Below are 115,343 nucleotides of genomic sequence, written 5' to 3' on the forward strand. Positions count from 1 at the left end.
TATTGTTACCGTAGTCTGTCTATTAGCAGTTCCTGTTTTAATGGCCTCAGAAAACTGGGATGATCATGATCGGTCTAATCGATACACGGCTCAATCCATGGCAAAAATGTATTTACAATCATGCCAAGATGACGCCATACTATTCACCATTGGAGATAATGATACATTTGCACTTTGGTATGCTCAAGAAATAGAAGGATATCGTACAGATGTGCGAACGGTAAACACTAGTCTTTTTGCTACAGACTGGTATATTGACCAAATGAAAAAGGCGGCATACGATGGGAAGCCCATACCGTCTCAATTAACCCATGAATTTTATCGATTTGGAAATAATGATGCTATCTACTACAAGCCAGTTACTAATGACACCATGCTCATTAAAAACTGGATGCGATGGATAGAAACTGATGACCCAAGAACCAAAGGAGATCTCCAAAGTGGTAAAAAAGTAAATACCTTCCCCACTAAACATATTAGAATTCCTGTAAACAAAGAAGCTGTTCTTAAAAACGGGATAGTATCTCCAGAAGATGCTGATCTTATTGTACCGTACATCGATATACATTTAAAAGGGGATCTATTGTTCAAAAATCGATTATTAATGCTGGATATCATTGCAAATAACAATTGGGAACGACCAATTTATTTTACCGGAGGAAGTTACGGAGATGATGACTTCTTGTGGATGAAAGATTATCTACAATTAGACGGGGTAACTTTTAAACTTGTACCAATACGCACCAAAGTTGATAGACGTAATCCTTTTGAAATGGGTAGAATAAACACAGATCTCATGTACAAAAATGTTACCAGTTGGGATTGGGGTAATAGTAATGACCCTAACATTTATCACGATCCAGAAACCAGAAAAAATGCAATTACATACAGAAGTAACCTTGCTCGTTTAGTAGAAACATTAATAAAAGAGGATCAAAAAGGTAAAGCCAAAGAAATTATTGATTTGGCCATGGATAAAATGCCTATCGAATATTATGAATACTATACTTTACTAGAACCCTACATTACGGGATACTATCAAGTAGGCGAAAAGCAAAAAGCTCGAGATTTATGGAATAAAGTTGCAAAAAAATATCAAGAACAACTTACTTACTTTGGTAGCTTAAGCCTTGAAAAGCAATATATGTATGCTGAAGACATTGTTACCAATGTAGAACGTTATCGTAGCGTTGTTGATCTATTACTAATCAACCAAGACAGAGAGATGATCGAAGAAAAAGCTGATGAGTTTAATAAATACTTAGGGCTGTTCACCAGATTATACTCGGCCGATGAAGAATATAACGACGAAGAATTACTACGTAAACAGGAAGAGGATTTAATTAAGGAATTTCAAAATCAAGAAAAAGCTTTAGACTCCCTAGACACGATACCAGAATAATTCTAAAAGTGAGTCTTACGGCTCACTTTTTTAATATATAAAGCATTTGATTCCAAGTAAAACACCAAAAGTTCTGAAACAATTTTTTTCTACGTATGCATGGGATTTTGCATCGAAAAAAGAGAATACCTTATACCTAACTTTTGATGATGGCCCTATCCCCGAGGTTACCGAATTTGTTCTTGAACAATTATCAAAATATAACGCCAAGGGAACCTTTTTTTGTATTGGAGATAACATTCGTAGACACCCTGATATTTTTGATAAAATAATATCACAAGAACACGCTGTAGGTAATCACACCATGAATCATCTCAAAGCCTGGAAAACTAATTCTGAAATATATCTCAAAAATATAATGGATTGCGAACAGATAATTGAAAAATATGCTGGCAATCAAAATAAACCAACATTGTTTAGACCTCCTTACGGTCAAATAAGTTATTCAAAATTTAAAGTTTTAGAAAAGCTTGGGTATAAAATTATTCTTTGGGATGTATTATCAAAAGATTGGGAGTCTAATACTTCTCCAGAAACTTGTCTTCAATATGTACTGCAAAACACTGAACCAGGAAGTATTATAGTTTTTCATGATAGCTTAAAGGCATCAAAAAACCTGACATACGCATTACCAAGGGTTCTGGAACATTTTACCAAAAAAGGATTTTTGTTTGAAGCTATATCAGCTTAGACATATTCTTTCATAAGTCCAATCAACGTATTGGCATCTTGCTCACCACTTTGTCGCCAAACCATTTCACCCTCTTTATAAATCATCAAGGTAGGCAAGCCTTTAATCCTTAAAGCAGTTGCAAGTTCTTCATTTTTATCAATATCAATTTTTATAACCTTACCCTTATCACCAAGAGCAGCGGCCACATCTTTTAATACCGGATGCATTGCAACTGAAGGTTCATTCCATTCTGTATAAAAATCCAACAGAACAGGAACTTCAATACTAATTATATCTCCAAACTTTGACATGTTCAAAACTTTTACGTTCGAGATCCTTTTTTAACACATACAGACCCCTAAACAATTGTAAATATAATACTTTCTTAGAATTAAGAGGGCTGTACTCCTTTTCTCAATTCAATTACTGTTATCTCAGGCCAAATACCTACCCTACCTGGGAATGCATGAAACCCGAAACCTCGATTTACATTTAAATACCTTCCCATCTCATTATACATTCCGGCCCACTGTTTATATACATACTGCACAGGACTCCACCTCACAAACCCAGGAATTTCAATTCCAAATTGAAAACCATGAGTATGACCACTTAGAGTAAGATGATAATGATCTTCATGTTCTTTTACCTCGTACTCCCAATGCGAAGGGTCATGGCTAAGCAAAATTTTGAAATCTTCTTTAGTCACCTTTTCAGATGCTTTAGTAAGATCTCCTGCTTTTTTGAAATTATGCCCCCAATTTTCTACTCCTACTACAGCAATACGCTCTCCTTCTTTCTCTACAAAAGCACTATCATTAAGTAACAGATTAAAATCAATTTTAGTATGAATATCTTTTATGGCTTGAAAATTAGCTTCTTTTTCTTCCTCACTACCCCATGTAACGTATTCTCCATAATCATGGTTTCCTAAAACAGAATATTTCCCGTACTGCGGTTTTTTAAGGCGCTTAAAAGTATCAATCCAATCATCCATTTCCTTGGCCATTGTATTTACTATATCGCCTGTAAAAAGCAAAAGATCTGCTTCTTGTTCATTAATCAAATCCACGGCATATTCTATTTTGGAGGGGTCATCAAAACTTCCAGAATGAATATCTGAAATCTGAGTAATCTTAAATCCATCAAATGCAGCCGGAAGATCATCGTAATAAAGCACGTGACTAATAACTTTAAAATTATATTTACCTCTAAAAATACCATGTAACAAGCCAGCAAAAGGAATAGCCGCTATACCTAAAGCTATTTGACTAATAAATTTTCTTCGATCTGGTAAATATTGAGTAGCATTACCATCAAAAAAAGTATTGGTAAGATAATTATACCCCGCAATACATAATCTAATAATATCCTCGCCAAACATAAACAAGACCAAGATTAATTTCGGCACAAACGATAACAACAATAATCCACTCGCTCGTAGAGAATATTTGGTAGGACCAATACTTCTATCGTAATTAGCAAAAGTGTAAATCACATATCCCAAAATGAGTAGTGATAATACCAAGTATCCAATCTGAACTATTGGGTTTTTTGAAACGGTTCGTACTGCTTGATAGGCATAAATTTCTACCAACACATATAAAACTATGGGAATTAACCAGCGCATATTACATTCTAATTCATTAACAAAGCAAAGCTATCTCTCCTTTTTAATCTGCAACTATTTTTAAGTAAAAATTAACGATATACAATTTAAATCCTATAATTCCGTTAATATGGGTGATTATAAAATGATAAATCTTAATAATTTGTTTCGGAACTAACATTTTTATTTGTAACTTCGGAGAATAATTCCTCTTTAATAGGAACTTAAATAATAAACATCTATTATTATATATAAAAAATTACTATCGTATTTATAGCAGTTGATACATTGTTATCAATTTTATTTTGGGGCGAAATGCCGTCAGGTCTTGACGGCATTTCTTATTTGTATTTATCATAGTTTTTTAAGCTATTAAGCGATCTTCTTTTTATATTGCGTTTCTAAAAATTCAACTCGTATTATGTCACAAAAACGTCTTTTTCTTCTTGATGCTTTCGCACTAATCTTTAGAGGGTATTATGCGTTAATAAAAAACCCAAGAATCAACTCCAAAGGTCAGGATACATCAGCAATTATGGGATTTGTAAACTCGTTATTTGATGTTATCAAAAGAGAAAAACCAGATCATTTGGCCGTTGCTTTTGACAAACAAGGAAGTAAAGACAGATTAGAAATATTCCCAGAGTATAAAGCTAATCGCGATGAAACTCCTGAAGCTATAAAAATTGCTGTTCCCATAATTCAAGAAATACTAAAGGCAATGCACATTCCGATAATTGAACGTGCTGGAGTTGAGGCAGATGATCTCATTGGTACAATTGCAAAACAGGCCGAAAAAGAAGGATATCAAACGTATATGGTAACTCCTGATAAAGATTATGCACAATTGGTGTCAGAAAATATATTTATGTATCGCCCGGCCAGAATGGGAAATGGTATTGAAATTTGGGGTATCCCAGAGGTTCAAAAAAGATTTGAAGTAGAACGCCCAGAACAGGTGATTGATTATCTGGGTATGATGGGTGATGCCGTTGACAACATACCTGGATTGCCTGGTGTTGGTGACAAAACCGCCAAAAAATTTATAGCTGCATACGGTTCTATGGAAGGGCTTTTGGCAAATACAGATCAGCTAAAAGGTAAAATGAAAGAAAAGGTAGAAGCTAATGCAGAACTAGGACTTCTATCAAAAAAATTAGCCACAATTATTTTAGATTGTGATGTGACTTTTAATGCTGAAGATTATGAACTTGTAGCTCCTGATGAAGGAAAAGTAAGAACTATTTTTGAAGAACTTGAATTTCGAAGGTTAACAGATCAGTTTGTTAAAATATTTTCTAAAGAAGATCCATCAACACCACAAGAAGCTATATCGACAGGTACTAAAAAGAAAACCTCTCAAGCAGCAGGTGCAGGTCAGTTTTCACTATTTGGTGGTGATGATCAAGCGGCAGATGAATCAACATCTTTCTCAAACAGAAAAACAATTACGAATACAGAACATTTTTATCAAAGTATCACTCCTGGTATGGCCATGAAATTGTTCTTGCAAAATTTATTAAAACAAAACAGTGTTTGTTTTGATACCGAAACTACAGGATTAAATGCGCTTACTGCAGAGTTGGTTGGCATTGCTTTTTCATGGGAAGGAAGTAAAGGGTTCTATATCCCCTTCCCCGAAGATCGCAATGAAGCTCAAGAATTAATAGAGCAATTACGCCCATTTTTTGAATCGGAAGAAATTTCTAAAATAGGGCAAAACCTAAAGTATGACATTAAAGTATTAGCCAAATACAATATAGAAGTAAAAGGAAAGCTATTTGACACTATGTTGGCGCACTACCTTATCAATCCTGATATGAGACATAACATGGATGTATTAGCCGAAACGTATCTTAACTACACCCCTGTTTCTATCACAGAGTTAATTGGTAAAAAAGGTAAAAATCAACTTTCTTTTAGACAAGTTCCTTTAGACAAACAAACCGAATACGCCGTAGAAGATGCAGATATTACTTTTCAGCTAAAAGAGCATTTTGCACCAGAACTTAATGAAGCTAAAACAGTTTCTTTATTTGAAGACATAGAAATCCCTTTGCTAAGAGTTTTGGCAGACATGGAAGTAGAAGGAATTAACCTAGATAGAGAGTTTCTCGAATCATTATCAAAAGATTTGGATAGCGATATAAAGAGCCTAGAAAGTAAAATCTATACTGAAGCGGGAGAAGAATTTAATATTGCTTCCCCAAAACAGTTAGGCGTAATTTTATTTGAAAAAATGAAATTAGTTGACAAACCCAAAAAGACGAAAACTGGACAATACTCTACTGCAGAAGATGTATTATCATACTTGGCAAAAGATCATGAAATCATCCAAAACATATTAGATTTTAGAGGTTTATCGAAGTTAAAAAGCACATATGTAGATGCTTTACCTACCCAGGTCAACGAAAACACCGGTAGAGTGCATACTGATTATATGCAAACAGTTGCTGCTACAGGGCGCTTAAGCTCTAATAATCCCAACCTTCAAAACATCCCTATACGAACTGAGAGAGGGCGACAAGTAAGAAAAGCGTTTATTCCCAGAAGCGAAGAATACACATTATTAGCTGCGGATTACTCGCAAATAGAATTACGAATTATCGCAGCCTTGAGTGAAGAAGAAACTATGATCGAAGCTTTTAAAAACGGAGAAGATATCCATGCTTCTACTGCAGCAAAAGTATTCAATGTAGCCATCGATGAAGTAAGCCGAGAACAACGTAGTAACGCAAAAACAGTGAATTTTGGGATTATTTATGGTGTTTCTGCTTTTGGATTAAGTAATCAAACAAGTCTCTCTCGTAGCGAGGCAAAAGAGTTAATAGACACCTATTACAAAACATACCCTAAGCTACGTAATTACATGAGTGAACAAGTTGACTTTGCTCGTGACAATGGATACGTACAAACTGTTTTAGGAAGACGCAGATACTTAAAAGACATCAATTCAGCCAATGCAATTGTAAGAGGTGCGGCAGAACGAAATGCAGTAAACGCTCCTATACAAGGAAGTGCAGCAGATATTATTAAAATTGCAATGATCAATATCCATAAAAAACTAAAAGAAAGCGGTTATAAAACCAAAATGCTTTTGCAGGTACATGATGAATTGGTATTTGATGTATACAAACCTGAACTTGAACAAATCAAAACATTAATCAAAACCGAGATGGAAAATGCCTACACTTTGGCGGTTCCATTAGATATAGATCTTGGATTGGGCGATAATTGGCTTGAGGCACATTAAATATAAATTTAAAAGAAAAACGAGATGCAAAATTACTGCGCTCTTTTCTTCATATCTTTATAAAAATCATAGTAATTCAAAAAAGTTGGCATTACGGGGCCATTAAACGGGTTAGGGCCATTAAACAAAACACAGATTGCAATCTTGTTATCCGGATCAATCAGTAATTGTGTTTTATATTGATTTACGTTACCACCATGGTATACGATTCTGCGACCTCTATAATCCAGAATACGCCAACCCATGGCATAATAAGAATCGGTAACACCATCCCATAAATTAACATACGTATCTTCTTGGCTGGTACAAATTACAGGATTAAAAATATCACTTAATCTTTTTTTAGAAATTACATCAGGGCGATATCCCAATAGCACTTTTAAATACTCGCCCATATCAGAAATTGATGCATTAACACCTCCTGCGGCAGCTACATTATAATAGTTTTTATGTAGATTATCTAATCTATATTTTTTTGAATAATGATTATAAGAATGCGGAAACGCTACATTATCATTATTTTTTATATCCAGAAAAGTACTCGAAGCAGTTTTCATTCCTGAAGGGTTAAAAATTCGTTCTTTAAGAAGTAAATCAAAGGTTTTTTGAGTCTGATTTTCCATTATTTTTTCAATAACCGAAAACATGGCATTTTGATATCCGTAACCAGCTCCCTCTTTAGACACTACTCCTTTTCTTTTAAAACTCTTAACAATCTGCTCTAGAGACATTCCTTGCTGTATAAGTCTTGTAAATGTATAAGGGTATACTCCTGTTGTATGAGACAATAAGTGATCCACCTTAAGTCTACTTGCCTGTTCTCTATCTCTTAAATCAAAAATGGCAACAGACTCTTTAACGTTTTGATCCCACTTAAGCTCATTACGATCAACCATATTTCCCGCAAGTACTGCTGTAACTCCTTTTGACAAACTAGCAATTCTAAATACAGAATGTACATCTACAGAATCCTGAGTATGAATCTTTTTTACTCCAAATCCTTTCTTGTACACAACTGTAGAATCTTTAACAATCACTACTGCGGCACCTGGGCATTCTGAAACATTAAAGTTAGTTGCAAAAAACTTATCATAATGATCCAAGAAAAAAGACAATGAATCTTTTGAGGAAATTTCAAGCGCTTCCTTATTAGAATCAATTACAGTAGTTTTCTCTGTTGGCTTAGATGTATTACAAGACACAACAAGCACTAAAAGAATAACATAAAAACATTTCATATTGCGACAATCTAGAGTGCCGCAATATATGTTTTATAAAACTTTTTAAAAAACTTATAGCACAAACCTATAGGTAGCCTTAATCAAAAAGGTGTTTTCTGGTTGTTGATCCAAAATCTGAGTATTCAAACTCCTAAACAAATGATCTCCAGGATCACCACTTCCGGTTACCCCTTGAGACCAAACCAAAAAGATTTCGGACCCTGGGATATACTCCCACCGTAACACCAAATTAGAACGAAATTGAACAAATGCAAAATCAGGGTTGTCGATTGTATAATCTACAGTTCCATCTCTATTTTCATCAATCGAATACACATCATCTGCCAATGAAATCTGATTTTCATCATACAAAGTAACACGCTCACTAAGATCTTTGGCTATTGGATTATTCACATAGTTAAATTCCTTATACCGTCCTCTAGATATAAAAGGTTCTCCATAATATTGTATCGTAAGATTAGGATTGATATTATAATTTAATCGAATACTAGCACTTAATGTTTGCTGATCAATATTAGCGGTTATATATCTTGGTGTCCCACTAAAATCAGCTTCCGTTACATATTGAGTTTTGTTAGGATTCTGTCGAAATTGTGGATTAAGTGATATACTCAAAGCATTAATTGGTTGATAATTCAATCGAACAACATACCTATTAAAAGAGAAGTTTTTCTGATTAGCTCTTGATCCATCGTATCCCAGGGTAAAATTGAATTTTTTTCTTCTATCCGAACCAAAGAACAAAAAAGCAAAATTCTCGTCAGAAAAACGCCATCTTGGACCTCCTTGTAAAATCGTGTTCGAAAAAATTCTAGGTTTATGTCCAAATCCAACCTCGGTCCACCAGTTATTTTTATAATTAATTTCTCCTCGTATAAAATACTGAATACGGTTGTAATTGCCCTCAAAGTCAAAGGTCGAAAATTGTTCGGCAAAAATTTCTGCTCTCCTATAAAAGTTAGTAGGTTTTAAGAATAAGTACCTAATATTAGCAAACTGTCTAATCTCGTCTGCCTGTCTTAAAAAACCTATATCGTTAAGTTCCAATTCTGGCGATCTCCAAAAAATACCAGCATTATACCTCCAACGTCCACCACCTGATTTACCTCCAGTTAACTTACCTCCAGTACCTGTAAGTGAAGTTCTATTAGGATCAACACGAACATGGTCTGCATCTACACGCTGAAAAAGATGGGTAAGTTCATTTTGAGTTTCTTCAATAGCTTCCTTAGACCCCTCAACATGACTGGTCACAAAATTACCTTCGATATAAAATTTTCTATCCTTCCAATTGTGCCTAAAATCTAAACCGCCAGAGTAAGCAGATTTCCTTAAACTATTTAAATTATTTTCTCGGGTTCCCAAAAGTTCAGATGTCTCATCAGTATCAGGATTGTTTTCATCGATTTCAAAAGCATCTCCCAAATCACGATTAGTAGCTGTAATGATTCCCCCTATATATGTATTGCGATCATTAAAATCTTTTTGAGCTCTAGCCACAAAATAATTCGTTAAAGGCTCAACAATTGCCTTTCTCTCATTTCCATCTTCATCTTCGATTTTAGCAATCTCTCTTTCGGTTACACTTTCTAGAACACCAATAGACCAGCCATCTTTAGTTTTACCACTAAATTTTGCTGCTCCCAAAATTGTAGTATTACTTGGTCGATCAACAAATTCCCCATCCAAAGTATTAATTGAACCTTGAGGATTACGTCCTATTCTTCGAGAATAAAAAACATTATCAAACCCATTGGCAAATCGATAATCGAATATATTTTTATTTTCTACAAAGAATGGTCTTTGTTCTCTAAAGAAAATTTGAAAACCATCTAGTGCTATTGCTGCAGGGTCGGCTTCAACTTGTCCAAAATCAGGATTTACTGTTAAATCTAATGTAAGATCATTAGTAACTCCTATTTTTGCATCTAAACCTCCATTTAATTTAAATTCTTCTCCATCCCTAAAAGGGTTCCCTTCCTCGGTAGGAAACGTATCGAATTGTGTTACTGCAAAAGGTTGAATTTCTAATTGTTTTTGAGGTTCTATATCGATAAGACCATGTAGTTCTCCAAATTCACTTACCCATCCCGGGGCATCTTGAGGAATACGTTGCCAAACAGATCTTTCTTCTTTTCTAAATAATCTTCGGTTTACTTGAAGTCCCCATATTTGCTCTTTACTTTTTCCAAATTTTACTTGGCTTAAAGGAATCTTAATCTCTGCAGTCCACCCCTCGTCATCTATATTAGTAGCCGTATACCAAATTGGATTCCAGCTACTATCCCAATTATTCCCATTACGAGAGATAAACTCATCTCCTTTCACTCCCGCCGCAGTTATTGAAAAAGAAAAGCCAGTACGTTTATCGTGATACGTATCCAAATTAATCTCTACCCAATCCCCTGCAAAACCATCTCTTCTTGACAGTCTTTTTTCAATCTCATCAGGTTCTGTATCATAACATCGATATGCTACGTAAAGATATTTTTGATCGTATACAATTTTGAACTTGGTTTGCTGTGTGGGTGGAGTATTTTCGTCTGGTTGATTTTCAATAAAATCCCCAGTCCACTCTACCAAGTCCCAACTGGATTCGTTAATCAGCCCATCGATTGTAGGAGCTTCATTATTTTGTAATGGTTTGGTGGTATAAATTCTTTTTGTAACTGTACTTGTAGAATCTTGAGCAATAATGATTGCAGGAAACAGAAATAGTACCAATATATGGCATAAATACTTCATGATGATTAGTTTGTTTGATGATTGATATATCTAAGATGACAGAAATTATCCAAGTTTGTCACACTTTGTTTTGTTTTTTAGTAAAAAATTAACAGGATTCACCCACAACTTCGGGCAAAATCAAAGAATAATTATCCCCTACATAGATCTCTCTGAAAACCAATACATCATCCAATAAAAATAATATCAACTTGCTGTTTGCTATATAAATATATAATTGTACATTTGCACCCCTATTTTATATAGGAAAAGGAATGTTTAATAAGTAAAAATTAATTAGTGTGGACACATTAAGTTACAAAACAGTATCTGCTAATAAAGCAACCGTTACCAAAGAATGGTTGCATATAGATGCTGAAGGACAGACTTTAGGACGTCTTTCTTCTGTAGTAGCTATTCTACTAAGAGGTAAGCACAAGCCTAGCTTTACCCCACACGTTGATTGCGGTGATAATGTTATCATTACAAACGCCGAAAAAATCAACTTAACAGGAAAAAAGTGGACAGATAAGTCATATATCCGTCATACTGGATATCCTGGAGGGCAAAGAAGTCTTACTGCTCAGGAATTATTCGATAAGAATCCAGAGCGTTTAATCGAAAAAGCGGTAAAAGGAATGTTACCTAAAAACAAATTAGGAGCAGCTTTATTTCGCAATTTAAAGGTATATGCAGGAGCAGAACACAATCAAGATGCTCAGCAGCCTAAAACTGTTAACTTAAACGAAGTTAAGTAATGGAAGTTATTCACAAAATTGGTCGTAGAAAAACGGCTGTAGCTAGAGTTTATCTTAAAGATGGTTCTGGAAAAATTACGGTTAATAAAAAAGACCTTAATGACTACTTCACTACTGGAACTTTACAATACAAAGTAAATCAGCCATTGACTTTAACAAGCAATGAAGATAAATACGATGTAACTGTAAACGTATATGGTGGAGGAATCACTGGACAAGCAGAAGCAGTTCGTTTAGCTATATCTAGAGCAGTATGCGAGTTAGATGAAGAAAACAGATCTATTCTTAAGCCAGAAGGTTTATTGACCAGAGATCCAAGAATGGTAGAGCGTAAGAAATTCGGTCAGAAGAAAGCTCGTAAGAAATTCCAGTTCTCTAAACGTTAATTTATTAAAACAGTATTTGTTGTTACCTCAATTAATTGAGGGGTTAGTTTAGCATCTAAATGCGCAAGGCCGTACAAACGTAGCCACTTGTGTATTGCTAATTCAACAGAACGTAAACTATTACAAAAATGGCAAACAATATCGAAGTAAAAGAATTACTTGATGCAGGTGTACACTTTGGTCACCTAACAAGAAGATGGGATCCAAACATGGCACCATATATCTATATGGAGCGTAATGGTATTCACATCATTAACTTATATAAAACTGCTGCAAAAATTGAAGAATCTAGTGAGGCTTTAAAAAAGATTGCAGCGTCCGGCAGAAAAATCCTTTTTGTTGCGACTAAAAAACAAGCAAAAGAAATCGTAGCCGAAAAAGCAAGTAAAGCCAATCAGCCATACATTACAGAAAGATGGCCTGGTGGTATGCTTACTAACTTTGTTACTATTCGTAAGGCAGTTAAAAAAATGGCAGCTATCGATAGAATGAAGAAAGACGGTACTTTTAATACACTTTCTAAGAAAGAGCGTTTACAGGTAGATCGTTTAAGAGCTAAGTTAGAAAAGAACCTTGGTTCTATTTCTGACATGACTCGTTTACCTGGTGCATTATTTGTTGTTGATATCACTCGTGAACATATCGCAGTTAAAGAAGCTCAGAAATTAAACATTCCAATTTTTGCAATGGTAGATACAAACTCTGACCCACGTCAAGTAGATTATCTAATCCCTGCAAATGATGATGCTTCTAAATCAATCGATAAAGTAATGACCTATGTTAGCGATGCTATCATTGAAGGGTTAAGCGAAAGAAAAGCTTCTAAAGAGGCTCCTAAGAAAGAAACTCCTGCAAAAGCTGAAGCAGCGCCAAAAGCTAAAGCAGCAGCACCAGCTCCAAAAGCTGAAGCAGCAGCGCCAGCTCCAAAAGCCGAAGTTGTGGCAGAAGTAGCAGAAGATGCAAAGCAAGAGGAAGAATAAACAGATTGACTGTTTACCAATCTTTAGAGATTAAGTTTTAGTTTTTTAAAGCGAAGCTTAACTTTAATATAAAATAGACGAGTCGTTTGGTTCTTTACTTTTGTAGTATGAATTAAGCGACTTGTTTTTTTAAACAAAACATTAAAATATTTAAACGACATGGTAAAGATTACCGCTGCAGAAGTAAACAAATTAAGAAAAGCAACAGGTGCAGGAATGATGGACTGCAAAAAAGCACTTGTAGAAGCCGAAGGTGATTTCGACAAAGCAATAGATGTATTACGTAAAAAAGGGCAAAAAGTAGCTGCTAAGAGAGCAGATCGTGAGTCTTCTGAGGGAGCTGCTATTGCAAAAATAAATGCAGATAATACTGCAGGCGTATCTATCGTTCTTGGTTGTGAAACAGACTTTGTTGGTAAAAACGAGAGCTTTGTTGCCTTAGCAAATCAATTAGCGGATCTTGCATTAAACTATTCTTCTAAAGAAGAGTTTTTATCCGCAGATTTTGGAGGAATGACTGTTGCTGAAAAACTAGTTGAGCAAACCGGTGTAATTGGTGAAAAATTAGAAATCAATGCATTTTCTAAGCTTGAAGCTCCTTACGTTGGTTCATATGTACACATAAATAAAATTGCTGCACTTGTTGGGTTATCTTCAAAAACAGATAAAGCTGATGTATTAGCAAAAGACCTAGCTATGCAGATTGCTTCTATGGGAGCTACTACACTTTCTTACAAAGATTTTGATCCAGCTTATGTTGCTTCAGAAACTGAAGCAAGGATTGCTGTAATCGAAAAAGACAATGAAGAATTAGGTCGTTTGGGTAAGACACTTAAAAATGTACCTCAATACATTTCTATGTCTCAATTAACTCCTGAAGTTTTGGCAAAAGCTGAAGATGATGCAAAAGCAGAATTAAAAGCTGAAGGTAAACCTGAACAAATCTGGGATAGAATTCTTCCTGGAAAAATGGAGCGTTTTATTTCAGATAACACAACTCTTGATAAAGAGCAGTGTTTACTAGACCAGGACTTTATTAAAGATGAAAAAATTAATGTTTCAAAATATGTTGAATCATATGGAGACGTTAATGTAACAGATTTTAAAAGAGTAATGTTAGGTTAATTCCAAAACATAAACATATTCTTCGCCATATGCGAAAATAAAAAAACCGCCTCCATAATGGAAGCGGTTTTTTTCTTCTTCTTCATTTATTGAAATATTTTTTACAAGACCTTTTATATTATAAAATCTTAAATTTCCCTAAGATCTTATCCCCCATTATTAAAGATCAACCCCCATTGATCTAAAATTAAAGACCTATAACAAAAAATATTTCTCATCCCCAGCACTTTTTTTTGTTTTCCTGAGGCAAACGTATAACATAATTCGAAGCCAATCAATACCTAGTACAGGGGAAAAAAACCCTTTTTTTGATTATCTACAGTAAACTTCAACAATTCGCCATCAAAACGAAAAAAAACACCTTTATTTTCTAAAGTATTTTCTAAATTAAGAATATCCCTATATTTGCACCACAGTTCAAAATCGCAATGAAATACAAAAGAATATTACTTAAACTATCTGGAGAAGCCCTTATGGGTGATCGCCAATACGGTATAGACCCAAAAAGGCTAGCCGAATATGCAAATGAAATCAAACAAATTACAGAAAAAGGAGTCCAAGTAGCTATTGTTATTGGTGGAGGTAATATTTTTAGAGGTGTAGCCGGAGCCAGCAAAGGAATGGATAGAGTTCAAGCAGACCACATGGGTATGCTCGCAACTGTAATTAATGGTTTAGCATTACAAAGTGCTCTAGAGGATTCTGAGATCCCTACAAGGTTACAATCGGCAGTGAAAATTAATGAAGTAGCCGAACCCTTTATAAGGAGAAGAGCTTTACGTCATCTTGAGAAGGGTCGTGTTGTTATTTTTGGTGGAGGAACCGGAAATCCGTATTTTACAACAGATTCTGCCGCAGTACTTAGAGCTATTGAGATTAATGCCGATGTTATTTTAAAAGGAACTAGAGTGGATGGAATTTACACATCCGATCCCGAAAAAAACGCAGATGCTACTAAATTTGATTTTATATCATTTGATGATGTATTGCGTAAAGGATTAAAAGTAATGGATACCACAGCGTTTACATTAAGTCAAGAAAATGAGTTACCAATAGTAGTTTTTGATATGAACAAAGCCGGAAACCTTTTAAAAGTAGTTTCTGGAGAATCAATAGGTACTCAAGTAAACCTTTAATCATATTGGCTTATTTTTTGATTAGTCAAAAGAAAAGAATTAAACAATGAACGAAGAAATAAATTTTATTCTGGATTCTACTAAAGAATCTATGCAGGCTGCCATAGGGCATTTAGAAAAAAAATTACTTAACATTAGAGCTGGTAAAGCTTCACCAGCAATGTTAGGGGGCGTAATGGTAGAATATTACGGTTCTCCAACACCATTAAATCAGGTAGGAAACGTAAGTACACCAGACGCAAGAACTATTTCAATACAGCCTTTTGAAAAGTCTTTAATTCCCGAAATTGAAAAAGGTATTATGGTTGCCAATCTCGGTTTTAATCCAATGAACAATGGAGAAAGTGTTATTATCAATGTGCCGCCGTTAACAGAAGAGCGCCGTAAAGATCTGGCAAAACAAGCCAAAGCGGAAGCAGAAGATTCTAAAGTTGGTGTACGAAATGATCGTAAAAATGCGAATAACGAAATCAAAAAATTAGAAAAAGATGGTTTATCTGAAGACATGGCCAAAAATACGGAGTTAGATGTCCAAGAAATGACCAATATCTATATTAAAAAGATTGATGAAATGCTTGCAAACAAAGAGACAGAAATCATGACAGTTTAAATCTCTTAAGCTATCCATAATAATATCTTAAAGCGTTTTCTAATTGGAAACGCTTTTTTGTATCTTCGTCTTTTTGAACGTCGTCGGTATAATGCGAAACAAATTTTTTTGTTTATTTCTTTTTTTACACTTTGTCACTATAGCTCAAATTAGCATTAGAGGTGTTATTATTGATGAAACGACCAATCAACCTCTTCCTTTTGCTACCATTAAAACGGATGAATTATCATATGCACTAACATCTGTTGATGGTGAGTTTATTATACGCTGTAAAACTTCTCCTGCAAATCTTACTATAAATTATCTAGGGTACCAATCCAAAACAATTGTAGTTCACGCCAAAGATAAAGGGAAAATCACAATTAAATTAAGCCCTGAAGAAGAGAGTCTTGATACTGTTAAAGTAGACAGCAAAGAGAATGTAGCTTCAAAAATAATACGAGAGGCTATACAACGAAAAAGGAAAAATGACCCAAAAAGATCATTAAAAAGCTATTCTTACAAAAGTTACAATAAATTTAAAATCACCGAAGACAATCAGGCTAAATTAAGCACTCAAGATACCACCAGCACCGATATAGAACGAATATTTAACGATGCACATTCATTTTTATCTGAAAAAATAAGTGGCCATAAGTTCAATCAAGGTATAGAAGAAAAAGAGACCGTTTTGGCTACCCGAATGACTGGTTTTGAAGAACCAGTTTACAACGTTTTAGGCATCAAAGTACAGTCCAACTCTTTATACAACGAAGATTATACAATATTTAATGATAAATTTATTGGACCATTATCCAATAGAGCACTCAGAAATTATTATTACAAAATACTAACTACAACACAGGATAAACGACCCGCTTTTGTTATTCTTTTTCAACCAAGAAAGTCAAAAAAGTATGCAAGTCTTGAAGGTGTGCTTTATATCGACATAAAAACTTTAGCCGTACAAAAAGCAGTTATTGAACTTAGAGGAGAGCTTAATGTTATGGCCAAACATGATTTCGAGCATTTCTCAAAAGAGAATATTTGGTTTCCAAAAAGCCAAGAAATCACTATACGTCCTGGAAATGGTCGTCAAAAAGTAAATCTCTTTGGCGGTAAGATATCTGTAGGTAGGCTCGGCATCGACCAAAAAAGTTTTACGGGAAATAATGATTTCTTGATATCTAAAACTGATTTGTTTGAAATCACATTGAACAATGTACCGCAAATAAAACAAAATCAACCAGCGATAAAAATTGATCCCGAAGCTAATCATAGAACCGAAGCATATTGGAGTCAATATCGTACCAGTGCGATCACTGAAAAAGATTTAAATTCATTCCCAATTGTTGACAGTATTGTAAAAGCTCAAAACATTAAACGTAGAATTAATGTTATTCAAAGTTTTAATATTGGATACTACCCTGTTGGCTTTTTTGATTTTGACCTCACCTATCCTATAAAATACAACAACTTTGAAGGGTTAAGACTTGGATTGGGAGGGTTAACTAACTCTAAGTTTTCTAATCGATTTAGAGTAGAAGGATATTTGGTTTATGGATTCAGAGATTCAAAATCCAAATTTGGTGTTGGCGGCGGCGTTATGGTCGATAAAAATTCGAGTTCGTGGTTTAACGTTAACTATACCGATGACATTAAAGAAGTTGGTAGTTTTCTTTACCTCACTGATAGAAGGGTATATTCTTTATTCGAACCAAGATTAGTAAATATCGACTTTTATTACAAACATAGAACCTGGAGTACTAGCTTACAACACCAGATCTCTCCCAAACTCCTCTCTGAAACTCAATTATCAGCGAGTAGTATTAATCAAACCGGTGGATATCAATTTTTAAACAATAACGAATTGTTTTCTGCATATAAAACTGCAGAAGCTACATTAGCATTACGATGGAGTCCATTTAGCAAGTTTTTAAAAACACCTAATGGTCTTAAAGAAATATATGATGGCTACCCAAAAATCACTGCCCAATATACTCAAGGGTTTAAAGGGGTTTTTGACAGCAATTTTAGCTATAGCAAAATTGGTGTTAAGGCCGAGTATGTGATTACTCGGATCAATCAATCTCGTACCAGTTTTTTATTAGAGGCTGACATTGCGAACGGAGACGTTCCATTAACACACTTATATCACGCTTATCCTAATGCTCCAACAAAAGAAACTGTATTACAACGGTTCTCTGTTGCCGGCAGAAGAACTTTTGAAACTATGTTTTTTGGAGAATTTTTTAGTGATAGATTAGCTACTCTACAAATAAAACACAGAATCGAACCTGTTAAAATAACCAGTTGGTTTAAACCAGAAGTAGTATTTATTACTAGGTATGCTATAGGTGATGTTAGTAATATTGAAAATCACCAAGGTGTTACATTTACCTCTTTGCAGGATCTCTATCAAGAATCGGGTTTTGAAATCAATAAATTATTTGCTGGTTTTGGATTAAGTTTTGCCTATCGATATGGAGCATATCACCTCCCCCGATTTGAGGATAATATCTCCTTCAAATTTACTTTCTATCTAAAACTTTAATGCTTTTAAGAATAAAAAATTTTCTTTCGGTTAATTCGTAAATAATAAACCTCCAAATCCTTACATTTGCAATTGGAAAATAAAGGAATGGCAAAATTATTCAGTTTCGGGTTTTGGAATGCACTGGCTGGAATTATACTTCGTAATAGAGCAGCAATATTTATAGTAATAATTGGTATTACAGTTTTTCTGGGATTTCAATGGAAAAACATGAGGTTTTCATACACTGAAGCCAATCTATTACCAGATGATCATGAGGTAAATATAGAATATCAAAAGTTTCTAGATAAATTTGGAGAAGAAGGGAACCTTATTGTTATGGCAATACAAGATAGTTCTCTATTTACTCCAAAAAAACTAAAAGCCTGGAATGATTTTAATGACTCTTTTAAAAATTATAATGAGATAGAACTTGTTATTTCTCTTGGAGATCTTAAAAAACTTAATAAAGAGGATAACCCTCCTCGCTTTGAAATGGTTCCGTTTATAAATGATTCTGTGTACACAGAAAAAAACGTTGCCAAATATCAATACGAATTGTTTAACAAACTTCCGTTTTACGAAGGATTGGTATACAGCAATAAATCACAAACAGTTCAAAGTGCACTATACCTAAAAAAGGATATTGTAAACACTCCTATTAGAAAAAAATTTATTGAAGATGTTCTCCAACCAAAAGTTACGGCTTTTGAAGCAGAATATAATATGGATGTCAAAGTTTCTGGTATGCCCTATATCCGAACCATGAATTCTCAAAATATCATGGACGAGATTTTGATCTTCATTTTGGCAGCTCTAGTAGTTACATCTCTTATATTTTTCTTTTTCTTCAGATCCTTTAGAGCCACTTTCATCTCGATGACTGCCGTAATTATTGGTGTAATGTGGGCTTTTGGGTTTCTAGGTCTTTTAGAATATGAAATCACAGTACTTACTGCAATTATTCCCCCTTTGGTCATAGTTATAGGTATTCCTAATTGTATTTTTCTAATCAATAAATATCAACAGGAAATAAAAAAACATGGCAATAAAGCAAAATCTTTACAAAGAGTAATAACCAAAGTTGGAAATGCAACATTGATGACCAACATTACTACGGCTGCGGGGTTTGCTACGTTTGCTTTAACAGAGAGTAAATTACTTAAGGAATTTGGTATCGTTGCTTCTCTAAATATTGTAGCTCTATTTATACTTTGCTTACTAGTTATTACTATCATTTATAGTTATATGCCTCAACCCAAAGAAAGGCATTTAAAACATTTAGGTAGGCGTTGGGTCGAGCGTTTGGTAGATTGGATGGAAGACATGGTAAAAACCAGAAGGGTAACCATCTATTTTTCGTCTGTTATTATTTTGATAGCCAGCATTATTGGTATTTATACCATAAAAGTATCTGGAAGTTTATTAGAAGACATGCCAAAATCAGCTGGGTTTTTTCAAGACATACAGTTTTTTGAAGATGAATTTGATGGCATTATGCCACTAGAAATACTAATAGATACCAAACGTAAACAAGGAGTTTTAAAGTTAGCAACCTTAAAACGTATGGAAAAGCTTCAGGGACTAATTGCAGAAACTCCGGAGTTATCTAAACCTATTTCGATAGTTAGTTTAGTAAAGTATTCGAAACAGGCATTTTATAATGGTAATCCAAAATATTATCAAATACCCACGAGCCAAGAAAGGAACTTTATTTTACCCTATGCCAAAAGTTTCGAATCCGAAGCTGGAGTTATGAAAAGCTATGTAGATTCTACAGGTCAATATGCCAGAATCACAACTTTTATGAAAGATGTAGGGACCGAAGAAATGGAACGTATTGAAGCTTCTTTACTCCCTCAAATAGAAAAAATATTTCCGAAGGAACGTTATAATGTTTCATTTACCGGTAAAGCTCTCGTTTTTCAAAAAGGAACAAAATATCTAGTCTGGAATCTTATCTTTTCTTTAGGATTGGCGATATTTCTTATTGCCCTATTTATGGCTTGGATGTTTAGGTCTTTCAAAATGATCATAATTTCTTTAATACCTAACCTTTTACCTCTATTAATGACAGCAGGGTTAATGGGATTTTTGGGAGTACCCATAAAACCTTCAACAATATTAGTCTTTAGTATTGCCTTTGGGATCTCTGTAGATGATACCATTCATTTTCTGGCAAAATACAGGCAAGAATTAAAATCTAACCATTGGAGAATTAGAAAATCTGTTTTCGCTTCTTTAAGAGAAACAGGAGTAAGTATGTTTTATACTTCTACTGTTTTGTTTTTTGGTTTTTCGGTATTTATGATATCAAGCTTTGGCGGTACCAAAGCTCTGGGAGGATTAGTATCAACAACCCTTCTTTTTGCAATGCTGGCTAATTTATTACTTCTACCGTCATTATTACTTTCTTTAGAACGTAGCATCGCAAACAAAAAAACGTTAAAAGAGCCTACCTTAAAAATCATTCCTAACGAAGAAGAAATCGAAGCTTCTGAAGAGCAAGAGTAATCTAGCAATTATTTTACCTACATTTTAGAAAAATAAAAAGCCCCGTTAGAAAACTAACGGGACTTCTGTAAGATAGATTACCCCAAAACCTATCGAACTAAACTTAACGTAAACACAATCGTCATAATTGCATATGCAAGATACTGTCCCTTTTTGTATTTTGAAATAGCACCATGGGGGGAAAAATCCCCTTTTTTGCAAAAAACGTCAAACTTTAACATTATTTAAACTTGTAAAATTCAACAAGAATATAATTAAACAACTGATTAACAGTTTCTTATTACGTTATTTAAAATCTATTTAAACTTTATTTTTTTCTATAAAAAAACTTCAAAAAGGTAATTTTCACCCTAAAAAACTTCTTTTCATTCCGTTTATCATCTAATCGAGCTTTCAAAAAACGTCAGATATTTAAATTTTTAAATATTGATTTTTAATAATCAAAAAGGATACCAAACCATTTTGTAAGGAAAAATGGTTTTTGAATTCCTAAGATTACGCTCCAATCGGATTAAAAAATTATCTTTGCTACCTCAAATTTTATTCATTGCAAGGTTTCCTGATCTTAATACTTTGTAGAGAAATAAAATTATAACTTAATTATACAAGAAAATAGTATTATAATGAAGCATACTAAAGTAATAGACGTACTACAGAGTGATAAACTATTACAACCTATTGTTATAAAGGGATGGGTTCGTTCTTTTCGAAATGATCGTTTTATTGCGATAAATGATGGGTCGACGATAAATAATATCCAATGCGTTATAGAAGACAACGTTATTGACGCTTCTATTCAGGAAAGAATTAATGTAGGTGCAGCTTTGGTTGTTCAAGGTATTTTGACAGAAAGCCAAGGGAAAGGTCAACGAGTAGAGGTTCAAGTTTCTAATATCCAAATTGAAGGAGATGCAGATCCAGAAGAATTAAAATTAACAATTTTATCACCAAAGCGTCATAGCTTAGAAAAGTTACGAGAACAAGCTCATTTAAGAGTGCGAACCAATACGTTTGGAGCGATTATGCGAGTGCGTTCAAAATTATCTTTTGCGATACATGAGTATTTTCAAAAAAATGATTTTTACTATGTGCATACACCTGTAATTACAAAAAGTGATGCAGAAGGTGCTGGTGAATCTTTTAAAGTCACTAACCTTGATCTCAACAATATTTCAAAAGATGAAAATGGAGAGATTAATTATAAAGAAGATTTCTTTGGTGATGAAACTAACCTTACCGTTTCTGGTCAATTAGAGGCAGAAACGTATGCTATGGGCTTAGGTCAAGTCTATACTTTTGGGCCAACTTTTAGGGCAGAAAACTCAAATACTTCACGCCATTTGGCAGAGTTTTGGATGGTAGAACCAGAGGTAGCGTTTTGCGATCTAGACGGAAATATGGATCTCGCCGAGGATTTTATCAAATATGTTATTCAATATGCGCTAGATAACTGTAAAGACGATTTAGAATTTTTAGAAAATCGTTTAGTGCAAGAAGATAAACAAAAGCCTCAGGCAGAGCGAGCAGAAATGTTACTTAGAGATAAGCTTAAATTTATTTTAGAAAATAACTTTAAACGTGTTAGCTATACTGAAGCTATTGAAATACTTCAGCTATCTAAACCTAATAAAAAGAAAAAATTCAAATTCCCAATCGATGGATGGGGTGCTGATTTACAAAGTGAACATGAAAGATTTTTAGTAGAGAAGCATTTTAAATGCCCAGTAATTTTATTTGATTACCCTGCCGATATTAAATCTTTTTACATGCGATTAAATGAAGATGGGAAAACAGTAAGGGCTATGGACATCCTTTTTCCTGGGATAGGAGAGATCGTAGGAGGTTCTCAGCGTGAAGAACGATTAGATGTGCTAAAAGAAAAAATGGCCGCTCTAGATATCCCTGAAGAAGATTTGTGGTGGTATTTAGATACACGTCGCTTTGGAACATGTGTCCATAGTGGTTTTGGACTTGGTTTTGAACGTTTGGTGTTATTTGTTACAGGAATGGGTAATATTAGAGATGTAATTCCTTATCCAAGAACACCTCTTAATGCAGAATTCTAAGAAGAAAAGTACTAAAAGAAGTATTAAAACTATGGGGCTCATTAATATTAATGAGCCCCATAGTTTATTTGTACTAACAATATGCATATGTTTTTTATAGTTTATAAAACCCGTTGATTATCTAGCAGAAATTGATTTACCATACTTCAATTCGTCAATTCTTTTCTTCATTTTATCTTCTTGGTTTCCATTAAATACCTGTCTTGACTGCTTATCTAATGTTGTGCTCATTATATTTTTAACTTCATCATTATGAAATAATCCTAAAGAATGACCAATTTCATGTGGACTAGTAGACGTAAACAAGTTTTCATATGTTAACAATACTCTTTGGATTCTTCCCATCCCAGCAATTCCAATGATATTAGATCTTTTTATAATATATATATTGATTTTATCTTCTTCATAAGAATCTTGAGTTTGCATAAAAAATGTACTTGGTTCAGAACCTTGATTATCCCTTAAGTCATAAAGCTCACTATTAATTAAAACTCTAGATTCACCCAACTCTAATCCAATACCATAACGATGAAAATAATAACCATTCAAATATTCAATAAATTCTCCTTCATCTAAATTATATGATGATTTATCTGAAGTTTCCTCTGTTTCTACATAAAAAATATTAACCTTAATTGTTCTCTCAGGATTTTCTACAAACATTATTCCCATGTCCTCTGGACCGTGATCATCGTCATGACTGCATGCTAAAAAAGGAAGAATCAACATAAATATTAGTAACTTTTTCATTATTTGGGTGTATTTGGGTTTTTTGATTTTTTTAATTCATCCAGTTCTTTTATCATAAGTGACACGTTTAAAATTGGGCACTAGAAATCTGTATAAGAAAGAAACACTCTTAATTATAGCTTGACGACTGAATGTAAACTACTATGGTAGTTTGAACTCTGAAATATTATTGCGTTACCTAAATTATTTCTGAAACGAAATAATTATAGTTGAAGATCAATAGTAACAATTCAAAGGGTATTAAGAATTGTATACGTATACTAACCATAAAACAAAAATGATGCTTTCAATTTCTGTTTTCGAAATTGAAAATAAAATTCATTATTCTGATTGGTGATGTGTGAATTAGAAATTAAAATAGGTTTCGTCATTTTTTTAAGATTTGAGAATACTCCCGAGGTAAATGAAGTATTAAATATGTAAAAGAAAAGACTCCTTACTTTTTTTAGTCTATATTCTTTTAATTAATTAATGTTAAACATTCTTCTGGGGCTTAGAAGATCATTTGACATTTTGACGAATTACTCAAATATTGATTGATCGTAACATACTAGTTATCAATACATCTTAAAATTAATAGATGTATGGCTATATCCGTATGTGGTCTGGTCATATTTCTTTTACGGTTTTACCGTAAAAGATAGCTTATAATCGATAAACAAAGGGCTATACGTCGAATGTTAAATATTTAGACGAAGGAATAATCTTACTTTTTTATGGAAATCCATATTTTTTAGTAAGAATTTTAGTCTAAAGAGAGGGGATAAAACCCCTTTTTTTCCAAATTACGCTTCTTCAATAACACGTTAAAAACCAAACAATTATGAAAAAAACGTCAAATCACGTAAGAATATCAAAAAAATCTTTAAAATATTGTAGTCTAGAAGTTTAAAAATATTTCGAAATAAAATGCAATTTGATCACTATTATTTGTTGATCAAACTAACAATATGACAAACAAATACTTAGGATACTATTTCTCTAACAATCTTTTAATTTAAAGGAAATTTTAATTATGATGTTTTTTAAGTAAGATTTCTGAAATTAAGTCATTAATAATCATATTTTCAGAATTTGAATCCTGTCGCCTATTCTTGGCTCTCTCTATTTTTTTTTGATGTGGTATTTTTCCTGCTTCGGTCAAAAATTCAAAGACTTCTTCAAAAAAACCATTCAGAATAGGGATTACATATTTACTGGATGTATTGGTTTCTTGCAAACGGAGAAACTTCTTCGTGTAAGCAAGAAAAATTTGAGGATATTGAGCAAAAGTTAAAAGTGCTTCACAAAAACTCTTACACACTTCTTCTTCATTAAAATTATTCTTAAACTTAAGTTTTGCTTGATCAATATGCTTTATAGTATATAATAAAACACTTTCTCTTATAAAAGTACTATAGTCATTATTTGAGTAATAGTACACCTCCATACCGATATTAGTATTAATAACCACTACCTCGTTCCCTATATTCTCTTTTAGAAAAGATTCAAAGATCGCCACAGTAGTAAAGGACATTAATAAACGTCTTTTAATATCTGTAGATCTAATATTTACAGATTTGATGCTATATAATTCTTTATCAATACTCACTTCGCGCTATTAAATAATTTTGAGATTTCTTCTCCTTGGTTTTCCGCATGCATTTGAGCTGTATATCCTTTATTATCTTTTGCATCGATATCTACTCCATGTTCTAGCAGTAGATTAATAATTTCTTTTTGTCCAAATGTTGTAGCATAAATTAGTGCAGTTGCACCATTATAATTCTTATGATTTACATCTGCCCCAGAGTTTATCAAAAGCTTTGCAATAGTATAATAACCCTTAAAACAAACTCCCATCAAAGCAGTATTGCCGGCACTATCCTGTACATTAATATCGGGTTGATAACTCAAAATAATTTTTGTCATTTCTTCTAAACCATAATAAGATGCCAAAAGTAAAGGTGTAGAACCCCTTGAGTCTTTTTTGTTTACAAGTTGAGGCGCCCGCTTCAAAACTGCCCGAACCTGATTAACTTCATCAGATCTAATTGCATTAAATATATCTTCTATCATTTTTGCCTGAATATTTTTTATCTATATAAAATAGTCGGGATTCTTATTAAACTATCTATAAGATTCCCGACTAGATTCTAATTAACAAAATTTATAATTTCTATTATCAAATACGTACTAAATATAAGGAATTCGATATCTAATACCTAGATTATTGTATTTCGATGTATATGATCCACAATACTATGCCTGATCAAAGCGATCAAGGTCCATAACCTTAGACCAGGTCGCAACAAAATGATTAATGAACTGTTCTTGCGCATCTCTAGAGCCATAAACCTCAGCAAGTGCTCTTAGCTCAGAATTTGATCCAAAAATTAGATCAACTCTACTTCCCATCCATTTAAGTTCGCCTGTAATTCGATCTCTACCTTCAAACGTATCATCACTAGCAGAAGTTGCTTGCCAGGTAGTTCTTAAATCCAATAAGTTTATAAAGAAATCATTCGTCAATGCTTCTTTTTTATCTGTAAACACACCATGATTAGAATGATCTGCATTGGTTCCTAGAACACGCATACCTCCTACCAAAACTGTCATCTCTGGCGCTGTTAATGTCAATAAATTTGCGCGATCAATTAGCATTTCTTCAGCCGATACTTTAAATTGATTTTTTTGATAATTACGGAAACCATCTGCTACTGGAGCCAATGCAGCAAAAGAAGTTACATCCGTTTGCTCTTGTGAAGCATCCATACGTCCAGGAGTAAAAGGTACTGTAACGTTATGACCCGCATTTCTAATAGCCTCTTCGATACCAGCAGCACCTCCAAGAACAATCAAATCAGCAATAGAAACCGTTTTCCCTTTTGCATTAAATTCTTTTTGAACCCCTTCTAGCACCTCTAAAACTTTTGTAAGTTGCGCTGGGTTATTTACTTCCCAATCTTTTTGCGGCGCTAATCTAATACGACCACCATTTGCTCCACCTCTTTTGTCAGAACCACGAAATGTAGATGCAGACGCCCAAGCTGTACTTACTAATTGAGAAATTGTAAGTCCAGAAGCCAAGATTATTTTCTTTAATGAAGTTATCTCTGCATCATTTATTAATTCATGATTAACAACCGGAATAGGATCTTGCCAAATCATTTCTTCTTTAGGAATTTCAGGTCCAAGATAAAGCGCTACTGGCCCCATATCTCTATGCGTTAACTTAAACCAAGCACGTGCAAATGCATCCTCAAAAGCAGCATGATCATTACGGAAACGCTTCGAAATTTCAAGATAGGCTGGATCTATTTTAAGTGCCATATCTGCAGTAGTCATCATAAGCGCTTGTGTCTTTGATGCATCTCCAGCTGCTGGTGCAATATCGGCATTAGATGCAGATGTAGGCGTCCATTGATGTGCTCCTGCAGGGCTTTTTGTTAGTTCCCAATCATAGTCCAATAATACTCTAAAGTAATCATGATCCCATTTTGTTGGATCCGGAGTCCAGGCTCCTTCAATACCACTTGTAATCGTATCATCTCCATGACCACTACCAAATGTGTTTTTCCAACCTAAACTTTGCTCTTCAATGCCTGCTCCCGCTGGCTCCGCTCCAACATATTTATCTGGATCGGCCGCACCATGTGCCTTTCCAAAGGTATGCCCTCCAGCAACCAATGCCACAGTTTCTTCATCATTCATTGCCATACGACCAAAAGTCTCACGAATATCTATACCTGATGCCATAGGATCAGGCTTTCCATTTGGGCCTTCTGGATTTACATATATAAGTCCCATATGTACAGCTCCAAGTGTACTTTCTAATTCTCCATCATCATATCGTTCATCATTACCAAGCCATTCCTTTTCAGAACCCCAATATATATCTTGTTCTGGCTCCCAAATATCTTCACGTCCACCTGCAAAACCAAATGTTTCAAACCCCATAGATTCCAAAGCACAGTTTCCTGCTAGAATCATAAGATCTGCCCAAGAGATTTTTCTGCCATATTTCTGTTTTATTGGCCATAATAATAAACGTGCCTTATCAAGATTCCCATTATCAGGCCAACTATTAAGTGGCGCGAAACGTTGTGATCCAGAACCAGCTCCTCCTCGACCATCTTGAATACGATATGTACCTGCACTGTGCCAAGCCATACGAATAAAAAGTCCTCCGTAATGACCATAATCAGCAGGCCACCAATCTTGAGAATCTGTCATAAGATCATAAAGATCTTTTTTTACCGCTGCCAAATCAAGTGCCTTAAATTCTTCAGCATAGTTAAAATCATCCCCCATAGGGTTAGACAACTCAGAATTTTGTCTAAGAATATTTAACTTTAATTGATTTGGCCACCAATCTCGATTCGAAGTACCACTACCAGCACCCTGCTTTAAAGAGCCGTTCAAAAAAGGACACATTCCCTCGGCATTAGCGGTATGATTTGAACCGTGAGATGATGTGCTTGTTTGATTGTTATTTTCCATATTAAAAGTTTAAAAGAGTTTATAAGTTTTAGAACACTTAAAAATACAATAAACTTTTCTTATAACTAAAAAAATTTCTATATATAAAATTTATTCAGCTATTTAATGCATTTATATTAAACTACATTAAAATCACTACAAAAGTATAAGGTACCGAAATCTATAAGAACAAATTTCTTTAGACTCTTAAAACATATACTATACGTATAGCAAGATATTACAATATAACGGAGCGGGTAATTAAATATAAAAAGTGCATAGTAGGTTCACTTGACTGTATTATCCCAGTTTATTTTTCATTTTAAGCAACTCCTGCTCTATCATAAGCAATTTATCTTCTACATGGTCTCCAAATTCTGGAATACGTTTACAAAAAACATATCGTACTCGCCACATCTCCTTAATATCTGATAACGGATATTCTTCATCTTCGATATTTTTGTGATCTGCTCTAAGTACTACATTACTTTTAGTAATGTATAATCTTCTAAAAATTAATTTATCGTCTACAATTACAAAAACAAGAGTTCCGTTATTTAATTTTTTCATTACATCAGGCGGAACATTTTCACCAATCACAACATCTTTAGGATAAAAGCCTCGATCATGAGATGTCATTTCTAAATTGCTCACGGTATATCCTCTAAATTCTTTTGCTGGATTTACAGGCAATTGAATTGTAGGCAATTCTTTTATAAATACTTCCTTATCATATAATGACACATAATCATTTGCTGTATTTTCTGTAATACAAGGTATATATGTAAATTGTTCTCGTATGACATCTTCTGCATAAGTAGTAAGATCTCCTTTAAACTTTAGAAGCTCATTAACTGTCAATTCGTTTGTTAATATATCATCAATTTGTATGCTAAAATGATTAGCAATTTTAATAATAGTTTCTATTTTAGGTTCGCTTCTCCCCTCTTCATATGCCCCCAAAGTCCCTCTTTTCAAGTCAAAAAGCTCTGCAAATGCTTGTTGACTCAATCCTTTTACACCGCGAATTTTTTTTATGTTTTTTCCGAAAAATGACATTTTTGCTAATTTTATTTGCAATTATAAAAAATAATCGTACATTTACACTAACAATATTAGCTAATATCTTATTAAAAAGCTAATTTTAGTAGAAATACTTTTTTGTTTTTATTCTTTTACAAGGGGACACAGAGGACTATACTAAAAATTTTAGCAAAACAACTAATTATTAATTTTAATCATCATACCCATGATAGCACTTATTATATATCTAGCGAATTTAGCTAAAGATATTGCAGAAAAGTTTTGTGACTTTTTGTAATATTGATATCCCATCACACAATCAATACATATCACTAATAATCAATCAAAATAAACCATCTCATGGAAGATCATTTTCAAATGGTGAAAGATTTTTTAATTGAACTCAATTATAATATTATTCACGAAAACAAAGCAGAGGGAATCCTTATGATTAGTAAGGAAAATGAAGGTATCAAAAACATGATTCTTGGAGTTGCGCCACCTATTTTAATTATGGAACAACACATCTTTAACATTAAAAACAAAAACGAAGAAGTATACAAGAGTTTGCTTCAGAAAAATAGGGATATTGTTCATGGAGCTTTTGTTCTTGATCATACTGGTGAAAAAGTAATCTTTCGAGATACGCTGCAAATAGAAAACTTAGATTTAAATGAACTAGAAGGCTCTCTGAATTCCTTAGGTTTATTATTAAGCGAATATTCAGAACAAATTATCAATTTTTCAAAATATTAAATTATGAACTTTTTTAAACGATTATTCAAAATAGGAGAAGCAGAAGCACATTCTGCAATTGACAAGATGGAAGATCCTATCAAGATGACCGAACAAGGTATACGTGATATGAAAATAGATCTGGAAAAAAGCTTAGAAGCCCTAGCACAAGTAAAAGCTTTGGCTATTAGGGCCAAAAATGATACTGATGAATTTGCCGCAAAAGCTGAAGATTACCAACAAAAAGCTATGCTTATTCTAAAAAAAGCACAGAATGGTGATTTAGATACCGTAGAAGCAGATCGTTTGGCAAAAGAAGCTTTAGTCAAAAAAGAAGAGGCTATTCAACATGTTTCTCGAAGCAAAGGTGAATCTGAAAAGTTTAATAAATCTGTAGATCAATTAGAAAAAAATGTACAGGAAATTAAACAAAATATCAGTAAGTGGGAAAACGAATTAAAAACACTAAAAGCTCGTGTTAAAGTTTCTAAAGCTACTAAAAATCTAAACAAGCAAATGGCCGAGATCGATAGTTCTAGTACTGTAACAATGTTAGAGCGCATGAAAGACAAGGTTAATCAAGAAGAAGCTTTGGCAGAAGCTTATGGAGATATTGCAAACGCATCTAAGTCTATTGATGAAGAGATTGACAAGGCAATAGATGTAACAGAAGCGAATGCCGAAGATGATTTGGAAAAATTAAAAGAACAACTAGGAATCAATAAGAAAAAGAAATGATCAAACTATAGTATGGTTTATTCTTTTCTCAAGTTGACCACATTTTTGAAGTTAACATTAAAACAAGAAAAATGATACTTTCAACAACATCCACTGTACCCAATAAAGAGGTGTTTGAAATATTGGGTATCGCTCGCGGAAGCACCGTAAGAGCAAGAAATATAGGTAGAGATGTCTTTGCCGGACTTAAAAATATTGTAGGAGGAGAAATCGAGGAATACACAAAGCTTCAGGCGCATTCGCGAGAACAAGCAATGCAGCGAATGACACAAGATGCAAAAAATTTAGGCGCAGATGCGGTAATAAATATACGACTCACGACATCAATGGTTATGCAAGGCGCATCAGAAATACTTGCATATGGTACTGCAGTGAAATTAAAATAAATAAATGATGGAAACTGTAGCCTTATGCATATATGGTTTAATCTGGGTCGGAATTCTCGCCACATTGGTTTATTTGGCCATTAGGAGAATCCGTATTAAAGAAACCGAAAATTTTGAGAAAAGAGATAATTAAAGAACACTAACTTAATATACCTAACCCTTGAAAGAATTATTCGACATAGCCATTTCGATAGTTAATTTACCCTTAACTATCCTGTTTGGATTACTTATCCTGTATTGGTTACTAACCACCTTAACAGGAATGGATCTTGATTTCTTTGATGCGGATATAGATATCGACATAGATGCCGATATGGATGCCGATGTAGATTTGGATACCGATTTTGATGCCAGAGCAAATTTAGACATTCAAGATATCTCGAATACAGAAGTAAAAAAAGAAGATGTTGTTCGAAGAAGAGGAAAGTTAAATTTCTTTCAAATATTTCTTATCTATTTCAATTTTGTTGGCTTACCATTTATGTTCACTTTTAGTTTTTTTGTACTATTCTGGTGGGCTATTACTATGGCAGGAACATCAATAACACATAGTTATGATAATGATTTTGGTTTTATTTTCTTTTTCGGAGGCATCATACCAGCATTATTCTTAACAAAAATATTTACTACTCCTTTTAAACGGTTTTTTACCAATTTTAATAATAAAGGTGAAAGCGCTTTAGAATTATTAGGCCGGCAAGGAGTATTACAAAGCCCTTTATCAGGAGAAAAAATATCCACTTTAGAAGTTAAAATTCAATCAGATCCAATTAAGGTAATGGTACAATCTAAGGACGGAATGGAAATCCCGGCAAATACCCCGGTAGAAATCATAAATCAAGTAAAAAACAAACAACTATATATCATTCAACCATTAAACTATTAATCTTATTATGAGCAACATAGCAAACATAGCCATCATCGTGGTGGTCGCATTAGTACTTCTAATAGTACTATATTTTATAATCATCGCCATTTTCTACAGAAAGATCCCTCAGGGAGAATCACTTGTGCGTACAGGTTTTGGGGGAACTGCCGTAGCATTCGACAAAGGGTTGTATGTTATCCCTGTACTTCACAAAGTAGAAATTATGGATATATCTATCAAAAAGATAGAGATCGAACGAACCGGAGTTAATGGGTTGATATGTAAGGACAATATTAGAGCAGATATCAAAGTGGCTTTCTTTGTGAGAGTAAACAAATCTGTAGAGGATATTATTAATGTAGCACAAACCATTGGTTGTAATCGTGCTTCAGAGATAGATACTTTACGAAGTCTTTTTGATGCCAAATTTTCTGAAGCATTAAAAACAGTTGGTAAAAAATTCGAGTTTGTAGAACTTTATGAAGCGAGACGAGAATTTAGAGACGAAATTGTAAACATTATAGGAACAGACCTAAATGGATATATCCTTGATGACTGTGCTATTGATGATCTAGAGCAAACTTCTCTTGGTGTAATGAAAGCTGATAATATTCTAGATGCCGAAGGGATTAAGAAGATTACAGAACTTACCGCAGCACAAAATATAAAGTCTAATTTAATTAAACGCGATGAAGAAAAAATCATCCGCAAACAAGATGTAGAAGCTCGTGAAGCCATTCTAGAGCTAGATAAACAATTAGCAGAAAAAGAAGAACAACAAAAACGTGAAATTGCAAATATCAAATCTCGTGAAGAAGCAGAAACTTTAAAAGTATCTGAAGAAGAACGTTTAAAATCTGAATCTGCACGTATAAGCACTGAAGAAAAAGTGCAAGTAGCTGAAGAGAACATGCAACGCCAGATTATTGTAGCTTCTAAAAACAAACAACGTACAGAAGCTGTTGAAACAGAAAGAGTAGAGAAAGATAGAATGCTAGAGGCTACAGAACGTGAAAGAATAGTGACCTTGGCTCAAATCGAAAAAGAGAAAGTAGTAGAGGTCGAGAAAAAGAACATCCAAGATGTAATACGCGATCGCGTAATGTTGGAAAAAGGTGTTGTCGAAGAGCAAGAAAACATGAAAGATATTGAAGCTTTCAAAACTGCCGATCGTGATAAGCAAGTAAAAATCACTATTGCCGAAGCCAATGCAGAAGAAGCTTTAATAAGTACTATAAAAGCCGCTGAAGCACAAAAAGAAGCAGCTAAGCAAAAAGCAGAAGAAATCAACATCGAAGCGCAAGCTCAAAAAGAGGCTAGCGAAAAAGAAGCAGAAGCTCGTAAGACTCTTGCCGAAGCACAAGCCAAAGAAGAAGCAACTATGGGTATGTCTGAAGCGCAAGTAATGCATGCAAAAGCTGATGCCCGTGAACGTGAAGGATTAGTAGAAGCTATTGTTATCGAGAAGAAAGCAAGAGCTGAAGCCGCGGGTATTCAAGCTAAAGCTGAAGCCGTTCGTGAAGAAGGATTAGCAGAAGCAGAAGTAATCAAAGAAAAAGCACTTGCAGATGCTGCCGGAATTGAAGAGAAAGCAGAAGCGATGAAAAAACTTGATGGTGTTGGTAAAGAACATGAAGAGTTTAAACTACGTTTGGATAAAGAATTACAAGTTGATCTTGCACATATCAATATCCAAAAAGAAATTGCCGATGCTCAAGCTGAAGTTATAGGCGAGGCTCTTAAAGCTGCCAATATTGATATCGTAGGTGGTGAGACAATGTTCTTTGACCAAATTGTTGGACAGATTACAAGAGCTAAAGGAATTGATAGATTGGTACAACACTCTGATAATATCCAGGATGTAAAAGATGCCATTTTAGGTAGTGAAGATGTTAAGGGAAATCTTTTAGAAAAGATCAAAGAATTTGCAACCAAATATGGGGTCTCTTCTGAAGATATTAAAAATCTAACCATTGCCAACATTTTAGTAGATCTAAAGCAGAAAACTACAGATCCTGATGAAAATAATCTATTTACCAATTTGTATAATTTGGCAAAAGGATTAGGACTTTCTGATAAAAAACTGAAGTAATACATTTCCTCTTTTTAAGAGAATTAAATAGAGGGTGGTAATCCCATCCTCTATTTTCAATCAAAACTTTATGAAAATTATCATAACGACATTCTCAAACCCATAAAAGTTTTCCCATTCTGGGAAGACCAGGATGGGAATTGTTTAACTTTTAATACGGTTTAATTATGGGTATTGCAGCAATGATAACTTCGATTAAATTTAACGATCGAAGAAATAAAAGAGATGCTTTTGATGGGTGGACACCATCAGACAAAGAAAGTCAAGGTATAAAGGTAGAGCCTGTTTCAGAAGAGACATTACAAAAGATTAGAGTCAAATTAAAAAGACAAAGGTTTGTAGTTTTTAAAAAACAATTGGTAACCTGCATAATAACGATCACTCTTTTGACCTGTATTATCGCATATTTGATATAAAACATTACAAAAACTTATCATAGTCCATATAAAAACGAGTGAAAAATTCGATTCATAACTATGCAAGAAGAAAACACTAACGACAATATTCAACTAGACGGGGGCACCTATGAGATCATCCAAAAACGTTTGCAAAAACAAAAAGGAGAGTTACAAAATCGTTTAACTCAACTAAATGATGCGCGAAAAGAAGTTTTTGGGAGCGTCGAAACCAAACTCATTGCAAATAATCGCATCAATACCGAGAATAATTGTATTGCTAGGGATATTGTAACGATTGGAGAATATTGTCTTTTTGGATACAATGTACATTTTGGTCTTCGCACCGAAATTACTCTTGATGATGTATTTAGTATTTATACCTACACCAATGATCATTTTGCAATTAAACCTCTAGATTTAATCAACGATGCCATCTTTATAGATGATTTCACAAATCTATATAAATACTATCGTAATACTATATTTTCTAAGTTCGCCATTGTTGGAAATTATCTACACATGGTATTTCAACTTAGCGAAAGCACTTCAGACATTAAAACTTTTAAATGGTTAATTAATGAGGACACGTTAACTTATGTAGATAATCGTAGTGAACATGAGTTTAAGTTTCCAAAACAACATGAGTTCAATTGGATTGAAGTTACACGTGATATGCACCGATATGGCACGCATCCTCACATTTCTATTCTAGACAAAGTGTTTGTAGAGACTATTGGAGGTGATTTAACTATCAAAATAGAAGATAATACCGACGAAGGAAAAGGTATTTTAGATGAACCTGTAGAGCTCGTAGATCAAACCCTGGATGATGGACAATACAGATTTGCCGATATTGGAAATTTAATCGCTTTAGAGATTAAACCATTTCAGGAATCTTCTCGCTATTTTGTATACAATCACAAAATGCAAGAGGTCAAAAAAATAGATTGCATAAAAGATGCTTGCGTACTCCTTCCCGACAATCAAGGGATCATATACCCAAATGGATATTATCTACAATCAGGAGAATTTAAACTATTCACCAACGAGGTATCTGATGTTAAATTTCAAGATAAAATCATCTCACCTAATGGTGAAGATTTCCTATATGTTTTCTATGAAAGTGCAAAAGGCCTATACACTTTGATGTCGTATAATGTTATAGAACAAGAAGTGAAAACACCAATTGTTTGTAACGGTTTTACTATTCTTCAAAACGGTGAGTTATGTTATTTCAAAACCGAAGATGAGCAAACCAAACATCATGTAATCCAGATTTGGCAAACACCTTTTATGAAAGGTAATACCATGCCCTCTGAACATACAGAGACGCTCATCTATAAAATCGGTAACAAGGACATTGTAAAAGCAATGGCAGAATGCCACGCGCTAATCACTTTAATCAACAAAGAGGATAGTTATGATGGTTTATATGATGATATTGCCAAATTATCCAACGATACTATCGACAGCTATTATTGGATTAGAGAAGACGACACATGCAGATTAGATATCCCTTTAGAAGAAATTAATGGTGCAGCTAACGCAGCGATTGATGAGTTCGAAAAAGTGGTTCAACTTAGACGAACAGCTTCTAACATAACTAAAGAAACTCAAGATAAAGCCGAAGTTATTTTTGGCAAAATCAAAAGTAGTTCTTTCAAATCTATTGATGATTTTGTATCAGTGTTATCTCAACTAAGAACGCTTAGAGGTGAAGTAATTGGGCTTAATGATATACGATATGTAGATAAATCTTTTATTGAAAAGCTTGAAATTGAAATTGCCGCACAAACAGATAAAATTTCGCAACGCTGCGTTCAATTTTTATTGGATGATAAAGCACTTCTCCCCTATCATACCCGAGTTGAAGAAAAGCAAGGAGACTTAGACAAAATCAAAAAAGTAATTGAAGCCAAAAAACTTGAAGAAGAAGTAAATCAAATAGCACTCGATCTAGAGATGTTGATCGATATCGTATCAAATTTACAAATCGAAGACACCTCGCAATCTACCAAGATTATTGATAATATATCTTTGATTTTTGCTACTATAAACCAACTCAAATCAGGGATCAAAAACAAGATAAAATCCCTAGGCAGTAAAGAAGCTACAGCAGAGTTTAATGCTCAACTAAAACTAGTAGATCAAAGCATCATTAATTATCTAGATATCGCCAATACACCAGAAAAAACTGATGAGTTACTAAATAAAGTTTCTGTACAACTTGAAGATTTAGAAGGAAGATTTGCCGATTTTGAAGAATTTATTACGTTGATCATCGAAAAACGTGAAGAAGTATATAATGCTTTTGAAGCACGTAAAAATAGTTTGATCGAAACCAGAAATAAGAAAACGGTTGCTCTAGAAAACGCTGCAAAAAGAATTCTGAAAGGGGTTACAAAAAAAGCATTAAGTTTTAAGACAGTAATCGACATTAATGGTTATTTCGCTTCAGATTTAATGATCAATAAACTGCGTGATATTGTAGTGCAATTACAAGATCTTGATGATGCAGGAAAAGCTGAATCTATAGAGACCGCTATAAAGATTGCTAAGGAAGACGCCACCCGAAAACTAAAAGACAAACAAGATCTATACGAAGATGGAGAAAACATCATCAAATTAGGGAAACATAAATTTGGAGTAAACAAACAACCTCTTGACTTAACCATAGTATATAAAGATGGTACCTTGGCATATCATCTTACTGGTACTGATTTTTATCAGGAGATTAATAATGAAACACTACTGAAATCTGAAAAATATTGGGATCAGGAACTAATCTCTGAAAACCAAGAAATATATAGATCGGCATACTTAGCATATAAAATATTTAACCAATCTCAAATTGGCAACAACAACTCGGATACCACAGCGATATTGCCAAAACAAGATTTGGTAACCTTGACCCAAAAAGAACTTCTTGAATTAGTTAAATCAGAAAGTAGTAAAAATTATGCCGAGGGATATATTAAAGGTGTGCATGATATAGATGCAACCAAAATTCTCAAAACATTAATCACCAAAGATCATGATCTAGGGTTATTGCGGTTTTCTCCTTACACCAGAGCTTTTGCTCAGTATTTCTGGCACGGACTTTCTGAGGAGAAACAGACCTCCTGGAATGATACTATAAAAGCATCAGGAGAAGTACTATCTGTGTTCCCGGATAGTACCGAATATCAAAAAGTACTTCATAATTTGGAAAAAGAAATTATCGCTTTTTCTGATACAACAGCTCTTTTTAAAACACATTACAACAAGGCAATCGGTAATTATTTATTTGCCGAATTACAAAGTGATCATACTTTTTGTATTAGCCAAACCGCGAATGAGTTGTACGAAACCTTTGTTACCGAATTAAAAAAGAAAAAGGTATATGTAAAATTTAAAAAAACTCTTCAACTTGACCAAAAAGGGTTGCCAAATCAAAATCTTAAAAGCCAGATCAACCTTGCTTTGCAATGGGTCTCTTCGTATATAAAAACATATCATCCAGATCAGATTGCATACACACACGAAGTAGTAAGTGTTTTATTGTTTAAAAACGTATCGACCTCAGAAGTGATTCATGTAAGTCCTTCTCTAATTATTAAAGATTTAAAAGGAAGTCATAAAAGTATTAACGAAGGTAATTATGCCTTTAATTACCATAGTTTTATTTCAAAACTAGAGCAATTTAGCGAGACAGAAGTTCCTGCTTTTCATGCGTATCGAGAAGCAAAACATAAAGTAACCGAAACACTAAAGGATGATCTTAAACTTAACGAATTTGAACCTAAAGTACTTTCTTCTTTCGTAAGGAATAAATTGATTGACCAAGTTTATTTACCACTATTCGGAGATAACCTTTCAAAACAACTAGGTAGTATTGGAGAAAATAAACGTACTGATCGAATGGGTATGTTGTTATTAATTTCTCCGCCAGGTTATGGTAAAACTACTTTAATGGAGTATATGGCCAATCGATTAGGATTGGTTTTCATGAAAATCAATGGCCCTGCAATTGGCCACGAAGTAACATCTGTTGATCCTATGGCTGCAAATAATGCCGCAGCACGTGAAGAATTAAAAAAGCTAAATCTTGCTTTTGAAATGGGTAACAACGTGATGCTGTACTTAGATGACATACAACATTGTAATCCAGAATTTTTGCAAAAATTTATCTCACTTGCAGATGGTACCAGAAAAATTGAAGGAGTGTATAACGGTAATCCAAAAACCTATGATTTACGTAGTAAACGTTTTTGCGTGATCATGGCTGGGAATCCATACACAGAAAGTGGTGATAAATTTCAGATTCCTGATATGCTAGCCAATCGAGCAGACATCTACAATCTGGGAGATATCATTGGAGATACGGCAGATTTATTTAAACTTAGTTTGATAGAGAATTCAATGACATCCAATCCTGTCTTGCATCAATTGAGTAGTAAATATTTTGAGGACATTTATAAGTTAATCGAAATCATTGAAACTGGATCTCAAGAAGGTATTGAGCTTACTGGAAATCATACCAAACAAGAAATACAAGATTACCTGGCCGTATTAGAAAAAGTGGTGACTATTCGTAATACAGTACTCAAGGTAAATGAAACATATATCAAATCTGCGGCCATGGAAGACGCTTATCGAATCGAGCCTTCGTTTAAGTTACAAGGATCCTACCGTGATATGAGTAAACTGGTAGCCAAAGTAGTTCCAATCATGAACGAAACAGAACTACAAACCCTACTCCTATCACATTATGAAAACGAATCACAAACATTAACCAGTGCAGCCGAAGCCAATCTATTAAAGTATAAAGAAATGACGCAAACAATTTCTAAAGCAGAGGTAAATCGTTGGGAGATCATAAAAGAAACTTTTGTAAAAAACAATAAACTAAAAGGTTTTGGTGATAAAAATGAAATGGCCCAGGTATTAGCGCAGATGATGCAGTTTAGTGATCACCTAGCAGGTATCCAAGAAGTACTAAAAAAAGGACTTAATCAGTAATTTACTACACTTATTTATTAAAACAATGCACAAGATCTTATCCAAAATTAAAAAGAAAATTGATCCAAATTTAATTATAGCTATCGGAGTTCTTATCGCCAGCTTTTCTGCACTTTTTGTATACATAAAGCAGGCCAATATTATGAGTAAACAGACTGAAATTTTACTAGAGCAAACCAAAGCAAATTCCTGGCCAAGATTATCAGTCGATACTGATATCAACTGGTTAGATCAAAAATTAGAATCTTTAAGGATTAAAGTTCATAATAAAGGTACGGGTCCGGCTATTATTGAAGGTGTAAAAGTTTCATACAATGGTGAACACACCCAAAACTGGAGCGATCTTCTTTCAAAAACTCAGCTTCCTGACTCTATCAGTAACAGTATGTCTAATTCATCCATATACAATTCGGTACTATCGGCTAATGAAAATTTTTATTGGGTTCAATTTAAAAACGATCCTGAGTTAGCGAAATGGATGTATGACAAGAGAAGTAAAATAACCATAGAAATTTGTTATAAATCTGTTTTTGATGATTATTGGCTATTAACGATTAGTGGCGAAAATGGTTTTAACACTACTCAAAAGCTAGATACTAAACAGTGCCCTATCCTAGCTCATGAAATGTTTAAAACATAAGAAATATCGAACTAGCGTTTAATCATTGTTTACAAATCAACAATAACTGGCTAATTAAACAGTTCATTCACAATACTGTTGATGTTTTCTTGAAATATTCGAAATAATTTGGTATTTTTACATAAGCACTTATATAAATACTTATGCAAGATACATTACAAATATATGGTGAACTTGGTTTAGGATCTCGATTAAAAAGATTAAGCGAATATCTCATGAGAGAAACTCAACTCATTTATAACGCTTGCCACATTGATTTTGACCCCTATCTTTTTCCTGTTTTCAAATTCATAATTGACCATGAGGTTGCGACTACAACAATGATACAAGAAGGCTTGCAGTTTACACAACCAGCAATCACGCAATCCTTAAAAAAACTAACCGACAAAAAATTAGTAGTTAATACAATTGACAAGACAGATAAAAGAAAAAAGCTCTTTAAACTCACTCGACGAGGTAAAGAATTGCATCAAAATATGATCCCTATATGGAAAGTAATAGATGAACAAGTAAAATGGTTAACCGAGGGAAACTCAACAGGTTTAACCCGTCATCTCACCCATATAGAACATCAGTTTAAAGAAAAATCATTAAGTAACAGGATACTAGAAAAATTATGACCAAAACTTTAGATCACGTAACTATAATACCATTCGATCCAAAATATGCAAAAGATTTTGCTAATCTTAATGTAGAATGGTTAGAAAAATACTTTGTGGTAGAACCACTAGATGTTGAATTATTAGAACAATGCGAAGAAACTATTATCAAAAAAGGAGGTTATATTTTCTTTGCTAAAGTAGGAAATGCCATCGCGGGTACATTTTCTTTAATAAAACGAGAAGATGGTGTTTATGAGCTAGGAAAAATGGCCGTTTCTCCAAAATTTCAAGGACAAAAAATCGGTCAGCAATTAATGCAATTTTGTGTTGATTTTTCAAAAAACCAAGGCTGGAGTAAAGTTATTCTCTATTCGAATAGAATTCTAGAAAATGCAATTTACATCTATAGTAAATATGGTTTTAAAGAAATCGCAATGGAGAAAGATCCGCTCTATAAGCGTAGTAATATTAAAATGGAACTTGTACTCTAAAAAAATTGTCCGCTCCTGTATAAAGCATAGAGCGGACATTATAGTTAAACTATCCTTTTAACTAATTATAAAATCGTCTGGTAATTGTATAATTTTTATCATAGTTATTATCCCAGTATTCTTGGCCATTCACTTTATACACCACAGCATACTCTATCGTATTTGCAGTTTTATCAACACGCACATTACCGGACCAACGCTCGACTCCAAAATCATTTGGACTCTGCACCAAAAATAATGGTCCATTATTCCAAAAAGATCTATAACTCAACGAAAAATAATCTTGGGTTTTCCATCCATCCGTGGTATATATCACACCCACCTCTTTTTGTGGTGCAAGATTTCTTACATCTACAGTAATATTAATCGAATTTTGATCATAGAAAGGTACATACGAAATACTCGAAAAATCAGTATCTACACTTACATTAAGATCAGGTTGTGCAAAAAAGTATCCATCTTGTATTGACATTGCATAATTCGCAGCATTGTTATTATCCCAATACGTGTTACCATTAACTTCATATTTAACTACGAATTCATCATCATAGATTTGGGATATACCAAACCCTTCATTATTGACCTCTCCGGCCCAGATTTCATTTTGATCATCAATATTAAACTGATATGTTAATGGTATCTCTCCCCAACTACCATCAATTTTTTTTTGAAATATACTTACAGTTTTATCGACATTCAAATTAGCGACTCTAACAGTAAACTTCTTAGAATATGCTGTGAATCCCCTATAATTACCATAAGCAGTCCAAGCCTTGACTAAACTAACTTGACTTGTAGTTTTTGATACTATTTGATTGCTACTCTCAATGTTTGATATATTATCATCTTGAGTTGTACAAGAAAATAGAATAAGGCTTACTAATAGAAATACGTACTTTTTCATTGTTTAGGTTTTTAAGATATTAGTTGTTGATTAATTTTGTTTAGTTATGGTGTAATTTTCTCCGTAGTTATTATCCCAGTATTCTTGACCATTTGTAGTATAAACCACCGCATATTCAATAGTATTTACTTCTGAATCTACTTGTACAGAAGTTTCCCATTTATCGATATCAAATTGATTTGGGCTTTGTATATAGTGAGCATATCCAACTCTAAAATATCGTTGATAGCTTAGAGTTTTTCTTGTAGTAGTTGCCCATCCATCTGTAGTATACACCACTTCAACAGCTCCCGGAGCTCCGTAATTTCTTCGTGCATCCACATTAATATTAAAGTAGTTCCTGTAAAATCTTGTATAAAAACTGTCTAAAGAAAGTATAACTTCTGGTGCTAGATACGCTCCAATATTTACGAGCATGCTATAATTAATACCATTATTATTATCCCAATAGGTTTGGTCATTTACGACATATTTTACCACAAATTCATCGTTATAGATTTCACTTTCGGGTATTACTTCTCCTACCCATATTTCTTCGTTATTATCAACACTTTGTTGAAACGCTAATGGAATATCTACCCAAGTCCCATCATATCTTAAATGATGAATTGATACTTCTTTCTGAAATGCTATATTTTTCACCTTAACAGCAAAACGTCTTACATATTTTTGTCTCACTGGACTACTACTATTAGAGGTCCAAGCTTTTAATAACTTTACATTCTCCGAACTATTTTTTGCGGCTAGTTCAATAGATTTGTTTTCAATACTTAACGCTTCTCCATCTGTACCGCAAGAGTACAATGCCAGCATTACTACTACTAAATAAATTTTTCTCATGATAATTTCTGTTAGAATGGTTGTTGGTTTTAATTTTGGTTTTAATTCTTTTCGAAAAGTTTAGTGATTATTCTGATGTCATCTTCAATGTAGGCTAGAGCATAAAATAAGGAAATCCGTATGTATTTTTTTAACATTTATTTTGCAGATAACGTTTTCGGAAACCGGACATTTTAATCGAAAATTAAACTTGAAAAATTGGATTTATCAGTTCTTTAAATTTAATGGTCCGTTTGTCTGAATATGTTTTGAGAGCACGAAAATTATAGAAACAATATTGCGAAAATTATAGAGCTCATTTTGCTCAATAACAGCTTACGAAAAGCTTTTCTTAACCGTTTTATGAAAACTATTAATATTTTTTTCGTTCATATAAGTGTATTATACTTGTATATACAAATTCATTGCAAAGAGTTAAAGCACTTTTTTCAATAGGGGGATTTACCCCCTTATTTGTACTAACACTACCCTTATATAAAACCCAACAAAAACCCCTATATAAGTTAGTTTCCAACGATTTACCCTATGTCAATTTTAACAAAAATTAGCATTATCTTTTTATAATAATAGAATAATAGTATTTTTAGAAATCACAAATATCTTAACAACCATAAAAATGAGAAACAAGACTAACCTTATCGGATATCCTATCGTGGCCATTATAGCCGCTTTGATAACTTATTTTTGTACTAGAGGACCAGGGCCTGTTATTCCAACAGAGCCTACACAACCAGAAGAAATTATTTCTTTTAAAGACGCCGTTCAATTGTATAGAACATATACTGTAAACCGTTCCTGTATTATTAAAACTTTTGAAGGAGGCAGAGATGGTGTATTAGATAGCATATGCCCATCAGACAGAAAGCCTGATCCAAAATTTGTACCATCCAGATCATTTCATTTAAGTGATACGTTCTTAAATCAATATATCGCGTATATTAAAGATATAACTCCAGATTCTATTGCTGTTACTGGATACCGTTTATATTTAGGTAATTATCCAGATGCTCCTGCTTTTCCCGATGGAAAACCAATCCCCGATCCAAGAAGAAATACCTTTTTTATAGCGCCTACAACATTATTGGGCGGTGGTGATGTGCATAGAGGATATACTTTTTTTGACAGAAATAATGACGGAAAACCTGAAGTAGTTTTTCTTGAAGATATCCTAGACGAGCTAGGTAGCGGTGACCTGGGAACATTAAACGAGAAAGTACATCCAAAAGTAAATACGGCAAATTTCTTTTCATTCTTAACGACAGCACAAGAACACCAAAGTACTATTGCAAACGAAGTTGGCGGATATCCTCCAAATTAAAATTCACACAACAATAATAGAATGAGCTTTTTATCAGATCTAAGGACATTTATAATAATATTTCAGGTTATTATAGCGATAATTGGATCGTTTTATTTTTACAAGTATAAAAACACTTTTTTAAAATATTTTCTAATAGTGTTATGGTATATTGCAATAAATGATTTGCTAGGGTTTATTCTAAAAAATAACAAATATGAAGTAGCTATTTTGTATAACGTTTATTACATAATTGTATTTAATTACTTAATGTTTCTTTTTAGGAATTATGTTTCTAAAAAGCTTCACAAAAGATTAATATTAATTTTTATATATATTTATACTTTCTCCTTCTTGATTAATGCTTTTTTCGAAAATTATCTCATAGAATACTCTAGAGCGCCATATATTCTTGGCTCTTGTTTTTTAGTCACCAGTATCGTATTTTATTATATAGATATTTTAAATTCAGAAAAAGTTTTAAATGTTAAAAAGAATTTGCTTTTTTGGATTAGCACAGGTGTATTAATATATTATTGCGGCAATATTCCTTATAAAATCGTACGAACTTATGCTAAACAATTAACTGATGTCTCAATAGAATTTTTAGTTCTTTGCATTTTGACCATTATCATGAATCTTTGCTTTATCATTGGCTTTATATGGAGCGACAGCAAGCAGCAATATTAATTGCAAGTATTATTTTAGTAGTAATTATTATATTTTTAATTACTCTTTTCTCTATTTTTCAAAAAAGGAAGAATGGTCTATTATTACAACAAAAAGAAGCCGAGAAAAAATTTGAAACTGCTATCGCAGAGACCCAAATTGAAATCCGGGAGGAAACCTTGCGTAACATTAGTTGGGAACTGCATGATAATATTGGTCAGTTATTAACACTGGCCAAAATACAGGTCAATATTGCCCAAGATGATCCTGATAAATTACAAGAAGTAACAGATACTATAACCAAAAGCTTAACAGAACTTAGGTCTTTATCAAAACTTATTAATCCCGACGCAATCAAAAGCCTAAGTCTTACAGAAGCTATCACCCTAGAAATTGAACGATTTAATCGTTTGCAATTTATAAAAGCGACCATAACCAGTAATGATGAAATTGAAGAACTGGATGACAAAGTAGAAATCATAATCTTTAGAATATTACAGGAGTTTTTCACCAATACCATCAAGCATTCTAAAGCTTCTAACCTTGACGTTACTGTACGTTATGAGCAAGAGAAATTAATAATCTACGCCAAGGACAACGGGGTAGGTTTTGACATTAAAGATTCTAACACCAAGCAAGGTATAGGTCTGTGCAACATACAAAATAGGGGTAAATTAATTGATGCTGCTGTAACCTTAGACTCTAAAGAAGGTGTAGGCACATCAATCACGCTAACCTATTATTATAATAAGAAAAGTTTAACTGTATTAGACAATGAAATTGACTAATTATGCAAGCAGTAAACACACACAAATAGAAAGAAAGGGAGTATCATGAAATATTCAGTAGTAATCGTAGAGGATCATATCCTGTTATCTCAGGCATTATCAGGGCTTGTTAATGGATTCGATAAATTCAAAATATTATATATCTGCAAAAATGGAAAGGAATTACTAACTCGTTTTAAAGATCCAAAAAACATACCCGATGTTGTTCTTATGGACATCAACATGCCCATTATGAATGGGATAGAAACTACCGCCGCACTCAAAGATGAATATCCCCAGGTTAAAGTGTTAGCCCTATCCGTTGAAGAAGATGAAAACACAATTCTTAAAATGTTAAGAGCAGGAGCCAAAGGATATTTACTGAAAGACACTGAGAAAAGTATTTTAGAAAATGCGCTTATCCAAGTACAGGAAACCGGTTTCTATCACACAAAAGATGTTACAAACCTATTATTAGGTTCTCTAAACCCTAAAGAAGATAATGCAGTCGTATTAAAAGATCGAGAATTAGAATTTATAAAACACGCCTGTACAGAAAAGACATATAAAGAAATTGCCGGGGATATGTTTTTAAGCCCAAAAACAATTGAAGGGTATAGAGACTCTATTTTTGAAAAACTAAACCTGAAAAACAGAACAGGTTTAGTAATATATGCCATTAAAAACAAAATATTCGTACCGTAATCCCCTTCTTTTTGATTACATTATTTAATTCGAAAAAACTTTTTTTCGCATATTAAAATCAATTTTGGCCCGTTTATTGATCAAATCCAGGAAAGAAAATCATAACAATTTGTCCGTTGTTATGATTTTACTGCATTTTTAAATAAACTAACCATCCGATACTTCCATAAAAACAGTGTTTTTGTTTATTTTTGTGAGTAGAAGAACATTGATATTTTTTATGCTAAAGCAACAACTAAATTTTAAACTTTCCCAGAAACTTTCTCCGCAACAGATTCAGTTAATGAAGTTGATTCAACTTCCTACGCAAGCTTTTGAGCAACGACTAAAACAAGAGATGGAAGAAAATCCTGCTTTGGATAGTGGCAAAGAGAAAGCAGATGATTTTGAAGACAGCTTTAGCAACGAAAGCTCTAGTGATGATGACTTTGGTAACGAAAAAATTGAAACTGATATCAACGTTGACGAGTACCTAAGCGATGATGAGGTCCCAAGTTACAGGTTAAGCTCAAATAACTACAGCGCTGATGATGAAGAGAAAAGTGTGCCTTATGCATCAGGAACTTCATTTCGTCAGCACCTTATCAATCAATTAAACACCTACCGATTAGACGAAGAAGAGCGACAAATAGCCGAGTTTTTGGTAGGTAGTGTAGATGAAAGTGGTTATATCAGGAGATTATTATCTGATGTTTTGGATGACCTCGCATTTACTCAAAATGTATATACAACCGAAGATAAAATAGAGAATATTCTTAAGATTGTTCACCAATTAGATCCTGCAGGTGTTGGAGCACGTAATTTACAGGAGTGTTTATGGATTCAATTGGATAGAAAAGAAACTACCATTCCTATAAAACTAGCATCCGAGATATTAAAAAAAGCCTTTGATCATTTTAGCAAAAAACATTATGATAAACTGTTGGCTAAATTTGATGTTACCGAAGAGCAACTTAAAGAAGCTATTGAAGAAATAGAACATTTAAACCCTAAACCGGGTGGTGCATATGCAGGAAACAATCGAATGATAGAACATGTTGTTCCTGATTTTACTATTAGAATTGTAGATGGAGAACTTGAGCTCACACTTAATGGCCGTAATGCACCAGAGTTACATGTTTCTAGAGAGTATAATAATATGCTGCAGGGATACAAAGCTAGTAAAGAAAAATCTAGATCTCAAAAGGATGCTGTCATGTTTATTAAGCAAAAATTGGATGCTGCAAAATGGTTTATTGAGGCGGTTAAACAAAGACAGCAAACACTTTTTATTACCATGAGTGCAATAATGCACTACCAAAAAAGTTATTTCTTAAGTGGCGACGAACGTAATCTTAAACCAATGATCTTAAAAGACATTGCTGATGAGATTGATATGGACGTTAGCACGGTTTCTCGAGTAGCAAACAGTAAATATGTAGACACTCCTTATGGGACAAAACTCATAAAAGAATTCTTCTCAGAATCAATGACCAATGATCAAGGAGAAGAGGTTTCTACTAGAGAAATAAAGAAGATATTAGAAATAACTATTGGCGAAGAGGACAAGAAAAAACCGTTAACAGACGAAAAACTTGCCAAAATTCTTAAAGAAAAAGGATATCCTATTGCCAGAAGAACTGTAGCCAAGTATAGAGAACAATTAGATATTCCTGTTGCGCGGTTACGAAAGAAAATTTGATGAATTTTTTTTTAAAAAGCTTTTCTTACATTTTACACCCTTTATTAATGCCACTTTTTGGTGCCATTATCTATTTTATTGCTGCTCCAAGGTTTATCCCAGATGATATTATAAAAACCAAACTCTTTGGTATAATGGTATTAACCATTTTCATCCCGATAGTACTATTTTTCTTTCTTAAAAGCTTGGGCACTATTAATTCTATTCATTTAGACGATGTAAAACAACGTAAAATACCTTTGCTTTTACAGTCAATGTTATTAATTATCGTTATAAAAATGGTTATCGACGTCTATCGATATCCCGAACTGTATTTTTTCTTTTTAGGAATACTTTTTTCTATGCTCAGTTCGATTTTTATGGTATTATTCAATATCAAGGCGAGTATACATATGATCGGAATTAGTGGGGTTACTATGTTTACCGTAGCATTAAGTATCCATTTTGGAATGAATCTTACATTACTTATTGCCGGACTCATGATCGCGAATGGGTTAGTAGCTTCTTCTAGATTGCATTGCAAAGCTCATACTAATCTTGAACTAGTCTTAGGTTTTTTGATTGGAGTTATTCCGCAATTAACTTTAGTGAATTTTTGGCTATAATAGATAAAACACCAATCCTACCTTGGCCGTATTAATACCAACTTTTTCTGTTCCTATTACAGCATCGCTATCAAACAAGCTATTTAGACTATAATAAAAATGGAAGTTAAATGTATTCCACCCAAAAGTGAAAGTCGCCCCAAATCTTAATCGATTTAATTCATCTATTTTTGTACGTGTTATATCACTATCAATTCCTTTAAAATTAGATTTGAAATAATATAAATACCCTAATCTTAATCCTGTATATATTCTATAGAATTTATGAGAATCGGGCTCGGATGTACGCCATCTAAACTCTATTGGAGCTTCAAACAAATGCGTAGTAAACCTATTAGTTTTAAAATCTACTCCTCTAAGGTTACCAAACACGGTTGGCCCTGCGTCTCCTTCCTCACCCACTAGTAAATTATTATTATATACATTCACAGAATACCCTAACCCCAAACCAAACGCTACATTTCGCCTTTTATTAATAGGCATATCTCTTACGAATCCAAAATGTAATCCTCCCGAAAAACCAGATTGGCTAACATCTGTCGGTCTATTAAGAATTAAATTATACGTGATACCTATATAAAACTGATCCTCTCTATAGAGAGAATCTAAAGTTTTCTCCTTAACTGTATCAGATTTAGATTCCTGACCTAAACCTATACAAAAGGTCAAACCACAATAAACGATTAGCAGTATCTTTTTCATACGAATTACTAAAGTAAATTTATTTCTTTAAAAATTACATAAACTTTATAAAAACAAGACTAATTCATAAAAAAATCCCACTGCGCAGTGGGATTTTGTACACATACTAGACCATATTGTCTTTCCTTTATAACTTAATTATCCATTGCACTTCCTGTGCGGGTGGTGTAATTAATCTTTAAGGCTTGTACTTCGCGCAATTCTTTTTTGATATCACCAACAAGGCCCATATTGGTATCTCCATCTACTTTTAAAGCAGTAGTTAAAAAAGGAATTAATTCTTCTCGTTTGGAAGCCCGTTCTGCTAATCTAAAAGCTTTGATCTCGCTTACATCTGCAAACTTGTCATTAAGTTGAATTCTTGATTGATTTCCTGCGCTTGCACGATATCTAGAACTAGGTTTTCCAGCATAAATATACATAACCAGGTCCTTCTTATCCAACTTTTCAATTTGATCGGCTACAGGTAATTTATTTTCGATCATCAACGTATTTTGACGCATTACCGTAGCTACCATAAAGAAAAATAACAACATAAATACAATATCTGGTAATGAGGCTGTAGAAATAGCCGGTAATTCACCACTTTTCTTATTATTAAACTTAGACATATAAATTATTTGTTTAAAGATGAATATTTATTTCTTTGGTTCAGCTTCAGAGAGTTTCTCTGGGAACTTAAACTGTATCTTCTTAATGTCTTCCCTTAAACTCTCTTTATCCCCTGTATAGTTAGGATCTTTAAGGTCTTCCTTCATTTGCTCAAAAGATCTTCCATAATCACTTTGCGCCTCTCTATTACGAAGAGTTGTATATGCCGCTACCAATTCATTTTGAACCGCTATATAGCTAGCATAGTTAGTCTCTCTATTGTTACGCAAAGAGATCACTGCTATAGTTGGATTATCGGATAATGAAGAGTCCTTGTTCCCTTGGCAATAATTGCAAGCATCTTTACCCTCACCTCCACCATTATCCAAAAATTTGATAGCGGCTTGACGAAGATTTTTCAATTCCATTGGAGCTTCTTCAACCAATAATTCATTATTCTTGTTTAACTCTACTACAAAAATGTTCCTTTCTCGAAGTACTGGGGGTATTGGATTATCCTTTTCCAAAGCGGGAAGCTTGCGACTAATTCCACTATCGGTTTCGATTGTAGTGGTTACCAAAAAAAAGATGAGTAATAAAAATGCAATGTCCGCCATGGATCCCGCATTTACTTCTGGTGCTGATCTTCTTGCCATAATAGTACATATATTTAGTTAATAATTACTTACAGAATCAACAAACTGTACCTATAAATGACATGAATGATATCGCAAAATGTATTATAACTTTATCTAGTATTCAATATCATGCTTTGGCGGGTTAGCTATTGATGGTTGATGAGATAGATCACAGTTATGATCAATAACTCACAATTGTTATGCCATTATTACAATATTTACCGACTACTAGATGTACTGGTTAAAGAAAAAGAATAGACATAAAAAAATCCCGCCTTTAACAGCGGGATTCTATATATTATTAGATTATTTTCGAGTATACTTACTCCAAACTCTAGTTGTCTAATGCACTTCCTGTACGGGTAGTATAATTAATTTTCAACGCTTGTACTTCTCGTAACTCTTTTTTGATATCTCCTACAAGACCCATATTGGTATTTCCATCTACTTTTAACGCAGTGGTTAAGAAAGGTATCAATTCTTCTCGTTTAGAAGCGCGTTCTGCCAAGATAAAAGCTTTGATTTCGCTTACGTCTGCAAACTTATCATTAAGCTGAATTCTTGGTTGATTTCCTGCACTTGCACTATATCTAGAACTAGGTTTTCCTGCATAAATATACATTACCAAGTCTTTCTTATCCAACTTTTCAATTTGATCTGCAACTGGTAGTCTGTTTTCAATCATCAAAGTATTTTGACGCATTACCGTTGCCACCATAAAGAAAAACAATAACATAAATACAATATCTGGCAATGAAGCTGTAGAAATCGCTGGCAATTCACCACTTTTTTTCTTATTAAACTTAGACATATTATTCTATTTTTGTTATTACTTATTTCTTCGGTTCTGCCTCAGAAAGTTTTTCTGGGAATAAGAACTGAATCTTCTTGATATCTTCTTTTAAGCTTTCTTTATTACCTGTGTAATTCACATCCTTAAGCTCTTTCTCCATTTGTTCAAAAGACTTTCCAAATTGTCGCTGTGCTTCTCTATTACGTAATTGAGTATATGCTGCCACCAGTTCATTCTGAACGGCAATATATGTCTCATAATTAGTTTCTCTATTATTACGTAAAGAAATTACGGCCTTAGTTGGATTATCAGATGATGAAGGATCTTTTTCTCCCTGACAGTGGTTACAGGCATCTTCGCCTTTACCACCACCATTATCCAAAAACTTAACAGCAGCTTCACGAAGATCTCCTAACTCCATAGGAGCTTCTTCTACCAAGAGGTCATTATTTTTGTTTAATTCTACAACAAAAATATTTTTCTGTTTCAGAATTGGTGGTTCTACTTCATCTTCCTGAGGAGGAGGAAGCTTACGGCTAATACCACTATCTGTTTCAATAGTAGTAGTAACCAGGAAGAATATAAGAAGCAAGAATGCAATATCTGCCATAGATCCTGCATTTACTTCTGGTGCTGATCTTCTTGCCATAATTATTTACCTATTAATTTTTTAATACCAGAGAAAAACATCAAACCTACTGCAATTGCAGCAAGGAAATAAAATGCATATAATCCGGTTCCTACCCATTTAGATCCACTTTCAGAAAGCATACCTCCATCTTTCAAAGGAGTTTCAACTCCATTTGCCATGGCAAAACCAATTCCCACAATAATGATGAAAGCAACAATTCCTATAGCCGTATTTTTAAGACCAGAAGGGTTTTTTGCTAATGTTGAAAATACACTTATTAAAGTTGCTATTATAGTAATAACAAAAATGATCAACGTAAGACTATACAATGGTGTAACAGCTGAACCAGCAATATCGAAATCAAGCTCTCTCGCCTCCGAAACTCCATTTTGATCCATCAAATTACTAATTGAACTACTCATAACATACCAAAGGATCACTCCTAAGACACCTAATCCTAGTACAACATATGATAATATTTTAGAAATTTTCATTTGTCTATTTTTTATTTGGAATGCTTACCGCACTCTGATTAAATAACAAGAATACCCACTTTATATTTTAAAAACACTAAGTAAGGTAATGAGTATTAAGATATAAAAATCTTTAACCCAATCTTTAAATTACTTCTTGTTCTTGTAAGCTACCAACATATCGATTAAAGTAATCGATGCATCTTCCATATCATTAACGATTCTATCGATTTTAGCTACGATGTAGTTATAAAAAATCTGAAGAATAATCGCTACAATAAGTCCAAATACTGTTGTAAGAAGTGCTACTTTAATACCACCTGCTACAAGTGAAGGCTGCATATCTCCAGCTGCTTCAATCTTATCAAATGCCTGGATCATACCAATTACCGTACCCATAAACCCAAGCATAGGAGCAAGAGCGATAAATAATGATACCCAAGATACGTTTTTCTCTAATTGACCCATCTGTACACCACCGTAAGCCACAACAGCTTTCTCGGCAGCATCAATGCTTTCGTCTGCTCTATCAAGTCCTTGATAATAGATAGAAGCTACAGGTCCTTTTGTATTTCTACAAACTTCTTTCGCTGCTTCAACACCACCACTATTTAAAGCGTCTTCAACATTTTGTTGTAATTTTTTGGTGTTTGTAGTAGAAAGATTCAAAAAGATAATTCTTTCAATTGCAATCGCAAGACCTAGTATCAAACATAAAAGTACGATACCCATAAATTCAGGTCCACCTTCAATAAAACGTTTTTTAAGGTTTTGATGAAATGTTAAATCATCTGCAGTATCGGATGCTACATCATCTTGAACTGTTGTCGTTGTTATAGGAGCAATTAATAATTGCACATTAGCCGTTAATAACTGGGCAGGTGCAGTAGCCGCTTGTAAGTTTCCAAAAGCCATTACCGCTGTGATTGCCAGAATAGAAAATAATCTTTTCATTGCGCTGATTCTTAATTTTAATTAGTTAAAGGGTTAAAGATATAAAAATATTACAAAATCTATTAAAATTTTAATAATAATGCAGAGAGGAAGGGATTCGAACCCTCGATACGCTTTTGACGTATACACACTTTCCAGGCGTGCGCCTTCGACCACTCGGCCACCTCTCTTGGTTTTCCCCCAAAAAATGGGATGGGCAAATAACAAAAAAAATGTTAACCAATAAAATTTGAGGCGTTAATTTTCTGACATTTCGCCCCGCAAAGAGGTTTCATATATGGTTTTAAGCACTTTAAGAGGTAAATTTTCTCCTAATAAATACATTAACTTGGCGATAGCGGCTTCGGTAGTAATATCTTTTCCAGAAATTACACCCGCTTTTTTTAAGGCTACACTGGTGTCATATTTCCCCATTTCGACACTTCCACCAGCACACTGAGTAACATTTACTATCGGAACCCCCTTCTTAATAAGAGCAGTTAACATCTCTGTAAACCATTTTTTTGTAGTTGTATTACCTGATCCATAAGTTTCTAAAACAACACCTTTTATGTCGGGCAAAGCAGAAATACCTTTTAATATACTCTCATTTATACCAGGAAACATTTTAATGACTACTATATTATTATCAAAATGGGTATGAAAAACCATTTTTTTTCGTCGATTCACAGGTCGTAAAAAAGTCGTATTAACCTTAAGGTGCACTCCAGATTCTACTAATGATGGATAATTAAGTGATTGAAATGCCTCAAAATGCTCTGCATTTATCTTTGTCGTTCTATTAGCTCGAAGCAATTTATATTCAAAATAGAGACCTACCTCGGATATAACTGGTTTCCCTTTTTGTCTTAGTGCGGCTATTTGAACTGCCGTTATCAAGTTTTCTTTGGCGTCGGTTCTAAGGTCACCAATTGGCAATTGAGAACCTGTAAAAATAATAGGTTTGGTAAGGTTTTCAAACATAAAACTAACCGCTGATGCAGTATACGACATGGTATCGCTACCGTGCAAAACCACAAAACCATCATAATTTTCGTAATGATCATTAATAATATGCCCCAGTTCTATCCATCGATCCACATTCATGTCTGAAGAATCAATGGGTTCCTTAAAACTAATTGTATCTATTGTACAATCCAGAAGCTTTAATTCTGGAATCTTTAATAGCAGTTTATCAAAATCAAAAGCTACCAAAGCTCCTGTTTCAAAATTTTTGATCATACCTATGGTACCACCGGTATAAATCAGAAGTATGTTTGATATGTTGTTCATAGGACAAATGAACAAAATTTAAATCACAATTTATTTATTTTAAACCCCGAAAACATCTTTAGAGTTTTGTGTAGTAATTGCAGCAATTTCTTCTATTGGTTTTTGATACACCTCGGATAATTTTTCCAGAATGTTCATTAAATACGAACTCTCGTTCCTTTTACCTCTATAAGGTGTAGGTGCCAAGTAAGGCGCATCGGTTTCTAAAACAATGTGATGTAAAGAGATTTGATCCAAAAATCTATCGATTTTACCATTCTTAAAGGTAACCACTCCTCCTATTCCTAATTTCATATTATAACCAATAGCTCGATGTGCGTCTTCTATCGTGCCCGTAAAACAATGAAAAATACCGAACAAATCTTCCCCTTTTTCAGACTCGAGTACTTCAAAAACTTCTTCGAAAGATTCTCTGCAATGAATAACTATTGGCAATTTGTATTTTTTTGCCAATTGTATTTGATATCTAAAAGCTTCTTTTTGTTCTAATAAAAAGGTTTTATCCCAATACAGATCAATACCAATTTCGCCTACTGCATAAAATGTTTTACTTAAATCACCATTAAGGCGCTTTTCTAATTCATCTCCAACATGCTTAAGCTCATCCTTATAGTTTTCTTTTACGTGTGTTGGATGCAAACCCATCATCAAAAAAACATTCTCTGGGTATTTAGACTCAATATTATACATCGCATTAGTATAAGTAGAATCAATACTGGGTACAAAAAAACGAGTTACACCAATTTCTATGGCACGTTGCATCATTTGGTCCTGATCTTCATCAAAAGACTCGCTATAAATATGTGTATGTGTATCGGTAAGTATCATGCCGCAAAAGTAATTAAATTTTGCGCGCATTATTTATACTTTTCCAGTATAAAATTTAGGCATTCATTACTGTATCGCAATAATTCGTTCTAAAGGAATAACGGTAGATTGTTTAAGGATCACAGATTTTTCGGTTATCCCCCATACTGTTGTCTCTACCTCTTTTGCCCCTTCATCATCTGCAAAAAGAATTTTTACTTTTACATGCTCTAGGTTTCCTAAACTTAAAGCTCTTCTAAGTTTTCTGTATCGATCTTTCTTTTTCTTTTTGTTATTTAGTACTTCTTGATGCGGAAAATGCAAAAATTGAATTTGTTCTTTTTTGATATGTTGTATTTTATCTATAGTATCCATAACCTTACGTATTAATTTATTATCTGGAAAAATTAGTAGGGATGACACCTTATAAATTACATTATTTTAAGATTTTTTATGCTAAAAACAGTGTTAATTAACACTTCTGGGATCGTATTAACAGTACACTAATCTAGTTTTTTCAATAATTCTTGAGCAATCTCATAGTCTTCTGCGCTTTCGGGAATAGTTTTTAACAATTCTGAACATTCACCATGTTTTCCTTGCTTTAACTGATTAAGCGCTTCAAACCAAATGGCTTTGTGATTATAAATTGAATTTCCTTGTGATATTTTTTGAAAAACCTTGGTAGTCTTCTTATACTTATCTTGTTCTAATAGTGAAATTCCGTAATAAAATTGATACTCTATATTATTCACGTCTTGAGATATCAATACCGAAAGATATTTTTCTGCTTCAGCATATTTTTTGGCATTAAAAGCATTTTCGGCCTTTTTAACCTCTTCTTGCGCACTACTTCGCTGGGCAATAGCCAATTCGGGAATGTTTGCATAATCACTATACGCCGGATCTCCTTGATTAAAAAAGTACACCCCAAAAACAATAGCAATACTAGCAGCCACTGCATACAACCAAACTGGCATTTTTATAATTTTCGATTCTTGTTTTATAGATTTATTACTAAAATATGAATCACCTATTTTCTTAAGAGTATTCTCTAATTCATTTTTTTCTTCTTCACCTGTAAAACCTACATCCAAATGAACATGCAATTCTTGATATAGCTTTAACTCTTTTTCAACAGCTTCATCCTCTTTGATTATTCTATCCAACATCAATCTCTCCTCACTAGAAAGCTCATGATTACAATATTTTTCGAACAACTCATATTTTTCTTCTGGGGTCATAACAAATTCTTTAGTTGGTTAAACTTAGGAGCGTTTTGAACTAGTTGTGTTAATTGACCAATACACAAAGATTTCTTTTTTCGAACATAACCATAAGACTGTCCCAATTTTTGCGCCACTTCTTCCATAGATTTTATCCTAAAAGTAGCTTTTAATAATTCTTTACATGCCTTGCCCAATTGATCAAACATTTCATTAAATAGTTCGTGTTTTGCATTGAAAAGCTCAGTTTCTTCTGCAAAGCGAGCACTCTCGTCATCTATAGATACAACACCTTCATTAATTGTTACCTCCTTATTAGTAGATTTTTTTAATTCGTTAATCCATTTACGCTTGCACAATAGAAAAAAATATGCATCAAAAGGACAAGTAAGTTCTAATCCTTTTTCTTTTGCCTGTTTATAAATGGTAATTAAAGTTTCTTGAATTATATCCTGAGCCCTGGATTCATTCCCGCTATTTTTTTTCACATATCCTATTACTTTGGGAGCGAATTTCTCATAAATCTCGGCCAAAATCACAGTATCATTCTGTAAGAGGGCATTAATATATTTCTGATCAGGATGTACTTTGATATTTCCCATTGATATCCGGTTAACGCATCTAATTTAAAAAAAGTTTCAGGATAGAGGGTAACAAAAAACTATAGCTGTTGATCTGAAAGTGTTAACAACAAAAATTATAACATCATGAAAACGGCAACAATCATCAAAAAAACAGCATTAATGATATCTTCAACAAGATTGATTATCATCCTTATACTATCTATACTTATTACTTCATGCGAAGGGGAAGATGGAGAAATCGGTCCCGAAGGGTTACAAGGTGAACAAGGTTTACCAGGAGAAACAGGCACAGCAAATGTTATCTATTCTGAATGGATAGACACCGAATTTGGTGATAACATAACCAACATAAATGTTGCATTCGAATTTGACGCTCCAGAAATCAATACTAACATTCTTAATTCTGGAACCATTTTGGTCTACGGAAGAACTTTTGACACTACTAATGGTGTTCGAGTTTATCAATTACCATTAACAGTAGGTGTTGGTTCTAGCAGGTTATCATATTTATTTATAGTCTCTACAGGAAAAATAGAAATCAGAATAAACTCTTCGGAGGTTATTGGTAATAACGACTTCATACAACAATATCGATATGTAATCATACCTGGAGGTGAATCGGCTACCTCATCGGTAAATCACTCAAAGATGTCTTATCAAGAGATTGCAAATAAATTCACAATCAAAGACTAAAAACACCTCAAAGCTCAACAAAAAAAAATTAATCAATTAATAAGAGGGGTAACAAAAAACAAATGCCCTTGATATGAAAATATAAATCTTAAAAGCAAATTAAAATGAAAACAAAAAAAACGAAAAACGCATCACCAAACAATAGTAAGTATGCAAAACAAACAATAATCGGCAAACTCTTTTTTGTATTTACTCTTCTTTTTTTGGCAAGCTGTAACAATGATGATAATGGGATTAGTGTTCCACCATCAATTAGTGGATTAGAAGTTACTGCCAAAATTATTGAAAACAGAAATGAAGCTAAACAGATCATAAACATAGACGCAACTTCGGGTGGTGAGGTTTATGGCGAAGATGGTACTATTCTTTATTTTCCTGCTAATAGTCTTTTACATCAAAATGGTGACCCAGTTACCGGAAGCGTCACTATCGAATTAGTAGAAATTTATGATAAAGCCAAAATGTTACTCACAAAAATGCCTACAAATGGTAAACGCCCCAACGGAGATGTTGAAACATTAAGTTCTGGTGGAGAATTTTATATAAACGCTCTTAAAAACGAAGAACAATTACAATTGGCAAATGCAATTCAAATATTCGCTCCTACAGATGACTTTGATGATCAAATGGTTCTTTTTAATGGTGTAAATAATGATTGCAATAGTGATAATGATTTAGAATGCGATGTGGTTTGGGAAGAAGATGAACAAGCAGAAGATTTAGAAATGATACAACGAGAAGGTCCTAATGGAACAGGAGTAACTGGGTATTTTGGTTTTATAGGCAATTTTGGTTGGACAAATATCGATCGTTGGTATAGTGATCCAAGGCCAAAAACAATGCTGCAAGTAGATGTACCTGAAGGGTATGACAACACCAACTGTAATGTATATGTTACTTATGATGGAGAACCAACAACTTTAGCTTTATTAGACATATACGACTCTCAAACTGGTTTATTTTCTGAACACTATGGTCTTATACCTATAGGACTCGAAGTACATATAATTTTCGTTTCAGTTCAAAACGATCAATACGTATATGCAATCCAAGCAGCCACGATAGAAGAAGACCATCTTGAAGTTATTGGCGCTACTATAACGGGTACAGAAGCAGAACTAGTTGCACTTATAGATGCATTACCATAATTTTTATTTATGTTGGAATATGACTATAGGTTAACGGGGGTTACAGTATATTCCAATATATATTCCGGAAGGAGAACCTTCCGGAATTTTTTGTGATTAACTACAAAATAACCGGTTACAATATCAATACAAAACAACCTAGGTTACTATAATCATAATCCTGATATTATTACTAATATCAATAATTTAACTTTTTAACTATCTTTAGTAACAACAAAAGAAAATCATGAGGGATTTTTCAGTAGTACTTCTTAGTATATTATTATTTTCAAATTTGTGCATATCGCAAATTCGAATACATGATACCATCCCTAGGGTCGCGCCTATATCACATGAAATTAATGGAAATCAAATAATTTTTGGAGCCGAAATGCCTCCACTCAATCAAATAGCAGGCGCTCCTAAAGCATTTTATACGTATTTCTGGGAATTTGGTGACGGAAATTACAGTTTTGAAGCAACACCAACCCATACTTATAAAAAACAAGGAGATTACAAGACTAAACTTTGGGCCACTAACAATTATGACAACGGTAAACCGCCAGCTAGCAGACCTAAATCGATAACTATAGATCACTCCATTGATGAGGCTTCGATAAATTCAAACTCCTTATTTATAGACGATCAAGATTTAATTCTAAAACGAAATCGAGAACCTATCCCCGACCAAGAAATGATTTTTATTACTAGCTATAAAAACACTAATAATTATGTTTCTAGCGGGAAACTCTATCTCTTTTATAACGATAATCAATTTAAAAATGACAATTTTATTCTAGAAGATACCCGCCTGCACCATGGAGAAAACATTGCTCCCCTAATTCCGATTGCCGAAGTACTTCCAGAAAATGATGATCATACGTTATTAGCATCTTACTCTCAAACCATTCTTATCAACAAAACCTTACACTTTCAGGATACTACAAAAAGAAAAAACCTTCCCTTAACTCTAGAAGAATCAAAAGCATTATATCGCAATCATCAAGTAATAACTTTTAACAATATGCAACCTGGCGAAGAACGGAATATTTTTAGAACTCTAAGAACTACTCCAGAAATGATTAAAGATACCAGTGCGATCGTAACTTTAAGAAGTGTGTATGTCCCCGACGAGAATTTTGGCAATCACACGGTGAAAGATACAGAGATGGAAATCGTTACTTCTCATGATCCCAATAAAATGTCATCTAATGGTTGGTTGATGAATTATCGACTGGTACGATTTAAACGTCTTAAATTTAAAGTACGTTTTCAAAATAATGGAGAAGGTCCTGCTAATACTATAAAATTAGAAGTTGATACACCAGAAATGTTCGATAAATCCACATTGCAAATTGATGGGATGTATCCCGAGTGCCCTATCTGTCCCAAAGAAAAAGAAGTGAATTATAGTTGTCTAGACACCATTTTAAAAAAAGATAAAATTATTTTTCAATTTAATAGGATTTACCTTCCGGGGAGTGCACAAAAAAAAGTAACAGAGATAGATTCTACAAAGGGTTTTGTAAAATACTCTATGAAATTCGGAAAAGATTTTCATAAGAAAAAAACCAAAAGTCGTACTGCCATATACTTTGACAAAAACGATCCTATAATTACTAATTACGCAACTACTCGATTCATGCCAGGTATATCTATAGGAGCAAAAGCAGGATATATTATTGTTCCCGAATTTAATAATCAACAAGAATATTTTGTGGGGGCCACTATATCCCCTTTTAAATCCTATAGAGGTTATTATCAGGCAGAACTCATGCTTTCTGCTTCATCATATAATAACATTAGAAATTTTGAAACAAACACTACTGATGCTGTTGGCAACCGTAATTTGATTAGATTTTCAGAATTAAATCAATTGAACAACATTTCTGTATATGCAGTACCTGGATCTTTTCGATATAATTTCAATAATTTTTTCGCCATGGGTGCTGGCGTACAACTAAAACTCGATCTCACCAGCAAAAATGATCAAGAAACCACAGGTCAAGGTTTTGTTATTAGCCAAGATGGTAGTATCAATCCAAATGTAGATCTTAACTCTTTTAATACTCAAGAAATTGATAATAGCTTAACCAACTTTCAAACAGGTATTTTTATAGGGATGAACTTGGGAACAGTACGAATTGGACCTAGTTTTGGTGCGCGATATGTTTACAATTTTGATACTCCCAACTCTCAAATTCAATTATATGGGATTTGGAAATTTTAGAGCACTCCTTTCCATTGTCATTCTTTCTCTGCTAATTAATGACAAGCTTTTAGCATATCAAGAGGCAGGAACATCAGAATTCCTATATCAACAATTAGATCATTTTTTGCAAAACCCTACCTCATCAAGGGCTTTGCGCATGAGTAAAATCATCGATTCTAAAAAGAATAAACTATACACCAAGCAAGATCAACTAGCATGGGTTATTATTCATTGTAATATTGGGTATTACAAAAATCAATTTGGCAGTTCTTCTTCGGCTATATTACATTATGAAAAAGCATGGCAAGCCTTTTATCAAAATGAACTATCTGATTATGACATTATCGAAAATTGCTTACAACCTTTAGGCAATTTGTATATCAAAATTGGAGATCTCCCCAAAGCAGAAACCACGATAAAAAATTATTTATATCTGGCAGAACAATCTCAAAATATTCCAAAAATCTTATCAGCAATCATCAACCTTTCTATTGCTTATCACAATCAAAGCAAATACTCTAACGCCCTTACTTTATTGCAAAAAGGATTGACTATTGCTCCTAACAATCTAGATATCCTCACCAATATTGCAACCAACCATTTAGGCCTAGGTAATATAACTGAAGCTAAGAATATTGCAAAAAAAATAACTGTATTAGATGCTACCCAAATAAATGCATATCAAATACTAGCATCGGTTTCTTTGGAAAAAAAAGAGCTACAGGATGCTTATAACTATATTACTATAGCAAAGACTAACTTGCTAAGACATAAAAACACCAATACCAGATCTATTGCAAAATTACAATTGGCGTATACCGATGTTTTAATTTCTAAACTCGAATTTGAAGAAGCAAAAAAGACTATCCAAGAAATATATTCTGCCCTATTACCGGCATACGACAAAAAAAATGAGTTCCCAATGACAAAGGATCTTATTGCCGACAAAATCCTTCTACAAACCTTAGACACTCATGCCTATATAAATACACAACTACAAAAACCTTTACAAGCAATAAAAGTGTACAATATCGCTTTTAAAGTTAATGCGTTATTAAACAACCAATACCCTCTTCAGGAAACGAAAATTATTCAACATTCTCAAAATAGAAACAGAACCGAATCTTATATCGATCTTCTTTTTTTATTGTATCAATCTACCTTAAATAAGAAATATATCACACAGGCCTTTATAGCAACAGAAAACTCCAAGGCCCCTTTTGTAAACCAAGCTATACTCTCTAAACAGGTACTTTCTCAATATAAAAATGATTCTTTAGTCGCTAAAAGGAATCAATTAGATCAAAAGTTGACTACCTATGAAACATTATTATTAAAAGAGAAATTAAAAAAAAATAAAGCCAATATTAATCAAATACAAAAATGGACGGAAGCCCATGACATCATATCAATTGAATTAAAGAAAAACATAAAAGAACTACAAAATAAGTATCCAGAGTTAGGTTTGTCTCAGAAAGAAATATCTGTCTCCTTACTTCAAAAAAAATTAGAAGAAAATCAAGTAACTTTAATTGAATATTTCTATGGTAAAAGCAACATATATCAATTTATAATAGATTCTAATTCTTATGAAATTAAAAGAATTAAAAATCCCGAAGTTCTTAAAAAAGTAATCAAAAAATATATTCATTATTACGACTCTCCTTCAAATATCACAAATGACCCTATAGGGTTTTCAAAAGAGGCCTTTAATGCATATAAAATACTGCAATTACCGATATACAATGATCGATTGCTCATTATTCCTGATGGCCTTCTTAATTTTATTCCTTTCGAAGCTTTGCTAACAGAAAAAGTAGCGTTTACGAACTTTCAAAAAATGCCATTTTTGATAAAATCTACAGAACTGAGCTATGAAATTTCGGCTAATAAATATGTAAAATCAACTTCGTTCAATCAAAAAAAGCAAACTGTCTTAGGTACTTTTCCTGTTTTTGAAAACACCGAAATAGAATTACCTTTTTCTTTAACAGAGAGCAACTATATCCAACAATATTTTGAAGGAAATTTTATAGAAAAAGAACAGGCAACATATGAGCATTTTATTAACGAAGCTAAAAAACACGATATTTTGCACCTATCTACACATGCAGAATCGGGCTCCTTTACAAAACCAGCTTCTATAAAGTTTAGCAATACCGATATTTTTGTAAACCAGTTATATGGCATGCAACTTAACTCAGATTTAGTGGTCTTAAGTGCTTGCGAAACAGGTGTCGGCAAACTTGCAAAAGGTGAAGGACCTCTAAGTATAGGGCGAGGATTTCAATATGCAGGAGTAAAGAACACACTCTTCTCCTTATGGAAAGTTAACGATCTTACCACCTCCAAATTGATGCGGAATTTTTACAAAAATCTTAAGACATCATATATAAAAGGAAATGCTTTACATCAAGCCAAACTTGATTACTTAAATGACAAAAACATTACAAATGCACAAAAATCACCTTATCACTGGGCGGCTTTTGTTTATTATGGAGAAATTGAGGCTAATTCTTCCTCGAACTATGTATGGTATGGGGTAAGTATTGTTCTATTCATATTAATTATATTATTTTTACGCAGATTTCCTCAATCCAGAACATGAATACACTAAGAAAATTTTTGACTCATAAAGAATATCATCGCATTCGATTAATTTTTACCAAAACAAATCATTTTGAAGTCAAAGCAACATTAAATGGTATTCAAGGTAATTTTATTGTAGACACTGGAGCTTCCAACTCATGTGTTGGTTTTGAAGCTGTAGAAAAATTTGACCTTTTCGCTCAAGATAGTGACGTAAAAGCTGCCGGAGCCGGAGCCACAGATATGATCACTCAACTTTCGAAAAAGAATTCGATACAGATCGGTAGTTGGTCAAAAAAAAGAGTGTCATTAATCCTGTTTGATCTTAAACATGTAAATGAAGCTTTAATTAATCATAATGCAGAACCTGTAGACGGTATTATTGGTGCTGATGTCCTTAAAAGCGGAAAAGCAATTATTGATTATGAAAGAAAATGCATGTATCTAAAATAAGTAAGACCTCTACATTCCTGTTCGAATAGCCTCAACAGGATCTAATCTTGAAGCAGAAATAGCTGGTAAAATACCCGATATTAATCCAATTATAGAAGAAACTATAGTTCCTAGCATAATATTTACTGGAGACAATATAAATTCAAAATCACCCGTAAACTGCGAGGCCAAAATCGAGATAATCCAAACCAAAAATAAACCAATAAGCCCTCCTATTAGAGATAATATTACGGCCTCGAATAAAAATTGAAATAAGATAAATTTATTCTTTGCTCCTAGAGATTTTTGGATTCCAATAAGGTTAGTTCTTTCTCTTACACTCACAAACATGATGTTTGCTATTCCAAACCCACCTACAAGCAATGAAAACCCACTTATAATTAGACCAATAAAACTCATTTGCCCGGTGATATTATCGATAAAATCCGAGAAGCCTTGTAATTGATTCACAAAGAAGTTATCAATCTCATCGGCTTTCATCCCACGAAATGTTCTAATTTTTTGCTTTAATACCGCCACAAATTCTGCTACATCAATATCCGAATCAGGTTTTATAATTATTGCCGGAAAAGAAGCTTTATTATTATCTCCATAAATCTTCCTCACTAAATTAACGGGAAGAAATACCGCAGTGTCTTTAGAATTACCAAAAAGCCCAGATCCTTCTTTTTTTAGCACTCCAATAACAGTAAGTTTACGACCATACAAACGTATCTTCTTTCCTATCGGATCTGAAGATCCAAATAAACCATTAGCTATCTCATCGCCCAAAACAATTACTGGTGTTCCTGCAACAGATTCTTGCTCATTATAAAATCTCCCGTTCGCTATTTGTAATTCTTCAATCTCATAGTAATCATTTGTAACGGGTGCAATTTCAACATTACTAACACTTTCATCTTGATACTTTACTGTTTCTGGAGCGACGTTTAATATAAAGCTTGCAGCCTTAAGATTAGGCATTGCTCTATTGATATATTGATACTCTTCAAAAGTTACATCAGGAAATTGTTCTCGTTTCCACTGGGGTATATTTGTAGGGCCAAAAGAAAAACGCATTAAATAGATTGTACTATTATCCAAAGAACTGATACTCCCTTTAATTTCTTGTTTCAAAGAATCGACTGCGGCTAACACCCCGATAATAGAAAAAATTCCTATAGTCACTCCAAGAAGCGACAAAAAGGTTCTTAACTTATTATTCACAAGTGCATTTACGGCAAAATAAAAGCTCTCCTTAAGTACTCTAAGATAGATGATCATGTTCTATTTTTTGCTTAAGATTTTAAATAATCTAAAGATAGGACGTTTTCCTTGGTTTTTTGTTACAATTTATAGTAAACAATTACATATAATAGGTTGTCTAATTGGTAAGTAAATTGCTACTTTTGCGTTTTACTAACGAAAACTTCTCATGAGCAACACAAAAACTGCGAAATCTGCATTAATTTCTGTATTCAGTAAAGACGGATTAGCACCTATCGTAAAAAAATTAGACGAACTTAATGTCACTATTTATTCTACCGGTGGAACCGAAAAATTTATTAGAGATTTAGGTATTAATGTTATCCCTGTTGAAGACGTTACCTCTTACCCTTCTATTCTTGGAGGAAGAGTAAAGACTTTACACCCTAAAGTATTTGGTGGGATTCTTAATCGTCAAAACAACGATAGTGATGTTGCAGAACTTGAACAATATGAGATTCCGCAAATCGATATTGTTATTGTAGACTTATATCCTTTTGAAAAAACTGTAGCATCTGGAGCACCCGAGCAAGATATCATTGAAAAAATTGATATCGGAGGGATTTCTTTAATTAGAGCAGCTGCAAAAAACTTTGCTGATGTTACCTGTGTTGCTTCAGTAGATGACTACGCAGAATTTTTGAATGTTATTACCGAAGGAAACGGAAATATTTCTATAGAAGACAGAAAACGTTTTGCTGCTAAAGCTTTTAATGTTTCTTCTCATTATGACACTGCTATTTTTAATTATTTCAACAATGATCATGCTATTCCATCACTTAAAATAAGTGAAACCAAAGGAAAAGTACTGCGTTATGGAGAAAATCCACATCAAAAAGGATTTTTCTTTGGTGACTTTGAAGCTATGTTTGACAAATTACATGGCAAAGAATTATCATACAACAACTTATTAGATGTTGATGCTGCTGTAAATTTAATGAATGAATTTAAAGGAGAAGCACCTACGTTTGCAATCCTAAAACATAATAATGCATGTGGATTAGCCCAACGAGAAACTGTGCTTCAATCCTATATTGACGCATTAGCGGGAGATTCAATTTCCGCTTTTGGAGGAATTTTAATTAGTAATACTGAAATAGATAGTGCTACCGCTAATGAGATTCACAAACTATTCTGTGAAGTCGTTATTGCTCCTTCATTTAGTTCTGAAGCTGTAGAAATATTAAAAGGAAAGAAAAATAGAATTCTTTTAATACAAAAGAACATTGATTTGCCACAAACTCAAGTACGTACATGTCTTAATGGTTCCTTAGTACAGGATAAAGATCTTAAAACTGATACTAATGAAGATCTAAACACGGTAACAAAAACATCACCTACAGCAGAGCAAATCGAAGATCTTTTATTCGCTTCAAAAATATGTAAACACACCAAATCAAATACTATTGTATTTGTTAAAGGAAAACAATTATATGCCAGTGGTACTGGGCAAACATCCAGAGTTGATGCTTTAAGACAATCTATAGAGAAAGCAAAATCTTTTAATTTTGATCTTAACGGAGCTGTAATGGCGAGTGATGCCTTTTTTCCATTCCCCGATTGTGTAGAATTGGCAGATAATGCAGGAATAAAAGCTGTAATTCAACCAGGTGGCTCAATAAAGGATCAACTTAGTATAGATTACTGTGATGAAAACGGAATTGCAATGGTTATGACCGGAACACGCCATTTTAAACATTAATTTTATTACATTTACGAAATTTTAACCCCTTTTTTTGAATTTTATGGGATTTTTTGACTTCTTTACCGAAGAGATAGCAATAGATTTAGGTACCGCCAACACATTAGTGATTCATAATGACAAAGTTGTTGTTGACAGTCCATCTATAGTTGCACGAGATATTATGTCTGGCAAAATTATAGCAGCGGGAAAAGAAGCTGCTATGATGCAAGGAAAAACTCATGAAAATATCAAAACAATTAGGCCGCTTAAAGATGGTGTAATAGCAGATTTTGATGCCAGTGAAAAAATGATAAGTATGTTTATCAAAGATATTCCGGCATTAAAGAAAAAACTATTTGCTCCTGCTTTGCGTATGGTTATCTGTATTCCTTCTGGAATTACTGAGGTAGAAATGCGCGCAGTTAAGGAAAGTGCAGAAAGAGTAAACGGAAAAGAGGTTTATCTTATTCATGAACCTATGGCTGCTGCAATTGGTATCGGTGTAGATATTATGCAACCAAAGGGAAATATGATTGTAGATATAGGTGGTGGTACTACCGAGATCGCCGTAATAGCACTTGGAGGTATTGTATGTGATAAATCTGTGAAAATCGCAGGAGATGTATTTACCAATGATATCATTTATTATATGCGCACCCAACATAACCTTTATGTTGGAGAAAGAACAGCAGAAAAAATAAAGATTCAAATTGGGGCTGCCACAGAAGATCTTGAAATCCCGCCTGAAGAAATGAATGTTCAAGGGCGTGATCTTTTAACAGGAAAACCAAAACAGGTACAAATTTCTTTTAGAGAAATGGCCAAAGCTTTAGATAAATCTATTTTACGTATCGAAGATGCAGTTATGGAGACCTTATCACAAACCCCTCCAGAACTTGCTGCCGACATATACAATACTGGTATTTATCTTGCAGGAGGTGGATCTATGCTTCGTGGATTAGATAAAAGATTATCTCAAAAAACCGACTTACCAGTGTATATTGCAGAAGACCCACTTAGAGCCGTAGTAAGAGGAACAGGAATTACACTTAAGAATCTAAACAGATATAAAAGCGTACTAATTAAATAGTGTAAAAAAAACACTTTTAGAATATACCTAAATTTCTGATTTTACGTTATCCTGCTTTAATGTGTATATATGAGGCATTAAAGTCACATATAAACAAACACTTAACTAAAGAAACAACCAGATTTTAGATCATGCAGCAGATTATTAATTTTTTAATCCGAAACAAACATTTTCTGCTCTTTCTTTTGTTATTACTATTATCATTAGTTTTTACGATACAATCACATTCTTACCATAAAAGTAAGTTTGTGAGTTCAACCAATTTTTTAAGTGGTGGGATATATAGCTGGCAACATTCTGTAAGTGATTATTTTAATTTGAAAACAGAAAACAAACGTCTTCTTTCCGAAAATGAACGTTTGCGAAATCAATTAAGTTCCTTAAGTATCGATTCTGTTGCAATTAAACACATAGATACTTCATCATTCAATAGACCATACACTTTTATAAAAGCTAGAGTAATTAAAAATGATTACAGCAAAATCGATAATTATATTTTAATCAATAAAGGAGAAAAAGACAGTATATCTCCAGATATGGGAGTTATAACAGATAAAGGCATTGTAGGTATTATAGAGAATACTTCGACAAATTACAGTAGAGTCATTTCTATACTTAATAGCAACTCACGTATCAATGCTGGTCTTAAAAATTCTAATCAATACGGTTCTTTAATTTGGAACGGAAAAGATCCGAATATTGTGCAATTAGAAACAATACCTCGACAAGCCGTTCTAAAAGAAGGAGATACCATTATTACAAATGGTCGTTCTACTATTTTCCCAAGAGGAATTGGCATTGGAACCATTGCCAATTATTCATTAGATCAAAATAAAAGTTACTACCTAATCGATGTAAAACTATTTAATGATATGACTAATATTGGTTTTGTATATTCGATAAAGAGTAGTGATGTTCAAGAAATTAAAGATTTAGAGACTGCAAATAATGAATAAAGATACGGCATCACATATCATAAGGTTTATTGTACTGATATTGGTTCAGGTATTAATTCTTAATCATGTTAATTTCTTAGGATCGTTAAACCCGTATATCTATATTATTTTTATTCTTTTGGCTCCTATAAACATCAATAAAAGTCTTTTTCTTCTTATAAGTTTTATCCTAGGACTTACGATAGATATGTTTGGAGATTCTGGAGGAGTTCATGCCGCTGCTTGTATAGTCATAGCCTTCTTTAGACCAGTTGCACTACGATCTGTTTTTGGACTTAGTTACGAATTCCAGACCGTCAAATTAGGAAGTATAGGTTTTGGAGAAAAACTAGCTTATGTAACCATAATGGTTTTAACGCATCAGATCGTGCTTTTTTCGTTGGAAATTTTTAACTTCTCTCATATACTATTAATCGCCAAAAAAACGTTATTTTCCAGTCTATTTACTATTGTGATCACTATGTTGGTCCTAGTATTGTTTAGAAGAAACGATTCATGAGAAAGTTATTATTGTATTTAATCATTATTACAACAGGTATTGTCTTTGTTGCAAGGCTCTTTTACTTGCAAATTTATAACACCTCGTATGCTTCTCTCTCTGAAGACAATGCTATCAAAGTAATTTATGATTACCCTCAAAGAGGTGCAATTTATGACAGAAATGCAAGATTATTGGTTACCAATCAACCTTCGTATGATGTCATGGTAATTCCCAGAGAGTTAAAAGCCTTTGACACCTTAGAGTTTTGTTCAATTTTAAACATTTCTAAAGATAAACTCGTAAAAAGGTTACATAAAGCTAGGGTTTACTCACCAAGAGTACCTTCTATCGTTATCCCACAATTGACCAAAGATGAATATGCTTATCTTCAAGAAAAGATGAGGAAATTTGATGGATTTTACATCCAAAAACGTTCACTTAGAGATTACCAAACTGTCAATGCCGCTAACGTATTGGGATATATCGGCGAAGTAAATGAAAGCCTAATACAAAAAGATCCATATTATATTTCTGGAGATCTTATAGGAATTGATGGTGTAGAAAAACAATATGAAAAAGAGCTTAGAGGTGTAAAAGGTGTAAAGCGTATTCAAAAAGATAGATTTAATAGAGACATTGGCCCATACAAGAACAAAAAGTTTGATACACTACCAGTAAACGGGAAAGATCTTACAATCACTATAGACGCCAGGCTACAGGCCTATGGGCAAAAATTGATGGAGAATAAACGAGGTGGTATTGTTGCTCTAGAACCGTCTACCGGAGAAATTTTGGCATTAATTACCGCCCCGAGCTATAAACCAGAATTACTGGTAGGGCGAAAAAGATCTCCTAATTTCACAAAATTATACTACGACACTATTGCCAAACCTTTATTTGATAGAGGCCTGCAAGGTGAATATCCACCTGGATCTCCTTTTAAAACGATTAACGCACTTATAGGGTTACAAGAAAATGTTATAGACCTAAAAGAAACAGTATCCTGTAGAATGGGATATTATTATGGGAAAAATGGAAGAAAACTAGGCTGTCACTCCCACAGGAGTCCTTTAAATATGATTCCTGGTATTGCCAATTCTTGTAATGCTTATTTTGCTACGGTATACAGAAGAATTATCGAAAAATACGATACTCCCCAAGAAGGTCTTGATACCTGGAGAAAACATGTACAAAGTTTTGGTCTTGGAAATTATTTAGGAAACGACTTGGCTGCAGGAAGGCCAGGAAAAGTACCTACTGCAGAATATTATAATCGTTTATATCAGTACCCGAAATATAAATGGTATGCCACGGGTACAATTTCTAATTCTATCGGACAAGGTGAGGTACTAGCTACTCCTATCCAGTTAGCGAATATGACGGCCGCAATTGCCAATAGAGGATATTATCACACTCCACATATCATTAAAGCTATTGATGGCATGCCTATTGAAAATGAAAATTACACCAAACCCAAATACACTACAATCAACAAAGAACACTTTGACCCCGTTGTCGAAGGTATGCATGAGGTATATACAAAAGGTACTGCCAGTTTTTTACAAGTAGAAGGTATCGAAATTTGCGGAAAGACCGGAACGGCAGAAAACTTCACGAAAATAGATGGTGTTAAAACACAACTAACGGATCACTCTGTATTTGTTGCCTTTGCTCCAAAAGATGATCCAAAAATTGTACTTGCCGTATTTGTCGAAAATGGATATTGGGGTGCTCGATATGCAGGTAGAATAGCATCTTTAATGATAGAAAAACACCTAAGAGGAACCATTTCAAGAAAAGACCTTGAAGATTGGATTCTTACACATAGTCTCGAAGAAGAATATGCCAAACCTCATAGTGGCGAACCTTTTAAAATTAATCAATAATGGCAAAATCTAGTGTAGCAGCTATAGATTGGATTACCGTCCTATTGTTTTTATTATTAGTTGGATTTGGATGGGGTAATATTTACTCGGCGTCCTTCGAAAATGAGGTCTTTTCTTTTACTGATCTCACACAAGTATATATTAAACAAGCGTATTGGATATTATTTAGTTTTGTTATCATAATTATCATTCAAGCCATTGAGGCTAAGTTTTATGAACGTTTTGCTGGATTAATTTATGTAATATCATTACTTTCTCTTCTAGGTTTGTTTGTTTTTGGAAAAACAATTTCTGGAGCAACTTCTTGGTATGTTTTTGGTCCTGTAGGGCTACAACCTTCAGAATTCGCAAAGGCGGCTACCGCATTAGCATTAGCTAAATTCTTGAGCGATATGCAAACCAATATTAAATATATTGGCCACCAACTAAGAGCTTTTTTAATCATTGCTATACCTGCTCTTTTAATTATACCTCAACCGGATCCAGGGAGTGCCCTAGTTTATGCAGCTTTTTTCTTCCCTTTATACAGAGAAGGATTGGCAGCTATATATCTGATTGTAGGTGCTTCTGCAGCGGCTCTTTTTATACTTACTTTACTTTTTAATCCACTCTGGGTGGTACTGGCAATTGCAGCCATAATGATATTTATATTAGTTAGAAATAGAAAACAAAAACCAAAATATTCAAGATATCTCCTTACCATTATTATTATCACAGGCTTCTGCTTTTCGGTTAATTACATTTTTAATAATGTATTTGAACAAAGGCATCGTGATCGTTTCAATATCGTTCTAGGAAAAGAAGTAGATGCCAAAGGGATTGGTTACAACACCAATCAAAGTCAAATTGCTATTGGTAGTGGTAGTTGGACCGGTAAAGGCTGGAAAGAAGGAACCCAAACTAAAGGAGGTTTTGTTCCCGAACAACATACAGATTATATATTTAGTACTGTTGGTGAAGAATGGGGTTTTCTTGGAGCTACAACCATCGTTACTTTATTTCTTTTGTTACTAATTCGATTAATACATCTAGCCGAACGGCAAAAGAATCAATTTAGTCGGGTATACGGCTATAGTGTTGTTGGTATTCTGTTTATACATTTTGCCATAAATATTGGTATGGTAACAGGGTTAATACCAACTATTGGTATTCCTCTACCATTTTTTAGTTATGGAGGATCTGGTCTTTGGGGATTTACAATATTGCTTTTTATATTTATTAAACTCGACGCTAATCGAGTAAATGAATGGTAGTGGAGTTTAAAATTTCCACCCCTTTATAGAAGAAGAGGCCTCTAATTTTATTTCAATTTCATCTTCTAATTTTGGGAAAAAGTCAATCCCCGTAATCTCTTCAATTCTATCTGTCGAAACTACAAATTCTTTCAATGGTTTATTAGAATTTTTATGCGGCATTAAAAAAGCTATCATTTTTGCATGACCTTTTGAATTATCATAAATGATTTTATAAAAATATTTCGGTACCGAAACGGCTTCATATCCTATCGATTTGAGATCATTAGTTAATATTCCGCCAGTAACTACATACACTCCATCATATTTCTTTGCCCAATATCTTGTTTTTTGCTCGAGTGTATTCCATATACCGCTGTTAAATTCATGATTCTGTGGGCTAACATTAGAGGTCACAAAAGTTTCTTCAAAGGCATCATATGTGAACTTTCTATCTCCCGCAGGGCATAAATGTCCTCTGTCATATCCAGAGTTTTTATAATTACGCCAATCGGCAGAAGATGTTCTTACTTTTTTATCTTTTTCAAAATAGGGTCTCTTAAATTCATTAGTCGATAAATGTTCCTTTTTTAACTCATAAGCTACCCACTCTGCTTGCTCATGCTTTTCAGAATATGACAACGAATAATAATCATGAGCAACAATTGACCCTGTTGTTGAGGTAGGCAAAAAGAAAAAACTGTAATTGCTATCATCAGTTTTCTCTTCAGAAACTGTTGTGATGCTGTCAATATTTTCTTCAAAATAATAAAACCCTATTGTGACTAAAATGATTAAAAGAGGATAAAGGTATTTTCTATTCAATTTGGAAAAGTTAAAAAAGTGAAGCACAAAAGTAATCAAATATTTACGTGTAGCTATCCCCCGATATTAATAACATTTCAAACTACACATTTATAAATACGGACAAACAATTATTATTTGTAACATTAATCACATCATAATAAATCATTTAAATTACTATTTTAGAGAAGTTAATTTTTTGAAGGTTGAATAATATATTATCTTAGAAAGCTAAAATATTTTATCATATCTCGAATAATCAATATGATAACTCTAAAAACTCATCTCGCACAATCACATGGAAAATAACATCGAACAAATAGTCGAAAGTGTTTTGATTCAAAATCGAATTAGAAATTACGACAAAAAAGATCTCGAACTTCAGTTAAAAATACATCCAAATTATCCTAGTTTTCAATCGGTAACGGATACTCTAGATTATTTTGATATAGACAATATAGCTGTAGAGGTTCCTACGGAAGCATTGGATCAACTACCAAAAAGCTTTGTGTCTTTGGTTAAAACCGAAAATTCTGAGGAAATTGTTGCTGTTATAAAGAAAAATGATAGTATTGAAATTAAACATACCAGTCACAAAAAGAAGAAATATACTTTTGAAGAGTTTAAAGAAATCTGGTTACCAAAAGTAATTGCTGTAGAATACAATGCTAAACAAAACATAGCTTCAAACCGATCTTTTATACAGACGTTCTTAACCATAGCATTGGCCATTGGATTGATTTTTACACTTGTTGATAGATCATGGGATCTATATCAAGCATTATTCTTGCTAACCTCTATTGGAGGTTTGGTTTTTAGTTTTTTTGCCTTGCGTGAAAGCCTAGGTATTCAATCTCAAGCCATTCATCAATTTTGTACAACTGTAGGTAATACTAATTGTGGAGATGTAATCAATAATAATAGTGGTAAACTCTTTAAAGGTTTTACCTTATCAGACGCCGGGATTGCTTTTTTTGGATCTATAACTCTGTATCAAGTCTTTTTTGGTTTTACTAGCATTTTACTTATTCCGGCTTTAATAGGTGTTCCTTTTGTAATATACTCTATATATTCACAGGGCTTTATCGTAAAAAAGTGGTGTGCAATTTGTTTGACTATAGGCGCGGTTTCAATCGCCTTAGCCATTATAGCGTTTATAAGCCTTCCATTTGTATTTGAAATTGAACTACTACCACGATTTTTAATGATCTCTGCTTTATTTACTTCAATTTATCTTTTTGCTAAAGAAAAAGTTAGCGAGAATAAAGAGTTTAGATTAGACAACACTAAACTAAATCAATTTAAAAGAGATGGTCAAATATTCACTCATTTATTAAGTTTATCCGAAAAAATATCAGACACAGCTACTTTCAAAAATGAAATAGTATTAGGAAATCCAAACGCAGAATTTAAGATCATTAGCTACACTAATCCTATGTGCGGTTATTGTAAGGATGCATTTGAGACCTACGCTCGTGTTATAAAAGCTATGGGAGATAAATTACAAATAGTAATCCGTCTTGGGGTGAGTTTAGAAAAACAAGATGCCGAACCCACACAAATAGCGCTTAGATTAATGGATATTTATCATGATCAAGGGCAAGAAAATTTTATAGCAGCGTATTCAGATTGGTTTGCAGATAGGACGTTTAGTAAATGGATCAAAAAATACAAGGCTCCTTCAAACAATCCTATGTATGTAGAAGTTTTACATAAACAATCAGAATGGTCTAAAAACAATAATATCCCTTATACACCTGCTTCGGTAATTAATGGCACTACATATCCAAAAAAATATAGTTATACCGAGTTTTTCTATTTTGTGGGTATGTTGCTCGAGAATCAAACGAGCTCTGTTTCTGAAGAAGAGCAAGCTATTGAGAATGTAAATTAATTCGGACTACCCACTTATTATATTATTAAAAGTAAAAAGAAAGGTTTTGTTTTCAAACAAAACCTTTCTTTTTACTTTTAATATCTACCAAATATTTTTCCCAACATATTATTATGGTCCAACAATTGGCTTAACGCAAAACATAGGTAAGGACCATGTACATTCAAGTCCAGACATTGGTTCAGGTTCAGTACATGTTGATTGACCCGAATACATTCCCCCTCTTATTGACTCTAACGAATTCAATTTTGCTACCTGAAATTTCTTAATGCTCAATTTCTTTTTTTTCATTCTTTAATGTTTTAATTTCTAAATTATTCAAAAAATAAAAATACTACCCCAAGACAACGAGACAATCTCCAACTACGGACCATGTGCATTCAAGTCCGGACATTGCCTCTCCATCTGTAATACATCCAGGTTTTTTAGTAATACATTCAATTTGGTTAGTATGTCCTCCTCCTTTTATTGACTCTAACGAATTTAATTTTGCTACTTTAATTTTTTGTAGACTTAACTTCTTTTTTTTCATTATTAATCTTTTATTGTTAAACACTGCTTAAAATTAAATAAATTCGGAAGTTATTGATAATCAAAAGAGGAAACTTAGTACGTTTTCATGAAATCGTAGTAAAAACATATAATTTGTCAATTTTTATCCATTAATTTTTCGACATTCCTGATAAAATACGACGGGTATATTCCGGTGGTTTTGTGAAACGCTTTGGAAAATGCTTGTGTGGTATTAAATCCTATTTCATTAGAAATCGCCTTAATCGTATAATTTCGAAATTTACTATCATTCTTTATTTTTTCTACGCCATAATGCACTCTAAGTTCATTTATATACACACTAAAATTTTTGTTTTTATAGGTATTAATCGTTTTAGATAAATATTTGGAATTTGTATCGAATTGTTTTGCCAAATCATTTAGTGTAATACTAGCATCCAAAAACCGATCACTCTTTTCAAAAAGCTCTAATTTGGATAAAATATCGGTTACAACCTCATCCGGGATTTTGGATTTATTTATACCTAGATCATTTACCTGTCGAGCATTATTATCCTCTTTTTGAACCAAGTTTAAAAATCGTTTTTTCAAGATTTTCTGTCTTCGATACAAATAAAACAACCCAATTGTGCTTATAGCAAGAAGTCCTAATACAATAAACAACCTATTTGATGTTGCACTATTCTTACTCTCTAACTTATTTATAATAATTTCTTTTTCTTCGATTAATTTTGGAGTATCGTATAATTTAGCAATTTTTTTACCCAAATATTGATTATTCGTATTAAGTATACTATCTACCTTCAACAGTTGCGTAACATATTTCAGTTGATTTGGAAGGTCATTTTTTGATTTATAATAGTTAATCAAATACTCATAAGAATCTCTTGTCTCTGGATGAATATCATTAATTACGTTAAATAATGAATCTACTTTCTTAAAACAAACTATCGCGCCATCTTCATTTTTACGTTTCATTAAATTTTTACCACAATATTGATATGCAAAAATTAAATTAGGAATATCTAATTTGTTTTTAAAGTCATTTAAAACCTTAAAAACACTATCATGGCTTGCTGTATAATTTTCGAGATGATATTGATTAATTCCTTCATTTAGTACAAACTGATAATATTTTATTTGATTATTAAAACGAAGTGATTGATTTATTCCCAAAGAATTATAATAAGTTGTAGAATCAAATTCCTTAATGCGATGATAACTATCTGCTAGAGAAAACAGCGAGCGTAGATAACTATTATTGGTAAAGTTAGTTTTTGATTTATTTATAATTTCCCAGTTTTCTTTAAAAATTTTATGGGCATCAACATAATCTCCTATCCTACTTTTTAACACCCCTATATTATGTTCATTAAAGTAATTGGGCTTAGAAAAATTTTTGAGATATTTTTTTGCATTAAGAAAATTATCCAATGCTGGATTAAATTTCCTTTTAGTATAAAGATATCTTCCTTTGTTTAAAAAACTCATTCCAACAAAACGATCATTTTTTACCTTTTTTCCAATATTAATTACACTATCCATGTATTGAAAAACTATGTCTTGATCTGTATTTATTATAGATAAAAAATAAAATCCATTTAAAATTTGAGTAGTATCTCTTTCTTTTTTCCCTTTTATCAAAATAGCTTTTGCATACTTTTTAAAGGTAATTGTATCATTCATACTTCTTGCCAAAGATGTATTAAGCTCTTCAAACGTCTTATTTAAAAGTGAATCGTGTACTCTATTTTGTATGGTTCCTTGAAAAGCGAATGCAGAAAACTCATAAAACAAAAAAAGAAATAGCAATGCGTATGTTTTCTTCATATGGTCGGAATAATTCAATTTATTTTATACAAATGGACTGTAACTCTAAATAAACATCTCACAAAACCCATACCAGATTATCAATACTCATCATCGATGTTTTCATTTTTACAATATACTCTAAAACCGCATAAAGTGGTAATATAGAGTGCAATTTATTGTAAAAAAACCCTTCTACGAATTCCCGGAAACCGAAGTACGTTTTCATGAATCGTGATGTACTTCACTTGTAAAGCGCTCAATCTCCACTCTATATTTGAATCGATCAAAAACTTTATATCTGGTCAAAAAACGGGGAAGCCGAAAACCATAACAACAGAGTAGGCTATAATCTAAAATAATCAAAAATGAAAACTTTAGATCTTAACAAAATGGAGAATGTTCATGGTGGTGATGGATGTGGTTATGGAGATGCAGCCCTTGTCGTTGCAGAAACTATAGCTGGCACAGTATTAACCCTATTTGGAGGGCCGGTTGGCGCTGTTGTCGGTGTTGCTCTTTTGGCCGATGCTGTTGATACAGCCTGGAGCTGTCCTTGAAAAATAATTAGGGGGTAGCCGAAAACCAATAATAGAGTAGGTAATAATTAAAATCAATAAAAATGAAAAATTTAGAAGTTCACAAAATGGAAAAATTAACTGGTGGTGGCTTTTGGGGTTGTGCCGCTGGTATAGCTCTGCTTGTAGTAGGTACCGCGCACTTAAACCCAGTTGTAGGTGGATCAGGGATCGTAGTTATGGCGCTAGAATGCCATGATTAAACATTATTGTTTTTTGAAATAATACAAAAATTAATTAGGGGGAAGCCGAAAACCAATAATAGAGTAGGCAATTATAATATTAAATCAAACATTATGAAAAATTTAGAAGTAAACAAAATGGAAAGCATTAATGGTGGTGGATGCATCGGTATGATAGGCTCATTTATCGGTATGGTTGCTAGTACTTTTATTACACCAATCGGACTTGGAATTGCAACAGGTCTTGCAGCTGGACTTTCTTTTGTAGACAATGCAATGGAGTGTGCAGAGGGGTAAAATCCAGGTAATTCTCTCAAGAAGCAAGTTAAGAGGGAGATTCTCTCCCTCTTGCTTTTAAACAGTTAAAAAAGCAATATAATGATAAAATTAAATTCTAAAATAATCTTTCTTCTATTGTGTTTGATCACATGCTTAATAACTATCATCTCCAATACTGTATTAAACACAGATGAATTATTGATAAGCAGTCTATCTGAAAAAATGACACAAGATCAAATCAAAGAAGCATTTGAGTTCAATAAGAAATGGCAATGGTCAAGTTATCTTTTTATCCCCATCTTTTTATTTATTAAGATTGGCTTAATTAGTTCGGTACTTTACATGGGGTTGTTTTTCTTTAACAAACAAACCACCTTTAAAAGAACATTTACCATAGTGACCAAAGGTGAGTTTATATTCATTGGTGTCGGCATTATTAAACTAATATGGTTTAGTTCTCTAGAAGTATATACCCTAGAAGATATACAACATTTTTATCCCTTATCGGCATTAAGTATTGTCGGTCATGAAGGACTATCTCCTTGGTTTTTATATCCGTTTCAGACACTTAATCTTTTTGAGCTTGTCTATTGGATTGTACTCGCTTATCTCATTAGTAAAGAAATTAAAACATCTACAGACAAAGCATTAAAAATTGTTGCGAGCAGTTATGGATCTGCATTATTGATATGGGTAGTTGCCATTATGTTCATTAATCTCAATGCAAGTTAAATTAGGTTCAATAATCAATACATATGTACTATGAAAAAGTCTATTAAAATCATTATTGTAGGTTTTGGAGTGTCTTTGTTCTCCTTTCTAGGATATCAAGTATCAGCAAAAATTAGCTCCAAAACAAAAATCGAAAATACATTACAGACGTTGCCTGATTTTTCATTTGAAAATTTAAGGGGAAAAGCATTTACAAATAAGAATCTCAAAAAAGGCCTGCAAACCATTCTTATCTATTTTAATAGCGGATGTGATTACTGCCAGAACGAAGCAAAATTAATCAAAGAACATATTGATGAGTTTAACAACGTTCAATTCATTTTTGTTTCGACCGAGACTATTGATGAAATCAAAACTTTTTCAAAACAATACCAACTTAACAACTATGATAACATTACTTTTTTATCTGATAGACGAGATGATTTTACCACTCGTTTCGGTGCTACTTCAGTTCCCTATTTGCTAATCTATGATCAAGATCAAAAATTGATAAAAAGACACAAAGGACAGCTTACCATAAGTGGTATTCTAAAAGCTTTAAAGTAAACCCAAATGAAGGAGCAAAAACCAGTGGCCGATTTGTGAGAAAATACGATCACTGGTATGTTCCCTTCTAAAAAGAACGGTACTATGAAAAAGAAAACTCTTGATAAAAATCTGATTCCAAAAACATTCGTGCTACAACAAGATCAGAGTGATTGTGGAGTAGCTTGTTTATTATCAATTATAAAATATTACAAAGGCAATCATTCCTTAGAAAAGCTACGAGAGCTTAGCGGTACCACTAAACAGGGAACTACTTTATTAGGCTTGTATCAATCCGCAAATCAACTAGGGTTCACAGCTCAGGGATGTGAAGCCGATATTGAAGCATTAAAAAATCATGAAAGTCCCGTAATCTTACATGTAATACTTGACAAGAACTTACAGCATTATGTAGTTTGCTATGGGTATGAGCAAGGTAAATTTATTATTGGAGACCCAGCAAAAGGAATAGAGTACTATACCGAAAACGAATTAGATACCATCTGGAAATCTAAAACATGCCTTACTCTTGGTCTTAACGAAAACTTTGTAGAAATCGAAAAAGAAACATTGGCCAAAAAAAAATGGTTTATCCAACTAATTCAAGAGGATTACAACTTACTTTTTTTTAGTGTTTTACTAGGCTTATTTACGGCTTTGCTAGGCATGTCTTTGGCTGTTTTTTCTCAAAAATTAATTGATGACATATTACCTACGCACAATATAAACAAGCTTATTACGGGAATTGTTTTGGTAGGTTTTTTATTGATCATAAAAACACTTTTCACAGTACTTAGGTCTTATTTTTTGATCCGTCAAAAAAAGGATTTTAACAACCGTATTATTGATAATTTTTATTCATCATTATTAAAGCTTCCCAAACCTTTTTTTGACACTCGTAAAATCGGAGAGCTGGTTTCAAGACTTAATGATACCCAAAGAATACAGGGGGTGATACACACTATTGCAAATTCTTTTATTGTTAACTTACTCATCTCTATTGTATCTTTGGGTTTCTTATTCTATTATTCATGGCAAACAGGATTAATAGCCTCCATAAGTCTACCTTTTTATTTTTTACTTATTTACGGTTTTAATCAAAAAATCATCCGTACCCAAAAAGAAGTGATGCAAACCAAAGCGCATAGTCAAAGTAACTATATCGCAACCATGAATGGAATCGCAACCATAAAAAACAATAACAAACAATCTATATTTCAACAAATCAACAAAATCATTTACGGAAATTATCAGGATAAGGTATTTGTACTAGGACAAATCAATATTAGACTATCTTTATTTTCTGGAGTTTTTGGCGTACTTTTTTTGATCGGAATATTAACCTTTACTTCGTTCAAAGTATACCATAACACATTACAAATTGGAGAATTAATGGCAATACTAGGTATTGCAGGGTCTTTATTACCCTCTGTCGCCAGTTTGGCTTTGATTGCCATACCTATTAATGAAGCCACTGTTGCTTTTAATAGAATGTATGAGTTTACCTCAATTAAAAAAGAAGAAAAAGGAACTTATACGCTTCAAGGTTTTACATCTCTCTCGATAAACAACCTCTCTTTTCGTTTTGCAGGTAGAAGTCAACTACTCAAAAACATCTCACTAGATGTAAACATAGGTGAGTGTATTGCCATTGCAGGAGAAAGCGGAAGTGGAAAAAGCACATTAGGGCAAATTATTCAAAAGTTTTACTCGCCCGAAAACGGAGATATTACTATTAACCAACGTCATAGCTTAAACGATATTACACTAACATCATGGCGAGATCATATTGGGGTAATCGAGCAGAATATTCATATTTTTAATGGTACTGTTCTGGATAATATTGCTCTTGGTTCTTCTGATACTCACGAAGACATACTTAAGTTTTGCTCTGATTATGGTTTTGATCAATTTATAAAACAATTCCCGCAAGGGTATATGACCATTTTAGGAGAAGAAGGAATAAACTTATCTGGGGGACAAAAACAAATATTAGCACTGGTCAGAGTATTATATAAGAAACCTCAACTATTAATTTTAGACGAATATACTTCGGCTATGGATCGAAAAACAGAGCAATTCTCATTAGAACTCCTCACTAAAATCAAGAAAAAGATAGGGATTATATTTATCTCTCATCGACTTCATTCTTTACCCAAAATTGCTGATCGTATCTATATCATCGAAGACGGAGAAACTAAAGTTTCTGGCTCTCATCAAGAACTGATGTTGACCTCTAATTTTTATAGTGAATTTTGGAGTCAATTAAACGAAGAGTATCAACAAATACTTATTTAAAAACTCATCCTTTCACATCCAGCGCATCTCTAAGCGCATTACCTATTAACATAAAAGCCATAACAAGACTCATAATACCCAATCCTGGTATAATGGCGAGATACGCCTTACCTAAAATGATATACGAATAATGATCCTTGATCATAGCACCCCAACTGGGTGTTGGTGGCTGTGCGCCTATTCCCAAAAAGCTAAGTCCGCTCTCTATTAAAATCGCTCCGGCAAAATTGGCCGCAGAAATAACAATTACAGGTGCAAGGCTATTTGGTAATATATGTTTTGTAATAATTCTGAAATTTGTAAAGCCTAGTGCTTTTGCCGCGGTTACATATTGCATTTGTTTTACACTAAGCACTTGCCCTCTAACAACTCTAGCAACCTCAACCCACATTGTTAAACCCACAGCTATAAAAACCTGCCAGAATCCTTTCCCCAGAGCTAATGTAATAGCAATTACTAATAATAGCGTAGGGATTGACCAGGTAACGTTAATAAGCCACATAATTACGGCATCTACTCTACCCCCAAAATAACCCGCAGCGGCTCCTAAGGATATTCCTAAAATCAGAGAGATTAACACCGCCACAAAACCAATAGAAAACGAAATTCGAATACCAACCAACATCCTGCTTAACAAATCCCGGCCGTATTTATCTGTCCCTAATATAAAAGTGGTTGTATTTACAAATTGATCAGTTATTTCATCGGTAGTAAGCTCTTTTGGGAATTTTTGTAGTGGAATCATTTTTGGTATCCCAGTAGTATCATCTTCACTATAAGGGTAGGCCTTCAGCACATCGCCTACTACCTCAAATTTCTCGATAGGAATCTCATTATCTGTATTTTGTTCACCAAAAAATAATCTACTAAAAAAACTATCATTCGATACTTTTTGAGATGGTACAGTTAGCATCTTCACTTCAAATCCTGGTGGTTTTGAGTGAATAGATAAATGCATTTGATTTGCATTTTTGGAATCGTCTGGTGCCAAAACATATGCAAAGACTGCTATAAAAGCGCAAAAAACGATAAAATAAAAACTCAAAACGCCCCAAAAATTCTTTTTGAATTTTTGGAGCGCTAGTTTACTTAAAGAGTTTGATTTTATCTCTGGCATTAGCCTTAATTCTTCAATGAAAGAGGGTTTTTGGATCTTCTAATATTATTTATTTTTAAATCCTCAAGTACGCTAATAGCTTCCTCTACATATACATCTTTACTTAAGCTTTTATGCCATCTTTTTCTTTTCTCAGCCAAAACAGTATCAGCCTTTATTAATTCCTTCTCATAAGGTAAAGACTCAAAAGTAAGATTAGTTTTATAATCGTTTATAGCATCAAAACGTTCTGCTTGCTTCTCGTTGAGTACAATATTAGACTTATACTTATCATACTGTAAAGAATAACGATCTATATCTCTTTTTTGTCTTACCCATTTTGCGTTTTCTTCAATCAGTTTTAACTGATCATTTTTAGACATTCTCTCTTTACTATTAGCAATGGTCTGATTAAAGTCGATATATCCATCCCAAAGGTCATAATCTGCTGCTGCTATTTTATCCCAAGGCAAAGGGTTTTCTTGATCTTTTTCTCCAATGTCGATATAACTATATCTATCTGGAACTACAACATCACTTTTTACACCTTCTAATTGCGTAGAACCACCATTAACTCTATAAAATTTTTGAGTAGTTAATTTTAGAGCTCCTAGATCTCCAAAATCATTACTACGCATCCAACGGTTAAGGTCCATTACATTTTGTACTGTACCCTTACCATATGTTTGTTTGCTTCCTATAATAATTGCTCTTTTATAATCCTGCATTGCAGCAGCCAAAATTTCTGAGGCTGAAGCTGATAATTCATTTACCAAAATCACCAACGGACCATCCCAAAGTACATTTCTATCTTTATCACTTAAGACTTCAGGAGACTCTCCTTTTGTTCTTACTTGAACGATAGGTCCTTTTTCGATAAATAAACCTGCTATATCAACTACAGTTTGTAATGATCCTCCTCCATTATCTCTTAAATCAACAACCAAACCATCCATATCTTGTTCTTTAAGTCGGATAATTTCTTGTTTAACATCTTTGGCAGCATTACGTTGATTATAATCCTGCATATTAAAGTAAAACTTGGGTAAATTAATTACTCCAAATGTTTTATCGTTCTTTTTAACGACAGATGATTTTGCATATGTTTCTTCAAGCTCAACAACATCTCTTACAATCTCAATATTCTGTGTTGTACCATCTACTTTCTTTACAGTAAGAATTACTTTAGTTCCTTTAGGTCCTTTTATTAGGCTTACTGCATCATCAAGACGCATTCCTACAATGCTTACTGGCTCTTCTTCTTCTTCTTGTCTTACCTTCATGATAAAATCTCCTACTTCTACCTGACTACCTCTCCAAGCTGGTCCACCCGAAATAATTTCGATAATTTTTACATTATCATTCTTCTTCTGAAGCCTAGCTCCTATTCCTTCTAATTTACCAGACATTGCAATATCAAAACGATCTTTATCCTGAGGTGCAAAATAATACGTATGAGGATCAAACTCCTCAACTATTGAGTTGATGTAGATAGAGAACCAATCTTTACGTTCTAAATCATCAGCAAATTCGAAGTATTCTTGTAACGAAGATTTTGTAATATCACGAGCCTCTCCTTCAAGAACAACTGAAGTTTTTCTTTTATACTCTTTATTCTTAGTAACAGAATCTATTTGTTCTTCAACTTTATCATAATAACTTGACAAGGCGTTAAATTTAAGTTGCAATCTCCATCTATCCGTCATTTCCTTTTTATTTTTCACATAAGCAAGATTCTCATAATCTGTATCGATCATCTCTTCTTTAGCAAAATTAAAAGGAGTATCAAGAATTTCTTTATACAACGTTCTAGCTTCTGTCATTCTCTGCTGTAAACGTTGGTAGGTTAAATTGAAAAAAGTAATTTCTTTATTCCTTATTTCATCATCAATAAGTTTTTCATAATCCTTGAACTCATCAATATCACTTTGATAAAAATAACGTTTCAATGGATCTAAAGCATCCACATAATCAGAAAAAACTTCTTTAGAGAAATCATCATTAATATCCTTCGCATCATAATGCCCTTTTCCTAAGACATAACTTATTAAATCAATTAGTAATTTGTCTTTATCCGGATCATTTTCAACCTTAGAAGTAAAGCTACAAGAAGCAGCAGAAACAATCACGGTAAGCATCAAAATCAAAAAACTCTTTTTCATACGCTTAAATAAAATTTATGGGGTTTCTGGCAAAATACATTAAAAATCATGCCAATTACCCGTAATAATACTAAATTTTTCTTAAATGAACTAATATTAGAGGTTACTCTTTCTATTGCCCTCTTTTCGTACAAAAAAAGTGTATTTTTACATTCACAAAAATCAAAAGCTATGGCCCAAAAAAAACCATTAATACTGGTTACCAATGATGATGGAATTACGGCTCCTGGAATACGAGCACTGATTAGTGTAATGAATGAAATTGGAGATGTATTTGTGGTAGCCCCAGATAGTCCTCAAAGTGGCATGGGGCATGCTATTACCGTAAACAACACTCTTTATTGTGATCCTATAGTAATTGATAAAAATGCTCCTCAAAAAGAATATAGTTGCTCAGGAACACCTGCAGATTGTGTAAAAATGGCAGCTAGGCAGATTATGGAAAGAAAACCAGATTTATGTGTTAGCGGTATTAATCATGGTTCTAATTCTGCCATAAATGTGATATATTCTGGTACAATGAGCGCTGCCGTAGAAGCTGGTATCGAAGGAATTCCTGCCATTGGGTTTTCATTATGTGATTACGGAATGGATGCTGATTTTGAGCCTTCTAAGAAATATGTTCGAGCGGTAGTAGAAAATGTGCTAAACAACGGATTACCAAAAGGAGTTGTATTAAATGTGAATATCCCAAGGTTACCTGCAGAGAAAATAAAAGGAGTTAAAATTTGTAGACAAGCAAATGCACATTGGGTTGAGGAGTTTGACAAAAGAACAAATCCTATGGGACGTAAATATTACTGGCTCTCGGGTAAATTTATTAACGAAGATAAAGGAGAAGATACAGATGAATGGGCATTAAAACAAGGTTATGTTTCTATTGTTCCTACGCAATTTGATCTTACCGCCCATCATTTTATACAAGAATTAAACAACTGGTCATTACATGATTAAAAAAGAAATTGGAATAGGTTTGCTTATAGGTTTAACAGCAAATAGTATTGGTTTTACACTTTGTGTATTCATTTTTTCGGCACTTAGTCAACAAAATTTATCATTTATTGAAACTATTAAAGCATCTCTAGAAAATGATTCTTTTGGTAGTCTTATCGTTTTAGGAGCAATCCCAAATCTAGTAGCATTCTTTTTATTTATAAAAAAAAACAACATTTATCGTGCACGTGGCGTACTTCTTGCTACCCTTATTGCAGCTATTTGTATTGCAATTAGTAAATTTGGGTAACCTATTATAATATAACCCTTTATTTTGATGAAATAAATACATGAAATACTATCTTATTGCAGGAGAAGCATCAGGTGATCTACATGGTGCAAATCTTATGAAATCTATCCGTATTGATGACCCCGAAGCTGAATTTAGATTTTGGGGTGGAGATCTCATGCAAGCCGTTGGAGGATCAATAGTAAAACATTATAAAGATCTTGCTTTCATGGGCTTTGTAGAAGTGTTATTGAATATATTTACAATTCTAAAAAACATAAAAATTTGTAAAAAAGATATTCTAGAGTTTAACCCCGATGCCATTATTTTTATAGATTATCCTGGATTTAACCTTAGAATTGCAGATTGGGCGAAACAAAAAGGTTTTAAAACCCATTATTATATCTCACCTCAAATATGGGCCTGGAAAGAAGGGAGAATTAAAACCATCAAGAGATGCGTAGACATGATGTATGTTATTCTTCCTTTTGAAAAATCTTTTTATGAAGACAAACATAATTTTCCGGTTCATTTTGTAGGACATCCGCTAATCGATGCCATTGCTGATCATCAGCAAATTATGCCCGAGGTTTTTAAACAACAACATAATCTAGACGAACGACCAATTGTAGCTATACTTCCTGGAAGTAGAAAACAAGAAATTAGAAAAATGCTGGAAGTAATGCTTACCGTGGTTGACGATTTTCCGGATTATCAATTTGTTATAGCCGGAGCGCCTAGTCAAGATGCTTCTTTCTATACTCCTTTTATCAAAAAAGAAGGAGTTCATTTGGTAATGAACCAAACTTATGATTTATTAAGTTTAAGTAATGCGGCGCTAGTTACTTCTGGTACGGCTACTTTAGAAACTGCATTATTCAAAGTTCCCGAAGTAGTGTGTTACAAAGGGAGTTATATTTCTTATCATATTGCCAAAAGAGTTATTAATTTAGAATATATCTCGCTGGTAAACCTTATAATGAATAAACCAATTGTCACCGAACTCATACAAGCAGAGTTTAACAAAAAAAGACTTAAAGAAGAACTTACCAAGATAATAGATGATTATAAAAGAGCAGTAATGTTTCTTGACTACTATGACCTTGAAAAAGAACTAGGAGGCAAAGGTGCGAGCCAAAAAACTGCTAGGCTTATTGTAGAATCTATAATTTAAAAGTGTTTTAATGAAAAGAATAGCCCGGTATCTCTTACTTATGATGTTCAGTTTTTTAATTTACTCCTGTGGGAGTACTTCAAAAAACAAAGCGGTTATTTCTCAACAAACGAAAAAAACTCCTAAAACGAAAAGGCCCAGCAATCCTAATTACAAAAAGATCAAAAGTATAATAGGCCATGCCAAAACTTTTAGCGGAACACGATATAAGTATGGCGGAACTACCAAAAAAGGTATGGATTGTTCTGGCCTAATTTATACATCATTTAAAAAAGAAAATGTTATTCTTCCTAGAACTTCTAGAACGATGGCAACTCAAGGTAAAGCTATAGCATTAAAAAAAGTAACTGTTGGAGACTTATTGTTTTTTAAAACCAATAAGCGAAAAAATGTTATCTCACATGTAGGATTAGTTGTTGAAGTCAAGGGAACCATCAAATTCATACATGCATCCACCTCTAGAGGGGTAATTATATCCAGTCTTGAAGAAAACTATTGGAATAAAGCTTTCGCAAGCGCCCGGAGGGTCCTATAACTTAATTCTACAAAAAATAAGGTTAGTTTCAAAAAATGAAACTAATGTATAGTAGTATTACATTTTAAGCAACTGATGTGAAACTACTTAATATTCCGTTTATATCAATTACTATTTCGACCATACTAGGAATCATTCTTGGGTACTATCTTCATCTAAATACTTTTTTACTTATACTTGGTTTTCTTATTTCAGTATGTGTTTTAGGTATATCCTGGAAACGATCAAAAAAAATATTTAGTAAAGGATATATATTTTTCTTCATAATGATCATTTTGTTCATTGTGTTTGGAGCTGCCATTGTTAATATTCATGACCCAAGAGGTTCCTCTAATCATTATACTACTCAAATACAGCTAGAAGAATTACAACAAAAATCAATCGGAATCAAATTTTTCATTCATCAACGATTAAAGCCTACTACCTACTATGATAAATACATCGTTTCTGTGGAGCGCATCGAAAACAAAAAAACTCATGGTAAATTATTACTTCAAATCTCAAGAGATAGTATTCACAAAAAATTAAATATAGGAGATAGTTATACAACTATAGCAGAGATTAAACCTATACCCAAACCATTAAACCCTCATCAATTTAATTATGCCAAATATCTAAATAAGCAATATGTGTTTTATCAAATAAGCACACGCAAAAACCTATTAATTCATAATAAAACTAATAGATGGTCACTTTATACCGTAGCAGATCGTATTAGACTACATATCAATCAAAAACTAAACAACTACAACTTCGATTCTAAGCAATTATCTATTATAAATGCATTGCTTCTGGGTCAAAGACAAGACATTGATCACGAAACTTTTGGCCAATATCGAGACGCCGGAGCTATTCATATTCTTGCAGTATCGGGTTTACATATAGGAATTATATTACTTTTTTTAGATTTTATATTAAGTCCATTACAACATTTTAAGAGGAAAGGAAAAATTGTCAAATTAATTCTGATCATCCTTCTACTTTGGTGTTTTGCAATTATTGCAGGATTATCTCCTTCGGTTTTAAGAGCAGTGACTATGTTTTCATTCATGAGTATTGGATTGCAAATTAGATCAAAAACAAGCATCTACAATTCATTGTTTATATCCATGTTTGTTTTACTGTGTTTTAACCCACTCCTCATATTCTCGGTAGGTTTTCAATTAAGCTATCTTGCAGTTTTTGGCATCGTTTGGGTACAACCCTTATTAGCCGGTATATATCGTTCTAGTGCTTACATCCCACAAAAGGTGTGGGAAACATTTACCGTTACTATCTCTGCTCAACTTGGTATATTGCCGTTAACATTATTTTATTTCAATCAATTTCCCCTGCTTTTTTTTCTATCCAATCTTATAATTATACCCTTTTTAGGAAGCATTCTAGGGTTTGGTATTTTAATAATTTTGTTGGCCTCTATAGATGTACTACCCACTATCATGGCCGATCTATTTGGTACATGCATTAATCTAATGAATTGGATCGTTAATAATATTGCCCAACAAGAAGATTTCTTGATTTCTGAAATTCCTTTTTCATGGAAAATGCTTGTCATTTTATATGTTATTATTATCTCCTTAATATCAACTATAAAGAAATTTAATAAAAGAAAAACATATACTTTCGGAATATCCTTATTAATACTAATATGCATTCTAATTTATGAAAAGCGAAAAAATCTCCATCATGAAGAATTTATAGTATTTCATAATCATCAAAACACAATTTTAGGAACACTTCAGAATAAACGATTCACTATCTACAGTAAAGAGGAAATAACTAAAAACACTCAAAATTTCTTGTTTGGCAATTATCTTACCCAAAACGCTGCTCATCTGGATAGCCAAAAATCTTTAAAAAATGTATATCGCAATAAAGAATATACCATTTTAATAATAGATAGTAATTCAATATACGACATTCCATCTTTACGACCGGATATTGTTATTTTATCTGGATCTCCAAAATTACATTTAGGGCGAGTTATAGCTAGTTTACATCCAAAACAAATTATTGCTGACGGAAGCAATTATAAAAGTTTCTTACATCAATGGGAAACGAGTTGCAAAAAACATAATGTTCCGTTTCATCGTACTGATAAAAATGGTGCCTTTGTTTTAAATAAGTAAAACGATATAGGCATTGCCTTATCTATATAATTATGGGATTTCCTTTGTTGCCCATACCTTATACACCGTTTTTTATTCGGGATTTTAACTACTTAACAATCAGGTAATTAACCCTTTACACATAGGTTTATCACGCTAAATTAAATCACAAATAACTCATTTTCAGTACTTTAGATTAATATATAGATTTACAGCTTGAAAGTTCATTTTTTTCAAAATCAACATTACATATCTTTGAAATCGAAAAATCAATAGAACCATAAAAAATATCGTTTCTTTTGATACTACCTCACAACATTTAGAATCCCACAAATAACATAGTGTCATTAAGATTATACCATCTAAAAGGCAAGAAACAGAACTATACAAATCACTGTTCATAAAAAAAGAATGTACACTTTATCTTTTTTTAGGATTCAAAACTAACTGAAATACTAATTCTTAAAACCACAACAAAATGAAAGCAATTAAATTATTAGCACTATTTGCAATCATTGCAGGATGTTTTACATCTTGTCAAAAAGAAGAATCTAACAATGAACTACCGACACCAGTAAGTCAGGAACCTACAAAAGAGCAATTGATCAAATTATCTAATATGGGGGTAAACATAGATGAAGTGACTATAAAAAAAGTTTTCCTTCCAGACGGTACCAAAGAACAACATTTGGTATCTGGTGATATTAGTATCCCAATAGATGGGCTACATGAATATTCGAACATGGAAACTCTAGAAGGTGATAACAAACAATACCGATCTGATTACCTAGTAGCTCCACAATATCGAAACATTCGTGTTTTGGGATGGACTGGTGCAGGGTTTGAACTTACTCCAAGGATGAGAACAGGATTATTATGGGCGGTGGCCAACTATAACGCACTACCTAATACACTTAATTTCACAGTAACTTTTGGAACCGATCAGTCACAAGCAGATATGGTTGTGTATAGAGTTGCCGGAGGTCCAGGCGGATCTGCCGGTTTTCCTACTTCGAATGGTAAGCCAAATAGATATGTACGTATAAATACAGGACTTGATGTACCTGCTTACAGTCAAAATGTAATCGAACATGTAATTGGGCATGAAATAGGGCACTCTGTTGGGTTTAGACATCAGGATTGGTACAATAGATGGAGCTGTAACTATTCAGGGCCATTACCTGCAGAACCTTCTGTAAGTCCAGCTGCAATTTGGATTCCAGGAACTCCTTGGTCTCCATTTGCCGACTCCATAATGTTAGCTTGTTTTAATACTAGTGAAGATGGTGAATTTACAGATTCTGATAAAGATGCACTTAATATATTGTATTAACTAACAACTTAATTATTACAATTACAAAGCTCCCAAGTTCTTACGAATTTGGGAGCTTCTTATTTTAAAAAATATATAATGTCGAAATAACAAGAATTACAACATTACTAAAGCTTCTTTGAGAGATACATCTTCCTCTTCTGGAGAATTAATTATTTGCTGAATAATTTCTCGGATCTTAGGAATACAGTCTTTTGCCATTTTAGTAGGGCTATTAAAAAGTACACAAATCCCCATATCATCATCTGGATAAATTGCAATTTCGCTTCTAAAATTATTAACGCTTCCTCCATGATGAATGACTTTTTGCAATCTTTCTGTTTCGGTATTCATAAAAGAATGTACGCGCCATCCTAATCCGTAATAAGAACTAGAATATCCAGGCCATTTTTGATAATAATTTCTTCTTCCTCCTACTTGTACAACAGGATTAAATACTTGATCCATTACTTTGGGCATTAATACATCTGGGTTATTACCTAATAAAAACTTCATCCATTTACCCATATCAGTAACACTTGCATTTACCCCCCCTGCAGCTACTGCATTATAATACTTTTTATTAAGTTTCATTGTCCTCCACCCTCGCCGTATACGCTGGTGAGGTAAAGCAACATTAGTAGCCTCTTGTAAGGCTTCATAACTAGCTGAAGCTGTTGTCATTTGTAAAGGGTCAAATATCTTTTCCTTCATTACATCCTTTAAAGGTTTACCCGTTACTCGTTCAATGATTTCTCCACTTAACGCAAAGATTGCATTCTGATAATTATAAACACTTCCAGGTTCTTGAAGAGGAAGTACTTTATTAAATCGACTTGCTATAGCATCAAGAGGAAGCCCTGCCTCTACGAGGTTTGTATAACTGTGATATGGTAATCCAGCGGTATGAGATAACACATGAGATAGTGTTACTTTTTTTGCTGTGGCCATACTCGCTAATCTAAAATTTGGAATATGATCTATAATTTTATCTTCCCAATCAACTAATCCTTCTTGGACATGTATTCCGGTTAAAATTCCAGCAAATCCTTTAGAAACAGATCCTATTCGAAAAATAGTCTCTGCATCCACTCCATCAGTTATTGCTGCACTTTTATTTCCAAAACCTCCGGTATAAATAATAGAATCACATTTTACAATAGAAACAGCTGCTCCAACAATCTGTTTTTCACCAACTGCTTTATCAAAATAAGCTTGAATAGAATCCTGTAGTCTTCGTTTAAAAGAATCCGACATACGCGTTTCTTCATGTAACGGTTCTGGTAATAAAACAGCTTGGGCTTGTTCTGGTAATAGGGATTGCTTTGCAGATGCAAAAGAAAATAACAAGGCAATCAAAAGCATAGAGGGGGTAGCTATAGCTAATAACTTTTTCATTAAGTAGGTTTAGAGTTCAAAAAAAGAAAATATAATCGACAAAATCAAATAAAAACCCGATTAAATGCACAATACTTTCGGTTTTGAACCAAATTGGGGTATTATTATTAGTTCACGTATACAGTAACGAATAGAATTTCAATTAATTGCGTTATAAACTTAAATGTGATTACAAACAGTTTTTATGCGAGCAATACGTACAAAATAGGGAAAGGTTAATATTCCTTTATAAGGAAGTTCCAATCAAAGTCTTGAGAAATAGGAATCTCTAGGTTCAAAACAATTTTGTCTTCATTAATTTCCTGTACAAGAATAGCCTTTTTTTTTCTGAGTATATTCCATGATTTATTTTGATCACTAACTGATACAGAAACAGTATCATTTATTTTAAATTGTTCTACAACTGACCCTAGAGAACTTGTTAGTTTTCCTTGAAGATTTTTAGCAATCACACATTCGGCGCCAAGTCGAGAAATATTATTTCTAACTAATAAGTTAAAATTAGATGAAGCATCATCTTGATGTTCGAAATCTAGAAGTACTTCTATACCCTGCCTTTTATTAGGCGCCACAATAGGAAGCCTTGTAAGTTTTATTTCTTCTAGCGTTACATCCTCCATAGGAGGTAATAAAGATAAATTCTGTGAAATCCACTTTTCATATTTAGGTAAAAGATTTCTAAATTCTATTTTTACTTTGTTCTCTCCAGTTGTTTGAAAGAATAGGTCCAAATTTTTGTTCCAAATCACTTCGCGTTTGACAATACCAAAGGATGCATAATCAATCTCTTCAACTTTCCCTTCGATACTAAGAGTCATTGTACATATCATTGTCGAACCTATCCCGACAATAAATTGACCCTCTATATTTGACGATTTACATACTTGTCCATGATTGGCAATTTTCCAACCATTTTTCCAATTATTAAGATACACCTCGAATGCAGAAAAATATAAAGTAGTAGGAAAAGATTCTTTAACCACAAGTGATTTGGATTCCAGTTGATTAGTATGATTCTCCTTTTTCTCACTATTACCACACCCCGTTAGCCACAAAGCAAAATTAAATATAAGTATTGTAGTTATTATTCTCATTTTATAATATGTATTATAAAACTATAAAAATAATATCAAACCTTATTTACTTAAGACTATATAATTTTTTTAATTGGTAAATGTGCCTACAAATGATTTCTCGTACTTTTTCCATGCATCTGCACTGGTAAGTCTTTTATAATCATCTTTATAGATCATTTTAAGATAAAGCTCTAATTGCTGAGGCGTTTTAAATCCCATAACAGGAGCAATAAGATTTCCTTTTTCGTCAAAAAACACAATACTTGGATACCCTGATATCTTTAATGCATTTGCAAAAAAGTGTTGGCTATTTCTTCCTTTTCTCCCGGGTTTATAATTTGGATTAGTATATGTAAAGTCATTATAATGCACCTCTTCGGTACCTTCTGCATTAAACTTAACGGCATAAAAGTTTTCATTCACATATTCAACAACATCTTTATTATGAAAAGTTCTTTTATCTAGAAGTTTACAAGGACCGCACCAATCGGTATAGACATCCATAAAGATTTTTTTGGGTGTTGTCTTTTGCGCTTCTAGCGCTTCATTAAAAGACATCCATTTGATTTCTTGTGCTTGGGTAGATAGGCACATGATCAATGTAAATATAAAAAGTAGGTTTTTCATTGTACTTGTTTTTTCTATTTGTCGGAAACAAAAACTGTTCCTTATTTAAAAAACTTCACTCGTCTTTGGGAAACGAGTGAAGTTACATATTATTTTATTAATGTATACCGTGCATTAATTTCTTCATTTTTGGAGTAATAAAAATTAATATGACTCCAACCAAACAGGGTACGATCGTAAAAATCAAAAAGAAAGCAGACATAGAGTATTTATCAACAATAACATCAATATAACCTCCTACAAAACCAGCCAATTTATTACCAATTGCTATAGCCAAATACCATACCCCAAACATCAACCCAATCTTCTTAGCAGGAACCAATTTTGAAACATATGATAACCCAACAGGAGACAAACATAATTCTCCCATAGTATGTAGCAAATACGCTATTACCAACCAAACTAAACTTACCGATGCTGTTTTTGCACCTTGTGGTATGGTCGCCGCTCCCCACGCTAGCATCCCAAATCCTATTCCTAGAAAAATCATACCTAACGCAAATTTAATAGTAGCTGAAGGGTTATATTTACTTTCCCAAACTTTAGAAAACAAAGGAGCTAATGTTATAATAAATAAGGAATTTAATATCAAAAACCATGATGCTGGTATTTCGGTTGTTTCTTGTGGTAGTATTACTGAAAGTTTCCATATAGCAATACCCCAAACACTTAAAAAGCTTACACCTAAAACTATATTTGATAAAGAAATTTTCTTAAAAGTTTGCTGAAATAATTTCAATAACACCCATGTAATTATCCCTAGCGGAACTATCGTAATTAAGGTGTCTACAATCTTAAATATTGATGCAGAATTTCCTTCTAATACTCTTTGAGTAAACTTATTTGCAAAAATGGTCATTGATCCACTAGCTTGCTCAAAAGCTGCCCAGAAAAATACAACAAAAAAGGCCAAAACACCTACCACAATATAACGATCTCTTTGAACATTACTAGGAACCTTTTCTTTTGTAACTACTTCTGTGGTATTCTCAATTGCATCAGACAAATCTACCTTTTTAGATGGCTCCCTTCCTACATCACCAAAAATTTTTCTTCCAAACCAGAATTGAAACATCCCCAACAACATAAAAATCCCTGCTAAACCAAATCCCCAAGACCAACTTAAGTTTTCTCCTAGGAAACCACAGAGTAAAACCCCTATAAACCCTCCTGAGTTAACACCCATATAAAAAATGGTAAAAGCTCCATCTTTCCTTTCTGGAAATTGGTCATAAAGGCCACTAACTATCGATGTAATATTCGGTTTAAACAAACCGTTACCAATAATTAAAAGACCTACACCTATATATAACGTAGTTTCTGTATCTAATGCCATAGCAGCATGACCCAAAGTCATCACTAATGCACCCAAGGTAACTGCTTTTTGATATCCTGTAAATTTATCGGCAATCCATCCTCCTATAACTGGAGTTACATATACCAAAGAAGTATACGTTCCTAAAAGGGCAAGTGCTCTTTCATTAGACCACTCCCAACCACCTTCGGCAAAGGTAGACGTAAGGAATAATACAAAAATCGCTCTCATACCATAGTATGAAAATCGCTCCCACATTTCTGTAAAAAACAAGACAAATAATGCCGGTTTATGTCCTAAAAGGCTAAATGCCTTTGAATCGTTTAGTGTTGCACTCATGAAGATATTCTTAGTTATCTGCTAATTCGAAGCCTTCTGCTTCTTCATTTTTCAATACTCGTTCACTTTCCTCTACTCCATGAGTCAATCTTTTAAGAGGTTTTAAAATTGCTATAAACAACAACCCAATTACCACCGTAAATATTACTATTCCTGAAAATATTGTTAACTCTCCATAATCACTTGCAGATTCTCCAACAATTCCCGCTACTTTATTTCCGAGTCCTGTTGCAGCAAAATATACACCCATCATTAAGGAAGCATACTTAACCGGAGCTAATTTTGTAATAAACGAAAGTGCTACCGGAGAGATACATAATTCTCCTATTGTATGAAATAAATATGCTAAAACTAACCAAATCATACTAGAACTTCCTGACTTTTCGAATTCCATAGCAGCAAATACCATAAATAAAAACCCAAAGCCCATTATGATGATACCCAACGCCATCTTAAATAAAGATGATGCTTCTTTTCCTTTTAACTTTCTTTTAGCCCATATACTTGCAACTAAGGTTGCAAATAAAATAATGAAACCAGCATTTAAACTTTGAAACATTACCGTAGGAATTTCCCAACCAAAGAAATTTCTATCTGTATTTGTTTCTGTATATAAATTCATTAATCCTCCAGCTTGCTCAAAAGCACCCCAGAAAATAATTACCATAATAAAAGACAATAGTAAAACCAAAAAACGATCCTTAAATTCTTGCGAATCCAATTCTTTATAAATCATCATTAACAAAGCTGTAATCGCCGTAAGGAAAATAAACAATAAACCAAATCCCCACTCTAATGTATACCAACCATACACTGATAATAATATTAGAACTACAGTGACTATTAATTGTTTTGGAGAACTAAATAGTTTAGCATATAATTTCCCATAAGAAACCTCGCTATTATCGTTTTTAGAAGGTATGAAATTCCCTACTTCAACCAAATATTTTTGACCGTATAAATAATTTAAAAGACCTAAAACCATAACAATACCGGCCAGTCCAAATCCTGCATGCCATCCCCATTTTGCGACTACTAATCCTATTATTAAGGTTGCTAGTAAAGACCCTAGATTAATCCCTATATAAAAGATACTAAACCCTTTATCTCTTCGTATATCTCCTTCTTTATACAAACCACCAACCATAGTTGATATATTTGGTTTTAACAATCCAACACCCAAAATAACTAGACCCAAACCAGTATAAAATGCCCAGATGTCTGTTAAAACAAGGACTCCATGACCTAAACACAGAACAATTGCACCCAATAATACAGATTTTTTTTGTCCCAAAATTTTATCAGCAATCATCCCTCCAGGAATTGACATCACATACACCAACATAGTATACCAGCCATACAATGCCAAAGCCTCTTTACTTGTCCATCCTAAACCAGCACCTCTTTCATCTCCTATAGTCGCCGTAGTCATGTATAGAACTAATAACGCCCTCATTCCGTAATAGGAAAATCGTTCCCACATTTCTGTAAGAAATAGTATATATAATCCTACCGGATGTCCAAAAAGCTCTTTTTGATGAGCTGCTTTAACTGTATTTGCCATTATGTGAATTTAATTAATTATAAGTTGTTTTTAATGAAGTTAGTCATCTTGTTATATAGATGTAATCGGGTATTACCCCCATAAATACCATGATTTTTATCTGGGTAAATCGCCCAATCAAAATCCTTATTTGCCTGCACCAATGCTTCAACCAATTGCATTGTATTTTGTACATGAACATTATCATCTGCACTACCGTGCACTAATAAGAATTTACCTTTTAAACCATCTACAAAATTGATTGGCGAATTATCATCATATCCTTTCGCATTCTCCTGAGGAGTCATCAAATATCGTTCCGTATAAATCGTATCATAAAACCTCCAACTTGTCACAGGCGCTACTGCTATTGCCATTTTAAATGTATCAGGAGCTTTAAATAAACAGTTACTAGACATAAATCCACCATAACTCCATCCCCAAATTCCAATTCTAGAAGCATCGATATATTCTAATGCGCCAAGTTGTTTGGCTACAGCAATTTGATCTTGAACCTCAAGATTTCCTAAATCATTTTGAGTAACTTTTTTAAATTTAGCTCCTTTTAACCCTGTACCTCTTCCATCAACACAAACAATAATATATCCTTGTTGCGCCAACATCATATACCAGTAATCATTTGCTCGATGCCATGAGTTTTTTACCATTTGGGATCCTGGTCCAGAATACTGAAACATAAACAATGGATATTTCTTTTTAGGATCAAAATCTTTGGGCTTGATAGTCCACATGTTTAAATCTTCTCCATTCACCTGGATGGTCGAAAACTCTTTAGACCGAACATCATACCCTTTTAATTTTTCTAATAAAGCGCTATTATTCTTTAATTCTCGAACGACTTTACCTGTTGTCCCGTTGTTTAATGTATACTCATAAGGAGTAGTAGCATTCGAAAAATAATTGATGTATAGACTAAAATCTGCACTAAACTCTGCATCGTTTGATCCTTCTTTAGTACTTAATCTCTTTTTATCATTTCCATCAAGAGAAATAGCATAAACATCTCGATTGATATTACCATTTTCTACACTTTGATAATATATTTTTTTGTTCTTAGTATCATACCCGTAATATTGGGTGATTTCCCAATCACCTTTGGTAATTTGATTAATCAATTCCCCAGTTTCTTTATAATGATAGATATGATTATATCCATCTTTTTCGCTGGTCCATATAAAACTATTATCATCTAAAAACGTAAGGTTATCGGTAACATCAATATACGCTTCGTCTTTTTCATTAAGAACTACTTTTGGCGCTTTGGTCTTAGCATCCACAAAAATTAAATCCAGATTATTTTGATGTCTGTTCATTACTTGAACACTCAAAATATCTGGATTTACAGTCCACTTAATTCTTGGAATATAAAAATCTTTATAATCACCTAATTTGACTTCATCCAAAGCCATTGCCGTAATATCAGCTACAAAAAGTGATACTTTAGAATTCTTTTCTCCTGCTTTTGGGTATTTAAAAACATCTTGTTTTTGATATAAATCTTTACCATATACATCCATCGAAAACTCTGGAACTTCTCTCTCATCAAATCTTAAAAATGCAATTTTGTTACTATCGGCGCTCCAATCAAAGGCTCTTACAAAAGAAAACTCTTCTTCATACACCCAGTCTGTAACCCCGTTAATAATTTCATTTTTCTTACCATCATCGGTTAATTGAATTTCCTGACCGGTAACAAAATTTAACATGTAGATATTATTGTCTAATACATAAGCTACTTTGTTTCCATCAGGAGATAACATCGGAGATTGTATTTTTTTATCACTAATTTTAAATACTCCATTAGACGGAACATCATAAATATGATAAATACCTCTAGAAGAACGACGAAATATCTGTTCATTAGCACTAGAGATTAGTATTCTATTCTCGTCCTTACTAAACGAATATCCTTGAAACGAATCCAAATCATCTATTGTAGCAGAGCTAATCAATGTCTTAGCTTTTTCTCCAGTTTCATAATTATAGACTTCGATATTGGTTGCACCAGAAGCTTGATCTTTTTCTAAAACAGAATATTGAGTTCCATTTTTCATAGAATGTAATGATTGAAAGCCTTCGGTTCTGAACTCTCCTCCCCATATCTCATTTAAGGTAAATACTTTGTCCTGTGCATAAGACTCTAAACCTAAAAACAGTGTAATTACAAAAAACAATTTTGTAAACTTCATATCATATATGTATAAATTGTTAACGCCAAGAATACTAAAAAATCCGTGAAAAATACAACAATTGGTGTTAAATACAATAAAATCATAGGGCCTAAAGTGATTTTTTTTAACATATCGTTAAATTAAGGTAAAATCCAACCACACTTCCCAACAGCCAAAAATCAACACTGTAATCACCAAATACTCATAGATTAGGTATTTCACAAAACAGAATAGTATCTTTGGAGGCACTAATCATATTAATGCATAATGGCACCAGTAGTTTCTGGGTTTTCTAAACTCTCTAAAGCGGATAAAATTAAATGGTTGGCAGAGCATCATTTTAATAATGACTCGAACGCCACAAATACACTCATTACGTACTGGAATTCTGATGACAGACTCCAACGGCTTCATGATGAATTTACAGAAAACACCATTTCTAATTATTACTTACCTTTTTCGGTTGCTCCAAACTTTTTAATTAATGGTAATAGGTATACACTACCTATGACCATTGAAGAAAGTTCTGTTGTCGCAGCAGCTAGTAAAGCTGCAAAATTTTGGCAAACCCGTGGAGGTTTTAAAGCAGAAGTACTATCTACCACAAAAGTAGGACAGGTACATTTTTCGTTTACAGGAAGCCCCGAACGACTTCAAGAATTTTTTATTCAAGTTAAACCAAAGTTACTCAAATCCGTAGCGCCTATCACCAAAAATATGGAGAAACGTGGTGGTGGTGTGAAAGAAATAGAACTTCGCGATAAAACAACAGATCTTGACCATTATTATCAATTACATTGCACTTTTGGGACGGCAGATGCTATGGGAGCCAATTTCATAAACTCTTGCCTTGAACAATTTGCACAAACATTAGTAGATGAAGCTAAAAAATTCGAATCTTTTTCTGAAACAGAAAAAGAAATCGAAATTATTATGAGTATTCTCTCCAATTATGTTCCTCAGTGCCTAGTTAAAGCCTCTGTTTCTTGTCCTGTGCAAGAACTACCCGATTCTAAACAACTATCATCACTTCAATATGCCAAAAAATTTGTGAGAGCGGTTCGCATTGCGCAAATAGAACCGTACCGGGCGGTTACACACAATAAAGGTATTATGAACGGTATAGACGCTGTTGTTTTGGCAACTGGAAATGATTTTAGAGCTATTGAAGCGGGAGCTCATGCTTATGCTGCAAAAGATGGAACATATAAAAGCCTTACTGATGCCGAAATTAAAGACGATCAATTTATTTTTTCTATTGAAATCCCATTGGCTCTCGGTACGGTTGGAGGATTAACTTCTCTTCATCCCTTAGTTAAATTGGCATTACAACTTTTAGGAAAACCTAATGCCAAAAAATTAATGGAAATTACTGCTGTAGCCGGTTTAGCACAAAATTTTGCAGCCATAAATTCATTGATTACAACAGGAATCCAACAAGGACATATGAAAATGCACTTGATGAATATTTTAAATCAATTTGAAGCCACCAATGCCGAAAAAGAACAACTCATCGCATATTTTAAAACAAACACCGTTACTCATAGTGAAGTAGTTACTCAGATCGAAAAACTAAGATCATAATGAAAAAATCTTTTTATAGTCACGGTAAATTACTACTTACCGCAGAGTATTTAGTATTGGATAGCGTAGAAGCCCTAGCCTTACCTACTCAAAAAGGACAATGGTTATTTATCGAAGAAAGTGATACAGATCAAATCGTATGGAAGAGTTTTGACGAAAATGGATATTGTTGGTTCGAAACTAATTTAATACATGAAAACAACATCCTTAAAGAAGATCAAGACGGCTCTAAAAAAGATCCTATTACAATCACTTTAATTGAAATTCTTAATGCTGCTAAACAACTAAATCCTAATTTTATATCCTCAGAAAAAGGGTATATTATAGAAAGTAGATTAGAATTTCATAGAGCATGGGGATTAGGCTCTTCGTCGACTTTAATTAATAATATTGCACAATGGTCTAAGGTAAATGCGTTTGAACTTTTGAATAATAGCTTTGGAGGTAGTGGGTATGATATTGCATGTGCACAGCATGACTCTCCTATCTTATATAAACGTACAGAAAACAAACCAATAATTAAGGAGGTAACTTTTGATCCTTCTTTTAAAGATCAATTATTCTTTGTCTACTTAAACCAAAAACAAGACAGCAAAGAATCTATTAAACGATATCAATCATTACCGTTAAAAGATTTTGATAAAGCAGAAAAAACCATCAGTGAAATCACATCTAAAATGCTAGATTGCTCGAATATTCAAGATTTCGAAGAATTAATAACAATCCATGAAGAAATCATATCTAAAATCATCAAAACTGAAACTGTAAAATCAAGGCTTTTTTCGGATTATACCGGAAGTATTAAAAGTCTTGGCGGTTGGGGTGGTGATTTTGTTTTGGCTACAGGATCTATATCTAATATGGATTATTTTAAAGCCAAAGGATACACTACTATTATTCCTTTTAGCGAATTGATCTTATAAAAAAACCTCAGCTATTCACTGAGGCTTTTATTATAATATGTATATATTCTTTTTGTTACAATTCTAGCGCTTGCATCACTTTAGCATCCATTAACAACTCTTCGGGATTCTCTAATGCTTCTTTTACCGCTACTAAGAATCCTACAGATTCTTTTCCATCAATAATTCTATGATCATATGATAACGCAACATACATAATTGGCGCAACAACAATCTGACCATCTCTTACGATTGGGCGTTCTACAATATTATGCATTCCTAAAATCGCACTCTGTGGTGGATTGATAATTGGTGTTGATAGCATACTACCAAACACTCCACCATTTGTAATTGTAAAAGTACCTCCCGTCATCTCATCTACAGTAATTTGACCATCACGAGCTCTAAGAGCCAAACGTTTTACCTCAGATTCTACACCTCTAAAACTAAGATTTTCGGCATTTCGAATAACCGGTACCATTAATCCCTTGGGACCAGAAACTGCAATACTAATATCCTGGAAATCATAAGAAATCATTTCTTTTCCATCAATCATAGAATTTACAGAAGGATACATTTTTAAAGCTCTTACACATGCCAGTGTAAAGAAAGACATAAACCCAAGGCTTACTCCATGTTTATTTTTGAAATTTTCTTTATGTTGACTTCGAAGATCAAAAATTGGTTGCATATCCACTTCATTAAACGTAGTAAGCATTGCCGTCTCATTTTTAACTGAAACTAAACGCTCTGCTACTTTACGACGAAGCATTGATAATTTTTTACGACTTTCTCCTCTAGCTCCAAGGCCAGGGGTTCCTAAAGATGGTTTGGCGTCTATGGCATCAGCCTTAGTAATTCGCCCATCTCTACCCGTACCTTTTACTTGAGCCGCGTCTATTCCTTTTTCTGCCAACACCTTTTTTGCTGCTGGAGAAGCTGTTCCGGTCGCATACGTTTCTGTTTTTGCGGGAGCAGCAGGAGCTTCTACTTTTTTCTCTTCAGTTTTGGGAGTTTCGGCAATCGAAGCTTCTTTTGCTTCTCCCCCTTCAGGCTTAGCTGCATCAGTATCGATTAGACACACAACCTGCCCGACAGCAACTGCGTCACCTTCTTCTGCCATTAAGGTAATGATACCGCTTTCTTCAGCAGGCAACTCTAATGTTGCTTTATCACTATCAACTTCTGCAATTGCTTGATCTTTTTCAACATAATCACCAGACTCAACAAGCCATTGAGCTATTTCTACTTCTGTAATAGATTCTCCCGGTGATGGGACTTTCATTTCTAAAGCCATAATTCTGAATTTATCCTTTGTATAATTTCCTTTGGAAACTCTTTAACTATAGTTATTATCTAAAATTTATCTGCGTTGATTATTTTTTGTTTTATCAAAAACATAATCGATTACTTCTTGATGTCTTCTTTTTGATCTTGTAGCACTTCCTGCAGCCGGAGCTCCATAAGGTCTTCTACTTGCAAATCTAAAGCTTTTTGAATCTTCATAATGCATTAACATATGACTCAAGGCCCCCATGTTTCTAGGTTCTTCTTGTGCCCAAACTACTTCATCCGCCTTATATTTTTTAATCAGCTTATCCATTTCGGCAATAGGCAATGGAAATAATTGCTCTATTCTCACCAATGCTACATCTTTTCGATCTGATTTTTCTTTTTCTTCCAAAAGATCATAATAAAACTTCCCTGTACAAAATACTAACGATTTCACTTCCTTTGCTTTCGCCTGCGGATCATCAATAACGGTCTGAAAACTCCCTGAAGCAAACTCCTCTACAGAAGAAACCACCTTAGGGTGTCGTAACAAACTCTTTGGTGTAAATACTACCAGAGGCTTACGGTATTTTGCTTTCATTTGCCTACGTAACAAATGAAACATATTTGCAGGTGTAGTTACATCTGCAATAAACATATTATCCTTGGCACAAAGTTGAAGATATCTCTCCATCCTACCAGAAGAATGCTCTGCTCCCTGACCTTCATATCCATGAGGCAATAACATTACTAAACCATTTTGAAGTTTCCATTTATCCTCTGCAGAAGATATATATTGATCCAACATGATTTGAGCTCCATTACTAAAATCACCAAACTGTGCTTCCCAAATGGTCAACGTATCTGGACTTGCCATAGCATAACCATAATCAAATCCTACTACCCCATATTCTGAAAGTAAAGAGTTATAGATATAAAAATCTCCTTGATCTCCTTTAAGATTATTAAGTAGTAATACTTCTTCTTCGCTATCTTCTACTTTAACCACTGCATGCCTATGAGAAAACGTTCCCCTTTCAACATCCTGTCCACTCATCCTTACATCATAACCTTCTTTTAACAAAGAACCATATGCAAGTAATTCTCCCATAGCCCAATCTAATTGATCTTTTTCAAAGAACATCTTATGTCGTTGATCAATCAATCTTTCGATTTTACGCAAGAACTTCTTATCGGTTGGTAATTTAGTAATTACCTCTGCAATTTCTGTAAGCTTTTTCTTGTCATAAGCGGTATCAACCACTTCCATCATTTCATCCTCTTGCACGCGCACAAAACCAGCCCACTCATCATGCATGAAAGGTGTAATTATCGTTTTTTCTTCCTTACGAGAATCTTCCAATTCTTCTTCAAGGGAAGCCTTATATTCTTTTTCAAGTTTTAACACATAATCTTTATCGATAATGCCTTCGGCTACTAATTTATCTGCATAAATATCTCTTGGATTTCTATGCTTAGCAATTGCCTTATATAGTTTAGGTTGTGTAAAACGCGGCTCATCTCCTTCATTATGCCCATATTTACGATACCCCAACAAGTCAATAAAAACATCTCTTTTAAAGGTCATCCTAAAATCTAACGCAAAATTAGTTGCATGCACAACCGCCTCGGCATCATCAGAGTTTACATGAAGTACTGGAGAAAGCGTAACTTTACCAACATCTGTACAATATGTAGACGATCTTGCGTCTAAATAATTAGTAGTAAACCCTATTTGATTATTAACAACAATATGAATAGTTCCCCCTGTTCTATAGCCATCTAAATTAGCCATTTGAACAATTTCATACACTAATCCTTGACCAGCAATAGCCGCATCTCCATGCACAACAATAGGTAACACTTGAGAAATATTGTCCTTATAATGTTTATCCTGTTTGGATCTTGCAATTCCTTCTACTACGGCTCCAACAGTTTCCAAATGTGATGGATTTGGAGCAATATTCATATTAATTGCTTTACCCGAATCTGTTTGGCGTTTTGAGGTCCACCCTAAGTGATATTTTACATCTCCATCAAAAATTGCTTCTTCATAATCCTTACCATCAAACTCACTAAAAATATCCTTTGGGCTTTTTCCAAAAATATTAGTTAATGTACTTAGTCGGCCACGGTGTGCCATACCCATTACAAACTCTTTTACTCCAGAATTAGCTGCTTTCTCTACCAATGCATCTAGAGCAGGGATTAGAGATTCTCCTCCTTCTAAAGAAAAACGTTTTTGCCCAACATATTTGGTATGTAAGAAACTTTCAAAAGATACTGCCTGATTAAGTTTCTTAAGAATATGCTTTTTTTGATCTGCAGAAAACTTCGTTCTGTTGGTATTAAAGTTTACTCTTGCCTGTATCCACTCTCTTTCTTCAGGATTACGAATATACATATATTCTATACCCAAAGAATCACAATAAATCTGCTCTAAATGAACTATAATATTACTTAAAGTGTTAGGCCCAACTCCTAAAATTTCACCAGCATTAAAAACAGTATTAAGATCACCTTGACTTAACCCAAAATTTTCTAAAGCTAGCGTAGGACTATATTTCCTTCTTTCTCTTACTGGATTGGTTTTGGTAAACAAGTGACCCCTTGTTCTGTACTCATCAATTAATCGTACCACCTGAAACTCCTTCTGTACACTTTCAGGAACAATAGCAGTTTCTCCTGATTCTTTATCAACATAAATAGTTTCCCCAGTACCATTAGCATTTTCAATACCAAAATCGAAACCTTGAAAAAAAGCTCTCCAACTTGGCTCTACACTATCGGGGCTTTGCAAATATTGATCGTATAAATCTGCAAAAAATGCGGTATTAGCCGCATTCAAAAATGAATATTTATCCATACGTAAGCATTCAATTGTCTTTTTTATGACAAAACGATACAAAAATACAACAATTACAATTTATTGACCATTGAAATATCTATATTTATGCAACATTTTTTTAGTAATTTAACAATGAAAGTATATACTCTTCAAAAATTAAAAGTCTTTGCTTTAGTTTCCTTTGTTCTGTTTTCCTTACACAATGGGTATTCTCAAAATGAAAATTTTTGGTCCAAAGTAAGATTTGGAGGGAATCTAGGAATTGGTTTTTCTAATGATACTTTTAATGCCATTATTGCTCCGGCCGCGGTATATGAGTTTAACCCTTGGTTTAGTGCAGGGGTAGGCCTTAGTTTTGGATACTCTAGTTTTGACAACGACGATTTTAACGAAAAAATCAAAAGCACAAACTATGGAGGTAGCATTATTGGTTTATTTAATCCCTTTCCAGAGTTTCAACTTTCTGCAGAGTTTGAACAAATGGGAGTTAATGCACGTATCGAAACTCCTACTCAAACATTTACCGATAATTATTGGTATCCAGCATTATTTGTTGGTGCAGGTTATCGAACAGGTTATGTAAGCTTTGGTATAAGATATGATCTCTTATACGATGATCAAAAAAGTATTTACGGTAGTGCTTATGCTCCCTTTGTAAGAGTATTTTTTTAAAGATTATGACGCAACCAAATTTTTTTCCATTCTCTCTTCAAAATTAAATATGACGCATGTATCGCTATATCTTCAATATTTTCTGAACTAAAATCACGTAATTCATTTTCAGACACATCTACCGCATACAAAAGGTTTAAATATTGATTAAAATCTAAACGCAACTTACTAAGTAATAAGGTTTGTAATTCCAAAACCAAACTAGCAGGGGTTACATCAGGGTCAATAACATGATCTATTCCTGCTCGCATTACATCTTTTTGAAGCTGAATGACCAATTGCGGGTACAATAGGGATGTAGAAATTTCATGAAGAAACGTATCTAATGGCACTATATTTTTATCGCTAGACACTTCTATTCATTAAAGTAGAACCAAAAAGTCGCAAAAGATCCTTTTTATCTTCAGAAATCGTTAAATTATCTAAAGCAGAAAACGCTTTTTTAGTATACTTTTCTATCTCTGTACGTGTTACTTCCTTTGCTCCAGTAGTTTCAAAAAGATGTTTCACCGTACTAATTTTTTCTGATGGATCCTCTGGGTTTAATGAAAATAGACCTACTAGCTGTTTTTTTTCAGCTTCAGACGCAAACTCTAACGCTTTCAAATACAAAAAGGTTTTTTTATTTTCTATGATGTCACCCCCCACTTGTTTGCCAAATGTTGCAGGGTTTCCAAACGCATCAAGGTAATCATCTTGAAGTTGAAAAGCCAAACCTAAAAGCCTTCCATAATCATAAATTGATGACTTGCAGCTTTCGGAAGCATCTGCAACTATTGCACCCATTTTTAAAGCCGCACCTACTAAAACAGCGGTTTTATACTCTATCATTTTAATATACTCAGGAATAGTAACATCATCTCTAGTTTCGAAATCAATGTCATATTGCTGACCTTCACAAACCTCGATAGCAGTTTTTGTAAATAGTTTTGCCAACTGTCTAAATGTATCTCCCTCATAACTTTCAAACAATTGATAGGCATTAATAAGCATAGCATCTCCCGAAAGAATGCCTGTATTGATATCCCATTTCTCATGCACTGTTTCTTTTCCTCTTCTTAAAGGTGCATCATCCATAATATCATCATGTATTAGTGAAAAATTATGAAAAACCTCTACAGCAAGAGCAGCATCAAGAGCTTTATTATAAGAACCACCAAAAATCTCTGAAGCCATTAACACCAATGTAGGCCTTAATCGTTTTCCTCCAAGACTAAGAATATAAGAGATGGGTTCATATAGGTTTTTAGGTTCTTTAGTTTCAATTTTTTGAGTAAGATATTCTAAGAAATATCCTTGATAATCAGAAATCGTGTGCACAGTAATTTTTTATGCTAAAGTAATTCAAACTTTTTAAACTTAAGAAATCTATTTTAACGTTTCATTCTCGAAACCTTTTGTTAACAAAAAACTACCAAAACCATCCCTCAATGTTAAAAAATTGCAAAACTTAGGAAACTTTTATTGTTTTTAAAGTTTCCGTACTTACATTTGCACCCTAATTAGGAACTTCTAGTAATGAAAGAGAAAATAGTAGAAAAAGCTAATGACATGTTTTTGAACTTGGGTTTCAAGAGTGTTACCATGGATGATCTTGCCTCAGAAATGGGAATCTCTAAAAAGACCATTTATACTCATTTTCAGAACAAAACTAAACTTGTAGAAGCTACTACTCATCATTTATTTTGCAAAATTAGTAATGGTATTAATGCCATTTTAGAAGAAAATTTTGATCCTATAGAGGAGTTGTATGCAATTAAAGCTTTTGTTATGCTTCATTTAAAAAATGAAAAAACAGCACCCTTGCATCAGCTTCAAAAATATTATCCCAAAATACATACCGGTTTAAAAGCGAAACAATTCGAGGTCTTTCAAGAATGTGTGGTCGACAACTTAAAGCGAGGTATTGATAAAGGAGTTTTTAGAAAAAACATAGATATCGAATTTATATCAAGAATCTATTTTCTAGGGACAAATGGTATTAAGGATAAAAATATGTTTCCTGATCAAAGATTTCCGGTAACCAAGCTTATGGATGATTACTTAGAGTACCATATTTTGGGTATTACCACAGAAAAAGGACGTACAATTTTAAACAACCTAATAAAAGAACATTAAATATGAAAAACAACCTTTGGTTATTTTGCCTTGGTTGGCTGTGTATAACCACAATACAGGCTCAACAATCACCAACTGATTCTATTTACTCATTTACTTTGAACGAAGCTATTGAGTTTGCATTAGAAAATAGTTACCAATCGATTAATGCAAGACGTGATGTTGCAAAAGCTCTTAAGAGGAAATGGGAAACCACTGCAGATGGGTTACCACAAATAAGCGGCGTAATTGATTATCAAAACCAATTAAAACAACCCGTTACATTAATTCCTGGTGAAGTTGCCGGTGGAAATCCAGGCACATTTGTCCCTGTAGTTTTTGGAACCAAACAACAGGCATCAGCCACAGCCACTCTAAATCAACTTATCTTCGATGGATCATATTTAGTAGGACTTGAAGCCGCAAAAAGTTTTCTACAGTTTAATAACGATTCTGAAGAGAAAGTTTTATTAGAAGTTAAAAAAGGAGTGATCAATGCGTACGGAAGTGTACTCGTTGCTCAAGAAAGTGTGAAAATTCTTCAGAACAACGCAAGTACTCTTGAAAAAAACTACCAAGAAACTAAAACGATTTTTGAAAACGGACTTGCCGAGGAGGAAGATGCAGAACAATTGCAAATCACATTACTACAAATCAAAAATCAATTAAGTAATGCAGAACGTTTAGAAGAAATAGCCTTGCAGATGTTTAATCTAGCTATCGGTGTTGATGTTAATTCTAACACCACTCTTTCTGATGATTTGGATAGTTTAACGATGAAAAACATGGATCAATCTGTAACTACTACTCCCTTTATTATGGAAAACAATGTAGATTACAGATTAGCTTTTCTTCTTACCGAACAAAGAAGATTGGAACTTAAACTTGAAAAAAGTCGTGCACTTCCTCGTTTATCTGCATTTGTAAATTATGGTACTTCGGCATTTGATAATGATTTTGTGTTTTTTGATAGCGACACTAGATGGTTTCAATCATCAGTTCTCGGCGTAAGTCTTAATATTCCGATTTTTAGCTCTTTAAAAAGAAGTGCAAGATCTCAACAAGCCAAAATAGCTTTTGAGCAATCAAATACGGATTTTATAAGAGCACAACAAGAGATTCAACTCCAGTACAACTCTGCCATTAGTGATTATAAACTTTCTATCGAAAATTTTGACACTTCTAAACAAAATTTAGCATTAGCAGAGCGTATAGAAAAAAAGAATCAAATCAAATATTCTGAAGGATTGGCTACAAGTTTTGATCTAAGACAAGCCCAATTACAATTATATAGTTCACAGAGTGAAGTACTGCAAACCATGCTTGATATTATTAATAAAAAAGCAGCATTAGAAACGATTTTAAATACACCTAAAAATAAGTAACCATATTATGAAAAAGATACTTACCATATTATCCATATCACTTCTTATCATTTCATGTGGACAAAGCGACTCAAAGTCTATCGATAAAATTATAGAGGATGGTAATCTTCAAGCGTTACGAGCTAAAAGAACCGAAATTGTAACACAACAGCAAGAGGTTGCCGATCAATTAAAACAATTAGATGAGGCAATTGCAGATTTAGATACTATAAAAAAATTACCACTGGTAACTACCATAATGGCTAAAGACACATTATTTAATCACTATTTGGAGTTACAAGGAAATGTAGAAACTAAACAAAATATTGTGCTTTATCCAGAAATGGGAGGAGTGCTAACTAGGGTGTATGTAAAAGAAGGACAAAAAGTAGTTAAAGGACAATTACTAGCCAGAATTGATGATGGAGGATTGAGCCAGCAGTTATCTCAGGTAGAGGTCCAAACAGAATTGGCCAAAACCACTTTTGACCGCCAAAAGAGACTTTGGGAACAAAAGATAGGTTCAGAAATACAATATTTACAGGCCAAAACGACTTTTGAAGCACAACAAAATGCTGTTAATCAAATTAAACGTCAATTGGCAAAAACAACTATTAACGCTCCTTTTTCGGGTGTTATTGACGATGTGATTACCGAGCAAGGAAGTGTGGTTTCTCCTGGGCAAAATGCCGTTATTCGTATTGTTAATCTTAACAATATGTATATCGAAACAGAAGTGCCAGAGCGTTACATACCTAATGTTACCGTGGGGAAAAATGTACAAGTCTTTTTTCCTGTGTTAGGAAAAACTATCAATACTAAAATTCGTCAAGTAGGAAATTACATTAACCCAAACAACCGATCTTTTATGGTTGAAGTAGGTATTCCTTCTAATGAAGGAACTGTAAAACCAAACCTTACAGCCAAAGTAAAGATTAATGATTACACGAATGAAAAAGCAATACTGATCCCACAGAGTATTCTTTCTGAAAATTCTGAGGGTGATCAATATACTTATGTTACTTCCGGAAAAGATGCTCAAAATATAGCCGAAGCTAAGAGAGTAATTGTAAAAACCGGAAAAACTCAAGGTGATTTTATCGAGATCTTAAACGGAATCAATGCTGGTGATGCTATTATTAGCGAAGGAGCTAGAAGCGTAAAAGATGGTCAAAAAGTGAAAATTTTAAACTAAAATCCCATTATGGAAATCAATAAGAAAAAAGTAGATAAGGAATTTAGATTATCCTCTTGGGCGATAGATAACCCTACGACCATCTATGTTATGATAGGTATCTTTTTGGTGTTAGGTTTATCGGCATATTTTTCTATGCCAAGAGAGAACTTCCCTGAGATCAATGAGACTAAAATATATATAAGTGTTCCCTATCCTGGTAATACTTCAGAAGATATTGAGAGGTTAATTGTAGACCCTTTAGAAGATAAACTAAAAAACGTAAGTAATGTCGTAGAGATTTTATCCACCTCACAAGAGGATTATGCTATTCTTACTGTAGAATTTGATGAAGAACTTAGCGTACCAGAAGCCAAACAAAAGGTAAAGGACGAAGTAGATTCTGAAAAAGCAAATGAAGATTGGCCAACTTTTAATGGAGCAAAAGTAGAACCCAATGTTTTTGACTTAAGCATTTCTGAAGAAACCCCCATTATGAATATCAATATCACAGGGGATTATCCAGTAGAGAAATTAAAAGAATATGCAGAGTATCTCGAGGATGAGATTGGGGATTTACCCGAAATCAAAAAAGCAGATATTCGTGGAGCACAGGAGAAAGAAGTTGAAGTAGCTGTAGACATTTATAAAATGATGGCAGCCAAAGTAAGTTTTGATGATGTAATCAACACTATCCGAAACGGAAACATGACCATGTCTGCCGGAAACATGATTAGCAGTGGACAACGTCGTACGATAAGGATTCTTGGAGAAATCGACCGCCCATCACAACTAGATGATTTTGTAGTAAAATCTCAAGATGGTGCTGTATACTTAAGAGATATTGCCAAAGTCACTTTTAAAGAAGAAGACAAAACTACCTATGCCAGAGAATACGGAGAGAGTGTAGTAATGTTAGATGTAAAGAAACGCTCTGGAAAAAACATGATTGAAGCGGTAGAAAAAATTAATGTTATTCTTGATGAAGCCAAAGAAGATGTGTTTCCTAAAGATTTAAAAATTAGTGTAGCCAATGATCAATCTGCCAAGACCGAAAATCAAGTAAGTGATCTCGTAAATAATATCATTTTTGGTATCATATTAGTAGTAGGTGTATTGATGTTTTTCTTAGGGTTTAGAAATGCTCTATTTGTGGGGTTCGCGATCCCAATGTCTATGTTCATGTCATTTATGATTTTATCTCTTTTGGGATATACCATGAATACGATGATTCTATTCGCCTTGATTATGGGACTAGGAATGTTGGTTGATAATGGTATCGTAGTTGTAGAAAACGTATATCGCCTTATGGAAGAAGAAGGGATGTCACGTATAGAAGCAGCCAAAAAAGGAATTGGAGAAATTGCTTTCCCGATAATTATATCAACCGCAACCACTGTAGCGGCATTTATACCTCTAGGAATGTGGCCTGGTGTTATGGGGCAGTTCATGATTTATTTCCCTATTACCCTCTCTGTAGTATTAGGTTCATCCTTATTCGTGGCAATCTTTATAAACTCTATGTTGGTATCCCAATTTATGGAAGTTGGCGAAAAGGTCTTATCGCGTAAACAGCTTATTAGATTAAGTATCATTTTAGGTGGACTGGGAATTTTCATTTTACTGGTAGGTGGGCAAGTACGGGCATTAGGAAGTCTAATGATTGCAACAGCAGCAATGTTTTGGTTGTATCGTTATGTACTAAAAGGAGCTGCTAATTTTTTCCAGAGAAGAATTTTAGCTTGGCTAGAAAACAGGTATCAACGTTTCTTAACTTTTGCTCTTAAAGGCTGGAAACTATATGCTTTTACTATTGGAACCTTTCTATTATTGTTTATTGTTTTTGGAATGTTTGGAGCCTCAATTGGTAGTCAAAGAACCAAAGTAGAATTTTTCCCAGATAATAAACCCAATCAAATTGTAGTCTATATAGAATACCCTCAAGGAACAGATATAGACAAGACAAATGCTATCACCAAAGAAATTGAACAAAGAGTATATGCGGTAGTAAGTGATAAAGAATATGTTGAAGGTGAAAATTATAATTTCTTAGTAGAGTCTGCAGTTTCGCAAGTTGGTGAAGGTGCTGGTAATCCTCAAACTGATGGAGGAAGTAATGCTGAAATGCCACACCGAGCTAAGATTACTGCTACCATGCGTGAGTATAAATATCGAAAAGGAAAAGATTCTGAATTACTACGTCAAAAGGTACAAGAAGATCTTAAAGGTATTTATCCAGGTATCGCAATCTCTGTAGAAAAAGATGCTGTTGGACCACCAGCAGGATACCCCATTAATATAGAAATAGAAGGACCTGATTATGATGATTTGATTAATATCGCCGAGCAAATGCGAAACTTTATTAATGAGAAAAACATCCCAGGTATTGAAGAATTAAAAATTGATGTAAATAAGGGTAAACCAGCTATGCAAGTGGTTGTAGATCGCCAAAAAGCAGGGGAACTTGGTGTTGCAGCTGGTCAGGTAGGTAATCAGTTACGTCGCTCAATTTTTGGAGAAAAAGCCGGAGTGTACAAAAAAGATGGTGAAGATTATGATATCTATGTACGTTTTAATGAAGACAACAGATATAATACCAGTGCTCTTTTTAATCAAAACATCACTTTTAGAGATCAAGCCAGTGGGCAACTAAGAGAGATTCCGGTTTCAACAGTAGCATCACAAAAAAACACTTCCTCTTTTAGTGCAATTAAACATAGAGACGCCAATCGAGTAGTAACTGTATATTCTGGTTT

General features: G+C 33.5%; 97 protein-coding genes and 1 tRNA gene (2 of these 98 running past the window's edge). 58 read left to right on the top strand and 40 right to left on the bottom strand.

Translation table 11 applies throughout. From position 1 onward, the window contains the following. Both DK508_RS14505 and DK508_RS14510 read left to right on the top strand, forming a co-directional pair. Window positions 1-1,402, top strand: the end of a protein-coding gene (locus DK508_RS14505; RefSeq protein WP_109301512.1) for a DUF2723 domain-containing protein. It extends 1,901 nt beyond the left edge of the window; only the last 1,402 of its 3,303 coding nucleotides appear in the window; its start codon lies off the left edge, out of view; the stop codon is at window positions 1,400-1,402. A gap of 46 nt (window positions 1,403-1,448) precedes the next feature. Then, entirely contained in the window at window positions 1,449-2,093 is a 645-nt protein-coding gene (locus DK508_RS14510) for a polysaccharide deacetylase family protein (RefSeq protein ID WP_109301513.1), read from the top strand. On the opposite strand, the gene DK508_RS14515 is transcribed toward DK508_RS14510, so the two are convergent. Continuing rightward, window positions 2,090-2,392 carry a co-chaperone YbbN gene (locus DK508_RS14515; RefSeq protein WP_255411337.1) on the bottom strand — a complete coding sequence of 101 codons (303 nt, stop codon included), beginning with the start codon at window positions 2,390-2,392 and terminating at the stop codon, window positions 2,090-2,092. The genes DK508_RS14510 and DK508_RS14515 overlap by 4 nt on opposite strands. A gap of 74 nt (window positions 2,393-2,466) precedes the next feature. Then, complete coding sequence (locus DK508_RS14520; protein WP_109301515.1) at window positions 2,467-3,705, bottom strand: metallophosphoesterase; 1,239 nt, start codon at window positions 3,703-3,705, stop codon at window positions 2,467-2,469. 397 nt (window positions 3,706-4,102) lie between these two features. Between DK508_RS14520 and polA the strand changes: the two genes are divergently transcribed. Then, window positions 4,103-6,937 carry a DNA polymerase I gene (polA, locus tag DK508_RS14525; protein WP_109301516.1) on the top strand — a complete coding sequence of 945 codons (2,835 nt, stop codon included), beginning with the start codon at window positions 4,103-4,105 and terminating at the stop codon, window positions 6,935-6,937. A gap of 32 nt (window positions 6,938-6,969) precedes the next feature. On the opposite strand, the gene DK508_RS14530 is transcribed toward polA, so the two are convergent. Then, the gene (locus tag DK508_RS14530; RefSeq protein ID WP_109301517.1) at window positions 6,970-8,175 is read right to left on the bottom strand and encodes a serine hydrolase; all 1,206 of its coding nucleotides are present in this window, start codon (window positions 8,173-8,175) and stop codon (window positions 6,970-6,972) included. Between the two features lie 54 nt (window positions 8,176-8,229). Beyond that, window positions 8,230-10,923, bottom strand: coding sequence for a DUF5916 domain-containing protein (locus DK508_RS14535; RefSeq protein ID WP_109301518.1), 2,694 nt, complete (start codon window positions 10,921-10,923; stop codon window positions 8,230-8,232). 281 nt (window positions 10,924-11,204) lie between these two features. On the opposite strand from DK508_RS14535, the gene rplM reads away from it, so the two are divergent. The 9 genes from rplM (at window position 11,205) to asnS (ending at window position 22,989) form a co-directional block, all read left to right on the top strand. After that, window positions 11,205-11,660 carry a 50S ribosomal protein L13 gene (rplM, locus tag DK508_RS14540; RefSeq protein ID WP_109301519.1) on the top strand — a complete coding sequence of 152 codons (456 nt, stop codon included), beginning with the start codon at window positions 11,205-11,207 and terminating at the stop codon, window positions 11,658-11,660. Further along, window positions 11,660-12,046: a 30S ribosomal protein S9 gene (rpsI, locus tag DK508_RS14545; RefSeq protein ID WP_109301520.1), complete on the top strand. Its 387-nt coding sequence runs from the start codon at window positions 11,660-11,662 to the stop codon at window positions 12,044-12,046. Before rplM ends, rpsI begins: the two co-directional genes overlap by 1 nt. Window positions 12,047-12,174: 128 nt before the next feature. Then, a complete protein-coding gene (gene rpsB / locus DK508_RS14550) occupies window positions 12,175-13,026 on the top strand; it encodes a 30S ribosomal protein S2 (RefSeq protein WP_235016417.1) in 852 nt (283 codons plus the stop codon). Window positions 13,027-13,185: 159 nt separating this feature from the next. Beyond that, window positions 13,186-14,151: a translation elongation factor Ts gene (gene tsf, locus DK508_RS14555; protein ID WP_109301521.1), complete on the top strand. Its 966-nt coding sequence runs from the start codon at window positions 13,186-13,188 to the stop codon at window positions 14,149-14,151. 428 nt (window positions 14,152-14,579) lie between these two features. Next, window positions 14,580-15,287 (top strand): UMP kinase, encoded by a 708-nt coding sequence (pyrH, locus tag DK508_RS14560; protein ID WP_109301522.1) that lies wholly within the window; start codon window positions 14,580-14,582, stop codon window positions 15,285-15,287. Between the two features lie 46 nt (window positions 15,288-15,333). Further along, window positions 15,334-15,897, top strand: coding sequence for a ribosome recycling factor (frr, locus tag DK508_RS14565; RefSeq protein WP_109301523.1), 564 nt, complete (start codon window positions 15,334-15,336; stop codon window positions 15,895-15,897). 91 nt (window positions 15,898-15,988) lie between these two features. Further along, entirely contained in the window at window positions 15,989-18,430 is a 2,442-nt protein-coding gene (locus DK508_RS14570; RefSeq protein ID WP_109301524.1) for a DUF5686 family protein, read from the top strand. An 87-nt stretch (window positions 18,431-18,517) separates the two neighbouring features. Then, the gene (locus DK508_RS14575; protein ID WP_109301525.1) at window positions 18,518-20,923 is read left to right on the top strand and encodes an RND family transporter; all 2,406 of its coding nucleotides are present in this window, start codon (window positions 18,518-18,520) and stop codon (window positions 20,921-20,923) included. 623 nt (window positions 20,924-21,546) lie between these two features. Further along, window positions 21,547-22,989, top strand: a complete 1,443-nt coding sequence (gene asnS / locus DK508_RS14580) for an asparagine--tRNA ligase (protein WP_109301526.1) — start codon at window positions 21,547-21,549, stop codon at window positions 22,987-22,989. 117 nt (window positions 22,990-23,106) lie between these two features. Here asnS and DK508_RS14585 read toward each other — a convergent pair whose 3' ends face one another. The 5 genes from DK508_RS14585 to DK508_RS14605 form a co-directional block, all read right to left on the bottom strand. Beyond that, the gene (locus tag DK508_RS14585; RefSeq protein WP_109301527.1) at window positions 23,107-23,739 is read right to left on the bottom strand and encodes a matrixin family metalloprotease; all 633 of its coding nucleotides are present in this window, start codon (window positions 23,737-23,739) and stop codon (window positions 23,107-23,109) included. Between the two features lie 1,009 nt (window positions 23,740-24,748). Next, complete coding sequence (locus DK508_RS14590) at window positions 24,749-25,330, bottom strand: hypothetical protein (protein WP_109301528.1); 582 nt, start codon at window positions 25,328-25,330, stop codon at window positions 24,749-24,751. Beyond that, a complete protein-coding gene (locus DK508_RS14595; protein WP_109301529.1) occupies window positions 25,327-25,797 on the bottom strand; it encodes an ankyrin repeat domain-containing protein in 471 nt (156 codons plus the stop codon). Before DK508_RS14595 ends, DK508_RS14590 begins: the two co-directional genes overlap by 4 nt. Window positions 25,798-25,980: 183 nt before the next feature. Then, window positions 25,981-28,221: a catalase/peroxidase HPI gene (gene katG / locus DK508_RS14600; protein ID WP_109301530.1), complete on the bottom strand. Its 2,241-nt coding sequence runs from the start codon at window positions 28,219-28,221 to the stop codon at window positions 25,981-25,983. 279 nt (window positions 28,222-28,500) lie between these two features. Beyond that, entirely contained in the window at window positions 28,501-29,259 is a 759-nt protein-coding gene (locus DK508_RS14605) for a helix-turn-helix domain-containing protein (protein WP_109301531.1), read from the bottom strand. Window positions 29,260-29,583: 324 nt separating this feature from the next. Here DK508_RS14605 and DK508_RS14610 point away from each other — a divergent pair, with 324 nt between their 5' ends. The 10 genes from DK508_RS14610 (at window position 29,584) to DK508_RS14655 (ending at window position 41,174) form a co-directional block, all read left to right on the top strand. After that, window positions 29,584-29,979: a molecular chaperone Tir gene (locus DK508_RS14610; RefSeq protein WP_109301532.1), complete on the top strand. Its 396-nt coding sequence runs from the start codon at window positions 29,584-29,586 to the stop codon at window positions 29,977-29,979. Window positions 29,980-29,982: 3 nt separating this feature from the next. Further along, window positions 29,983-30,696, top strand: coding sequence for a PspA/IM30 family protein (locus DK508_RS14615; RefSeq protein ID WP_109301533.1), 714 nt, complete (start codon window positions 29,983-29,985; stop codon window positions 30,694-30,696). 71 nt (window positions 30,697-30,767) lie between these two features. Beyond that, window positions 30,768-31,082 (top strand): YbjQ family protein, encoded by a 315-nt coding sequence (locus tag DK508_RS14620; protein ID WP_109301534.1) that lies wholly within the window; start codon window positions 30,768-30,770, stop codon window positions 31,080-31,082. 160 nt (window positions 31,083-31,242) lie between these two features. Beyond that, entirely contained in the window at window positions 31,243-31,968 is a 726-nt protein-coding gene (locus tag DK508_RS14625; RefSeq protein ID WP_109301535.1) for a hypothetical protein, read from the top strand. Window positions 31,969-31,975: 7 nt separating this feature from the next. After that, window positions 31,976-34,042, top strand: coding sequence for a flotillin family protein (locus DK508_RS14630; protein WP_109301536.1), 2,067 nt, complete (start codon window positions 31,976-31,978; stop codon window positions 34,040-34,042). A gap of 167 nt (window positions 34,043-34,209) precedes the next feature. Beyond that, a complete protein-coding gene (locus tag DK508_RS14635; protein ID WP_109301537.1) occupies window positions 34,210-34,458 on the top strand; it encodes a hypothetical protein in 249 nt (82 codons plus the stop codon). Window positions 34,459-34,518: 60 nt separating this feature from the next. Further along, on the top strand, window positions 34,519-39,441 hold the full coding sequence (locus tag DK508_RS14640) for a DNA repair ATPase (RefSeq protein ID WP_109301538.1): 4,923 nt from the start codon (window positions 34,519-34,521) through the stop codon (window positions 39,439-39,441). A gap of 25 nt (window positions 39,442-39,466) precedes the next feature. Continuing rightward, a complete protein-coding gene (locus tag DK508_RS14645; protein WP_109301539.1) occupies window positions 39,467-40,081 on the top strand; it encodes a hypothetical protein in 615 nt (204 codons plus the stop codon). 143 nt (window positions 40,082-40,224) lie between these two features. Then, window positions 40,225-40,701: a MarR family winged helix-turn-helix transcriptional regulator gene (locus tag DK508_RS14650; protein ID WP_109301540.1), complete on the top strand. Its 477-nt coding sequence runs from the start codon at window positions 40,225-40,227 to the stop codon at window positions 40,699-40,701. Next, a complete protein-coding gene (locus tag DK508_RS14655; RefSeq protein WP_109301541.1) occupies window positions 40,698-41,174 on the top strand; it encodes a GNAT family N-acetyltransferase in 477 nt (158 codons plus the stop codon). Before DK508_RS14650 ends, DK508_RS14655 begins: the two co-directional genes overlap by 4 nt. Window positions 41,175-41,235: 61 nt before the next feature. Here the strand turns inward: DK508_RS14655 and DK508_RS14660 are convergent, their stop codons facing one another. Both DK508_RS14660 and DK508_RS14665 read right to left on the bottom strand, forming a co-directional pair. After that, window positions 41,236-42,078 carry a carbohydrate-binding protein gene (locus DK508_RS14660; RefSeq protein ID WP_109301542.1) on the bottom strand — a complete coding sequence of 281 codons (843 nt, stop codon included), beginning with the start codon at window positions 42,076-42,078 and terminating at the stop codon, window positions 41,236-41,238. A 30-nt stretch (window positions 42,079-42,108) separates the two neighbouring features. Then, window positions 42,109-42,918, bottom strand: coding sequence for a carbohydrate-binding protein (locus DK508_RS14665; RefSeq protein WP_109301543.1), 810 nt, complete (start codon window positions 42,916-42,918; stop codon window positions 42,109-42,111). Window positions 42,919-43,534: 616 nt separating this feature from the next. Between DK508_RS14665 and DK508_RS14670 the strand changes: the two genes are divergently transcribed. The 5 genes from DK508_RS14670 (at window position 43,535) to DK508_RS14690 (ending at window position 48,642) form a co-directional block, all read left to right on the top strand. After that, window positions 43,535-44,236 carry a hypothetical protein gene (locus DK508_RS14670; RefSeq protein ID WP_109301544.1) on the top strand — a complete coding sequence of 234 codons (702 nt, stop codon included), beginning with the start codon at window positions 43,535-43,537 and terminating at the stop codon, window positions 44,234-44,236. Window positions 44,237-44,877: 641 nt separating this feature from the next. Beyond that, window positions 44,878-45,672, top strand: a complete 795-nt coding sequence (locus tag DK508_RS14675; protein ID WP_109301545.1) for a sensor histidine kinase — start codon at window positions 44,878-44,880, stop codon at window positions 45,670-45,672. A 42-nt stretch (window positions 45,673-45,714) separates the two neighbouring features. Then, window positions 45,715-46,356, top strand: coding sequence for a response regulator transcription factor (locus DK508_RS14680; protein ID WP_109301546.1), 642 nt, complete (start codon window positions 45,715-45,717; stop codon window positions 46,354-46,356). Window positions 46,357-46,576: 220 nt separating this feature from the next. Then, window positions 46,577-48,037, top strand: a complete 1,461-nt coding sequence (gene rpoN / locus DK508_RS14685; protein WP_109301547.1) for an RNA polymerase factor sigma-54 — start codon at window positions 46,577-46,579, stop codon at window positions 48,035-48,037. Continuing rightward, complete coding sequence (locus DK508_RS14690; RefSeq protein ID WP_109301548.1) at window positions 48,037-48,642, top strand: hypothetical protein; 606 nt, start codon at window positions 48,037-48,039, stop codon at window positions 48,640-48,642. Before rpoN ends, DK508_RS14690 begins: the two co-directional genes overlap by 1 nt. On the opposite strand, the gene DK508_RS14695 is transcribed toward DK508_RS14690, so the two are convergent. From DK508_RS14695 to DK508_RS14755, 13 genes are all read right to left on the bottom strand, one after another. Further along, window positions 48,637-49,344, bottom strand: coding sequence for a porin family protein (locus DK508_RS14695; RefSeq protein ID WP_109301549.1), 708 nt, complete (start codon window positions 49,342-49,344; stop codon window positions 48,637-48,639). The two genes, DK508_RS14690 and DK508_RS14695, sit on opposite strands and share 6 nt — an antisense overlap. 134 nt (window positions 49,345-49,478) lie before the next feature. Beyond that, window positions 49,479-49,955, bottom strand: a complete 477-nt coding sequence (locus DK508_RS14700; protein ID WP_109301550.1) for a biopolymer transporter ExbD — start codon at window positions 49,953-49,955, stop codon at window positions 49,479-49,481. A 27-nt stretch (window positions 49,956-49,982) separates the two neighbouring features. After that, window positions 49,983-50,591 (bottom strand): biopolymer transporter ExbD, encoded by a 609-nt coding sequence (locus tag DK508_RS14705; RefSeq protein WP_109301551.1) that lies wholly within the window; start codon window positions 50,589-50,591, stop codon window positions 49,983-49,985. A gap of 316 nt (window positions 50,592-50,907) precedes the next feature. Continuing rightward, window positions 50,908-51,384 (bottom strand): biopolymer transporter ExbD, encoded by a 477-nt coding sequence (locus DK508_RS14710; protein WP_109301552.1) that lies wholly within the window; start codon window positions 51,382-51,384, stop codon window positions 50,908-50,910. 22 nt (window positions 51,385-51,406) lie between these two features. Next, window positions 51,407-52,015, bottom strand: coding sequence for a biopolymer transporter ExbD (locus DK508_RS14715; protein WP_109301553.1), 609 nt, complete (start codon window positions 52,013-52,015; stop codon window positions 51,407-51,409). Between the two features lie 2 nt (window positions 52,016-52,017). Beyond that, entirely contained in the window at window positions 52,018-52,491 is a 474-nt protein-coding gene (locus tag DK508_RS14720; protein ID WP_160114726.1) for a hypothetical protein, read from the bottom strand. A 129-nt stretch (window positions 52,492-52,620) separates the two neighbouring features. Continuing rightward, window positions 52,621-53,424, bottom strand: coding sequence for a MotA/TolQ/ExbB proton channel family protein (locus DK508_RS14725; protein ID WP_109301555.1), 804 nt, complete (start codon window positions 53,422-53,424; stop codon window positions 52,621-52,623). 82 nt (window positions 53,425-53,506) lie between these two features. Next, window positions 53,507-53,594 (bottom strand) — tRNA-Ser (locus tag DK508_RS14730). Between the two features lie 67 nt (window positions 53,595-53,661). After that, the gene (locus tag DK508_RS14735) at window positions 53,662-54,696 is read right to left on the bottom strand and encodes an asparaginase (protein ID WP_109301556.1); all 1,035 of its coding nucleotides are present in this window, start codon (window positions 54,694-54,696) and stop codon (window positions 53,662-53,664) included. A gap of 39 nt (window positions 54,697-54,735) precedes the next feature. After that, window positions 54,736-55,524, bottom strand: coding sequence for a TatD family hydrolase (locus tag DK508_RS14740; protein ID WP_109301557.1), 789 nt, complete (start codon window positions 55,522-55,524; stop codon window positions 54,736-54,738). Between the two features lie 66 nt (window positions 55,525-55,590). Continuing rightward, the gene (locus DK508_RS14745; protein WP_109301558.1) at window positions 55,591-55,878 is read right to left on the bottom strand and encodes a hypothetical protein; all 288 of its coding nucleotides are present in this window, start codon (window positions 55,876-55,878) and stop codon (window positions 55,591-55,593) included. Between the two features lie 128 nt (window positions 55,879-56,006). Beyond that, window positions 56,007-56,747, bottom strand: a complete 741-nt coding sequence (locus tag DK508_RS14750; protein ID WP_109301559.1) for a hypothetical protein — start codon at window positions 56,745-56,747, stop codon at window positions 56,007-56,009. After that, complete coding sequence (locus DK508_RS14755; protein WP_109301560.1) at window positions 56,744-57,331, bottom strand: RNA polymerase sigma factor; 588 nt, start codon at window positions 57,329-57,331, stop codon at window positions 56,744-56,746. The genes DK508_RS14750 and DK508_RS14755 overlap by 4 nt, the downstream gene beginning before the upstream one ends. Before the next feature lie 105 nt (window positions 57,332-57,436). On the opposite strand from DK508_RS14755, the gene DK508_RS14760 reads away from it, so the two are divergent. From DK508_RS14760 to DK508_RS14780, 5 genes are all read left to right on the top strand, one after another. Continuing rightward, on the top strand, window positions 57,437-58,006 hold the full coding sequence (locus DK508_RS14760; RefSeq protein ID WP_109301561.1) for a hypothetical protein: 570 nt from the start codon (window positions 57,437-57,439) through the stop codon (window positions 58,004-58,006). 104 nt (window positions 58,007-58,110) lie between these two features. Next, entirely contained in the window at window positions 58,111-59,154 is a 1,044-nt protein-coding gene (locus DK508_RS14765; RefSeq protein WP_109301562.1) for a hypothetical protein, read from the top strand. 226 nt (window positions 59,155-59,380) lie between these two features. Next, window positions 59,381-61,363, top strand: a complete 1,983-nt coding sequence (locus DK508_RS14770; protein WP_109301563.1) for a PKD domain-containing protein — start codon at window positions 59,381-59,383, stop codon at window positions 61,361-61,363. Continuing rightward, window positions 61,344-63,953, top strand: coding sequence for a CHAT domain-containing protein (locus tag DK508_RS14775; RefSeq protein ID WP_160114727.1), 2,610 nt, complete (start codon window positions 61,344-61,346; stop codon window positions 63,951-63,953). Before DK508_RS14770 ends, DK508_RS14775 begins: the two co-directional genes overlap by 20 nt. Beyond that, on the top strand, window positions 63,950-64,387 hold the full coding sequence (locus DK508_RS14780) for a retropepsin-like aspartic protease (protein WP_109301565.1): 438 nt from the start codon (window positions 63,950-63,952) through the stop codon (window positions 64,385-64,387). Before DK508_RS14775 ends, DK508_RS14780 begins: the two co-directional genes overlap by 4 nt. A gap of 9 nt (window positions 64,388-64,396) precedes the next feature. Here DK508_RS14780 and DK508_RS14785 read toward each other — a convergent pair whose 3' ends face one another. Beyond that, on the bottom strand, window positions 64,397-65,650 hold the full coding sequence (locus DK508_RS14785; protein ID WP_109301566.1) for an ABC transporter permease: 1,254 nt from the start codon (window positions 65,648-65,650) through the stop codon (window positions 64,397-64,399). 151 nt (window positions 65,651-65,801) lie between these two features. Here DK508_RS14785 and purH point away from each other — a divergent pair, with 151 nt between their 5' ends. From purH to rodA, 6 genes are all read left to right on the top strand, one after another. Next, window positions 65,802-67,334: a bifunctional phosphoribosylaminoimidazolecarboxamide formyltransferase/IMP cyclohydrolase gene (purH, locus tag DK508_RS14790; protein WP_109301567.1), complete on the top strand. Its 1,533-nt coding sequence runs from the start codon at window positions 65,802-65,804 to the stop codon at window positions 67,332-67,334. A 43-nt stretch (window positions 67,335-67,377) separates the two neighbouring features. Beyond that, window positions 67,378-68,406, top strand: coding sequence for a rod shape-determining protein (locus DK508_RS14795; RefSeq protein WP_109301568.1), 1,029 nt, complete (start codon window positions 67,378-67,380; stop codon window positions 68,404-68,406). Window positions 68,407-68,537: 131 nt separating this feature from the next. Then, window positions 68,538-69,362 (top strand): rod shape-determining protein MreC, encoded by an 825-nt coding sequence (gene mreC, locus DK508_RS14800; protein ID WP_109301569.1) that lies wholly within the window; start codon window positions 68,538-68,540, stop codon window positions 69,360-69,362. Continuing rightward, complete coding sequence (mreD, locus tag DK508_RS14805) at window positions 69,355-69,861, top strand: rod shape-determining protein MreD (RefSeq protein ID WP_109301570.1); 507 nt, start codon at window positions 69,355-69,357, stop codon at window positions 69,859-69,861. The genes mreC and mreD overlap by 8 nt, the downstream gene beginning before the upstream one ends. Next, window positions 69,858-71,729: a penicillin-binding protein 2 gene (gene mrdA, locus DK508_RS14810; RefSeq protein WP_109301571.1), complete on the top strand. Its 1,872-nt coding sequence runs from the start codon at window positions 69,858-69,860 to the stop codon at window positions 71,727-71,729. The genes mreD and mrdA overlap by 4 nt, the downstream gene beginning before the upstream one ends. Continuing rightward, window positions 71,729-72,982 carry a rod shape-determining protein RodA gene (gene rodA, locus DK508_RS14815; protein WP_109301572.1) on the top strand — a complete coding sequence of 418 codons (1,254 nt, stop codon included), beginning with the start codon at window positions 71,729-71,731 and terminating at the stop codon, window positions 72,980-72,982. The genes mrdA and rodA overlap by 1 nt, the downstream gene beginning before the upstream one ends. A 6-nt stretch (window positions 72,983-72,988) precedes the next feature. On the opposite strand, the gene DK508_RS14820 is transcribed toward rodA, so the two are convergent. Next, complete coding sequence (locus DK508_RS14820; RefSeq protein ID WP_109301573.1) at window positions 72,989-73,786, bottom strand: DNA/RNA non-specific endonuclease; 798 nt, start codon at window positions 73,784-73,786, stop codon at window positions 72,989-72,991. Between the two features lie 277 nt (window positions 73,787-74,063). Between DK508_RS14820 and DK508_RS14825 the strand changes: the two genes are divergently transcribed. Continuing rightward, entirely contained in the window at window positions 74,064-75,659 is a 1,596-nt protein-coding gene (locus DK508_RS14825; protein WP_109301574.1) for a vitamin K epoxide reductase family protein, read from the top strand. A gap of 334 nt (window positions 75,660-75,993) precedes the next feature. On the opposite strand, the gene DK508_RS14835 is transcribed toward DK508_RS14825, so the two are convergent. Together DK508_RS14835 and DK508_RS14840 are read right to left on the bottom strand one after the other, a co-directional pair. Further along, window positions 75,994-76,191 (bottom strand): hypothetical protein, encoded by a 198-nt coding sequence (locus DK508_RS14835; protein ID WP_109301576.1) that lies wholly within the window; start codon window positions 76,189-76,191, stop codon window positions 75,994-75,996. Between the two features lie 116 nt (window positions 76,192-76,307). After that, the gene (locus tag DK508_RS14840) at window positions 76,308-78,002 is read right to left on the bottom strand and encodes an AraC family transcriptional regulator (RefSeq protein WP_109301577.1); all 1,695 of its coding nucleotides are present in this window, start codon (window positions 78,000-78,002) and stop codon (window positions 76,308-76,310) included. Between the two features lie 347 nt (window positions 78,003-78,349). Here DK508_RS14840 and DK508_RS21200 point away from each other — a divergent pair, with 347 nt between their 5' ends. From DK508_RS21200 to DK508_RS14860, 6 genes are all read left to right on the top strand, one after another. Next, window positions 78,350-78,541, top strand: coding sequence for a hypothetical protein (locus DK508_RS21200; RefSeq protein ID WP_160114728.1), 192 nt, complete (start codon window positions 78,350-78,352; stop codon window positions 78,539-78,541). 86 nt (window positions 78,542-78,627) lie between these two features. After that, complete coding sequence (locus tag DK508_RS21535) at window positions 78,628-78,762, top strand: hypothetical protein (RefSeq protein ID WP_255411340.1); 135 nt, start codon at window positions 78,628-78,630, stop codon at window positions 78,760-78,762. Window positions 78,763-78,855: 93 nt separating this feature from the next. Then, window positions 78,856-79,038 (top strand): hypothetical protein, encoded by a 183-nt coding sequence (locus DK508_RS14845; protein ID WP_109301578.1) that lies wholly within the window; start codon window positions 78,856-78,858, stop codon window positions 79,036-79,038. Between the two features lie 81 nt (window positions 79,039-79,119). Beyond that, on the top strand, window positions 79,120-79,752 hold the full coding sequence (locus DK508_RS14850) for a hypothetical protein (protein ID WP_160114729.1): 633 nt from the start codon (window positions 79,120-79,122) through the stop codon (window positions 79,750-79,752). A 30-nt stretch (window positions 79,753-79,782) separates the two neighbouring features. Continuing rightward, window positions 79,783-80,298 carry a peroxiredoxin gene (locus tag DK508_RS14855; protein WP_109301580.1) on the top strand — a complete coding sequence of 172 codons (516 nt, stop codon included), beginning with the start codon at window positions 79,783-79,785 and terminating at the stop codon, window positions 80,296-80,298. Window positions 80,299-80,382: 84 nt separating this feature from the next. Beyond that, the gene (locus DK508_RS14860) at window positions 80,383-82,575 is read left to right on the top strand and encodes a peptidase domain-containing ABC transporter (RefSeq protein WP_109302729.1); all 2,193 of its coding nucleotides are present in this window, start codon (window positions 80,383-80,385) and stop codon (window positions 82,573-82,575) included. Window positions 82,576-82,579: 4 nt separating this feature from the next. On the opposite strand, the gene DK508_RS14865 is transcribed toward DK508_RS14860, so the two are convergent. Next, window positions 82,580-83,692: an ABC transporter permease gene (locus DK508_RS14865; protein WP_109301581.1), complete on the bottom strand. Its 1,113-nt coding sequence runs from the start codon at window positions 83,690-83,692 to the stop codon at window positions 82,580-82,582. A gap of 5 nt (window positions 83,693-83,697) precedes the next feature. Beyond that, window positions 83,698-85,833 carry a carboxy terminal-processing peptidase gene (locus DK508_RS14870; protein ID WP_109301582.1) on the bottom strand — a complete coding sequence of 712 codons (2,136 nt, stop codon included), beginning with the start codon at window positions 85,831-85,833 and terminating at the stop codon, window positions 83,698-83,700. Window positions 85,834-86,004: 171 nt separating this feature from the next. On the opposite strand from DK508_RS14870, the gene surE reads away from it, so the two are divergent. The 6 genes from surE to DK508_RS14900 all read left to right on the top strand — a co-directional run bounded on the left by surE (window position 86,005) and on the right by DK508_RS14900 (window position 92,205). Beyond that, window positions 86,005-86,787 (top strand): 5'/3'-nucleotidase SurE, encoded by a 783-nt coding sequence (gene surE, locus DK508_RS14875; RefSeq protein WP_109302730.1) that lies wholly within the window; start codon window positions 86,005-86,007, stop codon window positions 86,785-86,787. Then, on the top strand, window positions 86,780-87,076 hold the full coding sequence (locus DK508_RS14880; protein WP_109301583.1) for a hypothetical protein: 297 nt from the start codon (window positions 86,780-86,782) through the stop codon (window positions 87,074-87,076). Before surE ends, DK508_RS14880 begins: the two co-directional genes overlap by 8 nt. A 40-nt stretch (window positions 87,077-87,116) precedes the next feature. After that, a complete protein-coding gene (lpxB, locus tag DK508_RS14885; RefSeq protein WP_109301584.1) occupies window positions 87,117-88,229 on the top strand; it encodes a lipid-A-disaccharide synthase in 1,113 nt (370 codons plus the stop codon). A gap of 10 nt (window positions 88,230-88,239) precedes the next feature. Continuing rightward, window positions 88,240-88,764, top strand: a complete 525-nt coding sequence (locus tag DK508_RS14890) for a C40 family peptidase (protein ID WP_109301585.1) — start codon at window positions 88,240-88,242, stop codon at window positions 88,762-88,764. 77 nt (window positions 88,765-88,841) lie between these two features. After that, complete coding sequence (locus tag DK508_RS14895) at window positions 88,842-90,893, top strand: ComEC/Rec2 family competence protein (RefSeq protein ID WP_109301586.1); 2,052 nt, start codon at window positions 88,842-88,844, stop codon at window positions 90,891-90,893. A gap of 457 nt (window positions 90,894-91,350) precedes the next feature. Next, the gene (locus DK508_RS14900; RefSeq protein ID WP_109301587.1) at window positions 91,351-92,205 is read left to right on the top strand and encodes a M57 family metalloprotease; all 855 of its coding nucleotides are present in this window, start codon (window positions 91,351-91,353) and stop codon (window positions 92,203-92,205) included. Window positions 92,206-92,301: 96 nt separating this feature from the next. Here the strand turns inward: DK508_RS14900 and DK508_RS14905 are convergent, their stop codons facing one another. The 6 genes from DK508_RS14905 to DK508_RS14930 all read right to left on the bottom strand — a co-directional run bounded on the left by DK508_RS14905 (window position 92,302) and on the right by DK508_RS14930 (window position 100,692). After that, on the bottom strand, window positions 92,302-93,582 hold the full coding sequence (locus tag DK508_RS14905) for a serine hydrolase (RefSeq protein WP_109301588.1): 1,281 nt from the start codon (window positions 93,580-93,582) through the stop codon (window positions 92,302-92,304). A 215-nt stretch (window positions 93,583-93,797) separates the two neighbouring features. Continuing rightward, window positions 93,798-94,676 carry a hypothetical protein gene (locus tag DK508_RS14910; RefSeq protein WP_109301589.1) on the bottom strand — a complete coding sequence of 293 codons (879 nt, stop codon included), beginning with the start codon at window positions 94,674-94,676 and terminating at the stop codon, window positions 93,798-93,800. A gap of 69 nt (window positions 94,677-94,745) precedes the next feature. Beyond that, a complete protein-coding gene (locus DK508_RS14915) occupies window positions 94,746-95,285 on the bottom strand; it encodes a thioredoxin fold domain-containing protein (RefSeq protein WP_109301590.1) in 540 nt (179 codons plus the stop codon). Between the two features lie 97 nt (window positions 95,286-95,382). Then, the gene (locus tag DK508_RS14920) at window positions 95,383-96,939 is read right to left on the bottom strand and encodes a peptide MFS transporter (RefSeq protein ID WP_109301591.1); all 1,557 of its coding nucleotides are present in this window, start codon (window positions 96,937-96,939) and stop codon (window positions 95,383-95,385) included. A 10-nt stretch (window positions 96,940-96,949) separates the two neighbouring features. Continuing rightward, entirely contained in the window at window positions 96,950-98,503 is a 1,554-nt protein-coding gene (locus tag DK508_RS14925; protein ID WP_109301592.1) for a peptide MFS transporter, read from the bottom strand. 17 nt (window positions 98,504-98,520) lie between these two features. Further along, window positions 98,521-100,692: a S9 family peptidase gene (locus DK508_RS14930; RefSeq protein ID WP_109301593.1), complete on the bottom strand. Its 2,172-nt coding sequence runs from the start codon at window positions 100,690-100,692 to the stop codon at window positions 98,521-98,523. A gap of 249 nt (window positions 100,693-100,941) precedes the next feature. On the opposite strand from DK508_RS14930, the gene DK508_RS14935 reads away from it, so the two are divergent. After that, complete coding sequence (locus DK508_RS14935) at window positions 100,942-102,258, top strand: hydroxymethylglutaryl-CoA reductase, degradative (RefSeq protein WP_109301594.1); 1,317 nt, start codon at window positions 100,942-100,944, stop codon at window positions 102,256-102,258. After that, window positions 102,258-103,181: a GYDIA family GHMP kinase gene (locus DK508_RS14940; RefSeq protein ID WP_109301595.1), complete on the top strand. Its 924-nt coding sequence runs from the start codon at window positions 102,258-102,260 to the stop codon at window positions 103,179-103,181. The genes DK508_RS14935 and DK508_RS14940 overlap by 1 nt, the downstream gene beginning before the upstream one ends. 55 nt (window positions 103,182-103,236) lie before the next feature. Here the strand turns inward: DK508_RS14940 and odhB are convergent, their stop codons facing one another. Further along, window positions 103,237-104,457 carry a 2-oxoglutarate dehydrogenase complex dihydrolipoyllysine-residue succinyltransferase gene (gene odhB / locus DK508_RS14945; protein WP_109301596.1) on the bottom strand — a complete coding sequence of 407 codons (1,221 nt, stop codon included), beginning with the start codon at window positions 104,455-104,457 and terminating at the stop codon, window positions 103,237-103,239. A 66-nt stretch (window positions 104,458-104,523) separates the two neighbouring features. Next, a complete protein-coding gene (locus DK508_RS14950; protein WP_109301597.1) occupies window positions 104,524-107,298 on the bottom strand; it encodes a 2-oxoglutarate dehydrogenase E1 component in 2,775 nt (924 codons plus the stop codon). A 114-nt stretch (window positions 107,299-107,412) separates the two neighbouring features. Between DK508_RS14950 and DK508_RS14955 the strand changes: the two genes are divergently transcribed. Then, on the top strand, window positions 107,413-107,952 hold the full coding sequence (locus DK508_RS14955) for an alpha-ketoglutarate decarboxylase (protein ID WP_235016418.1): 540 nt from the start codon (window positions 107,413-107,415) through the stop codon (window positions 107,950-107,952). Here the strand turns inward: DK508_RS14955 and DK508_RS14960 are convergent. Further along, window positions 107,949-108,305 carry a hypothetical protein gene (locus tag DK508_RS14960; RefSeq protein WP_109301598.1) on the bottom strand — a complete coding sequence of 119 codons (357 nt, stop codon included), beginning with the start codon at window positions 108,303-108,305 and terminating at the stop codon, window positions 107,949-107,951. The two genes, DK508_RS14955 and DK508_RS14960, sit on opposite strands and share 4 nt — an antisense overlap. Then, on the bottom strand, window positions 108,298-109,272 hold the full coding sequence (locus DK508_RS14965; RefSeq protein WP_109301599.1) for a polyprenyl synthetase family protein: 975 nt from the start codon (window positions 109,270-109,272) through the stop codon (window positions 108,298-108,300). The genes DK508_RS14960 and DK508_RS14965 overlap by 8 nt, the downstream gene beginning before the upstream one ends. Window positions 109,273-109,470: 198 nt before the next feature. On the opposite strand from DK508_RS14965, the gene DK508_RS14970 reads away from it, so the two are divergent. The 4 genes in view from DK508_RS14970 to DK508_RS14985 are tightly spaced (at most 9 nt apart) and all read left to right on the top strand, a layout consistent with a single transcriptional unit that may run on beyond the window. Beyond that, window positions 109,471-110,070, top strand: coding sequence for a TetR/AcrR family transcriptional regulator (locus DK508_RS14970; RefSeq protein ID WP_109301600.1), 600 nt, complete (start codon window positions 109,471-109,473; stop codon window positions 110,068-110,070). A 2-nt stretch (window positions 110,071-110,072) separates the two neighbouring features. Continuing rightward, window positions 110,073-111,434 (top strand): TolC family protein, encoded by a 1,362-nt coding sequence (locus DK508_RS14975; RefSeq protein ID WP_109301601.1) that lies wholly within the window; start codon window positions 110,073-110,075, stop codon window positions 111,432-111,434. A 7-nt stretch (window positions 111,435-111,441) separates the two neighbouring features. Next, window positions 111,442-112,608: an efflux RND transporter periplasmic adaptor subunit gene (locus tag DK508_RS14980; RefSeq protein WP_109301602.1), complete on the top strand. Its 1,167-nt coding sequence runs from the start codon at window positions 111,442-111,444 to the stop codon at window positions 112,606-112,608. 9 nt (window positions 112,609-112,617) lie between these two features. Then, window positions 112,618-115,343 carry the 5' portion of an efflux RND transporter permease subunit gene (locus DK508_RS14985; protein WP_109301603.1) on the top strand. The gene runs 775 nt beyond the window's last position, so 2,726 of the gene's 3,501 nt are visible here — the first part of the coding sequence; its start codon is at window positions 112,618-112,620; its stop codon lies off the right edge, out of view.

This window comes from Aquimarina sp. AU474 (assembly GCF_900312815.1).
Lineage (GTDB): Bacteria > Bacteroidota > Bacteroidia > Flavobacteriales > Flavobacteriaceae > Aquimarina.

Bases quoted from the DNA above. Each gene is read 5' to 3' on its own strand.
- DK508_RS14520 (WP_109301515.1), bottom strand. From the start codon at position 3,705: ATGCGCTGGTTAATTCCCATAGTTTTATATGTGTTGGTAGAAATTTAT.
- DK508_RS14530 (WP_109301517.1), bottom strand. From the start codon at position 8,175: ATGAAATGTTTTTATGTTATTCTTTTAGTGCTTGTTGTGTCTTGTAAT.
- DK508_RS14535 (WP_109301518.1), bottom strand. From the start codon at position 10,923: ATGAAGTATTTATGCCATATATTGGTACTATTTCTGTTTCCTGCAATC.
- rpsI (WP_109301520.1), top strand. From the start codon at position 11,660: ATGGAAGTTATTCACAAAATTGGTCGTAGAAAAACGGCTGTAGCTAGA.
- rpsB (WP_235016417.1), top strand. From the start codon at position 12,175: ATGGCAAACAATATCGAAGTAAAAGAATTACTTGATGCAGGTGTACAC.
- tsf (WP_109301521.1), top strand. From the start codon at position 13,186: ATGGTAAAGATTACCGCTGCAGAAGTAAACAAATTAAGAAAAGCAACA.
- pyrH (WP_109301522.1), top strand. From the start codon at position 14,580: ATGAAATACAAAAGAATATTACTTAAACTATCTGGAGAAGCCCTTATG.
- frr (WP_109301523.1), top strand. From the start codon at position 15,334: ATGAACGAAGAAATAAATTTTATTCTGGATTCTACTAAAGAATCTATG.
- DK508_RS14570 (WP_109301524.1), top strand. From the start codon at position 15,989: ATGCGAAACAAATTTTTTTGTTTATTTCTTTTTTTACACTTTGTCACT.
- DK508_RS14575 (WP_109301525.1), top strand. From the start codon at position 18,518: ATGGCAAAATTATTCAGTTTCGGGTTTTGGAATGCACTGGCTGGAATT.
- asnS (WP_109301526.1), top strand. From the start codon at position 21,547: ATGAAGCATACTAAAGTAATAGACGTACTACAGAGTGATAAACTATTA.
- DK508_RS14585 (WP_109301527.1), bottom strand. From the start codon at position 23,739: ATGAAAAAGTTACTAATATTTATGTTGATTCTTCCTTTTTTAGCATGC.
- DK508_RS14595 (WP_109301529.1), bottom strand. From the start codon at position 25,797: ATGATAGAAGATATATTTAATGCAATTAGATCTGATGAAGTTAATCAG.
- katG (WP_109301530.1), bottom strand. From the start codon at position 28,221: ATGGAAAATAACAATCAAACAAGCACATCATCTCACGGTTCAAATCAT.
- DK508_RS14605 (WP_109301531.1), bottom strand. From the start codon at position 29,259: ATGTCATTTTTCGGAAAAAACATAAAAAAAATTCGCGGTGTAAAAGGA.
- DK508_RS14610 (WP_109301532.1), top strand. From the start codon at position 29,584: ATGGAAGATCATTTTCAAATGGTGAAAGATTTTTTAATTGAACTCAAT.
- DK508_RS14615 (WP_109301533.1), top strand. From the start codon at position 29,983: ATGAACTTTTTTAAACGATTATTCAAAATAGGAGAAGCAGAAGCACAT.
- DK508_RS14620 (WP_109301534.1), top strand. From the start codon at position 30,768: ATGATACTTTCAACAACATCCACTGTACCCAATAAAGAGGTGTTTGAA.
- DK508_RS14630 (WP_109301536.1), top strand. From the start codon at position 31,976: ATGAGCAACATAGCAAACATAGCCATCATCGTGGTGGTCGCATTAGTA.
- DK508_RS14635 (WP_109301537.1), top strand. From the start codon at position 34,210: ATGGGTATTGCAGCAATGATAACTTCGATTAAATTTAACGATCGAAGA.
- DK508_RS14640 (WP_109301538.1), top strand. From the start codon at position 34,519: ATGCAAGAAGAAAACACTAACGACAATATTCAACTAGACGGGGGCACC.
- DK508_RS14645 (WP_109301539.1), top strand. From the start codon at position 39,467: ATGCACAAGATCTTATCCAAAATTAAAAAGAAAATTGATCCAAATTTA.
- DK508_RS14650 (WP_109301540.1), top strand. From the start codon at position 40,225: ATGCAAGATACATTACAAATATATGGTGAACTTGGTTTAGGATCTCGA.
- DK508_RS14655 (WP_109301541.1), top strand. From the start codon at position 40,698: ATGACCAAAACTTTAGATCACGTAACTATAATACCATTCGATCCAAAA.
- DK508_RS14660 (WP_109301542.1), bottom strand. From the start codon at position 42,078: ATGAAAAAGTACGTATTTCTATTAGTAAGCCTTATTCTATTTTCTTGT.
- DK508_RS14665 (WP_109301543.1), bottom strand. From the start codon at position 42,918: ATGAGAAAAATTTATTTAGTAGTAGTAATGCTGGCATTGTACTCTTGC.
- DK508_RS14670 (WP_109301544.1), top strand. From the start codon at position 43,535: ATGAGAAACAAGACTAACCTTATCGGATATCCTATCGTGGCCATTATA.
- DK508_RS14675 (WP_109301545.1), top strand. From the start codon at position 44,878: ATGGAGCGACAGCAAGCAGCAATATTAATTGCAAGTATTATTTTAGTA.
- rpoN (WP_109301547.1), top strand. From the start codon at position 46,577: ATGCTAAAGCAACAACTAAATTTTAAACTTTCCCAGAAACTTTCTCCG.
- DK508_RS14690 (WP_109301548.1), top strand. From the start codon at position 48,037: ATGAATTTTTTTTTAAAAAGCTTTTCTTACATTTTACACCCTTTATTA.
- DK508_RS14695 (WP_109301549.1), bottom strand. From the start codon at position 49,344: ATGAAAAAGATACTGCTAATCGTTTATTGTGGTTTGACCTTTTGTATA.
- DK508_RS14700 (WP_109301550.1), bottom strand. From the start codon at position 49,955: ATGTCTAAGTTTAATAATAAGAAAAGTGGTGAATTACCGGCTATTTCT.
- DK508_RS14705 (WP_109301551.1), bottom strand. From the start codon at position 50,591: ATGGCAAGAAGATCAGCACCAGAAGTAAATGCGGGATCCATGGCGGAC.
- DK508_RS14710 (WP_109301552.1), bottom strand. From the start codon at position 51,384: ATGTCTAAGTTTAATAAGAAAAAAAGTGGTGAATTGCCAGCGATTTCT.
- DK508_RS14715 (WP_109301553.1), bottom strand. From the start codon at position 52,015: ATGGCAAGAAGATCAGCACCAGAAGTAAATGCAGGATCTATGGCAGAT.
- DK508_RS14720 (WP_160114726.1), bottom strand. From the start codon at position 52,491: ATGAAAATTTCTAAAATATTATCATATGTTGTACTAGGATTAGGTGTC.
- DK508_RS14725 (WP_109301555.1), bottom strand. From the start codon at position 53,424: ATGAAAAGATTATTTTCTATTCTGGCAATCACAGCGGTAATGGCTTTT.
- DK508_RS14735 (WP_109301556.1), bottom strand. From the start codon at position 54,696: ATGAACAACATATCAAACATACTTCTGATTTATACCGGTGGTACCATA.
- DK508_RS14740 (WP_109301557.1), bottom strand. From the start codon at position 55,524: ATGATACTTACCGATACACATACACATATTTATAGCGAGTCTTTTGAT.
- DK508_RS14745 (WP_109301558.1), bottom strand. From the start codon at position 55,878: ATGGATACTATAGATAAAATACAACATATCAAAAAAGAACAAATTCAA.
- DK508_RS14750 (WP_109301559.1), bottom strand. From the start codon at position 56,747: ATGACCCCAGAAGAAAAATATGAGTTGTTCGAAAAATATTGTAATCAT.
- DK508_RS14755 (WP_109301560.1), bottom strand. From the start codon at position 57,331: ATGGGAAATATCAAAGTACATCCTGATCAGAAATATATTAATGCCCTC.
- DK508_RS14760 (WP_109301561.1), top strand. From the start codon at position 57,437: ATGAAAACGGCAACAATCATCAAAAAAACAGCATTAATGATATCTTCA.
- DK508_RS14765 (WP_109301562.1), top strand. From the start codon at position 58,111: ATGAAAACAAAAAAAACGAAAAACGCATCACCAAACAATAGTAAGTAT.
- DK508_RS14770 (WP_109301563.1), top strand. From the start codon at position 59,381: ATGAGGGATTTTTCAGTAGTACTTCTTAGTATATTATTATTTTCAAAT.
- DK508_RS14775 (WP_160114727.1), top strand. From the start codon at position 61,344: ATGGGATTTGGAAATTTTAGAGCACTCCTTTCCATTGTCATTCTTTCT.
- DK508_RS14780 (WP_109301565.1), top strand. From the start codon at position 63,950: ATGAATACACTAAGAAAATTTTTGACTCATAAAGAATATCATCGCATT.
- DK508_RS14785 (WP_109301566.1), bottom strand. From the start codon at position 65,650: ATGATCATCTATCTTAGAGTACTTAAGGAGAGCTTTTATTTTGCCGTA.
- purH (WP_109301567.1), top strand. From the start codon at position 65,802: ATGAGCAACACAAAAACTGCGAAATCTGCATTAATTTCTGTATTCAGT.
- DK508_RS14795 (WP_109301568.1), top strand. From the start codon at position 67,378: ATGGGATTTTTTGACTTCTTTACCGAAGAGATAGCAATAGATTTAGGT.
- mreC (WP_109301569.1), top strand. From the start codon at position 68,538: ATGCAGCAGATTATTAATTTTTTAATCCGAAACAAACATTTTCTGCTC.
- mreD (WP_109301570.1), top strand. From the start codon at position 69,355: ATGAATAAAGATACGGCATCACATATCATAAGGTTTATTGTACTGATA.
- mrdA (WP_109301571.1), top strand. From the start codon at position 69,858: ATGAGAAAGTTATTATTGTATTTAATCATTATTACAACAGGTATTGTC.
- rodA (WP_109301572.1), top strand. From the start codon at position 71,729: ATGGCAAAATCTAGTGTAGCAGCTATAGATTGGATTACCGTCCTATTG.
- DK508_RS14825 (WP_109301574.1), top strand. From the start codon at position 74,064: ATGGAAAATAACATCGAACAAATAGTCGAAAGTGTTTTGATTCAAAAT.
- DK508_RS14835 (WP_109301576.1), bottom strand. From the start codon at position 76,191: ATGAAAAAAAAGAAGTTAAGTCTACAAAAAATTAAAGTAGCAAAATTA.
- DK508_RS14840 (WP_109301577.1), bottom strand. From the start codon at position 78,002: ATGAAGAAAACATACGCATTGCTATTTCTTTTTTTGTTTTATGAGTTT.
- DK508_RS21200 (WP_160114728.1), top strand. From the start codon at position 78,350: ATGAAAACTTTAGATCTTAACAAAATGGAGAATGTTCATGGTGGTGAT.
- DK508_RS21535 (WP_255411340.1), top strand. From the start codon at position 78,628: ATGGAAAAATTAACTGGTGGTGGCTTTTGGGGTTGTGCCGCTGGTATA.
- DK508_RS14845 (WP_109301578.1), top strand. From the start codon at position 78,856: ATGAAAAATTTAGAAGTAAACAAAATGGAAAGCATTAATGGTGGTGGA.
- DK508_RS14850 (WP_160114729.1), top strand. From the start codon at position 79,120: ATGATAAAATTAAATTCTAAAATAATCTTTCTTCTATTGTGTTTGATC.
- DK508_RS14855 (WP_109301580.1), top strand. From the start codon at position 79,783: ATGAAAAAGTCTATTAAAATCATTATTGTAGGTTTTGGAGTGTCTTTG.
- DK508_RS14860 (WP_109302729.1), top strand. From the start codon at position 80,383: ATGAAAAAGAAAACTCTTGATAAAAATCTGATTCCAAAAACATTCGTG.
- DK508_RS14865 (WP_109301581.1), bottom strand. From the start codon at position 83,692: ATGCCAGAGATAAAATCAAACTCTTTAAGTAAACTAGCGCTCCAAAAA.
- DK508_RS14870 (WP_109301582.1), bottom strand. From the start codon at position 85,833: ATGAAAAAGAGTTTTTTGATTTTGATGCTTACCGTGATTGTTTCTGCT.
- surE (WP_109302730.1), top strand. From the start codon at position 86,005: ATGGCCCAAAAAAAACCATTAATACTGGTTACCAATGATGATGGAATT.
- DK508_RS14880 (WP_109301583.1), top strand. From the start codon at position 86,780: ATGATTAAAAAAGAAATTGGAATAGGTTTGCTTATAGGTTTAACAGCA.
- lpxB (WP_109301584.1), top strand. From the start codon at position 87,117: ATGAAATACTATCTTATTGCAGGAGAAGCATCAGGTGATCTACATGGT.
- DK508_RS14890 (WP_109301585.1), top strand. From the start codon at position 88,240: ATGAAAAGAATAGCCCGGTATCTCTTACTTATGATGTTCAGTTTTTTA.
- DK508_RS14900 (WP_109301587.1), top strand. From the start codon at position 91,351: ATGAAAGCAATTAAATTATTAGCACTATTTGCAATCATTGCAGGATGT.
- DK508_RS14905 (WP_109301588.1), bottom strand. From the start codon at position 93,582: ATGAAAAAGTTATTAGCTATAGCTACCCCCTCTATGCTTTTGATTGCC.
- DK508_RS14910 (WP_109301589.1), bottom strand. From the start codon at position 94,676: ATGAGAATAATAACTACAATACTTATATTTAATTTTGCTTTGTGGCTA.
- DK508_RS14915 (WP_109301590.1), bottom strand. From the start codon at position 95,285: ATGAAAAACCTACTTTTTATATTTACATTGATCATGTGCCTATCTACC.
- DK508_RS14920 (WP_109301591.1), bottom strand. From the start codon at position 96,939: ATGAGTGCAACACTAAACGATTCAAAGGCATTTAGCCTTTTAGGACAT.
- DK508_RS14925 (WP_109301592.1), bottom strand. From the start codon at position 98,503: ATGGCAAATACAGTTAAAGCAGCTCATCAAAAAGAGCTTTTTGGACAT.
- DK508_RS14930 (WP_109301593.1), bottom strand. From the start codon at position 100,692: ATGAAGTTTACAAAATTGTTTTTTGTAATTACACTGTTTTTAGGTTTA.
- DK508_RS14935 (WP_109301594.1), top strand. From the start codon at position 100,942: ATGGCACCAGTAGTTTCTGGGTTTTCTAAACTCTCTAAAGCGGATAAA.
- DK508_RS14940 (WP_109301595.1), top strand. From the start codon at position 102,258: ATGAAAAAATCTTTTTATAGTCACGGTAAATTACTACTTACCGCAGAG.
- odhB (WP_109301596.1), bottom strand. From the start codon at position 104,457: ATGGCTTTAGAAATGAAAGTCCCATCACCGGGAGAATCTATTACAGAA.
- DK508_RS14950 (WP_109301597.1), bottom strand. From the start codon at position 107,298: ATGGATAAATATTCATTTTTGAATGCGGCTAATACCGCATTTTTTGCA.
- DK508_RS14955 (WP_235016418.1), top strand. From the start codon at position 107,413: ATGAAAGTATATACTCTTCAAAAATTAAAAGTCTTTGCTTTAGTTTCC.
- DK508_RS14970 (WP_109301600.1), top strand. From the start codon at position 109,471: ATGAAAGAGAAAATAGTAGAAAAAGCTAATGACATGTTTTTGAACTTG.
- DK508_RS14975 (WP_109301601.1), top strand. From the start codon at position 110,073: ATGAAAAACAACCTTTGGTTATTTTGCCTTGGTTGGCTGTGTATAACC.
- DK508_RS14980 (WP_109301602.1), top strand. From the start codon at position 111,442: ATGAAAAAGATACTTACCATATTATCCATATCACTTCTTATCATTTCA.